Source organism: Parageobacillus sp. VR-IP, assembly GCF_013357975.1.
GTDB lineage: Bacteria > Bacillota > Bacilli > Bacillales > Anoxybacillaceae > Saccharococcus > Saccharococcus caldoxylosilyticus.
The window spans coordinates 288358-403700 of record NZ_JABVYQ010000003.1; the positions used below are offsets into that span (position 1 = coordinate 288358).

Annotated in this window: 112 protein-coding genes, 1 tRNA gene, 4 pseudogenes and 2 riboswitches (2 of these 119 only partly in view); of the genes and pseudogenes, 93 read left to right on the forward strand and 24 right to left on the reverse strand. The window is 45.1% G+C overall.

The annotated features are described in order from the left end of the window. Positions 1-895: the 5' portion of an MBL fold metallo-hydrolase gene (locus HT574_RS09440; RefSeq protein WP_175244396.1), read on the reverse strand. The gene continues 26 nt to the left of window position 1, outside the view; the window shows 895 of its 921 coding nt (coding positions 1-895); the start codon lies at positions 893-895; its stop codon lies beyond the left edge, outside the window. 97 nt (positions 896-992) lie between these two features. On the opposite strand from HT574_RS09440, the gene HT574_RS09445 reads away from it, so the two are divergent. Further along, positions 993-1394 (forward strand): secondary thiamine-phosphate synthase enzyme YjbQ, encoded by a 402-nt coding sequence (locus HT574_RS09445; RefSeq protein WP_017434212.1) that lies wholly within the window; start codon positions 993-995, stop codon positions 1392-1394. A gap of 164 nt (positions 1395-1558) precedes the next feature. Here the strand turns inward: HT574_RS09445 and map are convergent, their stop codons facing one another. Then, positions 1559-2308, reverse strand: a complete 750-nt coding sequence (gene map, locus HT574_RS09450; protein WP_017434211.1) for a type I methionyl aminopeptidase — start codon at positions 2306-2308, stop codon at positions 1559-1561. A gap of 75 nt (positions 2309-2383) precedes the next feature. On the opposite strand from map, the gene HT574_RS09455 reads away from it, so the two are divergent. After that, positions 2384-2566, forward strand: a complete 183-nt coding sequence (locus HT574_RS09455; protein WP_175244397.1) for a hypothetical protein — start codon at positions 2384-2386, stop codon at positions 2564-2566. 338 nt (positions 2567-2904) lie between these two features. Here HT574_RS09455 and HT574_RS09460 read toward each other — a convergent pair whose 3' ends face one another. Then, positions 2905-4206: an ATP-binding protein gene (locus HT574_RS09460; RefSeq protein ID WP_175244398.1), complete on the reverse strand. Its 1302-nt coding sequence runs from the start codon at positions 4204-4206 to the stop codon at positions 2905-2907. A gap of 270 nt (positions 4207-4476) precedes the next feature. Here HT574_RS09460 and HT574_RS09465 point away from each other — a divergent pair, with 270 nt between their 5' ends. The 6 genes from HT574_RS09465 (at position 4477) to HT574_RS09490 (ending at position 12447) form a co-directional block, all read left to right on the forward strand. Beyond that, complete coding sequence (locus HT574_RS09465; protein WP_175244573.1) at positions 4477-6849, forward strand: immune inhibitor A domain-containing protein; 2373 nt, start codon at positions 4477-4479, stop codon at positions 6847-6849. Between the two features lie 160 nt (positions 6850-7009). Beyond that, complete coding sequence (locus HT574_RS09470) at positions 7010-7255, forward strand: hypothetical protein (RefSeq protein WP_175244399.1); 246 nt, start codon at positions 7010-7012, stop codon at positions 7253-7255. Positions 7256-7372: 117 nt separating this feature from the next. Then, a complete protein-coding gene (locus HT574_RS09475; RefSeq protein WP_175244400.1) occupies positions 7373-8179 on the forward strand; it encodes a uroporphyrinogen-III synthase in 807 nt (268 codons plus the stop codon). Between the two features lie 294 nt (positions 8180-8473). After that, complete coding sequence (locus HT574_RS09480) at positions 8474-9499, forward strand: 2-oxoacid:acceptor oxidoreductase family protein (protein ID WP_175244401.1); 1026 nt, start codon at positions 8474-8476, stop codon at positions 9497-9499. After that, on the forward strand, positions 9487-11781 hold the full coding sequence (locus HT574_RS09485) for a thiamine pyrophosphate-dependent enzyme (RefSeq protein WP_175244402.1): 2295 nt from the start codon (positions 9487-9489) through the stop codon (positions 11779-11781). Before HT574_RS09480 ends, HT574_RS09485 begins: the two co-directional genes overlap by 13 nt. A 132-nt stretch (positions 11782-11913) precedes the next feature. After that, on the forward strand, positions 11914-12447 hold the full coding sequence (locus tag HT574_RS09490) for a hemerythrin domain-containing protein (RefSeq protein WP_175244574.1): 534 nt from the start codon (positions 11914-11916) through the stop codon (positions 12445-12447). A gap of 134 nt (positions 12448-12581) precedes the next feature. On the opposite strand, the gene narI is transcribed toward HT574_RS09490, so the two are convergent. From narI to HT574_RS09510, 4 genes are read right to left on the reverse strand one after another with little or no spacing between them, the layout of a single operon-like run. After that, positions 12582-13286, reverse strand: a complete 705-nt coding sequence (gene narI, locus HT574_RS09495) for a respiratory nitrate reductase subunit gamma (protein ID WP_175244403.1) — start codon at positions 13284-13286, stop codon at positions 12582-12584. Positions 13287-13288: 2 nt separating this feature from the next. Further along, entirely contained in the window at positions 13289-13837 is a 549-nt protein-coding gene (gene narJ / locus HT574_RS09500; RefSeq protein ID WP_175244404.1) for a nitrate reductase molybdenum cofactor assembly chaperone, read from the reverse strand. Between the two features lie 20 nt (positions 13838-13857). After that, entirely contained in the window at positions 13858-15330 is a 1473-nt protein-coding gene (gene narH, locus HT574_RS09505; protein WP_175244405.1) for a nitrate reductase subunit beta, read from the reverse strand. Continuing rightward, positions 15320-19003 carry a nitrate reductase subunit alpha gene (locus HT574_RS09510; RefSeq protein ID WP_175244406.1) on the reverse strand — a complete coding sequence of 1228 codons (3684 nt, stop codon included), beginning with the start codon at positions 19001-19003 and terminating at the stop codon, positions 15320-15322. The genes narH and HT574_RS09510 overlap by 11 nt, the downstream gene beginning before the upstream one ends. Before the next feature lie 180 nt (positions 19004-19183). Between HT574_RS09510 and HT574_RS09515 the strand changes: the two genes are divergently transcribed. From HT574_RS09515 to HT574_RS09555, 9 genes are all read left to right on the forward strand, one after another. Then, complete coding sequence (locus HT574_RS09515; RefSeq protein ID WP_175244407.1) at positions 19184-19690, forward strand: metal-dependent hydrolase; 507 nt, start codon at positions 19184-19186, stop codon at positions 19688-19690. A 78-nt stretch (positions 19691-19768) separates the two neighbouring features. After that, positions 19769-20524 (forward strand): alpha/beta hydrolase, encoded by a 756-nt coding sequence (locus HT574_RS09520; RefSeq protein WP_175244408.1) that lies wholly within the window; start codon positions 19769-19771, stop codon positions 20522-20524. A gap of 215 nt (positions 20525-20739) precedes the next feature. Continuing rightward, on the forward strand, positions 20740-24933 hold the full coding sequence (locus HT574_RS09525) for a bacteriocin-processing peptidase family protein (RefSeq protein WP_175244409.1): 4194 nt from the start codon (positions 20740-20742) through the stop codon (positions 24931-24933). A gap of 97 nt (positions 24934-25030) precedes the next feature. Next, a complete protein-coding gene (locus HT574_RS09530; RefSeq protein WP_175244410.1) occupies positions 25031-25306 on the forward strand; it encodes a hypothetical protein in 276 nt (91 codons plus the stop codon). Between the two features lie 29 nt (positions 25307-25335). After that, the gene (gene yidC / locus HT574_RS09535) at positions 25336-26091 is read left to right on the forward strand and encodes a membrane protein insertase YidC (RefSeq protein WP_175244411.1); all 756 of its coding nucleotides are present in this window, start codon (positions 25336-25338) and stop codon (positions 26089-26091) included. 494 nt (positions 26092-26585) lie between these two features. Then, complete coding sequence (locus HT574_RS09540; protein ID WP_175244412.1) at positions 26586-26981, forward strand: hypothetical protein; 396 nt, start codon at positions 26586-26588, stop codon at positions 26979-26981. Positions 26982-27173: 192 nt separating this feature from the next. After that, complete coding sequence (locus tag HT574_RS09545; RefSeq protein WP_175244413.1) at positions 27174-27725, forward strand: cysteine hydrolase family protein; 552 nt, start codon at positions 27174-27176, stop codon at positions 27723-27725. Positions 27726-27809: 84 nt separating this feature from the next. Then, positions 27810-29279, forward strand: coding sequence for a nicotinate phosphoribosyltransferase (locus HT574_RS09550; protein ID WP_175244414.1), 1470 nt, complete (start codon positions 27810-27812; stop codon positions 29277-29279). A gap of 89 nt (positions 29280-29368) precedes the next feature. After that, positions 29369-29953, forward strand: coding sequence for a hypothetical protein (locus HT574_RS09555; protein ID WP_175244415.1), 585 nt, complete (start codon positions 29369-29371; stop codon positions 29951-29953). 86 nt (positions 29954-30039) lie between these two features. Here HT574_RS09555 and pepF read toward each other — a convergent pair whose 3' ends face one another. Then, positions 30040-31896, reverse strand: coding sequence for an oligoendopeptidase F (gene pepF, locus HT574_RS09560; RefSeq protein WP_175244575.1), 1857 nt, complete (start codon positions 31894-31896; stop codon positions 30040-30042). Positions 31897-32030: 134 nt separating this feature from the next. On the opposite strand from pepF, the gene HT574_RS09565 reads away from it, so the two are divergent. Both HT574_RS09565 and HT574_RS09570 read left to right on the forward strand, forming a co-directional pair. Beyond that, positions 32031-32921, forward strand: a complete 891-nt coding sequence (locus HT574_RS09565; RefSeq protein ID WP_175244416.1) for an aldo/keto reductase — start codon at positions 32031-32033, stop codon at positions 32919-32921. Positions 32922-32951: 30 nt separating this feature from the next. Continuing rightward, entirely contained in the window at positions 32952-35108 is a 2157-nt protein-coding gene (locus HT574_RS09570; RefSeq protein WP_175244417.1) for a DNA topoisomerase III, read from the forward strand. A gap of 203 nt (positions 35109-35311) precedes the next feature. On the opposite strand, the gene HT574_RS09575 is transcribed toward HT574_RS09570, so the two are convergent. Next, the gene (locus HT574_RS09575; protein WP_017434186.1) at positions 35312-35749 is read right to left on the reverse strand and encodes a GNAT family N-acetyltransferase; all 438 of its coding nucleotides are present in this window, start codon (positions 35747-35749) and stop codon (positions 35312-35314) included. Positions 35750-35909: 160 nt separating this feature from the next. Between HT574_RS09575 and HT574_RS09580 the strand changes: the two genes are divergently transcribed. From HT574_RS09580 to HT574_RS09590, 3 genes are read left to right on the forward strand one after another with little or no spacing between them, the layout of a single operon-like run. Further along, complete coding sequence (locus HT574_RS09580) at positions 35910-36371, forward strand: helix-turn-helix transcriptional regulator (RefSeq protein WP_175244418.1); 462 nt, start codon at positions 35910-35912, stop codon at positions 36369-36371. Positions 36372-36416: 45 nt separating this feature from the next. Then, entirely contained in the window at positions 36417-36620 is a 204-nt protein-coding gene (locus HT574_RS09585) for a hypothetical protein (RefSeq protein WP_175244419.1), read from the forward strand. 3 nt (positions 36621-36623) lie between these two features. Next, a complete protein-coding gene (locus tag HT574_RS09590) occupies positions 36624-36983 on the forward strand; it encodes a hypothetical protein (protein ID WP_175244420.1) in 360 nt (119 codons plus the stop codon). Here the strand turns inward: HT574_RS09590 and HT574_RS09595 are convergent. Together HT574_RS09595 and HT574_RS09600 are read right to left on the reverse strand one after the other, a co-directional pair. Continuing rightward, positions 36964-37464, reverse strand: coding sequence for a GNAT family N-acetyltransferase (locus HT574_RS09595; RefSeq protein WP_175244421.1), 501 nt, complete (start codon positions 37462-37464; stop codon positions 36964-36966). The two genes, HT574_RS09590 and HT574_RS09595, sit on opposite strands and share 20 nt — an antisense overlap. Positions 37465-37653: 189 nt before the next feature. Beyond that, positions 37654-38607, reverse strand: coding sequence for a glycerophosphodiester phosphodiesterase (locus HT574_RS09600; RefSeq protein WP_175244422.1), 954 nt, complete (start codon positions 38605-38607; stop codon positions 37654-37656). A 228-nt stretch (positions 38608-38835) separates the two neighbouring features. On the opposite strand from HT574_RS09600, the gene HT574_RS09605 reads away from it, so the two are divergent. The 18 genes from HT574_RS09605 to cobO all read left to right on the forward strand — a co-directional run bounded on the left by HT574_RS09605 (position 38836) and on the right by cobO (position 55046). Continuing rightward, complete coding sequence (locus HT574_RS09605) at positions 38836-39006, forward strand: hypothetical protein (protein WP_175244423.1); 171 nt, start codon at positions 38836-38838, stop codon at positions 39004-39006. Between the two features lie 324 nt (positions 39007-39330). Beyond that, positions 39331-39402: transfer RNA gene (locus HT574_RS09610), tRNA-Gln, on the forward strand. Between the two features lie 101 nt (positions 39403-39503). Beyond that, positions 39504-39989: a ribonuclease E activity regulator RraA gene (gene rraA, locus HT574_RS09615; protein ID WP_026078367.1), complete on the forward strand. Its 486-nt coding sequence runs from the start codon at positions 39504-39506 to the stop codon at positions 39987-39989. Positions 39990-40048: 59 nt separating this feature from the next. Beyond that, a riboswitch (cobalamin riboswitch) is annotated at positions 40049-40240 on the forward strand. Positions 40241-40393: 153 nt separating this feature from the next. Next, positions 40394-41092, forward strand: a complete 699-nt coding sequence (locus tag HT574_RS09620; protein ID WP_309138295.1) for a HoxN/HupN/NixA family nickel/cobalt transporter — start codon at positions 40394-40396, stop codon at positions 41090-41092. A 1-nt stretch (position 41093) separates the two neighbouring features. Continuing rightward, positions 41094-42656: a precorrin-3B C(17)-methyltransferase gene (gene cobJ / locus HT574_RS09625; protein ID WP_175244425.1), complete on the forward strand. Its 1563-nt coding sequence runs from the start codon at positions 41094-41096 to the stop codon at positions 42654-42656. A gap of 15 nt (positions 42657-42671) precedes the next feature. Next, positions 42672-43502 (forward strand): sirohydrochlorin chelatase, encoded by an 831-nt coding sequence (locus tag HT574_RS09630; RefSeq protein ID WP_175244426.1) that lies wholly within the window; start codon positions 42672-42674, stop codon positions 43500-43502. Positions 43503-43514: 12 nt separating this feature from the next. After that, on the forward strand, positions 43515-44294 hold the full coding sequence (gene cobK, locus HT574_RS09635) for a precorrin-6A reductase (protein ID WP_175244427.1): 780 nt from the start codon (positions 43515-43517) through the stop codon (positions 44292-44294). A 21-nt stretch (positions 44295-44315) separates the two neighbouring features. Further along, positions 44316-44963, forward strand: coding sequence for a precorrin-8X methylmutase (locus HT574_RS09640; protein ID WP_175244428.1), 648 nt, complete (start codon positions 44316-44318; stop codon positions 44961-44963). Positions 44964-44968: 5 nt separating this feature from the next. Beyond that, positions 44969-46066 carry a cobalt-precorrin-5B (C(1))-methyltransferase gene (locus HT574_RS09645; RefSeq protein WP_175244429.1) on the forward strand — a complete coding sequence of 366 codons (1098 nt, stop codon included), beginning with the start codon at positions 44969-44971 and terminating at the stop codon, positions 46064-46066. Continuing rightward, positions 46053-47258, forward strand: a complete 1206-nt coding sequence (gene cbiE, locus HT574_RS09650) for a precorrin-6y C5,15-methyltransferase (decarboxylating) subunit CbiE (protein ID WP_175244430.1) — start codon at positions 46053-46055, stop codon at positions 47256-47258. Before HT574_RS09645 ends, cbiE begins: the two co-directional genes overlap by 14 nt. Further along, a complete protein-coding gene (gene cobI / locus HT574_RS09655; RefSeq protein WP_175244431.1) occupies positions 47255-47956 on the forward strand; it encodes a precorrin-2 C(20)-methyltransferase in 702 nt (233 codons plus the stop codon). The genes cbiE and cobI overlap by 4 nt, the downstream gene beginning before the upstream one ends. Further along, complete coding sequence (cobM, locus tag HT574_RS09660) at positions 47953-48723, forward strand: precorrin-4 C(11)-methyltransferase (RefSeq protein ID WP_175244432.1); 771 nt, start codon at positions 47953-47955, stop codon at positions 48721-48723. Before cobI ends, cobM begins: the two co-directional genes overlap by 4 nt. A gap of 4 nt (positions 48724-48727) precedes the next feature. Continuing rightward, on the forward strand, positions 48728-49801 hold the full coding sequence (locus HT574_RS09665) for a cobalt-precorrin 5A hydrolase (protein ID WP_175244433.1): 1074 nt from the start codon (positions 48728-48730) through the stop codon (positions 49799-49801). 13 nt (positions 49802-49814) lie between these two features. Next, complete coding sequence (locus HT574_RS09670; protein ID WP_175244434.1) at positions 49815-51179, forward strand: cobyrinic acid a,c-diamide synthase CobB; 1365 nt, start codon at positions 49815-49817, stop codon at positions 51177-51179. After that, the gene (locus HT574_RS09675; RefSeq protein ID WP_175244435.1) at positions 51172-52683 is read left to right on the forward strand and encodes a cobyric acid synthase; all 1512 of its coding nucleotides are present in this window, start codon (positions 51172-51174) and stop codon (positions 52681-52683) included. Before HT574_RS09670 ends, HT574_RS09675 begins: the two co-directional genes overlap by 8 nt. Beyond that, the gene (gene cobT / locus HT574_RS09680) at positions 52683-53738 is read left to right on the forward strand and encodes a nicotinate-nucleotide--dimethylbenzimidazole phosphoribosyltransferase (protein ID WP_175244436.1); all 1056 of its coding nucleotides are present in this window, start codon (positions 52683-52685) and stop codon (positions 53736-53738) included. The genes HT574_RS09675 and cobT overlap by 1 nt, the downstream gene beginning before the upstream one ends. Then, complete coding sequence (gene cobA, locus HT574_RS09685) at positions 53735-54514, forward strand: uroporphyrinogen-III C-methyltransferase (RefSeq protein ID WP_175244437.1); 780 nt, start codon at positions 53735-53737, stop codon at positions 54512-54514. The genes cobT and cobA overlap by 4 nt, the downstream gene beginning before the upstream one ends. Next, entirely contained in the window at positions 54501-55046 is a 546-nt protein-coding gene (gene cobO, locus HT574_RS09690; protein ID WP_175244576.1) for a cob(I)yrinic acid a,c-diamide adenosyltransferase, read from the forward strand. The genes cobA and cobO overlap by 14 nt, the downstream gene beginning before the upstream one ends. A gap of 11 nt (positions 55047-55057) precedes the next feature. Here cobO and HT574_RS09695 read toward each other — a convergent pair whose 3' ends face one another. After that, on the reverse strand, positions 55058-55210 hold the full coding sequence (locus tag HT574_RS09695; RefSeq protein WP_155835552.1) for a hypothetical protein: 153 nt from the start codon (positions 55208-55210) through the stop codon (positions 55058-55060). Between the two features lie 4 nt (positions 55211-55214). Further along, the gene (locus tag HT574_RS09700) at positions 55215-55391 is read right to left on the reverse strand and encodes a DUF3892 domain-containing protein (RefSeq protein WP_254698634.1); all 177 of its coding nucleotides are present in this window, start codon (positions 55389-55391) and stop codon (positions 55215-55217) included. Positions 55392-55523: 132 nt separating this feature from the next. Here HT574_RS09700 and HT574_RS09705 point away from each other — a divergent pair, with 132 nt between their 5' ends. Further along, entirely contained in the window at positions 55524-56204 is a 681-nt protein-coding gene (locus HT574_RS09705) for a class I SAM-dependent methyltransferase (RefSeq protein ID WP_175244438.1), read from the forward strand. A gap of 343 nt (positions 56205-56547) precedes the next feature. Here the strand turns inward: HT574_RS09705 and HT574_RS20205 are convergent, their stop codons facing one another. Then, a complete protein-coding gene (locus HT574_RS20205; RefSeq protein ID WP_017434161.1) occupies positions 56548-56676 on the reverse strand; it encodes a hypothetical protein in 129 nt (42 codons plus the stop codon). 661 nt (positions 56677-57337) lie between these two features. Here HT574_RS20205 and HT574_RS09710 point away from each other — a divergent pair. Both HT574_RS09710 and HT574_RS09715 read left to right on the forward strand, forming a co-directional pair. Then, the gene (locus HT574_RS09710; protein WP_309138296.1) at positions 57338-57643 is read left to right on the forward strand and encodes a hypothetical protein; all 306 of its coding nucleotides are present in this window, start codon (positions 57338-57340) and stop codon (positions 57641-57643) included. Between the two features lie 67 nt (positions 57644-57710). Beyond that, positions 57711-58037, forward strand: coding sequence for a hypothetical protein (locus tag HT574_RS09715; protein WP_254698636.1), 327 nt, complete (start codon positions 57711-57713; stop codon positions 58035-58037). Positions 58038-58318: 281 nt separating this feature from the next. Here the strand turns inward: HT574_RS09715 and metA are convergent, their stop codons facing one another. After that, a complete protein-coding gene (gene metA, locus HT574_RS09720) occupies positions 58319-59227 on the reverse strand; it encodes a homoserine O-acetyltransferase MetA (RefSeq protein WP_081160219.1) in 909 nt (302 codons plus the stop codon). Positions 59228-59380: 153 nt separating this feature from the next. Here metA and HT574_RS09725 point away from each other — a divergent pair, with 153 nt between their 5' ends. The 20 genes and pseudogenes from HT574_RS09725 to HT574_RS09820 all read left to right on the forward strand — a co-directional run bounded on the left by HT574_RS09725 (position 59381) and on the right by HT574_RS09820 (position 74888). Continuing rightward, complete coding sequence (locus HT574_RS09725; RefSeq protein ID WP_175244441.1) at positions 59381-59524, forward strand: formate--tetrahydrofolate ligase; 144 nt, start codon at positions 59381-59383, stop codon at positions 59522-59524. After that, positions 59517-60101, forward strand: a pseudogene (locus tag HT574_RS09730) (formate--tetrahydrofolate ligase); the annotation flags it as partial. The gene HT574_RS09725 and the pseudogene HT574_RS09730, both read left to right, overlap by 8 nt. Before the next feature lie 12 nt (positions 60102-60113). After that, positions 60114-60635, forward strand: coding sequence for a hypothetical protein (locus HT574_RS09735; protein WP_175244442.1), 522 nt, complete (start codon positions 60114-60116; stop codon positions 60633-60635). Between the two features lie 61 nt (positions 60636-60696). Further along, positions 60697-61173, forward strand: a complete 477-nt coding sequence (locus tag HT574_RS09740) for a glutathione peroxidase (protein WP_017434155.1) — start codon at positions 60697-60699, stop codon at positions 61171-61173. Between the two features lie 211 nt (positions 61174-61384). Next, positions 61385-63265 carry an ABC-F family ATP-binding cassette domain-containing protein gene (locus HT574_RS09745; RefSeq protein ID WP_175244443.1) on the forward strand — a complete coding sequence of 627 codons (1881 nt, stop codon included), beginning with the start codon at positions 61385-61387 and terminating at the stop codon, positions 63263-63265. Positions 63266-63283: 18 nt separating this feature from the next. Continuing rightward, complete coding sequence (locus HT574_RS09750) at positions 63284-64417, forward strand: conserved virulence factor C family protein (protein ID WP_175244444.1); 1134 nt, start codon at positions 63284-63286, stop codon at positions 64415-64417. Positions 64418-64618: 201 nt separating this feature from the next. After that, a complete protein-coding gene (locus HT574_RS09755; RefSeq protein WP_175244445.1) occupies positions 64619-65056 on the forward strand; it encodes a BrxA/BrxB family bacilliredoxin in 438 nt (145 codons plus the stop codon). 102 nt (positions 65057-65158) lie between these two features. After that, positions 65159-65290 carry a YuzL family protein gene (locus HT574_RS09760; RefSeq protein WP_175244446.1) on the forward strand — a complete coding sequence of 44 codons (132 nt, stop codon included), beginning with the start codon at positions 65159-65161 and terminating at the stop codon, positions 65288-65290. A gap of 269 nt (positions 65291-65559) precedes the next feature. Continuing rightward, a complete protein-coding gene (locus tag HT574_RS09765) occupies positions 65560-66744 on the forward strand; it encodes an LL-diaminopimelate aminotransferase (protein WP_175244447.1) in 1185 nt (394 codons plus the stop codon). Positions 66745-66746: 2 nt separating this feature from the next. After that, on the forward strand, positions 66747-67352 hold the full coding sequence (locus tag HT574_RS09770) for a YpjP family protein (RefSeq protein WP_175244578.1): 606 nt from the start codon (positions 66747-66749) through the stop codon (positions 67350-67352). Positions 67353-67484: 132 nt separating this feature from the next. After that, entirely contained in the window at positions 67485-68192 is a 708-nt protein-coding gene (locus HT574_RS09775) for an anthrax toxin lethal factor-related metalloendopeptidase (RefSeq protein WP_175244448.1), read from the forward strand. A 62-nt stretch (positions 68193-68254) separates the two neighbouring features. Further along, entirely contained in the window at positions 68255-69049 is a 795-nt protein-coding gene (gene thyA / locus HT574_RS09780) for a thymidylate synthase (RefSeq protein ID WP_175244449.1), read from the forward strand. Between the two features lie 12 nt (positions 69050-69061). Further along, positions 69062-69550: a dihydrofolate reductase gene (locus HT574_RS09785; RefSeq protein ID WP_175244450.1), complete on the forward strand. Its 489-nt coding sequence runs from the start codon at positions 69062-69064 to the stop codon at positions 69548-69550. 107 nt (positions 69551-69657) lie between these two features. Beyond that, on the forward strand, positions 69658-70098 hold the full coding sequence (locus HT574_RS09790; protein ID WP_175244451.1) for a YndM family protein: 441 nt from the start codon (positions 69658-69660) through the stop codon (positions 70096-70098). Between the two features lie 165 nt (positions 70099-70263). Further along, a complete protein-coding gene (ilvA, locus tag HT574_RS09795; RefSeq protein ID WP_175244452.1) occupies positions 70264-71535 on the forward strand; it encodes a threonine ammonia-lyase IlvA in 1272 nt (423 codons plus the stop codon). Positions 71536-71642: 107 nt separating this feature from the next. Beyond that, the gene (locus tag HT574_RS09800; RefSeq protein ID WP_042407952.1) at positions 71643-71894 is read left to right on the forward strand and encodes a YpmP family protein; all 252 of its coding nucleotides are present in this window, start codon (positions 71643-71645) and stop codon (positions 71892-71894) included. 118 nt (positions 71895-72012) lie between these two features. Next, positions 72013-72855: a DegV family protein gene (locus HT574_RS09805; protein WP_175244453.1), complete on the forward strand. Its 843-nt coding sequence runs from the start codon at positions 72013-72015 to the stop codon at positions 72853-72855. Between the two features lie 31 nt (positions 72856-72886). Further along, on the forward strand, positions 72887-73453 hold the full coding sequence (locus HT574_RS09810; RefSeq protein ID WP_175244454.1) for an SCO family protein: 567 nt from the start codon (positions 72887-72889) through the stop codon (positions 73451-73453). Between the two features lie 71 nt (positions 73454-73524). Next, positions 73525-74316, forward strand: coding sequence for an SGNH/GDSL hydrolase family protein (locus HT574_RS09815; protein ID WP_175244455.1), 792 nt, complete (start codon positions 73525-73527; stop codon positions 74314-74316). Next, positions 74313-74888 (forward strand): YpmS family protein, encoded by a 576-nt coding sequence (locus HT574_RS09820; RefSeq protein WP_175244456.1) that lies wholly within the window; start codon positions 74313-74315, stop codon positions 74886-74888. Before HT574_RS09815 ends, HT574_RS09820 begins: the two co-directional genes overlap by 4 nt. A gap of 26 nt (positions 74889-74914) precedes the next feature. Here the strand turns inward: HT574_RS09820 and HT574_RS09825 are convergent, their stop codons facing one another. Both HT574_RS09825 and plsY read right to left on the reverse strand, forming a co-directional pair. Further along, positions 74915-76279 (reverse strand): RsmF rRNA methyltransferase first C-terminal domain-containing protein, encoded by a 1365-nt coding sequence (locus HT574_RS09825; protein WP_175244457.1) that lies wholly within the window; start codon positions 76277-76279, stop codon positions 74915-74917. Between the two features lie 96 nt (positions 76280-76375). Beyond that, a complete protein-coding gene (plsY, locus tag HT574_RS09830) occupies positions 76376-76969 on the reverse strand; it encodes a glycerol-3-phosphate 1-O-acyltransferase PlsY (protein ID WP_175244579.1) in 594 nt (197 codons plus the stop codon). A gap of 193 nt (positions 76970-77162) precedes the next feature. On the opposite strand from plsY, the gene HT574_RS09835 reads away from it, so the two are divergent. Continuing rightward, positions 77163-77588: an OsmC family protein gene (locus HT574_RS09835; protein ID WP_081160204.1), complete on the forward strand. Its 426-nt coding sequence runs from the start codon at positions 77163-77165 to the stop codon at positions 77586-77588. Between the two features lie 100 nt (positions 77589-77688). On the opposite strand, the gene HT574_RS09840 is transcribed toward HT574_RS09835, so the two are convergent. Further along, the gene (locus HT574_RS09840; protein ID WP_175244458.1) at positions 77689-79149 is read right to left on the reverse strand and encodes an aldehyde dehydrogenase family protein; all 1461 of its coding nucleotides are present in this window, start codon (positions 79147-79149) and stop codon (positions 77689-77691) included. Positions 79150-79427: 278 nt separating this feature from the next. Between HT574_RS09840 and HT574_RS09845 the strand changes: the two genes are divergently transcribed. Beyond that, on the forward strand, positions 79428-81059 hold the full coding sequence (locus HT574_RS09845) for a bifunctional metallophosphatase/5'-nucleotidase (RefSeq protein WP_175244580.1): 1632 nt from the start codon (positions 79428-79430) through the stop codon (positions 81057-81059). Between the two features lie 45 nt (positions 81060-81104). Here the strand turns inward: HT574_RS09845 and pepT are convergent, their stop codons facing one another. Beyond that, entirely contained in the window at positions 81105-82337 is a 1233-nt protein-coding gene (gene pepT / locus HT574_RS09850) for a peptidase T (protein ID WP_081160199.1), read from the reverse strand. Positions 82338-82491: 154 nt separating this feature from the next. Further along, positions 82492-82625, forward strand: a riboswitch (FMN riboswitch). Between the two features lie 156 nt (positions 82626-82781). Here pepT and HT574_RS09855 point away from each other — a divergent pair. Then, the gene (locus HT574_RS09855) at positions 82782-83363 is read left to right on the forward strand and encodes an ECF transporter S component (RefSeq protein ID WP_081160196.1); all 582 of its coding nucleotides are present in this window, start codon (positions 82782-82784) and stop codon (positions 83361-83363) included. A 73-nt stretch (positions 83364-83436) separates the two neighbouring features. On the opposite strand, the gene HT574_RS09860 is transcribed toward HT574_RS09855, so the two are convergent. Next, on the reverse strand, positions 83437-84048 hold the full coding sequence (locus HT574_RS09860; RefSeq protein WP_175244459.1) for a sulfite oxidase-like oxidoreductase: 612 nt from the start codon (positions 84046-84048) through the stop codon (positions 83437-83439). Between the two features lie 462 nt (positions 84049-84510). Between HT574_RS09860 and HT574_RS09865 the strand changes: the two genes are divergently transcribed. The 5 genes from HT574_RS09865 to HT574_RS19905 all read left to right on the forward strand — a co-directional run bounded on the left by HT574_RS09865 (position 84511) and on the right by HT574_RS19905 (position 87695). Beyond that, positions 84511-85146: an FMN-dependent NADH-azoreductase gene (locus HT574_RS09865; protein ID WP_175244460.1), complete on the forward strand. Its 636-nt coding sequence runs from the start codon at positions 84511-84513 to the stop codon at positions 85144-85146. A gap of 714 nt (positions 85147-85860) precedes the next feature. Continuing rightward, a complete protein-coding gene (locus tag HT574_RS09870) occupies positions 85861-86247 on the forward strand; it encodes a GNAT family N-acetyltransferase (RefSeq protein WP_254698648.1) in 387 nt (128 codons plus the stop codon). After that, complete coding sequence (locus HT574_RS09875) at positions 86244-86741, forward strand: GNAT family N-acetyltransferase (RefSeq protein ID WP_175244462.1); 498 nt, start codon at positions 86244-86246, stop codon at positions 86739-86741. Before HT574_RS09870 ends, HT574_RS09875 begins: the two co-directional genes overlap by 4 nt. Positions 86742-86903: 162 nt before the next feature. After that, complete coding sequence (locus HT574_RS09880) at positions 86904-87398, forward strand: hypothetical protein (protein ID WP_175244582.1); 495 nt, start codon at positions 86904-86906, stop codon at positions 87396-87398. Between the two features lie 207 nt (positions 87399-87605). Then, on the forward strand, positions 87606-87695 hold the full coding sequence (locus tag HT574_RS19905; RefSeq protein WP_017434114.1) for a putative holin-like toxin: 90 nt from the start codon (positions 87606-87608) through the stop codon (positions 87693-87695). A 363-nt stretch (positions 87696-88058) separates the two neighbouring features. Here the strand turns inward: HT574_RS19905 and HT574_RS09885 are convergent, their stop codons facing one another. Next, positions 88059-88907, reverse strand: a complete 849-nt coding sequence (locus HT574_RS09885) for an MBL fold metallo-hydrolase (protein ID WP_175244463.1) — start codon at positions 88905-88907, stop codon at positions 88059-88061. A 150-nt stretch (positions 88908-89057) separates the two neighbouring features. On the opposite strand from HT574_RS09885, the gene HT574_RS09890 reads away from it, so the two are divergent. The 3 genes from HT574_RS09890 (at position 89058) to HT574_RS09900 (ending at position 91710) form a co-directional block, all read left to right on the forward strand. Further along, a complete protein-coding gene (locus HT574_RS09890; protein WP_175244464.1) occupies positions 89058-89516 on the forward strand; it encodes a YoqH family protein in 459 nt (152 codons plus the stop codon). Positions 89517-89680: 164 nt separating this feature from the next. Beyond that, the gene (locus HT574_RS09895) at positions 89681-89983 is read left to right on the forward strand and encodes a phasin family protein (RefSeq protein ID WP_175244465.1); all 303 of its coding nucleotides are present in this window, start codon (positions 89681-89683) and stop codon (positions 89981-89983) included. Between the two features lie 50 nt (positions 89984-90033). Then, on the forward strand, positions 90034-91710 hold the full coding sequence (locus tag HT574_RS09900; RefSeq protein ID WP_175244466.1) for an ABC1 kinase family protein: 1677 nt from the start codon (positions 90034-90036) through the stop codon (positions 91708-91710). A 277-nt stretch (positions 91711-91987) separates the two neighbouring features. On the opposite strand, the gene HT574_RS19910 is transcribed toward HT574_RS09900, so the two are convergent. After that, the gene (locus HT574_RS19910) at positions 91988-92173 is read right to left on the reverse strand and encodes a zinc ribbon domain-containing protein (RefSeq protein WP_309138297.1); all 186 of its coding nucleotides are present in this window, start codon (positions 92171-92173) and stop codon (positions 91988-91990) included. Between the two features lie 392 nt (positions 92174-92565). Beyond that, a pseudogene (locus HT574_RS09910) lies at positions 92566-93447 on the reverse strand (transposase); the annotation flags it as partial. 467 nt (positions 93448-93914) lie between these two features. On the opposite strand from HT574_RS09910, the gene HT574_RS20345 reads away from it, so the two are divergent. The 8 genes from HT574_RS20345 to cydC all read left to right on the forward strand — a co-directional run bounded on the left by HT574_RS20345 (position 93915) and on the right by cydC (position 102909). Continuing rightward, positions 93915-94964: an XdhC family protein gene (locus tag HT574_RS20345; RefSeq protein ID WP_175244467.1), complete on the forward strand. Its 1050-nt coding sequence runs from the start codon at positions 93915-93917 to the stop codon at positions 94962-94964. 264 nt (positions 94965-95228) lie between these two features. Continuing rightward, on the forward strand, positions 95229-95840 hold the full coding sequence (locus tag HT574_RS09920; RefSeq protein WP_175244468.1) for a nucleotidyltransferase family protein: 612 nt from the start codon (positions 95229-95231) through the stop codon (positions 95838-95840). Positions 95841-95926: 86 nt separating this feature from the next. Beyond that, positions 95927-96103: a molybdopterin-binding domain-containing protein gene (locus HT574_RS09925; RefSeq protein ID WP_175244469.1), complete on the forward strand. Its 177-nt coding sequence runs from the start codon at positions 95927-95929 to the stop codon at positions 96101-96103. Positions 96104-96145: 42 nt separating this feature from the next. Next, complete coding sequence (locus tag HT574_RS09930; RefSeq protein WP_254698637.1) at positions 96146-96580, forward strand: MoeA family protein; 435 nt, start codon at positions 96146-96148, stop codon at positions 96578-96580. A gap of 456 nt (positions 96581-97036) precedes the next feature. Further along, a complete protein-coding gene (locus HT574_RS09935; protein WP_175244470.1) occupies positions 97037-98443 on the forward strand; it encodes a cytochrome ubiquinol oxidase subunit I in 1407 nt (468 codons plus the stop codon). Position 98444: 1 nt separating this feature from the next. Beyond that, positions 98445-99458 (forward strand): cytochrome d ubiquinol oxidase subunit II, encoded by a 1014-nt coding sequence (cydB, locus tag HT574_RS09940; RefSeq protein ID WP_175244471.1) that lies wholly within the window; start codon positions 98445-98447, stop codon positions 99456-99458. Then, entirely contained in the window at positions 99458-101173 is a 1716-nt protein-coding gene (gene cydD / locus HT574_RS09945; protein WP_175244472.1) for a thiol reductant ABC exporter subunit CydD, read from the forward strand. The genes cydB and cydD overlap by 1 nt, the downstream gene beginning before the upstream one ends. Next, a complete protein-coding gene (gene cydC / locus HT574_RS09950; RefSeq protein WP_175244473.1) occupies positions 101173-102909 on the forward strand; it encodes a thiol reductant ABC exporter subunit CydC in 1737 nt (578 codons plus the stop codon). Before cydD ends, cydC begins: the two co-directional genes overlap by 1 nt. Before the next feature lie 379 nt (positions 102910-103288). Here the strand turns inward: cydC and HT574_RS09955 are convergent, their stop codons facing one another. Next, positions 103289-103918, reverse strand: a complete 630-nt coding sequence (locus HT574_RS09955) for a DUF2238 domain-containing protein (protein WP_175244474.1) — start codon at positions 103916-103918, stop codon at positions 103289-103291. Between the two features lie 332 nt (positions 103919-104250). On the opposite strand from HT574_RS09955, the gene HT574_RS09960 reads away from it, so the two are divergent. The 11 genes and pseudogenes from HT574_RS09960 to HT574_RS10010 all read left to right on the forward strand — a co-directional run. Then, on the forward strand, positions 104251-104328 hold the full coding sequence (locus HT574_RS09960) for a YjcZ family sporulation protein (protein WP_071532920.1): 78 nt from the start codon (positions 104251-104253) through the stop codon (positions 104326-104328). A 206-nt stretch (positions 104329-104534) separates the two neighbouring features. Continuing rightward, positions 104535-104852, forward strand: coding sequence for a diacylglycerol/lipid kinase family protein (locus tag HT574_RS09965; RefSeq protein WP_175244475.1), 318 nt, complete (start codon positions 104535-104537; stop codon positions 104850-104852). Positions 104853-105028: 176 nt separating this feature from the next. After that, a complete protein-coding gene (locus tag HT574_RS09970) occupies positions 105029-105211 on the forward strand; it encodes a DUF255 domain-containing protein (protein WP_017434049.1) in 183 nt (60 codons plus the stop codon). 774 nt (positions 105212-105985) lie between these two features. Next, positions 105986-107089, forward strand: a complete 1104-nt coding sequence (locus tag HT574_RS09975; RefSeq protein WP_175244476.1) for a CotS family spore coat protein — start codon at positions 105986-105988, stop codon at positions 107087-107089. After that, positions 107086-108421, forward strand: a pseudogene (locus HT574_RS09980) (glycosyltransferase family 4 protein). Before HT574_RS09975 ends, HT574_RS09980 begins: the two are co-directional and overlap by 4 nt. A gap of 150 nt (positions 108422-108571) precedes the next feature. Continuing rightward, positions 108572-109459: a UTP--glucose-1-phosphate uridylyltransferase GalU gene (galU, locus tag HT574_RS09985; RefSeq protein WP_305798068.1), complete on the forward strand. Its 888-nt coding sequence runs from the start codon at positions 108572-108574 to the stop codon at positions 109457-109459. Positions 109460-109615: 156 nt separating this feature from the next. Beyond that, positions 109616-110935 (forward strand): UDP-glucose dehydrogenase family protein, encoded by a 1320-nt coding sequence (locus tag HT574_RS09990; protein ID WP_175244478.1) that lies wholly within the window; start codon positions 109616-109618, stop codon positions 110933-110935. 159 nt (positions 110936-111094) lie between these two features. After that, on the forward strand, positions 111095-112081 hold the full coding sequence (locus tag HT574_RS09995) for an NAD-dependent epimerase (protein ID WP_175244479.1): 987 nt from the start codon (positions 111095-111097) through the stop codon (positions 112079-112081). Positions 112082-112133: 52 nt separating this feature from the next. Continuing rightward, a pseudogene (locus HT574_RS10000) lies at positions 112134-112719 on the forward strand (transposase); the annotation flags it as partial. Positions 112720-113089: 370 nt separating this feature from the next. Then, positions 113090-115150: a thioredoxin domain-containing protein gene (locus HT574_RS10005; protein ID WP_175244480.1), complete on the forward strand. Its 2061-nt coding sequence runs from the start codon at positions 113090-113092 to the stop codon at positions 115148-115150. A 92-nt stretch (positions 115151-115242) separates the two neighbouring features. Further along, on the forward strand, positions 115243-115343 hold the start of the coding sequence (locus tag HT574_RS10010) for a CoA-binding protein (protein ID WP_042408072.1). Its footprint extends 319 nt past the window's final position; only the first 101 of its 420 coding nucleotides appear in the window; the start codon lies at positions 115243-115245; its stop codon lies off the right edge, out of view.

The window sequence follows — 115343 nt, forward strand, 5'->3', positions numbered from 1 at the left end:
CAAGCTTCAGAAATTTTAAGCGCCGATCATCCAATCCGCGCCGCTTCCATTCGGCGAATAAGCGGTCGAGCGCTTCTTTCGGCGTATCGTCCGCCAAGCGAAAAGCGCCGTAATGCATGGGAATAAAGAACCCGGCTTGACAATCAAGGAAAGCTTGCACGGCTTCTTCGGGAGTAACGTGCTGCGGTCCCATAAACCATTCTGGTTCATACGCGCCGATTGGCAGAAGCGCATAATCAATCGAAAAGCGCTCGCCAATCTCACGGAATCCGCGAAAGTAGCCGCTATCGCCGGCAAAATAGATGGTCGGCTTCCCATTTGCCTCGATCACCCATCCGCCCCAGTGCGATGTATTCATATCCCACAGCGTCCGCCTCGTCCAGTGCTGCGCCGGAACAAACGTAAACGTAACGCCATGAAGTTGTTGCGTTTCCCACCACGCCAATTCCGTTACCTGTTTGTATCCTTTTCTGCGGAACAGGCGGCCGAGTCCGACCGGCACGAATAGATGAGAATTTCCTTTTAGCTTGCGAATGCTTGGAAAATGCAAATGATCATAATGGCCATGGGAGATGAGGACAACATCGACCGGCGGCATTTCACTTAACGGAATGCCTGGTTCGGAAAGCCGCTTTGCCGTTCCCATCCGTTTGGCCCATACCGGGTCGGTGACAATCGTGATACCGTTCATCTGAATGACAAAGGTCGAATGGCCGACCCAAGATAGCAGCGTGCGGCTGCGGTTCGTATGAAGCTGTTCGTACTGCGGCACAGCGACACGTGGAACTTGGTAAGATAAATCTTTCTTTTTGCTTTTTCGTTCCTTTTGCCAGCGGCGAAAATCGGCAAATGTTTTTTTCATCGAAACCCCATCTAGATTCTCGTATCTTTTCATTTTATTCCTCACCTTTTTTGTGCGCTATAACGCTATAATATAAAAGTAGCAAAAATCTTTTTTCGAAACAAAATATGTTGTTTGGTGGTGAGTATTTATGCTTCGCTCTTTTACCATTCGCACGACGAAACGGGATGAGATGATCGAAATTACTTCGTTTGTCGCGGAAACAGTTCGTGAGTCAGGCGTAACGGAAGGGGTGGCCATCGTGTATTGCCCGCATACGACAGCGGGAATTACGATTAACGAAAACGCCGATCCTGACGTAAAGCGGGATATGATGCGCCGCTTTGACGAAACGTATCCATGGGAGCACCCGCTTGACCGCCATCTGGAAGGAAATACGGCTGCGCATATGAAAGCGAGTACAGTCGGTGCGTCGCAGCATGTCATTATTACGGATGGCCGGCTTCTTTTAGGAACGTGGCAGGGAGTTTATTTTTGCGAGTACGACGGTCCGCGCCAACGCACATTTTATGTGAAAGTTGTGCAAGGGTAAAAAAGACCAGCCAATGGTGCAAGCGGACACATAAGTTATTTATATAACCGTAATATTATTATGTAAACTCTAAAAGGGCAAAAAACTAGCCAAAAGCGGCTAGTTTTTTGCTTTACCTTCCAACGTTTCTTTCCTAAAATGGCAGAGTGCAGGGAGCTGTTTAGTTAAGAAAGAGTCGTTAAAATGAGCGGACCGTTTTTGGTGATCGCGATCGTATGTTCATATTGTGCGGAATAGGAGCCATCGATTGTCCGCGCGGTCCAGCCGTTTTGGTCCATTTTGCTTTGCCACGCGCCGATGTTGACCATCGGCTCAATGGTGATCACCATTCCTTCTTTTAAGCGCATGCCCTTTCCCTTTTCCCCAAAGTGCGGAATATATGGTTCTTCGTGAATCGTCGGCCCGATTCCATGTCCGGTGAAATCGCGGACGACGGAGAAACCGTTTGCTTCCACATAGGTTTGAATGGCATGGCCGATGTCACCGATCCGGTTGCCGATGACCGCTTGCTCAATCCCCTTGTAGAGCGATTGCTCTGTCACATGAAGCAATTTTTGCACCTCTTCGCTCACTTTGCCGACGGCATAGGTCCATGCCGAATCGGCAAGGGCGCCATGCAGGTTGACGACAAAATCGATCGTGACAATGTCGCCTTCTTTTAACGGCTCGTTGCGCGGAAAGCCGTGGCAAATTTCGTCGTTAATCGAGGCGCATGTCGCATAAGGATATCCACGATATCCTTTTTGTTCCGGCGTTGCACCGTGCTTTGCCAAAAATGTTTCCACAAAATGGTCGATTTCCATGGTGGTGATCCCAGGCTCAATGAGCTTGGCGATTTCTTGATGACAAGCCGCTAATAATTTTCCTGCTTCGTGCATTAGTTTTATTTCTCTTTCCGTTTTCACATGAATCATGCCAAATCCCCTTTTCATTCATATTTGCTGACTATGATGTCGCAAGTCTATTGTGTATTGTAGCAGAAAAACGACATGGAAATAAATAAAAGGAATTGTCAATACGCGATTATTGACGGCATAGAGATCGACACCAAATCGTTATATGAAGCAGCAAGCCCAACGCAGGAAAAAATGGTTGCCGCAGCTCGGCAAATGGTTCAACTGCTGAAAACGCTAATTGCCGAGAAGGATGAACAATTGAATGCTGTAAAATAGGGAACGATCGTTGTGATGATTATGGCATTGCTGGCGGTGCTATATTTGTTTGCGGCGTTTTATCGTTCCGTCCATCAACATATTACGCCGATTGAAGAAAGAACGTTATAAGCAGCAAAAGGCGACTTAACGGTGTAGTTACACATTCATACGAAACGGCATTGCCATTTGCTCATTCATTCGTTTCGGACGATCATTCGATCGGCTGAACAGTTTCAATGGTCATGAAAGCGGCTATCCATTTTGCGATGGATAGCCGTATTTTTGTTGCTATTCATTTCAACCGCTGTTCCATTCGCACGCTTCTTTTCTGGTAGATATATGTGCGACTTCCAAGTTTATAAAACGGCAAAAATTTTTTTTGCTTTCCGGACCTCTTGTGGCAAGTGAGAGGAAGAAAGCGGAAGATAGATGGATACTTCGGTTCCTTTATGTATCTCACTTTGAATATGAATTGTTCCATTCATTGATTCAATAATGCGGTATACGACCATCATTCCTAACCCGGTGCCTTTAATCTCTTTCGTCGTAAAATACGGTTCCCCGAGCCGCTCCATTTGTTCTTTTGTCATGCCGACGCCGGTATCGGAAATGCGGATTAGCACGCGCCGCTTTTCAATCGAAACGTAAATTTGCAGCACACCGCCGTTCGGCATCGCCTCAATTGCGTTTTTCATAATGTTGAGCAAACATTGACGGAATTTCTCGCGCTCTCCTATGATCGAAAACGGAGCTAATGTCGCTCGCACTTCCACGCTGTTCATATTGGCGAGCGGGCGTATAAAATCAATCACGCGTTCGATTTCCGTTTTGACATTCAACTTTTCCACTGTTTCAGGAGCCGGTTTGGCGAATGTCAAGTAATCGGTAATAATCGCTTCGGCGCGATCTAACTCTTCGATCGCGATTCGCGCATATTGCCTCCGTTTTTCCGGCGAAAGATGGTGTTGCTCCAGCAATTGCATAAACCCGCGCGCGGCTGTGAGCGGATTCCGGATTTCGTGGGAAATGGAGGCCGCCAGATGGCTTACCGCTTCCATTTTTTCCGCGCGGATCATCCGTTTTCGCAAGGCGATATTGTGGTAAACCATCTCTTTTAAAGAACAGGCGATGAACATACATATTGGCTGAACGAGCAAATAGGTCAAGGAAAGGAGAACAGACGGTGACGGAATGCCATGAAATAATTCGGCCAGTCCGATCGTTATAATCCCGGAAAATGCAGATAGCGCAGTTGCCAGCGATATACGGTGTTTGGACGGAAGCTGCAAAAACTTTTTTGACAATACGATACTGGTTCCCATAACGAGGAGGGAAGTAACAGCGGTGACAAAAAATCCCGCCCCCTCAAATAAAGAACGATAACCAACCGTTACTAGACAGAGAAAGGCGCTTGTTGCTATTCCTCTATATAAACTTCCTAGCCAAAGCGGGATTTGACGCAAGTCGAAGATAGACACTTTATCAGCGCCGACAGGAATAGTAATACATAGGATAATGACAAAGGCATAAAAGATGGTAAGCAAATGTTGTTTAATATGTTTTGGCACTTTTCGTTGTTCGATCCAAATTGGAATAGTAAAAATAGGAAGAAGGATAAAAAACAAATTTAACAAAAAATCTTTTACAATATTAAGCATTACTTGCACCTTCTTTCGCGTAAATACGGTACTTTAAGGGCAAATTCAACAATTACTGCTAATATACAACATTGTAAACAGAAAAAGTGTCGGATGTTAAGGGCGAATTCATAGTGTTTTTTTGACATAAATCTCCGTTTTTCAACAAAAAGTGGATAGGCCTTCCATACCGATTTTCGTAGTATGAAAGACTCTGTTTATTTTTCATACTATTATATATTATTTTAATAATATGAATTATCCTAAAATATTCCTTTAGGAGGGATCATTCTGAAAAAGAAGTCTATTTTTTCAGCTGCACTGGCGTTGTCGCTGGGGATAGGGTTATGGAATGTGCCGAATGTGACGGCGCCGAACGTGCAGGCAAAAGAGCCAGCTGCACATACATTAAAGCAAGGTGGACCTGTCGATTTAGCGATTGCCAATGAAGAAAAGTTAATAGAAATGCTTAAAAAAGGCGGAAAAATTTCCGCCAATGCGACACTGGCTGAAGCGGAAGAAGCGGTTCGAACTTATTTGAAAGAAAAAGCGTCAGACACTGTAAAAGAAAAGGGAGAATTGTATAAACAAGAAGCAAAACGTGAAAAAATGCTGCAAGAAAACTATCAGAAAAATAGAGTTTTAAATGGAAAAGGAAAAAAACTGGGACAATCAGAAAATACAACCGTTCCTTCTGTGCAAGAGGAAGCGTGGAACGGAAGAAAACGGGTCGACCGGGTACTGGTGCTGTTAATCGAATACCCAGATTTTCCACATAATTCGATTCAGCCGGGCGAAACGGACATGTATTACAAAGATTATTCGAAAGAACATTATTACGATATGATCTTTGGCGATAAAGACGGCTATTATGAAGGACCGAACGGCGAAAAATTCATTTCAGTGAAAAAATATTACGAACAGCAGTCTGGAGGAAGCTATGCGATTGAAGGCGCAGTGGCTGGCTGGTATAAGGCAAAATATCCGGCCAAATATTACGGGGGTAACGTGCCAGATCCGGATGGAAGCGATGCCAATGCCCGCGCACTCGTAAAAGAGGCGCTTGCGGCCGCTGCCAAAGATCCGAGCATCGATTTGCGGCAGTTTGACCAAGAAGATCGTTACGATATAGATGGAGACGGCAATTACCGTGAGCCGGACGGGCTAATTGATCATTTAATGATCGTCCATTCCAGCGTCGGAGAAGAAGCGGGCGGCGGTCAACTTGGCGGCGATGCGATTTGGTCGCACCGCTGGAATTTAGGAGGAGTGTTCCGCATTCCGGATACATCGGCCGATGTCCCGTATTGGAGCGGACAGCTTGCTGCGTACGACTACACGATTGAACCGGCCGACGGCGCAGCAGGGGTGTTTGCCCATGAATACGGTCATGACCTAGGTTTGCCGGACGAGTACGACACACAATATTCAGGATTAGGAGAGCCGATTGCTTACTGGTCGATTATGTCAAGCGGCAGCTGGGCAGGAAAAATTCCTGGTACAGAACCGACCGGCTTCAGCGCATGGGCGAAGGAATTTTTGCAAGCCACGATGCCGGGAAGCAACTGGCTGACAGGAACGATGGTTGATTTCAACGAAATTACGAAAGACGGCGTCGAAGTGTTGTTGGACCAGGCGAGCACGAAAGGAACGAACAACGATGCTGTCCGCATCAACCTGCCGGATAAAGAAACAGTCGTCACGACTCCGGCGAGCGGAACGTACGCTTACTTCTCGGGAAGAGGAAATAATTTGGACCAATCGATGTCGGCAACGTTAGATTTAACGAAAGCAAAACAAGCCAAATTAACGTTTAAAACATGGTATCAAATTGAAAAAGATTGGGATTATGCATCTGTCGAAGTGAAAGAAAACGGCTCTAACCAATGGGTAACCATTCCAGGCACCATTACAACTACGGACAATCCGAACGGACAAAATCCAGGAAACGGCATTACCGGTTCTTCCAACGGCTGGGTGGATGCGCAGTTTGATTTATCCGCTTATGCGGGGAAAACGATTGAGCTTCGGTTCCACTATGTGACCGATGTTTATGTTGCCGAAGCAGGCTGGTATGTCGACGATGTGCAAGTGATGGCGGACGATGTGGCAGTGTTGAAGGACGACGTCGAGACAGAGCCGCTCTTTACTTTAGATGGTTTTGCCAAAAGCAATGGAAAATGGTATTCGAAACATTATTATTTGCTGGAATGGCGCAACCATCAAGGGGTCGATGAAGGATTGGCGCATATTCTCCGCGGCGATCAATTGTTGTCGTACGATCCAGGGCTTGTTGTGTGGTATGTCGACGAATTGTACGACAACAACTGGACGGGCATTCATCCAGGCGACGGATTCCTCGGCGTTGTCGATGCGGATCAAAAAACGTTGAAATGGTCAGGCAACACGCCGGCTTCGACACGATACCAAGTCCATGATGCCGCGTTCAGTCTGCAAAAAGGGGAGAAATTCCGCCTCGAGCTTAGCGATTCGAAATTACTAGATAATCATACATCGCCATTGCCGCTATTCGATGACAGCAGTTCCTACGAAAATAAAGGGGCTGTTGATGCAGGGCGAAACGTTCCAAATTATGGGTTGAAAATCCGTGTCATTGGCGAAAGCGACGATCGTTCGGCAGCGCGTATCTTGTTGTATCGTTAAGTTAGAAAAATAGAGACGCAGGACAGTCTCCTGCGTCTCTTTTTATCGACAATATTTTCGAAAACGAGAATAATAATTTGTTGATTTTTCTTCATTCCTTCTTCCGCCATTTGTTTTTATAATTGTAAGCAAATGATATATCAAGGGGGATTTTTTGATCATGCGGGAGTTGTATAAGCAATTAATAGTGTGGATTGAAGAAAAGCAGCCGGTCAAAATTAAAACAAGGCAAGGAGAGGCAACGTTTTTACCTGTCAAACTTTACAAAGATGCTCGGAAATTATTTGCCTATAACCGCAACATGAACTTGATCAACATCTCGTTAGATCATGTGGTTTCCATTGAGCCGACGCGCATTTACGGGTCGTTTGATCGAAGAGAAAAATATGCGGTGCATACCCGCTAGACAAGAAGGGAAAAGAGCGTGCTCCTAAAGGACCGCTTTTTTTTTTTAGTATTGCGTGGCAGAAAAGCAGTATTTTACAATAGAAGTATTAGTATCTAGGGAAGGAGAGGGGGAAAGATGCGTGGAAAACGCATTGCGTTATGTGCGTCGCGAAAGCTGGAAGAGATGTCGACGCTGATTGAAAAACAAGGCGGAATTGCGGTTGTGCGGCCGGCGCAAGGAACGGTATTTTTGAAAGAGAAAGAGCTAGAAGAGGAAATGCGCGCGGTAATGGCCGTGTGTCCAGACTGGTTTATTTTTACAACTGGTATCGGAGTAGAAAAGTTGCTGGAGACGGCAGAGAGAGGAAACATAAAAGAAGAATGGATGACCACCATACAAAAGGCGCACGTAGCGGCGCGCGGCTATAAAACGGTCGCGGCGCTGAAAAAAATCGGCATTTCTCCTATTGCTGTCAGCGATGATGGTACGACGAAAGGGTTGATTCGCTCATTGGCAGAATATACATTGGCGGGGAAACAGGTCGTAGTGCAATTGCATGGTGATACCGCTCCGACGCTTAAGCAATATCTAACCGAAAACGGCGCATCCTACAGCGAATTGCTTCCATACCGCCATGTGGCGCCAGATTCGAAAATATTGGAAACGCTGTATGAGGAAATCGTGCGTCGCGAAGTTGATGCCGTTTGTTTTACAGCGGCGATGCAAGTCCGCTTTTTATTTTCTTTTATAAAAGAGCAAAAAGATATCGATCTGTTCCGCCAAACGCTGAATGAGCATGTCGTTGCCTGTGCAGTCGGAAAAGTCACGCAAGAAGCGCTTCAAGAAGAAGGAATTACTAGAGTGATCGCTCCTGAACTAGAGCGGATGGGGGCAATGATTGTCACGTTATCGCAATATTTTGAACGACAGCTGCAGAGATAAAGCATTTTACTTCCGGTCTATGTATAAGATAACTGCTTTTATATAAACAACGCTTAAGGACACGGTTCCTTAAGCGTTTTTCTGTTTATTCTGTTATATTACAAATAAATATCTGTTATATAATTGGTGTGTTTGCTTATACCATGATGAATAAAAGGTTTTTAACAGATATTTTATATGTGTATCATTAATAAAAACTGAAATATTTGATTTTTGTCACACTTTTTTATGATTTTTTAGGTAAAATGAAATTGGGGATGTAAGTTGCTTTTTATTCATATTGGGAGGGATTGTATGCCTATTTTGCCAAAAACAAATGACTTAGGTTTTTTTGAAATACGCCTCGAGTCGATTGGAGGACTCGGCGCTAATCTGGCAGGAAAAATGCTTGCCGAGGCGGGAGTGCTAGGGCTTGGTTTAAATGGTTCCAACTTTTCCACATATGGTTCCGAAAAAAAAGGAACTCCGGTAAAAAGCTTTATTCGCTTCTGTGAGCCGGATGTAGAAATTCGGGCGCATAGTCCGATTGAACAACCGCATGTTATCGGGGTATTTCATGAAGCGCTTTATAAGACGGTGGATGTTGTAAGCGGTTTAATTCCTGATGGAATCGTTGTGGTGAACTCCACAAGGGATTTTGCCGATATTCGCCGTGATTTGCGTTTGAAATACGGAACGCTTGCTGTTGTAGATGCTCTTGGGATTGCTGTAGAAGAAAAAACAAAGGTAAATACTGCAATGCTCGGAGCGTTATTCCGCGTTTGCGATTTTCTTGATCCGGAGGCGATGAAAGAGGTTATCCGAAAAACGTTTTCCAAGAAATATCCGCATTTAGTAGAATCGAATATTCGTACGTTTGAACGCGGATACCGTGAAGTCCGTTTTCAAACCTATGTGGCGCCGGGAGATGCCCGCGGAAAAACGTTCACCCGCCCTGAACCGTTTTTAGGATATGAAACGCAAGAAATAGGCGGGGTTATTGTTGCCAATGGGAATAGTGTTTTCAAAAATTTAAGCGGATCACGCCAAGGATTTTTGCCGAGATGGGAAGCAGAAAAATGCATTCATTGCGTTGCTTGTGATAATGTTTGCCCAGATTTTTGCTTTGTCTGGGAGGAAGGTGTAGATAAAAAAGGAAGAAAACAGATGTTTTTAACAGGGATCGACTATCAATATTGCAAAGGCTGTTTAAAATGTGTGGAAGCATGTCCGACAGATGCGCTCATTGCGGAGCGGGAAGTGCTCGGCTTTGCCGAGCAAAACTCGGTAAAACATAAATTCCCGTTCACGGCAGGGGGGATGAACGAATGGCAATGTTAGAAGAAAAAACGGGAATGGCATCAAAGGCAGAACAAGAGACGGCATTTGCCTCGGGAAACGAAATGGCGGCGCTGGCAGCTGCGCAAATTAACTATCATATTATGGGCTATTTTCCCATTACTCCGTCGACGGAAATTGCCCAGTTGTTAGATCAAATGAAATTGCGGGGGGAACATAGTATTCAACTCATTCCAGCCGATGGAGAGCACGGTTCCGCCGGTATTTGCTACGGCGCGTCCATTATGGGGGCACGTGTGCTAAATGCTACAAGTGCAAATGGATTGATGTATATGCTCGAACAGCTGCCGGTACAGTCCGGAACGCGTTTTCCGATGGTGCTCAATTTAGTTACCCGTTCGATCAGCGGCCCACTGGACATTCATGGTGATCATTCCGATCTTTATTTTGCTTTAAATACCGGATGGGTGATTTTGCTCGCCCGTACTCCGCAAGCGGTGTACGATATGAATATTATGGCGCTGAAAATCGCCGAACATGCGGATGTGCGTTTGCCTGTCATTGTTGCGTATGATGGCTTCTTCACATCGCATCAAAAACGCAAAGTGCGTCATTTTAAAGATCGAAGCGTTGTACAATCCTTTATTGGCGAGCGACCGACCAATTTTCCGAACGCCGCTGATCCGAAAAAGCCGATTACGATCGGCGCCCATATGAACGGAGACGATTTAATCAATAATAATTATCAGCAATCCGAAGCATTATACCGCGCCCAAGAGGTGTTTAAGCAAGTAGCTCGAGAATACGCGGCGCTATCCGGCCGCGAATATCCGGTGCTCGATTTATATAGAATGGAAGATGCGGAAGTAGCATTATTTTTACTGAACTCAGCGGCGGAAACAGCAAAAGATGTGGTCGACAAACTGCGGGCAAAAGGAATTAAAGCCGGAGTGATCAGTCCAAATATGATTCGTCCATTCCCGGCGGAGGAAATCCGCAGCGCATTAAAACAAGTGAAAGCATTACTGATTGGGGAACGTGCGGATTCATACGGAGCGCATGGGCCGAATATGACACATGAAGTGAAATCAGCGTTACAAGAGGATAAAGAGAATAAAACCATTGTATTAAGCCGCGTGTTTGGCGTCGGCGGTAAGGACTTTTATGCAGAGGACGCAGAAGCGTTTTTCCAAATGGCCATAGAGGCAATGGAAAAAGGATATGCAAAAAAACCGTTTGATTATTTTGGACATGTGCCGGGACGTCCGGAAAAGCGGCAGACTCCGGTAATGGAGCCATTGCATGGCGATGCGTTTAAAACAGGATTAATTCAAGTCACTCCAGATGTAAAGACGAAGCGGCTAAAAGTGAAAATTCCGCCGCTAAGAGCGCTCACTGCGAAGCCGAAGCGGCTAGCTCCAGGTCATGGAGCCTGCCCAGGGTGCGGAATTTTCCCGGGGCTAGAGCTGTTTTTTAAAGGAATTGAAGGCGATATTGCCGTCTTGTTCCAAACAGGATGCGCTTATGTTGTATCGGCTGCCTACCCGTATAGCTCACATAAACAGACGATGGTCCATAATTTATTCCAAAATGGAGCAGCAACGTTGTCTGGAATGGTAGAAGCATTTTTCGAAATGAAACGCCGCGGAGAACTTCATGTTTCTGACGATGTGACATTTGTGATGGTTACAGGCGACGGCGGCATGGACATCGGAATGGGTTCCGCCATCGGAACCGCCCTGCGCAACCATAAATTAATCATTATCGAGTATGACAATGAAGGATATATGAACACCGGCTCGCAAATGTCCTATTCCACTCCGATGGGGCATATGACAAGCACGACGGGAGTCGGAAAAATGCAGCGCGGAAAGGCGTTCCATCATAAAGATACGCCGCAAATTATGGCGGCAACGAACATTCCTTACGTATTTACGGGAACAGAAGCGTTTCCGCAAGATTTAGTGAAAAAAGCGGCCAAAGCGCAATGGTATGCCCGGCATGAAGGAACGGTATACGGCAAGCTGCTGATTACATGTCCGTTGAACTGGAAATCAGAAGAACGATACGGCGAACAAATTTTGAAAGCAGCGGTAGAGTCTTGTTTCTTCCCACTATATGAAGTAGAACGCGGAAAAACGACCATTACGTACGATCCGGAAGAGAAAAATCGCCGCATTCCGTTAAGCGAATGGTTGAAATACATGGGAAAAACGAAGCATTTACTAAAAGAAGAAAACCGCGATCTTTTACTAGAATTAGAGCAAGAAGTAGAGCGCAGATGGCGCATGCTGAAAGCAAAGCATGAACATCCTTATTTATAAAGATGCGGAACAAATCACGCAGGAGGTTTTTCTTGCGTGATTGTTCTTTATCTTTGGGTGTGATATCGCTCACAACGTATTGTCGCAAAACAAGGTACAATCAGGACAAAGAAACAATAGGAGGGATGGATGATGCATTCATTTTGCCATATGAACGGACAAGGAGAAGTGAAGCTATGCGCAGGTCTAGAGCGTTTAAAAAAGGAACATGGGCCGTTGCGTGAACAAAAGCAGCGCCTGTTTGAACAGGCACAAGCAATCGTCAGTGACAAAGAAGGGCAAAACTGGAAGGAACGGTTGCTTGCGCTGCGAGAAAATGTACAGGCATTTGTGAATGAACTCGATCCGCACTCCCAGCGGGAAGAAGGAGTGCTGTTTCCGATGATGGCGCAGTATATTGGAAGAACATCCGGCCCGATTGCCGTCATGGAGTATGAACATGATCAGGCGAATCAGCGGCTCGCTTCCTTTTTAACAAAAACCGCGGAGCTTCCGGAAACGGTCGATTGCGAAAGTGCGATGGCGCTTGCCAATGAGGTGATCGACGCTTATCATATTTTAGCGGAACACTTTATGAAAGAAGAAAACGTGCTGTTTCCGATGGCCGAACGCCTGCTGTCCGACGAAGAAAAAGAAGAATTGGCGGAAAAAATAAGCCAAATATAAGAAAAAAACGGGATGTCTCCTTCTCAACAGGTGCATCCCATTTTTTACATGCGCACAAAGAAATCTCCCACCCCTGAAAGAAAGGGGTGGGAGAGATTATTATATGTGAAAGGGGGGATTCGGATATGTTTCGATCAATGAATATTATATGGCTGTTCTGCCTGTTTTGGTGTGCGTTTGCGGTAAACGACATAGCTTCGGCGTAAGTAGCGAAGCGGAAAGCTAAACACATGCACGAGCCGCGTAAATGGCCAGACAGCGAAAATGCCGAGAGCAGCCAAAATATGAATTTTAAACCAAACTGGCACGGTTTCCATGTAAGATGGATCGGGATGGAACAGAAGGACGCTCCGGAACCAAGGGCCGATCGTTGTTCGATAATCGAAACCACGCGAGTCGACGTTCAGCAGCGTCGACGACAGACCCGATGCGATGACTATCGCCAGGAACAAGAGGGCGATCCAGTCGCCGCGGCTGCTTGTAACCCGCACCCGTTTGATGGTCGCGCGCCGGCGGATCAGAATGAGAAGCCCAATAAGAGCGGCCAATCCCGCTGGAATACCACCGGCAAGGGCGATGAGATGGTATGTTTCTTCTGTTATGCCGAGCGTTGTGTACACCGATTCCGGAATCAAAATGCCCATGACGTGGCCAACGAATACAAACAAAATTCCCCAATGGAACATCAAGCTGCCAAGCCGCAATTGCTTCTTTTCCAATACTTCGCTCGATTTCGATGTCCAGCCGAATTGGTCGTATTGATAACGCCAAATATGGCCGCCAATAAAAATCGTTAACACAATATAAGGGAAAATCACCCAAAGAAATTGCTCCAACACGGTTACACACTTCCTTTCGGAGTCGGCGTCACGCCGAGTTCTGCAAATGCGAGAAAAATTGCGTCAAACACAGCGGCATAAGGGCTGCCGCCCGCAGCAAGCTGTTTCCGTATTTCATCGATATTATCGGCGTATGCGGCAAAGAGCGGCACGATGTGCTCCTGTTCGGCGTAAGCGGCGAACTCAAGCATGAGCGGCAAATAATCTGGGAGTTCCTGCTCAGTCGTATCAAATCCAGCCGCTTTATAGCGCTGTTTCAACTGCAATAGCTCGAGTCCGCGTTCGCGCTGTTCGCCTGTATTCATGTAGGTCACATATAAATTTGTTTTTTTGCCGAAATCGAATGTTTCGACATATTGCTCCATCCGTTTGCGGACAGGTACGGATTGGATGTCATGAATAAAAGCGCTCATTTTTTCGACGATGGCGTCGTTTGGGACGGCGCTGATTGCCTCGAGGCAATCAGCGAGAGAGTCCGCCCATTCTTCATCAGGATAAGACAATAAATGGGACGCGCATAAAAACACCGTTTGCATTTGTTCTTTATTCATGTTTCCTTACCTCACCTCCATTAAGAAAGCGTACCGCAGGCGCCTGGACCGCCGGCAAACGCCAATCCGCAGCTTCCTTGTTCGGCGTATAGTTCCGCGACTTCTTCGCGGTGGGAGGCAGGAATGACAAAGCGGTCATTGTATTTTGCGATGGCGAGCAAACGATACATGTCTTCGATATCTTGCTCGCTTAGCCCAAGTTCTTCAATGATGCGGACATCCGGCTGTTTGTTCGTTTGTTTTGCGCGCATATAGGAACGCATCGCCGCCATTTTTTTCAACGTAATGCGGATGTGTGTTTCGTCGCCGGCTGTCAGTAAGTTCGCCAAATATTCGATCGGGATGCGCATTTCGTCAATCGCCGGGAAAATGTCTTCTGCATTCGCTTTGCTTCCTTTTCCTTCAAACATGTTCATAATCGGGCTTAATGGCGGAATGTACCATACCATTGGCAATGTCCGGTATTCCGGATGAAGCGGAAGCGCGATTTTCCAGTCGACAATCATTTTGTAAATCGGCGAACGCTGCGCCGCTTCGATCCATTCATCCGGAATGCCTTCTTCTCTTGCTTTTGCGATTACTTCCGGGTCGTGTGGGTCAAGGAAAATGCCAAGCTGGGCATGGTATAGCTCTTTTTCGTCTTCTACGCTCGCCGCTTCCTTCACTTTGTCGGCATCGTAAAGCATGACGCCAATATAACGAATGCGGCCGACACACGTTTCCGCGCAGATTGTCGGCATGCCTGCTTCAATGCGCGGGAAGCAGAGCGTGCATTTTTCCGCTTTATTTGTTTGCCAGTTGAAATATACTTTTTTATATGGACAGCTCGTTACGCAATAGCGCCAGGCGCGGCAGGCGTTTTGGTCGACGAGAACGATGCCGTCCTCGTCGCGTTTATACATCGCTCCCGACGGGCAGCTTGAGACGCACGATGGATTGATGCAATGCTCACAAATGCGCGGCAAATACATCATAAAGACGTTTTCGAACTCCGCTTGAATCGACTGCTCCATTTTGACAACGTTTGGATCCCTCAACCCGGTAATATGGGCGCCGGCAAGGTCGTCCTCCCAGTTTGGCCCCCATGACACTTCCATGAATTCGCCGGTAATGGCCGATTTCGGGCGGGCGACTGGTTGATGGCGTTTTTGCGGACTGTTGGTCAATGTTTCGTAATCGTAATTCCACGGTTCGTAATAATCGTCAATCGTTGGCTGGTACGGGTTGTAAAACAAGTTAAGCAGACGGGTTGCTTTCGAGCCGGATTTGAGCTGGAGTTCGCCGTTTTTGAGCTCCCAGCCGCCTTTATATTTGTCTTGGTCTTCCCATTGTTTCGGATAACCGATTCCCGGTTTGGTCTCGACGTTATTGAAGTACATATATTCCGCTCCAGGACGGTTTGTCCATGTGTTTTTACAAGTGACGCTGCACGTATGGCAGCCAATGCATTTATCCAAGTTCATCACCATGCCGACTTGCGCTTTAATCTTCAAGCCAATCGACCTCCTCCAATTTGCGAATAATGACGTACAAGTCGCGTTGATTTCCTGTTGGGCCGTAATAGTTAAAGCCGTAGCTTAATTGCGCATACCCACCGATCATATGCGTCGGTTTCACATGAATGCGCGTCGGGCTGTTGTGTGTGCCGCCGCGGTTGTTCGTGAGCTTCGTGCCTGGCACGTTAATGTGGCGGTCCTGTGCGTGATGCATAAACGCCATTCCGCGTGGCAGACGGTGGGAGACAACGGCACGGGCGACAACAACACCGTTGCGGTTGAAGCATTCAATCCAGTCGTTATCGCGAATGCCGGCTTCTTGGGCATCATCTTTGTTGATCCAGACGGTCGGGCCGCCGCGGAAAAGGGTGAGCATTGGCAACGAATCGAAATACATGCTGTGAATCGACCATTTGTTATGTGGTGTTAAATAGTTCAAAATGATTTCTTTTCCTTTTGCTTCCGGCCGTTTTTTCGAGAACGGGCGGTGCTGCAATATTGGCTTAAAGGTAGCCATCGTTTCGCCAAATTCGTGCATAAGTTCATGATCGAGATAGAACGACTGCCGACCTGTCAAGGTGCGCCAAGGAATGAGCCGCTCGACGTTGGTTGTAAACGGCGAGTAGCGGCGGCCGCCTTTTTCCGAGCCGCTGAATGCCGGAGAGGTAATCACTGTTTTAGGCTGCGCCGTAATTTGTTCAAACGTAAAACATTCTTCCTCGCGTTCTTTCGCTAAATCGACGAGCTGCAAATTCGTCTTTTTCTCGAGCGCTTCCCATGCTTTCACCGCCACTTTTCCGTTCGTTGTCGATGATAACGTGAGAACGGCTTCGGCCGCGTTTTTCGCACTGCTGATATCCGGACAGCCGGCGGCGATTGACGCATGTTTGATCGTTCCTAACGTCTTTTTCAATTTTTCGTATTCGTCTTTGGCTGACCAGGCGATGCCTTTTGTGCCCATTGGCTGCTTGGCCACGTTCGGTCCAAGGGAAATCATTTTGTCATAAATGAGCGTATAATCGCGCTCGACGATATGAATGTTCGGCATCGTTTTTCCTGGAATCGGTTCGCACTCGCCTTTGCTCCAGTCTTTCACTTTGCCAAACGGCTGCGCCAGTTCTTGCGCTGTATCGTGCAAGAGCGGGGTGGCGACGACTTCTTTGACCGGCTTCATGCCGATTTGCTTGGCGACATCGGAGACGGCTTTCGCTAACGATTTGAAAATATCCCAATCCGAGCGCGCTTCCCATGGCGCAGAAATCGCCGGATTGAACGGATGCACGAACGGATGCATATCCGTACTGCTCAAATCGTGTTTTTCGTACCATGTCGCCGCCGGAAGAACAACATCGGAGTAAAGCGCTGTTCCCGCCATGCGGAAATCAAGGTTCACTAACAAGTCGAGCTTGCCTTCCGGCGCCTCGTCGCGCCAAGTAATTTCTTGCGGCCGCAGGCTGTCCTCATCATCGTTTAACAAACCGTGCGTCGTACCGAGCAAGTGTTTTAAGAAATATTCATGGCCTTTACCGGAGCTTGAAATTAAGTTCGCACGCCAGACGATTAAGTTTCGTGGAAAGTTTACTTCACTGTCCGGGTCTTCGATCGCAAATTGCAATTGCTTCGTTTTGAGCTGTTCGGCAACGTAACTTCCAATTTGTTCCGGAGTTGTCGCTCCGTTCGCAACTGCTTCTTTGTAAAGGTCAATGCCGTTTTTGTTAAATGTCGGATAGGATGGAAGCCAGCCAAGCCGTGCCGCAAGAACGTTGTAATCGCCGTAGTGCGAATAGCGTGCTTTTTTAACAATCGGAGATATAAGCTCATCGACCGGCATTTCTTCATAGCGCCATTGATCGGTCGCAAAGTAGAAGAACGATGTGCCGTTTTGCAATTTCGGCGGTGCTGTCCAATCGCGTGCCATCGCGATCGTTTGCCACCCTTCCACCGGCCGCAGTTTTTCTTGCCCGACATAGTGCGCCCAGCCGCCACCGTTGACGCCTTGCGCGCCGACAAATAAGACGAGGTTTAATACGGCGCGGTAAATCGTATCAGAGTTAAACCAATGATTAATGCCAGCGCCGACAATAATCATCGAGCGTCCGTTTGTGTCGATCGCGTTTTGCGCAAACTCGCGCGCGATTTTAATGACAAGCTCCCGTTTCACACCCGTAATCGCTTCTTGCCATGCCGGCGTGAATGGAACGAGGTCGTCATATGTCCGGGCAACATTTCCGCCAATGCCACGATCAACACCGTAGTTGGCAAGAACAAGGTCATAGACGGTTGTGACATATGTTTCGCCATCTTCGGTTTGCGCTTTTTTCGCTGGGACAACGCGTTCGATCGTTTTGCCCCCTTCATCGGAGAAGTAAGGAATATGAACCGTGACAAGCTCGTCTTCAATGCCTAAAAAAGATAGACGCGGTTCAATCGGATGTTCTGTTTCCTCATCGACCATATGCAAATTCCATTTTCCTTGATCATCCCAGCGCGATCCGATCGTTCCGTGCGGAATCGCAAATGTTTTTTTGTTTTCATCGTAAACGACCGGCTTCCATTCGGCGTTGGTGACGCTGCGGCCGAGATCTTTTGCCTGCAAGAAGCGGCCGGCCACCCATTTGTCGCCATCTTTTTTCAAAGTGACAACGAACGGAAAATCGGTGTACATTTTCGCATATTGCTGAAAGTAAGGAACTTGCTGATCGACGTAATATTCTTTTAAAATGACATGTCCCATTGCCATCGCGAGTGCGCCGTCCGTTCCTGGTTTTACGCTGAGCCAGTCGTCGGCAAATTTCGTCGATTCGGCGTAATCCGGGCTGACGGAAACGACTTTTGTGCCGCGATAGCGGACTTCCGCTAAAAAGTGAGCGTCCGGCGTTCGGGTCAGCGGCACGTTCGAACCCCATGTAATGATGTAGCCGGAGTTATACCAATCGCTGGATTCGGGAACGTCGGTCTGGTCGCCCCAAATTTGCGGCGAGGCCGGCGGCAAATCAGCATACCAGTCGTAAAAGCTAAGCATCGGCCCGCCCATCAGCTGCATAAAGCGCGAACCAGCCGCAAAGCTGATCATCGACATCGCCGGAATCGGCGAAAAGCCGACATTGCGGTCCGGACCGTATTTGATGACGGTATATAATAAGGAAGCAGCGACAAGCGTTAACGCTTCATCCCAGCTAACGCGGACAAATCCGCCTTTGCCACGCGCCTGTTTGTAGCGTTTTGCCTTTTCGGGATTTTCCACGATGCTTTTCCAAGCATCAAGCGGATTTTTGTGCGTTTGCAGCGCTTCTCTCCACATGTCGATTAACACACCGCGCACATATGGGTATTTAACACGCAGCGGGCTGTAAATGTACCAAGAGAAGCTCGCGCCGCGGGGACAGCCGCGCGGTTCAAAATCCGGCATATCCGGCCCGGTCGATGGATAATTGAGCTGTTGTCCTTCCCAGGTAACGATGCCGTCTTTGACGTAGATGTTCCAGCTGCATGAACCTGTGCAGTTGACACCGTGGGTCGAACGAACGACTTTATCGTGCTGCCAGCGACGGCGGTACGCGTTTTCCCAAGCGCGGTCGCCGTAGGTTGCTTCACTATGCTCATTTGCATATCGCTCGATCGGTTTCATATATTTGAAACGGTTCCATAACGGTGATCGTTTTTGTTTCATTTTTTTCACTCCTTATCAATGTGTGTAATTTTACTATAATCATAATGGAAATAAAGGGATGTTAACTTCGTCACAGTTGCCGCGATTGTCACAAATTTGTCAAACGGTGGCGAAAAACGAACAAACATTCCTTTCTTGTGCTATAATAGAGAAAAAAGTTTTACATAATGAGGAGGTTACATGCGATACCATAGCCATATTGTTACGTCATTATGCCTGGGGGCGGCGGCCGCCGCGCATACATCGCTTTCGTTTACAGCAAGCTATACGGCGGGAGTCGTCATCGGCAGCTTGCTTCCCGACATTGATGAACCAAAGTCATACGTCGGGCGCCGCTCAATGGGGATATCCAATAAAGTAAAAGAAGCGTTTGGCCATCGCGGCATGACCCATTCGCTTGTTGTATGGGGGGTTATTGCCCTCGTTATTTCTTGGGAGTCGTCTTCGTTATTTGCGTCAGGCTTTGTGCTCGGCTATTTGTTTCATATTCTCGAAGACTTTTTCTCTATTCAAGGTGTGCCTCTCTTTTGGCCGTTCACCGCAAAGCGGTTTAAAATCCCCATCTATCGCACTGGCAATCTCGTCGAAAAATCGCTTTTTTACGCGGCGTTTGCCTTGCTTGTCTATATCGGCGCAAAAGAACAGCTTTTTTTTGAATGGTGGCGTTCGCTTGCTTTATTTCGATGAGAAAAAAGGAAAAAGTCTGCCCTGCAGCGAATTATAAATGATAAAAGAAAGTGCATTTTCTAAAGCGGGGGAGAGGCGATGAAAGAGAAATATCCTGTACTGCCAGAGGCGGAGCCGTTTTATTTTGAAGGAAGCCGAGCAGGCATTTTGGTTTCTCACGGTTTCACTGGAACGACGCAAAGCATGCGTCCGCTAGGCGAAGCGTACGCCAAGGCGGGCTATACCGTCTGCGGCCCGCGCCTGAAAGGACATGGAACGCATTATGAAGATATGGAACAGACGACATACGAAGATTGGATTGATTCCGTTGAAGAGGGGTACCAATGGCTGAAAGAGCGGTGTGACATTATTTTTGTGACGGGATTATCGATGGGTGGGACGCTCACCTTGTATATGGCCGAGACCTATCCTGACATTCAAGGCATCGTTCCGATTAATGCCGCCATCGACATACCGGTTATGGCCGACGGCGCCGCTCGTCGTGCTGAGCTGCCGCGCTACTTGGACGCGATCGGCTCGGATATCAAAAACCCGGAAGTGAAAGAACTGGCGTATGAAAAAACGCCAGCCGCTTCACTGCAACAAATTGTCAAACTGATGGAGAAAGTAAGAAACAACCTTCATCGCATTACGTGTCCGGCGCTCATTTTTGTGTCGGAAGAAGACCATGTCGTCCCGCCGGATAACTCACAGTTTATTTTCGAAAAAATCAGCTCGGCGGAAAAAGAGCTTGTATCTTTGAAAAACAGCTATCATGTCGCGACGCTGGACTATGACCAGCCAACGATTATCGATTTATCGCTGCGCTTTTTTGCCGTGCATGCGAACAAATAGTTTTTTCGCAAAAAAGATTTGCCGCAGATGATGGCGGGCAAATCTTTTTTGTTAGAAAGAAAAGATAGGATTTATTTCCCATCCGTTTTTTCTAAAAACTTATAGCACTTCTTTGCGATTCATTTTACACTAGGAATAAAAAGTTGGCATCATCTGTTGGGGCGGCTTGTACAGTTATAGTATAGGAAATGGAAGAAAGAAAAGGAGTTTCGTACATGAATATAGAGCGAATCGCGACCTATATAAAAGAAAAACGCATTATCGAAGCATTAGAGGAAATAAAGCCGATCCTTCAGCAAGCAAACGGGCGCCCGTTTTGCTGGAGAGTGCTGTTGCGGGCTTGGCAAACAGCGGACTCGTTTCATCATCTGATCCGCTTGTTTGATTATGCGTTAATGTACCGTCATAGCGCGCTGTTGGCGCGCTACGCCCACCGTCGTTTTTCGACGCTGCAGACGCTGACGTGGGTATGCGATGAGTGGCTCGAAGAACGACGGCCGCTGGATGTCGAGGAAGCGCTGCGGCCGCGCTTGGAAGAAGCGATCGAAAACGGAAAGGAGAAGCCGGAACATATCGCGCGCGCCGCATTCACACTCGTGCGCACTCTTTTGGAAATGCGCCGGATCGAAGAAGCACAGCAGTGGATGGACGTAGTGGAACGATATGAAACTATTCCGATGTACGATAAATGGGGATACTTTTATATGGAAGCGGGCGACCGCGACAAAGCCGAAGAAATATTGCGGAAAGGATTGGATGAGCCGGAGCGCGGCGATATGTGCCATTTGCTTTTGGCCGACTTATACGCCCTAAATGGCTGCCAGCGGAAAGCACTAGAAATCATTGGATGCGGTATCAAACGGTTTTCGCAAGTGCCGGCGTTATATGTGGAAAAAGCTCGTCGGTTGCGCGACTTGCATGAGTACGAAGCGGCGCTCGAAGCGATGGAGGAGGTCGACCGCCTCACTCCGTTTCATGTTCACCGCCGCTATTTTGCCCATATGCGTGCGCAAATCTATTACAAGCTTGGCAAGTTCGATGAACTAGCGGCGCTTGTTCAAACAGAGAAATCATTGGCATCTACGCCATACGCGCGCGCAAGCGAACGCGCTTCCCTGCCGCAAGTGATCTTGCCGCTTGTGCCTGTCGTGCAAAAACATAATTATTGTGTGCCTGCGAGTTTGGAAATGATGCTGCGGCTGTTAGGCAAGGAGCGTACACAAGATGAAGTGGCCGAGCATATTTTCGATGTTCGCGGTTCAAAATTGTCGACGACTGTACATTATTTGGAAACGCTCGGCTTTTTATGTCGCTTTTTCATCGGTTCCGTGGAGCGGTGGAAACGGTTGATCGATGCCGGAATTCCCGTGCTCTTAAGCGTTGATTACGAACAATCTTCGCATGTGCAAGTATTGTTCGGTTATGATGAGTGCCTCAGAGCGTTTTACGTACAAGACCCAAACATGCTCGAGCCGTTTGTGGTTGCTTATGACGAAGTCGAAAAATGGTATGCAGGGACACATTATTTGTCGATTGCTGCGATTCCCCGGGAAAAAGAAGCGATTGCCGTGTTGTTGCCGAAATCGGAAGACCAATATTTCCGTCAGCTTCATGCCTTCGCCGAAAAAATAGACGAAGATGATCAAGCGTATATGGCGCCGTTTCTAGCGTTTTTGCGCAAGCATGAACACATCCCGTACACATGGCTGTATGTTGTGAAGCATTTTGGCACAGAAGAAGCGAAAGAGCTGCTTCTCGACTATACAGAGCGGGTGCTTGCTAAATACGGCGATATTAATGATTTGCTGCTTGCGGCGGCGAAAGCGTACGTGTACGGAAAAGAAATCGAACGGGCCGAAGCGGCGCTGGCAAGGGTGAAAGGGAAAGCCCATAGTCCGCTTTATCACTATTTGCGGGGACGGATTGCGTTTTACGAAAGCCGGTACGAAGATGCAAGCCGCCATTTTCGCGCTTCGCTCCAGCTCGATCCCGACCAGCCCGACGTCTGGAGCTATATGGCCCTTAGTACTGCATACGGAGGAAAAGAAAAGAAAGGCTTGGAACTGTCGCAAATCGCTTTAACGTTACACCCTGACGATCCGTTTATTGGCACGAATCATGGCATCATGTTATTCCAGGCCAAACAATTTCAGGAGGCCCGCTCCTTTTTTGACCAGTTGCTGCGCCGCCATAAACGCGATGCCCATTTGTGGTATGAACGGGCGCGCTGTGATGAAAGGCTGGGAAAGACACGCAAAGCGGAACGCGGCTTTCTTGTTGCTAAAGCGCTCGATGAAGCAGAGCCGTATCCATATTTGGCGTTAGCGGATTTATATGAAAACGAGTTAGGGGATTGGCAAAAAGCCAAAGCTATTTTGCTAGAAGGAGCGGCAAAGGTCGGAAGCGCCCCTGCGTTGCACGTTCGCCTTGGCGACTGGTATATGGAACGAGACGAAGCAGAAAAGGCGGAAGTGCATTACCAAAAAGCACTGCAACAAGAGGAAAAAGAAGTCTTTGCCCATCTCGGTCTTGCATACGTGATGATGCAACGGGGGCATCGCGATGAAGCAAAACAGTATCTGTTGGACAAGAAGCTATTATTTGCCCAAAACAGCGAATATCTATTAAATGCCGGAAAAATGCTCCTGGCCAATGAGCTAGCCATAGAAACGGAAGAAAAAGGGACCGCGCTTGCCTTTCTTGAAGAAGGATTGCGCCTTGCGCAATTTGATGTGGCGGAAGCGTACGAATTTTATATCGAACAACTGACCGACCATTCTCTTGTCGGTCGCGGAATGGCTTTTCTCGAGCAACTTATCAACGAACGTCCGAACGATATAACCGCGCTTTGTTATCTCGGCGTGCTTTATGAGCAAAGCGGCATGTTTTCGAAAGCGATCAATTTATACGAACGGGCGACCAAGGTGCAAAAAAGCACGTTTCCGCTCTATCGTCTGGCCGAAACGTATCGGGCGCTTGAAAGATTCGACGAGGCGAAATGGTACTATGAAGCGTGTCTCGAGGTCGATGATACGTTTGCGGTGGCTCACCTTCGCTTAGCGGTTCTTTATGAATTAGAAGAAAACATTGATAAGCAGCGTTTCCATCTGCAAAAAGCGTTCGAGTGCGATCCGCTTCAAGTTCATGTCGAAAATGTAGTGTGGCTGTTTGACGATCCCGCCACATTAGTAGACACGATCGAAGCGGTTCGGAAGCAAGCAGGCGATATTTGGTATTATGACAGCCTCGGCTACGTATATGGAGCAATGGGGGACGGTGCCAAAGAAAAAGAGGCAGTCGAACACGCGCTTCACCTCCATCCTGATCATCCGGAAGTGCTCCACCATTATGCGAAAGTGCTTGTAAAGGAAGGTAAGTTACGCGAAGCGATCGCCATCCTTGAGCGGCTGATTGAGCAGGATGTCCGTAACGAAGCCTTGTATGAAACTTATATTCAAATATTTTCGTATACAATAAGAGGAATAGGAAAACTGCGCGAGCGGCTCGGCAAATGGAAGCTTGACAATCAAAAGAAAAGCATCGTATACATGCACGCCGCTTCCGCTCTTTCCTCATATATGATGGACATAACGTGGACTGGGACAGATGACTCCTTTGCCAAACGGCTATGGACAAAAGCGAAAGCATGGACGAAAGAAATGGCTGTTGTTTCCGCTGTTTTGGATTTATACGAAACGGCGATTCGTTTGGACCGCAGCAATATAGAAGCGTATGAGCGACTTGCTGAGTTTTACAAAGCGGCGGAATTGATGGATGATGCGATCAAAACGCTGCGCAAGGCGCTAACATATGAGTGGAATGCCAGTGTCGCCCGTGAGCTTGCCATGTTGTTGGCCCACTCGGAGAGTAGTAAACTGCAAAAAGAAGCAGGCGAGTGGATCGATCGTCTCCTCGCCGAACAGCCAAATGACCTGACTATGCTGGAGTTAAAGGCGTTCCTGCTCCTTGACAATGGACGGGAAGAGGAAGCAGAAAATCTGCTTCGTTTTGTAATCGAAATAGAGCCACTCTTACTTCGCAGTATTTTGACGTTAGGAACGATGTATATGGCAAAAAAGCGCTATGACGAAGCGATTGCCGTACTTGCAAACGGGCTTTCCCATCATCCGCATGATGCAGAAGTGAGCCTAGAATTGGCGCGTGCGTATGACGAAGCGGGGCAGACGGAAAAGGCGCTTTCCGTTGTCGATGAATGGATTCAATTTGCCAAAGAGGACTTATCCGCTCATTATCAACGGGCGTGCTATTTAGCCAAGCTCGGGCGAATCGAAGAAGCCAAGTGCGAACTGGCACATGTTCTTGATGAAGATGAAACAGGAGACTTTGCCGAACTGGCTAACGAAGAACCAGCGTTGGCGCCGCTGTTTCGGCTGTTGGCGGAGAAATAACAGCGCTGGTTTCGTGAATCTTTTTCTTTTCTTTTTTCGCTAAGTTTGCTATGTTATGTAAGGAAATGTTTTTCTTGAATAGAAAAGAGGTGGGAGAATGGAAGCCCCCTTTGATTTGCTAGCATATGTGTCGCTTGTTGGCGCACTGCTTGTTGTCATGAAATGCTATATCGGCGAATACCGCAAAACGAAAGCTTTTTTATATGACGTTACGCTTGCACATGTAGCGGAAAGAAAAGATGAAAGATGCGTCGCTGGTGTTATTGTCCCGCTCTACCGCGTTTTTATAAGGAAAAGACGGAAAGTTCCTGTGCACGAACGTTCACATCAAACCGATGAAGAAGGAAGGAGACCTCGCTTATTTCTGGCCTGATTGACTATAGAACAACAAGGAGGTCTCTTATGAGAAAGTGGATTTTTGCATTATTCGGAACGGTTGTTTTATTAAGCGGCTGCAACCGCAACGCGCCGATTAATGAACATAGTCAAGGAATTTGGGATCATTATTTTGTCTATCCAATGTCGAAATTGCTTTTGACGATTGGGCAGCTGTTTGGAAATAATTATGGGATTGCCATCATCGTATTAACGTTAATCGTTCGTTTTTGCCTGCTGCCGCTCATCTTAAAGCAGTTTAAAACGACGATTGCGATGCAAAAACTTCGCCCGGAACTAAAAAAGCTCCAAGAGAAATATAAAGGCACCGACATCGAAACACAGCGCAAGCTCCAGCAGGAAATGATGCAATTGTATCAAAAGCACGGCGTCCATCCTGCGAGCGGCTGCCTGCCGGTGCTGATTCAAATGCCGATTTTTATGTCGCTTTATTACGCGATTTCGCGCACCCAAGAAATTAAACTCCATTCGTTTTTATGGGTGCAGCTCGGCCATCGCGATCCGTACTTCATTTTGCCGATTTTGGCCAGCCTCACAACATTCATGTCGCTGCGCTTGTCGCCGTCAATGGCGGAAGAACAAATGCCGCAAATGGCGATGATGTCGTATATCACGCCGGTCATGATTTTTATCGGGGCAAGCTCCGTTCCGTCCGCCTTGTCGCTTTATTGGGTTGTCGGCGGCTGCTTCTCGATCATTCAATCGTTGATTTTACGCACGCAACTAAAAGCGGTCAAAGCCACAGAAAACGGACAGGCATGACAACATCCCGCTTTCCATCAACGGAGAGCGGGGTGTTTTTGTAATCGAGGACCATCGCATTGAAAAGAAAATGCTCCAATATTAGTGGTAAAAAAGCGCGAATAGAAAGCGGTCATGTAAAAAGGCAGTAGTTTAGGGAAAGTGAAAATTTACCGTTTCATACGTAGACAAAAAGAATAACATCAACTACAATAGTGTGGAAAAATTAAACATCATGATAACGATGAAATACTTATAGAAGATGAAAGGAGACAAGGATGAAAATACGATGGATTTGGCTGCCGTTATTGTCGTTGATGGTGTTGCTGTCGGCTTGTTTAGAGCCTAAAGCGAATCCGACTCGAGCAAACAACGAGGGAAAAAACAGTTGATCATTCAACCGTTAAAGCTGACAGAAAAAGAAAAACTGCTCATCAGCAAAACCAATACAAGGGATATCAAGGGATATCAAGTTTTTTGAGCTAAACAGACCCAAACGGCAAGAAGAACAAATAGTGGTCGATGTCATTGCCTACCATAACGGAAAGGAAAGCGAATTTCATCATGCCACTGCAGACATCCCAAGCGATTTTAAAGGAGAAATTTTGTCTTTTGGAATCTCAGCGGAAGTCGAGAAGCAAGCCCCATTGTTGTTGACAGGGGTTCCGGGCGGATTAGTAGCATTCCCAATTCTAACTGTCCCTACAAGCAGTATGCTTGTCGCAAATATAACCAAACCGGTAGAACTTCATGAGAACAAACCGGTATATATCGCTTATTGGCTTGGCACTTCTAAAAATCATCTAAGTGATACCAATCATGAAGGTGCTTTTCCTGAAGAAGTCAAAGAAGTAGAAAGCGCATACGTATATAAAATTACGTTGGTAGAGAGCAAAACCAAAACAAAATAGGGCTCCATAACAAGCCAAGACACAATGGATGATTGTTTTTGCGGTTTTTCGCTATCATATAGGGAAAACTCTTTTACTTAGTTGTATTTTCTATATTCAAAAGAACAGGAGCTGTTTTCGCACACTGTTCTTAGCAAGAAGCGTTTTGTCTGATAGGGAAAAAATTTTAAAAAGACGTGGGGGGAGTGTTGGATGAAAAAGGCGTTGATCAACATAGACTATACGGTCGATTTCATTGCCGAACATGGGGCGCTTACTTGCGGTAAGCCCGGCCAGCAAATCGAATCGGAGCTGGTGCGGATTACGAAACAGTTTATCGAAAATGGCGATTTTGTTGTATTTGCGATTGATATGCATAAAGCGGGTGATACTTATCATCCGGAAACGAAGCTGTTTCCGCCACACAATATCGAAGGCACGGACGGCCGGAAATTGTATGGAGAACTGGAAGCGGTTTATCAGGCAAACAAACATAAAGACAATGTGTATTGGATGGATAAAACGAGATATAGCGCATTTGCAGGGACGGATTTGGAAATCAAGTTAAGAGAACGAGGAATTAACGAAGTTCATTTAGTCGGCTGCTGTACGGATATTTGTGTCCTTCATACTGCGGTCGACGCGTATAATAAAGGTTATCACATCGTTGTACATAAAAACGCGGTCGCCAGCTTCAATTCGGTCGGGCATGAATGGGCGCTCGAGCACTTTAAGCATACATTAGGTGCGGAAGTGGTGGAATAATAGAATAAAAATGATAGAATAGACGATGGACGTTCTTTTTTTCTTTTTTTGTGTCAAACCGATTCGTATTTTGGAGGTAGCACAATGAACGAAAAATATGCGGATGACAGTTTTACCCTTCATACGGACTTATATCAAATCAATATGGTGGAAACGTATTGGGAAGACGGCATTCATAACCGCAAGGCAGTGTTTGAAGTGTTTTTCCGCAAGCTGCCGTTTGGAAACGGATACGCGGTATTTGCCGGCTTGGAACGGGTCATTCAATTTCTGCAGCAATTCCGGTTTTCCGAAAGCGATATTGACTATTTGCGGTCGGAACTGGGATATCGGGATGATTTTTTAGATTATTTGCAAACGGTTCGTTTTACCGGCACGCTGCGCTCGATGAGGGAAGGGGAAATCGTTTTCGGCAATGAGCCGATTTTGCGCATTGAAGCGCCGCTTGCCGAAGCGCAGCTCGTGGAAACGGCGATTTTAAACATTATTAACTTTCAAACGTTAATCGCGACAAAAGCGTCCCGTATTAAACACATTCTCGGCGATGAGCCGGCGATGGAGTTCGGCAGCCGCCGGGCGCACGAGATGGATGCCGCGCTGTGGGGGGCGCGCGCCGCTTACATTGGGGGGTTTGAAGCGACATCGAACGTACGGGCAGGAAAACTTTTCGGCATCCCGGTTGTCGGCACGCACGCGCACGCAATGGTACAGGCTTATCGGGATGAATATACCGCGTTCCATAAATATGCGCGCCGCCATAAAGATTGTGTCTTTCTTGTTGACACGTACGATACATTGAAGTCAGGGGTGCCAAATGCGATTCGCGTCGCCAAAGAGCTGGGCGATCAAATCAACTTTATTGGCATACGGATCGACAGCGGCGATCTCGCCTATTTGTCAAAAGAAGCGAGAAAAATGCTCGATGAAGCTGGATTTACGAATGCGAAAATTTTCGCTTCCAACGACTTAGATGAAGAAACGATCCTCAATTTAAAATCACAAGGCGCAAAAATTGACGTCTGGGGCATTGGCACGAAATTAATCACTGCGTACGACCAGCCGGCGTTGGGCGCCGTTTATAAATTGGTCGCCATTGAAGACGAACACGGAAATATGGTCGATACGATCAAAATCAGCGGCAACCCGGAAAAAGTCACGACCCCTGGGCTGAAACGGGTCTACCGCATTGTGAATAAAATCAATAAAAAAGCGGAAGGCGACTATATTGCCTTAGAAAGCGAAAATCCGCAACAAGAAGAACGGCTTAAAATGTTTCATCCTGTTTATACGTTTATCAGCAAATTTGTCACCAATTTTGAGGCAAGGGATTTACATGAAACGATTTTTGACAATGGCAAGCTCGTGTACACGTCTCCGCCATTAAAGGAAATTCAAGCGTTTGTCAAAGAAAATTTGCGGTTGTTTTGGGATGAATATAAACGGACGATGAACCCGGAGCAATATCCCGTCGATTTAAGCCAGGCCTGTTGGGATAACAAAATGGAAAACATTAGGAAGGTAAAGGAGAAGATTGGAAAAATGGAAGAATATTGAGAAATTGGTGGTTTTATTGTTAAAAAAGGTCATCGCAGGACCACATGCGGTGATCTTTTTTTGTTTTTCCGGCTATTTCGAAGCATTTGTTGGCAGGTAGACCAAAATGGTGTGATGAAGGGAGACGCAATGGATCAGATAAAGATTTAGTTGGAAGTGATGGATTCATCATAGTAACATTTATCTTTGCGCGCCGTCTAATAAGTAAAAGGCATATAGAGGTAGCGGTAGCCATGAAAAAATTTTTTGTCATATTGATGATCGCCGGGGTATGTAGTTTTGGGACATACTTTTTTGTGACTGCCAGCTCCAAACCTCCTGTGTTAGACATATCGACGGCAGGACAAAAAATTCCGGTTATACAAGGTTCTTACTGCTGGAAAGCATTTTTCTCGGCAAAATGTGTCGATTGGGCTTATGCACCGCTATGGAAAATAGGAGGCGTACACGAACCGGCTAAGGTCGAACCTCATTCAGAAATAGAAATAGATTTTGAAAAAGAACCAGTTTCCCTAACTGTAGAACAGTGGATTAATGAAGGAAAGGCAAAAAATATAAAGGTAAAGAACAAAAAAATTACCGCGCCAAGTGAAAGTGGGGTATATGTTTATCATCTTATGGCGAATTGGAAGCAAGAAGACGGGAACTATGTTTTCCGTATTAAAGTAAAATAAATGTTGTTTGTCGATGTCGTTTAAACATCATCAATCAAAAAGGGCTGGCTCGAAAAGCCACCTTTTGGAGCCAGCGCCATTTCTAGTTACAGTCTTCCTTGCTTTTTTAACAGCTGTTCCATTTCGCCAACAAGCGAATCGAAATAAGAAAGCAAGTTGGCAAGCGGTTTTGGTGAAGTCATATCGACTCCCGCTTTTTGCAAGAGGCGGATCGGGTCGTCGGATGTGCCGGCGCTTAAAAACTGCAAATAGCGTTTCGTCGCCTGACCGGTTTTGTCCGCTTTCATTTGCTTGACAAGCTCAAAGGAGGCGGCGAGGGAAGTGGCGTATTTATAGACGTAAAATGCGTCATAAAAATGGGGGATGCGCAGCCAGCCCCGCGCGGCTTCCGGATCGGCGGCGTAAGCAGGGCCGTAATATTTTTTTAATAAACGAAGCCAAAGCTCGTTCAGTTTGGCTGCGGTTAAGCTCCCGCCTTGTCGTACTTTGTCGTGAATCGCTTGCTCGAATTCAGAGTACATCACTTGCGTGTATAAGGTGCCGCGAATTTGCTCGATTTGCTGGTTGAGTAAATACAGCTTCTCTTCATCCGTTTTTGCTTGCTTTAGGAAATAATCCATCATCAGCCATTCGTTGGCGGTTGAGGCGACTTCGGCGGTAAAAATCGATTGCCCGGAATAATGGTAAGGCTGCGTTTTGTTTGTATAGACGGAATTCATCGCATGTCCGATTTCGTGGGCGATCGTCAGCACGCCATCCAGCGACTCGTCGTAGTTGAGCAAAATAAACGGATGAGTGTCATACGCGCCCGTATTATAACCGCCCGTATATTTTTTCGGGCGCGGATATGCGTCAAGCCAGCGCTGTTCGAAAGCTTGCCGCACCTTTTTGATGTAGTCGTCCCCAAGCGGTTTCAGACCTTCAAGGAGGAGTGTCTGCGCCGTTTCGATCGGGAACTTCATTTTTTTCGCGACGGTTTCATCGACGAGCGGCACATACATATCGTAACTGTGGACGCGGTCGACTCCGAGCGCTTTTTTGCGCAGTTCGACATAGCGGTGGAGTAACGGCAAATGATTATTGACCGTAGAAATGAGATTCGTAAACACTTGTTTTGGCACATCATCGGCCGACAGTGCTGCATCGAGGCCGGATTTATATTTTCGCGCTTTCGCGGACAGTTCGTCCGCTTTCACAGAAGCGTATAAGGTGGCGGCGGATGTGTTTTCGATCGATTCGTAGCTTTGAAAACGGGTTTGAAACGCCCGCTTGCGGTAGTCGCGATCCGGGTGTTCAAGCGCTTTTGTATAGTTTTCATCCGTCAGCGAAACCGTTTTGCCGTCCGGCGTGCGGACGGAAGGCGGTTCATAATCGCCGCGCGCGGCATTATTATAAATGTTTTCCGGATCGCTCATGATTGGAGAGAGCTTGGCGAGCAGCTGTTCTTCTCGTTTGGAAAGAGTATGCTTTTTCCGTTCGCGCAACTCTTCAAAATAATAGCGGTATGGCTTAAGCGGCTTGCTTTTTTGCAGCTTAGCAAGTGTCTGCTCGGAAAGCGACAGCAGTTCCGGCTCGATAAACGCCGTTTTAGCTGCATAGTCGGAAGCAAGTGTCTCCACTTTTGCTTTCAGCCGTGCCGCAGTCTCGTCTTCAATATTTAAATCTTGTTTTAAATGAGCGTAAAGCGACAATTTTTCCAGTTTTCGTGCTATCCTTTCATTAAGGGTAAATAGTTTGACGACATTAGCCGCGCGCTGAAGCTTTCCTTCATAGGTGGACAGTTTCGGCAGCGCATCGACGACTGCTTGATAGTCGCGTTCGAAATCAGCTTCCGACGTGTAAATGTCGGCAAGATTCCATTGATATTTTGTTTGTGCGGCGTAGGCGCGCCATGGCACAAGCAGCAGTACGATCATTAGCCATACATATAGCTGTTTTTTCATCATCTTCCCATTCCTTTCCTGTTTTTCCGCTGTTACGTAGTATGCGCAAAAAGAAACAGATTACTCGAATGAAAAGGAATAGGGAAATCGATGTGGAATGTATAGGAGTGTGAAAAAGAAGGGGAGGACGAGTAGTGGAACGAATTCGTTTAGCAGAAGATTTAACATTTTCCCGCATCATTCACGGATTATGGAGATTAGCGGATTGGAACTATTCGAAAGAAGAGATATTAAGTTTCATTGAATTTTGTCTTGAACAAGGGATTACGACGTTTGATCATGCGGATATTTACGGGAATTATACGTGTGAAGCGTTGTTTGGCGAAGCGCTGGCGTTAAAGCCAAGCTTGCGCGGACAAATTGAGATTGTTACAAAATGTGGGATTAAGCTCGCATCGAAATACGGCTTGAAGCATTATGATACGAGTAAGGCGCATATTATCGCGTCCGTCCACCAATCGTTAAAAAATTTCCGCACCGATTACATCGATGTGCTGCTTATTCACCGTCCGGATCCATTTATGAATCCGGAAGAAGTGGCGGAGGCGTTCACCCAGCTGAAAAAAGAAGGGAAAGTACGCCATTTTGGCGTGTCCAACTTTAAACTTTCACAGTTTAACATGCTGCAGTCGTATTTAGATTTTCCGCTTGTAACCAACCAGATTGAAGTGTCCGCCTATTGCTTAGAAAATATCGAAGACGGTACGGTCGATTTATGTTTGGAAAAGCGGATCCCGCCGATGGTGTGGTCTCCGCTTGCGGGCGGAAAAATATTTACCGCAACGGACGACAAAGCGGTACGCCTGCGCGCGACGCTCGGACAAATTAGAGATGAACTTGGCGCCGAAACGATCGACGAAGTACTATACACATGGCTGCTTGTGCATCCGGCGCGAATGATGCCGATTGTCGGTTCCGGCAAAAAAGAGCGCATTATTCGTGCGGTGCGTGCGCTTGCGCTGCCGCTTCGCCGCGAGCAATGGTTTGAAATTTTGCAAAGCTCGGTCGGTCATGAAGTGCCATAATCCGCAACGAACAACAAGGAGAAGTCTACAATGAAAGTGATTATTGCCGAAAAACCAGACCAAGGCGCGACGCTCGCGTCCATTTTTAAAAACAAAAAACAACAAGGCTATATCGAAATTTATCCGAATGAATTGTTTCCAAAAGGAGCGTATATGACGTGGACGATCGGGCATCTTTTCCAGCTCGTGCCGCCTGAACGATATCGTCCGGAATGGAAACAATGGAAGCTCGAGACGCTGCCGATCATTCCGGAGCGTTTTCAATATGAGGTAGAAAAAGCGAAAGCAAAACAGTTTGCGATTGTAAAAGAACTGCTTCGCAAACCGGAAGTGACGGAAATTATCCATGCTGGTGACGCCGGTAGAGAAGGGGAGCTGATTGTCCGTAACATTATTCATATGAGCGGTGTGAAAAAGCCGATGAAGCGGCTTTGGCTTTCGTCATTGACGCCAAAAGCGATTTATGAAGGATTCCACCAGCTGTTAGATGAAGCAGAAACAAGAAATTTATATGAAGAAGCGTACGCTCGCGCGTGTGCCGATTGGCTTGTCGGGATGAACGCCTCGCGCGTTTACAGCATTTTGCTAAAGCAAAAAGGGATGAATGATGTTTTTTCGGTTGGAAGAGTCCAAACGCCAACACTCGCATTCATCGTGAAACGGGAAAAAGAAATTGAACAGTTTCGTCCTGAGCCGTTTTGGGAGGTGGTGGCGACGTTTTCCGTTGATGGCAGGCAGTACGAAGGGAAATGGACAAACGAAGAAGGAGAAACGCGGATCAAGGAGGAGCAGCTGGCGCAAAAAATCGCCCAGTTTTGCCGAAACAAGCCGGCAGAAGTGAATGAAGTAAAGACGGAGCGAAAAACGTTTCTTCCGCCGCTATTATTCAATTTGTCCTCCTTGCAGGCAACGGCGAACAAGGTGTACCAATTTTCCACGAAAAAGACGCTCGATATTTTGCAAAATTTGTATCAAAAAGGTATCGTGTCGTATCCGCGTTCCGATTCGAACTATGTGACCAGGGGAGAGGCGGAAACGTTCCCGGACATTTTGCAAAAGTTACGGGCGTTTCCGGAGTATCAGCCGTTTTTTCCGCTGCCAAACGCGTCAATTTTACATAACAAACGTTATGTCAATGAAAAAAAGGTAACTGACCACTATGCAATCATCCCGACGGAGCAAGTGGTTGATCCGGCGAAGTTATCGGCAGATGAGCGGAAAATTTACGACTTGGTCGTGCGCCGTCTCATTGCCGCGCATTATGAAGCGGCTGTGTTTGACTATACGACCGTCACGACGCTTGTCGATGGACGCGCCCGCTTTATTTCAAAAGGCAAGCAGCAAATTCAGGAAGGATGGCGAAAAGTCATCGGTCAGCGCGAAGAGGATGATGTGACGATTCTTCCTTCGCTCCGTGAAGGCGAACAAGGCGATGTGCTGAACGTTCGTATAAAAGAAGGAAAGACCCAGCCGCCGAAACGGTATACGGAAGGTCAGCTGATTACCCTGATGAAAACAGCGGGGAAATTTTTAGATAACGAGGAGCTGGAAAAAGTGCTTGCCAAAACGGAAGGTCTCGGCACGGAAGCGACGCGCGCGGCCATCATTACGACGCTGAAAGAGCGAAATTATATTGAAGTAAAGAAAAACCAAGTGTATGCGACCGACAAAGCGAAAGTGCTTATCGAAGCGATTGGAGATAAAATTTTGGCTTCTCCGGAAATGACGGCGAAATGGGAACAGCGCTTAAGTGAGATTGGCGAAGGAAAGGCGTCAGCGGCGCATTTTATGGAGCAAGTAAAAAGGCTGTCTGCAAAAATTATTCAAGACGCTGTTGAAATGTCGGAAACATGGGACTTTGCTGGACTTGATATCGAATCCATTCAACGGACAAAATCGAAAGCGACGCTTGGAAAGCCTGTTGGCACCTGCAAGCTATGCGGCGGCACGGTCATTGACAAAGGGACCTTTTACGGCTGCTCCAATTATGCCAAGACGAAGTGCCCGTTTACGATTTCGAAAAAAATTCTCGGCAAAACGATTTCGCAAGCGAATGTGAAAAAGCTTTTGCAGCATGGAAAAACGAACGTCATTAAAGGATTTAAAAAAGGAGGGAAAACGTTCGACGCTGTTTTGGTGTGGGACGACAAGGAGAAAAAGATTTCGTTTTCGTTTGTAAAAAAATAATCTTTCCCCTTATTATGCACCTCCTTCTTTATAGAGAAGGTGCGATCATATGACCAGCTTCTCGTTTGCTTATATTGGAAACGTGAGTCCGGTTTCCAATGCTTAGCATTTTCTTTCAATAAGCAACTGCACTATCAAAAATGAAAAGATTACGGCATGAGTCAGGAATATGACGCTCATGCCGTAGAATTTATACGATTGCCTCATGCCTGCGGGTTGATCTTTTCCATTAGCCGCTCGGGCTGCATTGGCGGCTGAAATCCAAACTGCCGATACAAGCCATGCGCATCTTTTGTCACTAATAAAATGCGTCTTACCGCAGCGATATCAGGATGCTGCAACACACATTCCACGAGCCATTTCCCAAGCCCTTGCCCTCGAAATTCCTCATCAATAAAGACATCGCACAAATAGGCAAAGGTCGCTCCGTCGGTAATGACCCGCGCTAATCCGATTTGCATCTGTTCGTGGAACAAGGAAAAGCATAAGGAATGTTCGAGCGACTTTATAATCGTCGCGCGGTCTCTCGTATTCGCCCAATAGGAGCGGGCGAGAAATTCACAGACGCGGTCGATTTGCACAAGCGCTGGATCGGTGGAAAGCAAGAACGGTCCATTTTTGTATTGTACGATTTGCAGCAAGTTCGTTTCCCCCTTCGTATTTTTTGCCATTATAATTGATAAAACGAGAAAATGGCAATTAGGATATTTACGAATAAAGCCAAAAATTGTACGATTACTTTTGCAAGGGAAATATTAAAGTAACAGTAATTATATTATGTAAACAAAAGAAGGGAGAATAATGGATAAACAAGAAGTAATCGATCTTCTCTCCAGCAAAATGAAGTTAATTCGCGACGAAAAAGGGTATACACAAGATAAGATGGCGGAAGTGCTGGGGATTTCGAAAAAAACGCTCGTGCAAATTGAAAAAGAGCGGATACAGGCAAGCTGGACGCAAGTCGTCGCGTTATGCGCGCTATTCCGTGATAGCGAAATTATCGAATCGGTGCTTGGCGATAGCCCGCTTGAAGTGATTGAAACGATCGCCCATGAAGAAATCGATGTACCGAAAGGAAAGACGCTCGGCGGAAAAGTATGGTGGAGAGAAATTAAGCGGATGGGGCCGTTTCGCCTCCAGCAAAACCTCATCAGCAAGCATTACCGTATTTTAGATGTGCACAATGATCGCTGGTACAGTTCTTTCGATAAGGAGGAAGCGTTAAAGCGGCTGGAGGAACTCGCTAAAGGTGCCGAATTGTAACCAACTGCCCTTTGGCTGCGACTAATGAAGAAAAAGGGTGGTTTAATGAAACGATGCTGGTGGTGGCTGCTTGGTATTGCTGTCCTTTTTTGCCTGTATGGGGGAGCGCGGACATATGCGTGTTCGTGCGTTCCACCTCGTTCTCCGTCGGAAGAGTTTACGAAAAGTGATGCGGTGTTTTCCGGGAAGGTCGTTCGTATTTATGAAACAACGCGGAAAGAACCGGAAATCGGAGAGCGGGTTTCATAACGTGTGGTTATTTTTTCGGTCGATCGCACGTGGAAAGGGGTAAACGAAACACATGTTGTCGTGTACACCGGCTTTAGCGAGGCAGCTTGCGGGTATCCGTTTGAAGCCGGAAAAGAGTATCTCGTTTATGCGTATGACGATACGGATTGGGTCACAGGAATTTGCTCGCTGACAAAACCGTTGTCGCTCTCCAAGCCTGACATCGAAGCGTTTGGAAAAGGAACACCGCCGACGCAGCACGTGGCGGCGGAAGAGTTGAAGGAAGATAGATTAAATCCTTTCTTACCTTATCGTCATTTGCGTGATTGGTTTTGTCGTAATTCTCTATGTTGTCCAAACACGCCTACAGAAATAAGGACATGATGATATCGTCCACATAGGTGCCGTCTTCCAATTTTAGTTGGCGGCGGAGATAGCCTTCTTGTTGAAATCCAAATTTTTTATATACATGAATGGCTCGCTCGTTCGAGGCCATGACGTTCAAGGTGATTTTTTCAATCCCTTCCTTTTTGGCCCACTCGATCATATGCTGAATAAGCTGAGAACCAATGCTTTGATTGCAGTACGCTTCTTGAAGGCTGATGCCGAATGAGACGATGTGACGAAGCCGTTGTTTCTTTCCCCTCTGCGTGTTCAGTAAACCGATGATTTTCCTGTTTTCTTCCGCTACTAAAATCAAGTTTCCTGATTGTTGCTGATCAATAATCCATTGCCGCTGGCGTTCGACTGTCATCATAAATTCATCTGGAGTCGTCAGCATAAATGGACTTGTTTCTAATATCGTTTTTGTATGGAATAAAATCCCTTCCGCATCGTTTGGCGTGGCCGGACGAATGTTCCACATGATGATCCTCCCTATCAACCTTGGATTGTAGAGGAAGATAATTTTACTAATAATACGAAAAAAAAGATATTTTGTCAATGAACAAAAAACGGGTATGCAGAGGTGTAGGACAGCAGCTTTTTGCATACAAAAAAGCAAGCCGCCTATCATCGGCGGCTTGCTTCAATGAACATGGAAAACCGCATCATTTTAGAAGATCGGCACCAGCGATTTTGCGGTGAACTTTTTCTTGTTCAGTTCTACTAATTGATCAGGGTAATCCGTAAACATTCCATCCACTCCTAACGATAATTGTTTTAGCATCTCCTCTTTCGTATTGACAGTGTATGGATAAACAACGAGATGGCGTTTATGTGCCTTTTGCACAAATTCTAGAGTAACGAGCGATTGATCTGGTGCAACTCCTTCAGCATATTCGGTGGCTCGATCCAGTACGTCATCAAGGTTTTGGCCCTTGAGCATGGCAGGGCTATATAGCTGAATGAGCGGAATATCGTGAGGGACTATTTTCTGTAATTTGCGTAAGCTTGCTTCGCTGAACGATTGGAAAATGACTTTACTTTTTTGCAAGTATCTGTTCTTTTTTAAAATGCCGACTAGTTTTTCTTCCATGCCAAGATAAATGTTTGGATCTTTTGTTTCAATGTACAGAGCTGTTTTCGACCTGCATTGCGCAAGCCAATCGATTACTTCTTGGAGAGTAGGAATTTTTTCCTTTCTATACTGCTTGTTAGCATATTGCGGGAACATTTTATTGAACCATGTGCCAGCATCAAGTCGCTTTATTTCCGCCAGCGTAAAATCCCTTACTCTCCAAGGAGCACGATTCGGATAAACTTGTTCTACATTGGTCGTTCTGGCCAGTGTGGCATCGTGAATGGCGACTAACTCTCCGTCTTTCGTCATATGCAAGTCCAGTTCAATGTAGTCGGCTTTCATTTCCAGCGCTTTTTTGTATGCGGATAGCGTATGCTCTGGAGCGTAGCCTGATGCGCCGCGATGGGCGACGACAGTAATATGCTGACTGGCTGGATGACGAGTAGAGGGCTTTTGCTTGACATCATCCGCTGCCCAAAGATTAGAAGCGTATGATGCAAGAAGCACAAGTAAAAGCGGTATCGCCACGATTGTCGCTTTGTTCACGGCTACTTCCCTCCTTTTTACATGGTATTGCATTAATCAAAAAGATAGAGCGATGGTGAATGAAAATGTTGCCATTCTTTGTAGTGCAAAAGTTGTGGATTTTCTGCGCAAATTTTCGTGAATGATACCATGCCGGGAAGCATGTATGGTGGTTGCGACGAATCAACTAGGCGGGCAGCGGTTCTTGAATGGTGACATTATTTTTTGCAAAACATCGAGGGACATACATTGATGATAAGCGAAGTGCAAAACGGCTTTATCTCAAGAAAAGAAACAACAGGACAACAAGGATGTTCGGAAGGAGAAAGGCAAACAAGCAAGACATGGGTGTTATTCTATAGCTTCGGTCTTGTTTGGATTCTGTGCCCTGATCCGGCCGCCATCATTGAGCGCTCCTGACAACAAAGCATTGGCAAGAAAACAAGCCAGTCTCGTTCTCCCCGGCTAACAACAAATTCCTAATAGAAAGAAAAGCAATGCAACAATGCCTTTCATGGCCAAAACATTTTTTCATCCACCTCTCTATTCCTTTTTTAGTGTCATTGCTTGTGTATTATTTGACCACCGAAAGCACGTTGGAGCAGCAGATGTTATTGCATGAACTACGTTCGTGATATGTGGCATATTTTGCATATCGCTGTCCGGCATGTATAAAGAGAAAAAAATGCGGGAAATAATAGGAATGGAAAATCTCTTGCGAAGAAAACGTTAAAAAGTGATCGTTGGGCTATAGCCAAGCGGTAAGGCAACGGACTTTGACTCCGTGATGCGCTGGTTCGAATCCAGCTAGCCCAGTCTCTAACAGACAAGCAATGTCGCTTGTCTGTTTTTTTGTGGAAAAAGAAGGAGTTTCGACAAATATGTCAAATATAAGACGTAGCGAGGAGGGAATGATGGTGAAAACAGCAGATTTATGCGATGAATTTTTAGGTGAATTGCAAGTTTGCCAGCTGCCAATGCAATCATATGGCGGCAAAATGGAATTTTCCGGACCGATTGCGACAGTTGATGTATTGGAGGATAATGTGCTCGTCCGCGAGGCATTAGAAACGGTTCCTGCGGGAACAGTGTTAGTTGTGGACGGAAAAGGCTCACGCAATTGCGCGCTGCTTGGAGATCGTTTGGCGCAAATCGCCTGCGATCGTGGACTTGCGGGCGTGATTATCCATGGCTGCATTCGCGATTCTGCAGAGATCGCCAATATGCCGCTTGGGGTGATGGCGATCGGTACATGCCCCGTGAAAAGCAAAAAAGAAGGAAAAGGAAAGCGGGATGTCGCGCTTGAATTTGGCGGTGTTCTTTGGGAGCCAGGCGCCTATGTATATGCGGATCGCGACGGGATTGTATTGGCAAAAACGGACTTGCTGAAAAAAAGTGATTGACGCCGTTTGAAAATTTATACTACTATGAATAACAGAAATGTTCTATGAAAAATTGATATCATATGCCAAGCAAATAAGGTGCCTTTCTCATCAGAGAACAGGCTTAAAAGGGAAGTACGGTGAAAATCCGTCACGGTACCCGCCACTGTGATGGGGAGCTTTGTTGCATGATGTCACTGAAGGAAACTTCGGGAAGGCGCAGCAAAGCGATGATCCTAAGTCAGGAGACCTGCCTTATTTGTTCGGACGGATACCTACGGGATTATAGGTAGACGTGCGGGAGAATGGCATACTTTTTGGCTATATTTGTATGCATTTTTCTGCACCTCTGCGTATAGAGGTGCTTTTTATTTTGCAAAAAAGAAGCACAAATTGGCAAAGCGAGGGGTGTAACATTGGAATTTGTGACATATGTCATGCTGGCAGTTTTTCTCGGAATTCGTCATGGGATGGATAGTGATCATGTTGCTGCTATTGCTGATATGGTTGGGAGCGAGGCGCACCGTAAAAGGCAAGTATCGCTAGGGATTATGTATGCGTTTGGTCACGGGTCTATAGTGTTTTTTATGGGACTGATCGCTATTTTTCTTGGATTTCATCTTCCTTCTTCGACCATCCGTATTTTAGAGGCGACGGTTGGGTGTACGCTTATTATTCTCGGAGGAATGATGTTATTTTCGCTTTTCTATAAAAATGAGGTTAAAAGCCGAATAAAGGTGTTATACGAATTGATAGATAAAATGACTCGATATTTTCAGAAAAACAAAAAGAAAGAAAGTGCTGTTTCGTTTTTGCGCTTCGGCTGGATCAGCGCGTTTATTATTGGCATTCTTCATGGGATTGGGGTGGAAAGCCCAACGCAGCTGGCTATTTTAGCACATGCAGCCGGGAAAGAAAATATGAGCATGGCGGCGCTACAGCTTAGCTTATTTGTCGTAGGCTTATTGATCGCAACGATTGGAATGACTTTTTGTCTTTCCTGGGGATTTATGAAAGCAAGAATGAGAGAAAAAGTGTTTTTGATTATTGGAACTGTCACTAGTTTTTACAGTTTATGGTTAGGGATATCCATCATTGTCGAAACGTGGAAAGGGGGAGCGTAGTATGAAAGGAAAATTATTAATCGTCGGATTTGGTCCAGGCAGCAAAGAACATATGACAAAGCGGGCGCGGGAAGCAATTGAAGAAAGCGATATTATTATCGGTTATAAAACGTACATTGACCTAGTTGCGGATTTAATTGGCAATAAACAAGTGATTTGCACTGGAATGACGGAAGAAGTAAGCCGTGCGCAAGAGGCGGTGAAATGGGCGGAACGCGGAAAAACGGTTGCCGTCATTTCCAGCGGGGACGCGGGCGTGTATGGAATGGCAGGGCTTGTGTATGAGGTGCTCATCGAAAAAGGCTGGACGCGAGAAAGCGATATCGAAGTGGAAGTCATCCCAGGCATTTCGGCCATTCACTCATGTGCCGCTCTTTTAGGTGCTCCAATTATGCATGATGCGTGCACCATTAGTTTAAGCGATCACCTAACGCCTTGGTCGCTTATTGAAAAACGGATCGAAGCGGCAGCCGCTGCCGATTTTGTCATCGCTCTATATAATCCGAAAAGCGGACGACGCACGCGGCAAATTGTCGAAGCGCAGCGTATTCTTTTGCGTTATCGCTCGCCAAATACTCCGGTTGGATTAGTGAAAAGCGCTTATCGTGCGCGGCAACATATCGTATTGACGGATTTAGAGCATATGCTCGATTACGATATCGGAATGTTAACGACCGTTATTATCGGCAATTCTTCGACGTTTGTATACGACGGACTGATGATCACACCGCGCGGATACCAGCGAAAATATACGTTAAGCGCCGCTGAACAGCCGCTGAAACCACACGAACGGCTTCGCCAAGAAGCGGAGCCGTGGGCGCTTGATCAAACAAAACCAAAACCGGTAAAAGAAATCGCGGAGGAAGCGTTGCAAAAATTGGCGATTGGCCATGATGACATCGCTTCGTTTGCACCGGCGATTTTCGAAATTGCGGTTAGCCCGGGAGTAGCGAACAAACATTTTACGCCAAAACAGATGATGGTACTAGCTGACATCGTCGGTGAAGACGGAACAATGATGTATACCCCGGATCATTATTTGAAGCTGGAAGTGCCTACTTCTAATCCAGACCGTATCATCGCTAGACTGAAAGAAGCGGGACTGACCGTTGCCCCTGTCGGGGATGTACTGACGTTGAAAGTTTGTGATTTTTGCGACGGTGAGAAAAAAGACGCGATTCCATACGCAGAAGAGTTATACGATCAGCTTGCGGGAATGGCGCTTCCGAAAGAATTGAAGCTCGGTGTAAACGGCTGCGGCATGGCGTGTTACGGAGCGGTGCGGGAAGATATCGGAATCGTCTATCGGAAAGGAGCATTCGACTTATTTTTAGGAGGAAAAACGGTTGGAAGAAACGCACATCCTGGACAACTTGTCGCTGAAAGAATTCCGCCTAGTGAAATTGTATCGGTTGTCACCCGCATTATTCAAGAATATAAGGAACGCGCGCACCCGAACGAACGATTTCATAAGTTTTTCCAACGGGTGAAACAAGTTGGCGGATTTGTGTATCAAGAAGCGAAGCAGGCGGCAAAAATCGAAGTGCCTGCCTGCGGAGAATAAGGGGGAAGAAAATGAATGAAAGCAGTATTATTTGTCGGGCACGGCAGCCGCGACCCAGAAGGGAACAACCAAGTTCGGCAGTTTGTCGAACAATTAAAGCCAAGCATCAAAACATCCATACATGTCGAAACGAGTTTTTTAGAATTTGGACTGCCGACAATTCGCGGAGGAATCGATCGTTGCGTTGCCGCCGGAGCTCGCGAAATTATCGTAATTCCGATGATTTTACTGTCAGCGGGACATTCGAAGCTGCATATTCCGGCAGAGATCGATGAAGCGAAGAAGCATTATCCGCATGTGTCGTTCATCTATGGCCGGCCAATTGGCATTCACAAGCAAACATTTTCGATCTTAAAAACGAGATTGCAAGAAATCGGTGAAAATATAGAAAATCCCGACCCGGAAACAGCGGTAGTGCTGCTTGGGCGCGGGGGAAGCGATCCTGATGCGAACAGCGATTTATATAAAATTTCCCGTTTATTTTGGGAACAAACGAACTATTTCCTCGTAGAACCAGCATTTATGGGAGTAACGACACCGTCGTTAGAAGATGGAGTGGAACGTTGCGTGAAGCTAGGGGCGCGGAAAGTGGTGGTTTTGCCGTACTTTTTGTTTACCGGCGTGCTCATCAAGCGTCTTGAAGAAAAAGTAAAACAATTTCGTTTCCAGTATCCCAAAGTCGATTTTGCGTTAACCGGCTACTTTGGGTTTCATCCAAAATTAAAAACGATTGTGCTTGACAGATTAGAAGAGGCGCTTGGCAAGAAGGTTATGATGAACTGCGATATGTGCCAATATCGGCTTCATGCTGCAGAGCATCATCACCATCACCACCATCATCATTAAGGAGGTACTGGCATGATTATCGTATTAGCGGGAACGAGCGATGCCCGAGAACTGGCGCTTTGCATCCAACAGGCGGGCTATGATGTATTGGCGACCGTCGTTACAGAACATGCGGCGGAGCAGCTGCGCGCTTCCGGCTTAACGGTGCATCTCGGGCGGCTGGCGGCGGATCAATTGGCGGAGTTGATCCGCGCAAAGAAAGCGAAGGCGGTGGTGGACGCGAGCCATCCGTTTGCCGAAGAAGCGTCGAAAAACGCGATGCAAGCTGCCGCAGACGCGGGGGTTCCATATATCCGTTACGAACGGCAAGCGGCTCCTGTTGCTTATGAGCGCGTCACGTTTGTTGACAGTTATGAAGAAGCAGTCGAGCTCGCTGCGAAAAAACAAGGCGTCATTATGCTAACGATCGGAAGCAAAACGCTGCACATTTTTGCTGCCAAGCTGCTTGGCCTTCCAAATACACGCGTGATTGCACGCATGCTGCCGCGCAAAGACAATATGGAGAAATGCGAACAACTAAAATTTCCGCAAGAAAATATCGTTGCGATGCAAGGCCCGTTTACGAAAGAACTCGATAAGGCGCTTTTCCGCCATTTTGGCGTTACGTTGCTCATTACGAAAGAAAGCGGAAAAGTTGGATTTGTCGACGAAAAAATCGCCGCCGCACAAGAGCTGGGGATTGAGACGATTGTCATTCGTCGTCCATCGATTCAGTATGGCACGGTGTTTTCCCAGTTTTCCGATGTCGTTAGGGCGTTACAACAAATGGTTCCGTTATCCATTCATTCATGAAAGAAAGAGGGGTTTTTTACAATGGATTTTCGCACGGAATTTCGTCCGGTTACGGTCCAGCCGCAACAAATTGAAGCAAGAAGCTTTCAAATCATTGATGAAGAAATTGGTGAACACCATTTTACGGAGGAACAATATCCGATTGTACAGCGCGTCATTCATGCTTCTGCCGATTTTGAGCTTGGAAAAAGCATGTTATTTCATCCTGATGCCATCCGCGCGGGAATCGAAGCAATACGCAGCGGCAAAACGGTCGTCGCTGATGTGCAAATGGTACAAGTCGGTGTGAATAAAACGCGTATTGAAAAGTTTGGCGGAAAAGTGAAAGTGTATATTTCCGACGAAGATGTCATTGCGGAGGCGAAAAGGCTCAACACGACAAGAGCGATCATCGCGATGCGAAAAGCGGCGAAGGAGGCGGAAGGCGGGATTTTTGCGATCGGCAACGCGCCAACGGCGCTGCTGGAGTTGATTCGTTTGATTAAAGAAGGAGGAGCGCGTCCAGGATTAGTGATCGGCCTGCCGGTCGGATTTGTGTCGGCAGCAGAATCGAAAGCGGAGTTGGCGAAATTAGATATTCCATTTATTACGAATATCGGCCGAAAAGGAGGAAGCACCGTTACAGTAGCGGCGCTAAACGCGCTGTCACTGTTGGCAGAGAGAGGGTAAACAAAATGGAAGCGAAAAAAACGCTACGAGAAGGATATACGACAGGGGCGTGCGCCACAGCAGCAACAAAAGCGGCATTAACGGCCCTTATTACCGGCATTCGGCAAACGGAAGCAACCATTTATTTGCCAGTCGGACGCAAGGTGACGTTTGCAATTGAAGCGTGTGAGATTCACGGTGAGTCGGCGAAAGCAACGGTGATCAAAGACGGCGGGGATGACCCTGATGCGACGCATGGAGCGGCGATTGTATCGACCGTTTCATGGGCGGAGCAGCCCGGCATTCATTTAGATGGCGGAAAAGGGGTAGGGCGTGTCACGAAACCGGGCTTACCGGTGCCGGTTGGCGAAGCGGCAATTAATCCTGTCCCGCGGAAAATGATTCATGAAACCGCGTGCGAAGTATTGGAACAATACGGCATTTCCCGCGGAGTAAACGTCATTATTTCCGTTCCTAACGGAGAAGAAATCGCCAAAAAAACGTTAAACGCGCGCCTTGGCATTATCGGCGGCATTTCGATTTTAGGAACGCGCGGCATTGTCGTTCCTTTTTCGACGTCTGCGTACCGCGCAAGCATCATTCAGGCGATTCAAGTGGCGAAAGCAAACGGATGCGACCATGTTGTGATTACGACGGGGGGACGGAGCGAAAAATTTGCCATGCAACAATATCCTCACCTTCCCGAGGAAGCGTTTATTGAAATGGGGGATTTTGTCGGCTTTACGTTGAAACAGTGCAAAAGACTAGGAATCAAAACCGTTTCCATGGTTGGGATGATGGGGAAATTTTCGAAAGTGGCGCAAGGCGTCATGATGGTCCATTCGAAAGGGGCGCCTGTCGATTTTGCATTTTTAGCGGCGATTGCCGAGCAAGCAGGTGCTTCGCCGGAACTCGTTGCCGCTGTTCGCGAAGCCAATACGGCATCACAAGTTGGCGAGATGATGCAGAAAGCAGAAAATAGGGGTTTTTTTGAAATATTATGCGATCACTGTTGCTTAGCAGCGTTACAGGAAGTTGGAGGAGGGATTACAGTCGAAACATCGCTGTACACAATGGGCGGTCAATTATTAGGAAAGGCGGTACGAAACGATGCAGGCGATTAAACTAATTGGCATTGGCGCCGATGGGAAAGCGAGCCTCCCGCACCTTTATGAACGTTGGATTTATGAAAGTGAGTTATTGGTAGGAGGAGAGCGTCATTTAGCCTTTTTCTCTGATTATCAAGGTGAAACGCTCACGATTCGAGGAAGTCTATCACAGCTTGTTGAGCAGCTTCGCCATGAAACGAAACGCACCGTCATTGTCGCGTCTGGTGATCCGATGTTTTATGGAATTGGCAGCTATTTATCTAGCAAACTGCCGATCGAAGTGTATCCCGCGGTCAGTTCGATTCAGTGGGCATTTGCGAAAATGGGAGAAAAGTGGCAGGACGCCGAATTTATCAGCGTCCACGGCCGCAGCATGAAAGGGCTTGCCCAGCGCATCGACGGATGTGAAAAAGTAGCGATATTAACGGACGAAACGAATTCTCCTAATACTATTGCAAAATATCTGCTTTCGTACGGAATGACCGAATACCGCGCATTTGTCGGAGAAAATCTTGGCGGACAAGATGAACAGTGCCGCTTTTTCGAATTAGAAGAGATGGCAGATGCCGAGTTTTCCCCATTAAATGTGGTTATTTTACAAAAAACAAAAGCGGGACCGACGTGGTCATTAGGAATTGACGATGACGAATTTTTGCAGCGTAAACCAGAGAAAGGACTAATTACGAAAAAAGAAATTCGCGTGTTAAGCATTAGCGCGCTCCGCCTTCATGCTAAAAGTGTCGTTTGGGACATTGGCACATGCACCGGTTCCGTCGCGATTGAAGCGGCGAAAATCGCCCGCGAAGGCGCCGTGTTTGCGATTGAAAAAAATGCCCATGATATCGAAATTTGCAAGGAAAACTTAAAAAAATTCCGCGTTGACATTACGCTTGTACACGGCAAAGCTCCTGAGCATTTAGACGAATTTGCTGATCCGGATGCGATTTTTATCGGGGGAACGTCAGGAGAAATGGGACCGCTGCTTGATGTTTGTTGTCAACGCTTAAAAAGAAACGGCCGCATCGTGGTAAATGCGGTAACGATTGAAACGCTGGCGCAGGCGGTGGAAGGATTAAAGCAGCGCGGCTTTCAAGTAGACGTTACGCTCGCGCAAATCTCAAGAAGCAAGCCGATTTTAGAGCTGACGCGGTTTGATGCGCTTAATCCGATTTATATCATTACGGCAAAGAGGGAGGGAGACGAATGAGCGGAACATTGTATGGCATCGGCGTTGGTCCGGGCGACCCCGAGCTATTGACGGTGAAGGCGTTTCGCCGTCTGAAAGAAGCGCATGTCATTGCCTATCCAAAAAAACAGCGCGGCAGCAAAAGCTATGCTCAGCAAATTGTTGAAGCATATTTTTCTCCGACGGAAAAAGAAATGCTTGGTCTCGTCTTTCCAATGACGAAAAATATGGATGTATTGACAGAAAAATGGAACGAAACGGCGAAAGCGATATGGGAACAACTCAGCGCGGGGAAAGATGTCGCGTTTGTGACGGAAGGAGATCCGCTTTTATATAGCACGTTCATCCATCTAATGAACATCATGAAAGAGAGGTATCCAAATGTTGCGATTGAAATTGTTCCGGGAGTTTCCTCCGTCAACGCGGCGGCGGCGAGACTGCAGATCCCGCTTGCCGACGGGGATGAACAGGTGGCGATTATTCCAGCGTGCGACGACTATGAGGCGATGAAAAGGGCGCTTAGAGACCATGATTGCGTCGTCTTTTTGAAAGTGGCGAAAGTGATGGAAATGATGATCCGTCTTCTTCGCGAACAAAATTTACTGCAAAAAGCCGCTGTGGTGACAAAAGTGACATCAAAGGAAGAAATCATTTGGAATATCGAACAGCTTGAAGGAGTAGAGTTGGAATATTTAACGTTATTGGTGGTGAGAAAGTGAAACTGCATATTATTGGCGCGGGCCCGGGGGCTCCGGATTTGATTACGGTGAAAGGTGCGCAGCTGCTCCAAGAAGCGGATGCAATTTTTTACACCGATTCGCTTGTCAATGACGAACTGATCGAGCGCTATCGAAAGCCAGAAGCGGAAGTATTTCATACGGCAGGAATGCATTTAGAGCAAATGGTTGAAGCGATGTTAGAACAGCTTAGGCAAGGAAAAAAAGTTGTGCGCATTCATACGGGAGATCCATCCGTTTACGGAGCGACGCTTGAACAAATCGCGCTATTCAAAAAGCAAGGGGTGGAAGTTGAAATCGTCCCGGGCGTCAGCTCGGTATTTGCGGCGGCAGCGGCTGTTCAAGCGGAGCTGACCGTTCCGGATTTAACGCAGACGGTCATTTTAACGCGAGCAGAAGGACGGACACCGGTTCCAAATCGGGAAAAACTGGAAGATTTGGCAAAACATCATTGCACATTAGCGTTATTTTTAAGCGCTACATTAACAAAAAAAGTAACAAATGCACTAAGGGATGCGGGATGGAGCGATGATACCCCCATCGTGATTGTGTATAAAGCGACATGGCCAGATCAAAAAATTGTTCGTTCGACGGTCGGCACGCTGGACGAGGATATGCGCACAAACGGCATCCGTAAACACGCGCTCATTTTAGCGGGATGGGCGCTAGAACCGGAAATTATCGAGCGCGACTATCGTTCGAAGCTGTATGATAAAACGTTCACACATGGATATCGACAGGGGGTGTGAGGAGTTGTATGCAATTGTTGCGATTACGAAGCATGGTGTTGATATTGCCCGCCGCGTCGGCGAGGAGCTTCCGAACGCTCATGTGTATTATACGAATAAGCTTGCGAGAGGAGATGAAGACGAAAAAGGCATTCGCTTGTTTGAAGGGAACGTACGGTTATTATTGCCGTCGCTTTTTCAAACATACCGCGGGCTTATTCTCATTATTTCGCTTGGCGCGGTCGTGCGGATGATTGCACCGCTGTTAAAAGATAAAAAAACCGATCCGGCGGTTGTCGTTATTGATGATAAAGGGGAACATGTCATTAGTGTTCTTTCCGGACATCTTGGCGGAGCGAACGAACTGACGCGGCAAGTCGCGGAGATTTTACATGCCCATCCCGTCATTACGACTGCGTCTGACGTACAAAAAACGATTGCCGTTGATTTATTTGGCCGTTCCTTCGGCTGGGAGTGGGAATCCGACGAAAAGCTGACGTCTGTCAGCGCCGCCGTCGTCAATGAACAGCGCGTTGCTATTGTGCAGGAATCAGGAGAGAAAAATTGGTGGAACTATGATACTCCGCTGCCAAACAATATCCTTGTTTATGATTCGATTGAGGAAGCGCTAGCGGCAAAACCGGATGCCGCGCTTGTCGTTACCCATCGTTTATTAACGAAAGAGGAAGAAGCGATTTTACAAAACGGTGTTTTGTACCGCCCAAAAGTGATCGTGCTCGGCATTGGTTGCAACCGCGGCACAGCGGCGGAAGAAATTGAATCCGCCATTCGCGATACATTAGACAAGCTGCGCTTTTCAATGAAAAGCGTGAAAGCGGTATGTACGATCGAATTAAAAAAAGACGAGCCAGGGCTGCTTGAAGTTGTGCGAAAATATGGATGGGAGTTCGTCTATTATACCCCTGAACAACTGAATCAAGTAAACATCGAACAGCCTTCTAAAACCGTGTACCGCTATACAGGCGCTTACGGTGTGAGCGAGCCGGCAGCGAAGCTTTATAGCGGTGCAGAGAAATTGGAATTAGTGAAGAAAAAAGCAGGTAATGTCACGATTTCTGTGGCACTTTTACACCATTAAGGGGGAAAACAGCATGCGAAGAATCGTAATCGCCGGGACGGGAAGCGGCGTTGGCAAGACGACCATAACGATTGGATTGATGGCGGCGTTAAAACAAAAAGGCTACATTGTACAAGGGTTTAAATGCGGCCCAGATTATATTGACCCAACCTATCATACTGCTGTCACGGGCCGACCGTCGCGCAATTTGGACAGCTGGATGGTTGGGCACGAAGCGGTTCAAGCGATTTGCGCAAAAGGCTGTGAAGGGGCGGACATCGCCATTATTGAAGGAGTCATGGGGATGTTTGACGGGAAACGGCCGACGACAAACGAAGGAACGACGGCGGAAATTAGTGTATTAACGAATAGTCCGGTGCTATTGGTCATCGACTGTGCCGGCATGGCCCGGAGCGCGGCAGCGGTTGTCCGCGGTTTTCAAATGTTTGATGAACGCGTGCGCATTGCGGGAGTAATTGCCAACCGCGTCGGTAGCGAAGGGCATTTTCGTCTTGTGAAAACGGCAATTGAACAAGAATGCGGCATTCCCGTGGTCGGATTTTTAACCAAAGATGATGCGCTTCACATTCCTGAACGTCATTTAGGGCTCATTCCATCGATTGAGCGCGGGGAATTAGATCATTTTTTTGCGGAATTAGGCGAGCGCGTTGCCAAGACGGTGGATCTTAACGCGTTGCTCAAGCTGGCGGAAGCCCCGACATTAAACGTTCCTCGATCGTATTTCGATGTAAACAAATCGTATGATGTACGGATTGCGGTCGCAAAAGACGTGGCGTTTCATTTCTACTATCCGGAAAATTTAGAGATGTTACAAACGTATGGCGCCGAGTTAGTCTTTTTCTCCCCGCTTGCCGGCGAGCCGCTGCCAGATGGGGTACATGGGTTATATATCGGCGGCGGGTTTCCCGAAGAGTTCGCAAAACAGCTGTCCGAACAACAAAATGTCAAACAGTCGATCAAAATCGCGGTCGAAAGTGGGCTTCCGACATTGGCAGAATGCGGGGGATTTATGTTTTTAACCGAAGGCATTGAAACGACAGAAGGCCAGTATTATGACATGGTTGGCGTCATTCCGGGACGGATTGTCATGCATCCGAAGCTCGTCGCGCTTGGATATCGTGAGGTGAAAGGAGAACCGGGAAACTTTTTGCTTCCGGAAGGATTGAGAGCGCGGGGACATGAGTTTCATTATTCCACGTACGAAGCGCGCGGCGAGATTCCGTTTGCCTATGAAACAATGGGACTGCGCGGTACGAAAAAAGATGGCTATCAGCATCAAAACTTAATTGCAGGCTATGTCCATTTTCATTTTGCTTCTTGTCCGTCAATGGTTGAAAATTGGCTAACAAAATGCGAGAAGGTGAAAGAACGTGGTTAAAGCGTTGCCGATCATGTTTCAAGGCACCCATTCCGATGCGGGAAAAAGCATTATTGCTACGGCGTTTTGCCGTATTTTCGCGCAAAGCGGCTGGAAAACGGCGCCGTTTAAATCGCAAAACATGTCTCTTAACTCGTACGTGACGGTCGATGGGAAAGAAATCGGGCGGGCGCAAGGGATACAGGCGGAAGCGGCTGGCGTTGCCGCAACAACGGATATGAATCCGATTTTAATTAAACCGAGCCGCGAGCATGAATCGCAAATTGTCGTGCACGGAAAGCCGTATAAAAATATGCAGGCGTTCGCGTACCGCACCGAATTTTTTGAAAAAGGGTTAGCCATTATTCGAGAGTCGCTCGACGCATTAATGAATGAATATGACCGGCTCGTCATCGAAGGAGCGGGGAGTCCGGCAGAAATTAATTTAAACGACCGCGAACTTGTCAATATGCGTGTTGCCCGCATGGCGAACGCTCCGGTCGTGCTGATTGGCGATATTGAACGGGGCGGAGTGTTTGCCAGTTTAGTAGGGACGTTACAGCTGCTTGACAAAGAAGATCGCAAACGGATTATCGGCGTGATCATTAATAAGTTTCGCGGTGACTTGGCACTATTGAAGCCGGGTCTTGATTGGTTTGAACAATATACCGGCGTTCCCGTGTTAGGCGTCGTTCCATATTTAGAAGATTTACATATTGACGCGGAAGACTCTGTTCGTTTAGAACAAATGTCCACAAACGTCAATCCGGATAAAGACATTGATATTGCCGTTATTCGATATCCGAAAATAGCTAATTTCACAGATGTGGACCCATTTTTGGCTGAGCCGGACTGTCATGTTCGCTTTGTAACGACGGCATCTCAACTTGGGAAGCCAGATTTGCTTATTTTGCCGGGCAGCAAAAACACCATTGAAGACTTGCTATATATGAAGAAAAACAGGATTGCGGAACAAATTGCACAGCTCAACAAACATCACCATGTGACGATTGTCGGAATATGCGGCGGTTATCAAATGTTAGGGGTTCGTATCCGTGATCCATTTGGTGTTGAAACACCGCTTCGGGAAATTGACGGATTGAATCTCCTTCCGATTGAAACGACGCTTGAGCGCGAAAAAACGACGATTCTATCGGAAGGAATCGTAACATTTGCCGGCGAGCGCCTTTTTGTGAAAGGATACGAGATTCATATGGGGCGTTCGCAGCCGCTTGACGGAACTATTCCGTTTATTCATGTGCAAGGGCGTGCGGAAGGCGCTAAAAGCAAAGATGAACGGGTGATGGGGACCTATTTTCACGATCTTTTTCATAACGATGCGTTCCGTGAGGCGTTATTGAACAAAATTCGCGGCGAGAAAGGATTAGCGCCTATTTACGGACGTCAGTCGTTCCGGACTATAAAAGAACAAGCTTTTGACCGCCTTGCCGATCATGTAAAGCGGCATGTCCGTATCGAAGAAATCGAAGAAAAAATGCATGCGTTTCAAAAGGGTGATGTGTAATGTTATTTTCGATTCCAAAGATTGATAAAGAAATAGGAAAAGAGGTACGCGCTTACGTCGACCAATTGACAAAACCGGTTGGCAGCCTTGGCCGTTTAGAGAAATTAGCGATTGAATTGGCAGAAATGACAGGGAGCAAATTCCCCGATGTTTCCCCGCCTGGCGTGCTTGTGTTTGCTGCTGATCACGGTGTTGCGAAAGAAGGAGTGTCAGCGTTTCCGCCGGAAGTAACGGCACAAATGGTATGGAATTTTGTTCAAGGCGGCGCGGCGATTAACGTATTCAGCCGGCAAATTGGCGCCATATTTGCCATTGTTGATGTCGGGATCGCTGCACCAATTGAACATAAAGCGGTAATTTCGAAAAAAGTGCGGTACGGAACAAACAATTTTTGCGAAATGGAAGCGATGAGCAGGGCGGAAGCGGAACAAGCGCTAATGGTTGGTTACGAACAAGCAAAGGAAATCATCGGCAAGGGGGCTCGTACTCTCATTGTCGGCGAAATGGGCATCGGCAATACGACGACCGCGAGTGCGATTTTAACGGTGGTGAGCGGCAAGCCAATGGAACAACTCGTCGGGAGGGGAACAGGCATTTCGGAAAAGAAGATGGTGCATAAAGTCCATGTCATTCGCCGTGCGTTGTCACTTCATAAGCCTGATCCATCGAAACCGATTGAATTATTAGCCAAAATCGGTGGCTTGGAAATCGCTGCGATGGCAGGAGCAATGTTAGCGGCAGCGGAGCGGCGCGTTCCGATTTTATTGGACGGATTTATCTGTACGGTTGCTGCACTTGTAGCTAAGCTTTTCGCTCCGGATGTTGCCAATTATATGATTGCTGGTCATCGTTCTCAAGAAATTGGTCATCAAATTGCTCTTGAATTATTAGGGAAAGAGCCGCTCATCGATTTAAGCATGCGCCTTGGCGAAGGCAGCGGCGCGGCTGTGGCATTTCCGCTGTTGACATTTGCGGCAGCGATGATAAAAGAAATGGCGACATTTGCTTCTGCCCATATTTCAAATTCTGTAGAAGGAGCAGGAAAACAATCATGACAAATGGAAAAGTATATATCGTCGGTGCCGGTCCCGGCGATGAAAAGCTGATTACCGTCTATGGATTGGAATGTATTCAACAAGCTGATGTCGTTATTTATGACCGGTTGATTAATAAAAATTTATTAAAATATGCCAAAAACGATGCGGAGCTCATTTACTGCGGAAAAGAGCCGGGAAGGCACGCGCTCATTCAAGAGCGGATTCATGAACTGTTAGTCGAAAAAGCACAACAAGGAAAAATTGTCACTCGTCTAAAAGGAGGCGATCCTTGCGTTTTTGGACGGGCCGGGGAAGAAGCAGAGATACTTGCGCATCATGGCATTCCATTTGTAATCGTTCCAGGCGTGACGGCGGGAATTGCAGCTGCCGCTTATGCCGGCATACCGGTTACACATCGGGAATATGCTGCTTCGTTTACCATTGTTACTGGCCACGGCCGTCAAGAAAAGGGAGATGACCGTCTTCATTGGGAAGGATTAGCGAAAGGAAGCGACACGATTGCCTTTTATATGGGTGTCGGCAATTTGCCGTATATTTGCCAAAAGCTAATCGAACATGGAAAACCGTCGAATACTCCTGTGGCGGTGATCGAATGGGGAACGACGGAACGACAACGCACGGCTGTCGGTACGTTGCAGACGATTGCCGATGTCGTCAAGAAAGTTGGTCTTTCCCATCCAGCGATTATTCTTGTCGGAGAGGTCGTTCGGCTCCGTGAAACGATTCAATGGTTTGCTGAGATGAACCGAGGTGAGACGGTTGCCACCACATAAAAAGCAAGGGCGCATCATCATTTATACGGGGGATGGAAAAGGAAAAACGACCGCCGCTCTCGGATTGGCGATACGAGCGGCAGGAAGGAGGAAAAAAGTCGCCGTCATTCAGTTTATTAAGTCACCGGAACGCATGTATGGCGAATATCTTATATTTCAAAAACTTGGAATCGAAATGTATCAAATGGGTGCCGGGTTTACGTGGACGAAAACGCCGGAAGTACACCGGCAGGCATTGAAAGCGGCATGGGGATTTACGGAAGAAAAAGTATTATCAGGTATGTACGACTTAATTATTTTAGATGAACTGAATAATGCGCTTGCGATCGACCGGTTTCCGGTTGATGATATCGTTTCCGTTCAAGACGTACTTCGATTAATAGAAAAGCGTCCACCTGATCTTCATTTAGTTATTACCGGCCGTTCGGCGAAGCGGGAATTAATCGAGATCGCCGACATTGTTACGGAGATGAAACTGATCAAACACGATTATGAGCAAGGCGTTACGGCGATGAAAGGGATTGAGCTGTAGCTCATCCCTTTTTACTCATATAGGTCGGTTTTGTCGTTTTGCGATTTGTTTTGTTTTCTACCTTTGCTGTTGTCCCCGGAAACAGGGCCATTAAGCAAGGACATAGCATCTTGCGTCGGAGCGTTTTGATTTTTGCTTCCTTTGTTCGGCTGTTTTGTCATCATTGCTTCATCCTTTCTTTTTTAGGAAATTTAGAATATGACCGAGATTGTTGAACGCATCTCCATCCGGATTTGATCGTTCGCCATTCCGTTCGTTTGCGATATGGAAGCCACTAATCACGCCGCTTTCCGCTTCCATCAGTGCTTTTCGGTATGCCAGAACCCGTCCTGTCGATGTTTTCAAGCTAATAAGTCACCTTGGTGATTTTTGCCCGTCGACAGACGTTTCTTGCTCGTTCATTGTCATTTACTCTTTCTTTTCCCGTTGTTATTTTTAGTGAAAAGGGAACATTTTATGTAAAAAGAGGTGATATTCGTGACAACATTTGATTGGCATAAAGAAGCAGAAAGGCAGTGGGATGAAAGAGCTGAGTTTTGGCACCAAAGCAGCGAGGAGATGTGGGAGAGGGGCAGCCGAAAAACGATCATCCCTTTTATTGCTTCTTACATTCCGAAAGGAAGCAACATCGTCGATTTAGGCTGCGGCGACGGCTACGGCGCATGGAAGCTGGCTAAGGAGGGATATGAGGTAACCGGCGTCGATTTATCAGCGGAAATGATCGAAAAAGCAAAAGAACGAGGCGAAAGCGAACGGATTCGCTTTGTGCAGGGCGATTTAACGAGGCTGCCGTTTGCCGATGAAACGTTTGCCGCGGCGATGGCTGTTAATTCCCTCGAATGGACGGAGCGGCCGCTTGTGGCTCTCCAAGAAGCAAAACGGGTGGTAAAGCGAGGCGGCTATTTTTGCGCCGGCATTCTCGGACCAACCGCTGCGCCGCGCGTCAACAGCTATCCGCGTTTATACGGGAAACCAGTCATCTGCAATACGATGATGCCGTGGGAATTCGAGCAGTTAGCCAAAGAAAATGGGTGGGAGATCATCGACGGACAAGGGGTGTACAAACGGGAGGTGGACGAAAGCCTCATCGGCCCGTTGCCGACCGAGCTGAAGCAAGCGTTGACGTTTATGTGGGTTTTTATGCTGCGGAAGAAATAAAGATGTGCGCAATCGCTGTCTTTGCGCATAAGATAAAAACAATAAAGAGAGCTGCTTATTTGCCAAACAGCTCCCTCGCTTTTCTTTTGTCCCTCTATATTGTTTAGTAACCGTAGCCGCTAAATGCAGTGCCGACAATAATCAACAAAAAAACAATACAACAATCAACGCAAAGACGTTTCTGTTTCCCGGTGTAGCTTATTCTTCCGCACCTCCTCTATCAAGCTACCGTATCGTATGAAAAATGGCGAAAGGGAACTAGACCATTGTAAGAAGCGAAAAAAATAAGAAAAATACCTTGCAGACGGAAAAGCAAAAAACCTTGGCATTTCGCCAAGGCTTTTTAGCTTGCGGTATATTTTTCTTCCCATTTTTGCCGCCATTTATTGCGGCGTTCCGTGCGAGCCCCTTTATACAAATGTTTGTATTTGCGCCAGTGTATTTTCCATTGCTTTCTCCGTTCTGCTCTCACGTGCCACTCATCCCTTTCTAGCTGCATCTTATTTCTATATTGTTTAACTTCGTTTTAGAGGTTGTCGAATCCTTTGACTAGTTTTGTCGAGGGGGAGGAAGTTTCCGCAAACAATCGCGAATAAGGATAATCGTTTTTCGCCATTTTGTCAAGAAACGTGCAATTATTCTTTGTTTTTAGTATGGAAAATAACAAACAAATATAACGGTTTTTACTGAAATAAAGGGAATGGGGAAGAAAAATGTTAATGAGTGTTTGGAATTGTTACCCATCGAATATTGCGTGTAACTGAACATGGAAAAGGGGAGCGGGACGCTCCCTTTTTTTGCGTTGCCGGCAACGTTTTATAAAGCACCGGATGTTGTGGAATGGGTGTTTTGATAGGCAAGATGGTGTATTGCGAAGTGTTAAAATTCAAACATGCGCATATTTGAAGGCGTTAGAATCGTGAACGGGTGACATGGCAGAATAAAACGCAGTAATTTTGTAGTAAATCAGCAGTAAAATCGCATGAGTGGACAAAACATAGTTGATATTCTCATTTTACTTTGCGTTAGTTGTCAAGCGGAGGAATACAAAGGAGAACATGCTTATTATATAATGTCGAAGGGTGATTGGAAATGGCGGTAGCAACGAAGCTTAAAAAGATGCGTTCCAACATATCGAAGCAGAATTGGATTGCTATCACGATACGTTGAAAGAGATACAAATGATTCGAAATAGTATCATGTTTTGTCGAGAGGGAGTCGATGAAAACATAGGTGGCGGCCGCGATTCTCTTCTAGGGAAGCCGACGGAATCCATCGCTGTACGATTGGCGGCACATAAGCGGTTAACACCGTTGGAGGAAAGGGCAAACGCCATCGAACGAACGGGTAAATACACATTTGCCAAAAATGCATCAAAGGTTGATTCCATTATGGGATTGGACAAGACCAAGACGGCATACATGGGATGGACTAGCTGACAAATTGCCAAGCCATGCGGTGGCGGGATGAAATTATTTATGCGATTGCGGGGGGATTGGGATGCAGATGAGTTCAGTATTTATGAAAGAGTTAGCTGATATACTCTTCAAATACAATTTAGCTTGCATAAAGTCGGATAACGGTATTATAGGTTATAAAGATGGTGAATTCAAAATGTTGAATAATACGTTTGTTAGTGCGAAACCAAAAGGAATTGAGATGAGCGGTTACAGTTTGGATGTATATGGAGTCAAGAATAAAAGAGAACTTCTAATGAAAATAGTAGAAGATATAAAAGATTGTTTTGATAGAAACTGGGTAGGTGCCATTGAGGGGAATTATTTTATTGGTTTTGATGATGGCAACAAATTCAAAATAAGTATTATTAAATAATTGTCATTTCATGTCACTTCAGGCATAAAATTGTAATGTGGATATTTATTTGAAGCAGATCTTTGAAATCGTAAGCTGAAATGAGGCTGGCTCAAAAGGCCGCTGAATCGACCTTTTGAAGCCAGCCTCTTTTGTTTGGAGGTGATGAGGGCGGGCACGACCGTATGTTGACCACGTACTTATCACGACCACACCCGACAAACCAATATGGCCATGACACAAAAGTGTTGATTTGATGTGATTTTTCCGGCCACCAACGACTACGAAATCTCTAAAAATACTTATTCCCATTCATACGGTGTTTCCTGATAGACATAATAGTTCAGCCAGTTGACAAACAATAAATTGGCATGCGAGCGCCAAGTGTTGAGCGGCTGTTTCGTCGGATCATCGTCTGGAAAATACGATTCCGGAATGTGAATCGGCAAGCCTTTGGCCAAATCGCGTTCATATTCCTCTTTTAATGTCGTGGCGTCGTATTCTGGGTGGCCGGTTAAAAAGATTTGCTTTCCGTTATTGGATGCGACTAAACATACGCCGGCTTTTTCGGCAACGGATAAAATCGTCAGCTCCGGCACTTTTTCAATATCTTCGCGTTTAACGTCGGTATGGCGCGAATGCGGCATGCGGAAGACATCGTCAAACCCGCGCAATAGTTTGACATTTTTCTTTTCCAGCGAATGTTTGAAAACGCCAAAACATTTTTGCGGCAGCCGGTATTTTGGAATGCCGTAATGATAATAAAGGCCGGCCTGCGCTCCCCAGCAAATATGTAAAGTGGAAGTAACGTTTGTTTTCGTCCATTCCATAATTTCCGTTAGCTCTTTCCAGTATGTGACTTCTTCAAACGGCATTTGTTCGACCGGAGCGCCGGTAATGATCATTCCGTCAAACTTGCGGTGGCGGATATGCGGAAAGATCGTATAAAACTGCTCCAAGTGATGTTTGCTTGTCGTTTTCGGCTCATGGGTAGCTGGGCGCAAAAAAGTGACGTTCACTTGCAGCGGCGAATTGCCAAGAAGGCGCAATAACTGTGTTTCCGCTTTTTCTTTCTCCGGCATTAAATTTAAAATCACTATATTTAACGGACGAATGTCTTGCGAATAGGCCCGCTCCTCATCCATGACGAAAATGTTTTCTTGTTCGAGTATTTCTTTGGCTGGCAAATCTTTTGGAATGTTGATTGGCAACAGTCTCACCCTCCATTCTTTCAATGTTTTAAATAACTTAATTATAAAAACATTACAAATTTTATTCAACGAATTTTTTTTCAATTTGTATCAATGGTAAAATGTATATGTTTACGTTTATTACAATCAATGGGGGAACAGAGGAAGGCAATAATGGCGAATCAGGCGACCGACTTGGAAATCGCACAACAGGCGAAGCTGAAGCACATTCAAGACATTGCAGAAAGCTTAGGTCTTCAAGAAGACGAATGGGAGCCATACGGACGCTACAAAGCAAAACTTTCCTTAACACATTGAAACGGTGCAAGCGTTTGGTTTGCCGTTTGTGATTGCCATTAACCGTTTTACGACAGATACAGCTCGTGAAATAAAAGCGCTTACGGATTTTTGCGATATGAATGGATATCCTGTATCGTTAACGGAAGTGTGGGCAAAAGGCGGAGAAGGCGGCCTCGATTTAGCGGAAAAAGTTCTCCATGCAATCGAAAGCGAAGAGAATCATTTCGCCCCTTTATATGACGTTAACGAACCGATTCCGGAGAAAATCCGTAAAATCGCCCAAATCGTGTACGGGGCGAAAGATGTCGAATTTTCTTCCAAAGCACAAAAACAAATAAAACAGTTTATGGAATTTGGCTGGGACAAGCTTCCGATCTGCGTGGCGAAAACGCAATATTCGCTTTCTGATGATCCGGCAAAACTAGGCAGGCCGACAGATTTTACGATTACGGTGCGCGAATTTAAACCGTCGATTGGCGCGGGGTTTCTCGTTGCATTGACAGGAGATGTGATGACGATGCCAGGCTTGCCGAAGCAGCCGGCGGCGCTACGCATGGATGTTGATAAAAAAGGAAATGCAGTCGGGCTATTCTAAAGGAGAGATGAGATGTTTGATCCAACAGCGTTTGACAATTTAAAGACGGTGCTCGAAGGTGCAGTGTACGATTTGGATTTAGAGGGAGAGATTGTAGTCATTGACCGGCATGACCTGGTCGATTTAGCTCATTTTTCACGAACGTATACCATTACTTTTTGCTTGGCGTCGGATCATACACCTCATGTATCTTGCACGATCCGCTTGGAAATGGATTTAGAGCAGATTGCCAAAGAGCTGCTTCGGCAGACGATTCGACCGGGCTGTACGCTTTCCATTACGTTTTCGTTACCGATTCGGCAAACAGCGGCATGTTTACATATAGAGAGGGTGTTGCGCCAAGTTTGGGGAGAGGAGCGCACCATCCGGCAAACGTTAAGCCATGAGTTTCTTCATGAAACACCTAGCTACCGCAATGAGGCAACGATCGAATTCGGCCGTTTGATTTATGAAGATAATGTCGCCGACCTAGAGGAAATGATCCCGTACATGATCGCTTCGCTCGAACAATTGCGAAAGTTTTCTGACAAGTAAAGAGCGCAGAAGTGGAAAAAGGGAGGAAAATCCATTATGATGGGAAGTGAGGTGAAGTGGGGTGAGTGTATACGATTTTACCGTGAAAACGATTCGCGGCAAAGAACAGTCATTAGCGGATTATAAAGGGAAAGTATTGCTGATTGTCAATACGGCAAGCAAATGCGGCTTTACCCCGCAATATAAAGAGCTGCAGGAGCTGTATGAGCAATACCGTGATCGCGGTTTTGTCGTTCTCGGCTTTCCGTGCAATCAATTTGGCCATCAAGAGCCGGGCACGGAAGAAGAGATTGAACAATTTTGCCAAGTCAATTACGGGGTTACCTTTCCGATGTTTGCCAAAGTCGATGTCAATGGCGAAAACGCCCATCCGCTTTTCCAGTATTTAAAGGAAAAAGCCTCAGGTGTGCTGGGAACAAAGGTAATTAAATGGAACTTTACGAAGTTTTTGGTTGATCGAAACGGAAATGTGGTCGCCCGTTTCGCTTCGCAGACGCGGCCGAGCGAGTTAAAAAGCGAAATTGAAAAACTGTTATAAAGTGTTATAAAAAAGGAGAAAAACTGTCTTTCCACTGCGGAAGACGGTTTTTTGTCCATAGCGGAAGAAAGCGGAAGCGGTAAGCGATGGCGATTCGGCACATTTGGAAATAGAAAAGCAGTTATGGTTTTTCCTAGCGGTGCACAAGCGGGATATCACGCTCCGCCCATTCCGCGCCCGAAGAAACAGAAGCGAGAGTGGGATGATGGTCATGAAAATGTTAACAGTGGAAGGGATTTCGAAAAACTACGGAGAAAAAACGCTGTTTCAGCAATTGTCTTTTACAGTGAAAGAAGGGGAGCGCATCGGCATCATCGGCGTCAATGGCGCCGGGAAATCGACATTGTTGCGCATCATTGCCGGTGTGGACGCGCCGGATGAAGGAAATATTGCCTATCCAAAAGATTTTACGATCGGCTATTTGCCGCAGCGACCGGAACTTCGCCCTGATTTGACTGTGCTAGAGCAAGTATTTCAGCGCGATACGCCGCTGATTCGCCTGTTGCGCGATTATGAGCTGGCGCTCGCTGCGCTCGCCGAGCACCCGCTTGATGAAAAGCGGCAGGCGCGCTTGTATGACCTCTCACAGCAAATGGATGCGCAAAATGCGTGGGATGCCAATGCCAACGCCAAAGCGATTTTAACAAAGCTGGGTATTCCAGACATGACGAAGCGAATCGGCGAGCTTTCCGGCGGACAAAAGCGGCGCGTCGCGCTGGCACAGGCTTTAATTGAAGCGCCCGATCTGCTTGTGCTTGATGAGCCGACGAACCACCTTGATGACGAGGCGATTCGCTGGCTCGAGGAATATTTGGTGCGCTATCAAGGGGCGGTATTGTTTGTCACGCACGACCGCTACTTTTTGGACCGCGTTACGAACCGCATCTTTGAGCTAGAAGGTGGCAAGCTATATACGTATGTTGGAAATTATGCGGCGTTTTTGGAAGCGAAAGCCCTTCGCGAAGAACAAGAGCGCACTGCTAGGCAAAAGCAGCGTCAGCTGTACCTTCGTGAGCTCGAATGGGTCAAACGTGGCGCCAAAGCGCGGACAACGAAGCAAAAGGCACGTTTGCAACGGTTTGCCCAGCTCGAAGCGTCGCTTGCGACGGAAAAAAGCGGACAGCTTGAGATGAAGCTGGGCGGCAGCCGGCTTGGCAAAAAAGTAGTCGAGCTGAAGCGAATCAGTCATTCGTTTGGCGGCAAGCCGCTTTTTCATTCCTTTGACCTGCTTGTCAAACCGGGTGACCGCATTGGCATTGTCGGGCCGAACGGCAGCGGCAAATCGACTTTGCTCAACATCATCGCCGGTCGGCTGCGGCCGAAGGAAGGAGAAGTGGAAATTGGCCCGACCGTGAAAATCGCTTATTATACACAAGAACAGGTGGAAATGGACGAACAAAAACGGGTCATCGAATATATTCGCGAAGCGGGCGAGGCAATACGCACCGTCGATGGAGAGACGATCTCCGCCGCGCAGTTGCTCGAGCAGTTTTTGTTTCCGATGCATACGCATGGAACGCTGATTCGCAAGCTGTCCGGCGGGGAAAAGCGCCGCTTATATTTGTTGCGCTTGTTGATGAGTGGGCCAAACGTGCTATTGCTCGATGAGCCGACAAACGATTTGGATACGCAAACGTTAACGGTTCTTGAAGATTATTTGCAGTCGTTTCCAGGTGTGGTGATAACCGTTTCCCACGACCGCTACTTTTTAGATAAAGTCGCCGAACAGCTTTTGATTTTAGATGGGAACGGCAACATCCGTACGTATATCGGCGAATATTCCGAATACTTGGAGGAACAGCGGCGACTGCCGCCAAAACGAGAAAAGCAAGCCGCAAAAGAAACGAAGCTGACAAGAAAACAGACGAAGCGCCGGCTGACGTACAAAGAACAAAAAGAATGGGAAGAAATTGAAACCAATATAGCCAAACTGGAAGAAGAATTGCAGCGGGTGGCCAAAGAAATGGAAACCTATGCGAGCGACTATGAAAAAGTTCAGCAGCTTGCCGAGCAATACGAAACGCTTTCTGACGAGCTTGATGCGCTGTTAGAGCGATGGGCCGAGCTGTCGGAGCTTATCGAGTCGTCATAAGCAAAGGAGGAAATAGAAATGAAAATTAAATCGATTGAACCGACGCCAAGTCCGAATACGATGAAAGTGCTCTTAGATGAGGAGCTACCATTTGGCACGAGCCATAACTATAAGCCGGACAATGTCGATACGGCGCCGCCTCTGATCCAAGAGCTGATGAAAATCGAAGGCGTTAAAGGGATTTATCATGTCGCTGACTTTTTGGCGATTGAGCGCAATCCCAAATACGATTGGAAGGGAATTTTGACAAAAGTTCGTGAAGTGTTCGGTGAAGATGTAGAAAGCGAGCAAGAGACGGCTAAAAAGCCAAACGAACATTTTGGTGAAGTAAAAGTATATGTGCAAATGCTTTACGGGCTGCCAATGCAGGTGAAATTGACGGACGGAGAGCGCGAGCACCGCGTCGGGCTGCCGAAACCGTTTGTCGATGCGGTGCTTGAAGCGCAAAAATACGCGGGGAATATCGTGCTCGAGCGGAAGTGGGTGGAAAGAGGAGTTCGCTACGGCACGTTCGAAGAAATTGGAAACGAAATTGTTGAAGAGCTTTCCGCCGCCTATCCGCCGGAGCGGTTAGAGCGGATCGTGCAAATGTTCCGCCGTGGCGAGCAAGAAAAAACAGCGCAAAAACGACCGATCATGAAAGTAACGAAAGAAATGCTCGATGATCCGGATTGGCGGAAACGGTATGCGGCGCTAGAACAAATGGCAGAGCCGACAGAAGACGATATTCCGGTGCTGGCGAAAGCGCTGAAAGACGAAAAGGTGGCGATTCGCCGCTTGGCGACGGCGTATTTAGGGATGATCGGCGGCAAAAAAGTGTTGCCGTATTTGTATGAAGCGCTAAAAGATAAGTCGGTGTCCGTCCGCCGCACCGCTGGCGATTGTTTGTCCGACATTGGCGATCCGGAAGCGATTCCGGTGATGATAGAGGCGCTGAAAGATCCAAGCAAGCTTGTTCGCTGGCGCGCTGCTATGTTTTTATATGAAGTCGGTGATGAATCGGCATTGCCGGCATTAAAAGCGGCGGAAAACGATCCCGAATTTGAAGTAAGCATGCAAGTGAAAATGGCAATTGAGCGCATTGAAGGCGGCGAGGAAGCGAAAGGATCGGTTTGGAAACAGATGACGGAAAGCAGAAGAAAGGGCCAATAGTAAAACATGATAAAAATCGAAAAGGCTCGTTGCATACGATAACACCTTTTCTTTTTACGTCTTTGTCTATGGCAAAAATTTTATGTGAAATATTTGCGCTATTCATAACGTAATTACGCTCGTTTTAGTTATTTTGATTGATTTTTTGGGAACAAAATAGTATTCTGATGACAGCGAAAATGGTTTGGAGGGATTGTTGTTATGTCGATGGCTTACGAAGAATATATGCGCCAGCTTGTGCAGCCGATGCGCGACGAATTAGTGAACGCCGGATTCCGCGAACTGCGCACAAGTGAAGAAGTGGAACAATTTATGGAAAATGTCGAAGGCACAACGTTTGTCGTTGTGAACTCCGTTTGCGGATGTGCAGCAGGATTAGCGCGCCCAGCAGCAACGCAGGCGGTATTGCGCAGCGAGAAAAAACCGGATCATTTAGTGACGGTCTTTGCCGGCCAGGATAAAGAAGCGACGGCGAAAATGCGCGAATATTTTGTTGGCTACGCCCCTTCATCTCCGTCAATGGCGCTGTTAAAAGGAAAAGAAGTCGTCCACTTTATCCCGCGCGAAGAAATTGAATTTCAATCAATGGAAGCTGTAATGGAAAACGTTATGAATGCGTTCGAAAAGTATTGTGATTAAGGATGCTATCTAGCATCCTTTTTTTCATTTAGATGATGGTAGATTTCGAAAGGGAATAGAAACAGGGAGGAAAGGGAACGTTAAAAGCGGGGGTGACGTAAGGTGGCAAAGCGGAAAAAAGATCCGTCGAAAACCGGGGTTAGTGCGCCAAACGTGAAAGGACAAGGAACAACGAAAACGGAAACAGGAGCGTATGAGCTCGATTCCGCCCGCAAAAAGACAAAAATTGATTAACAACAGAAAAACTCGCAGCCATCCTGCGAGTTTTTCTTATGCATTGGCAATACAGCTGTAGATAAAATACAAAAGCGTAATAATGCTTGCAGCGAAAAAAATCGTGCTCATGTTGTTCCCCGCCTTTCTCTATGTTTTGTATTGTAAAGTATGATACACTATTTATATATTCAGTATGATATACTATTTATTATATTCATAGTATAAATCATTTAAAGCGGAAAAAGAAAGCGGTTTTCTGCGAAGCAAGTTGGGGGAGAGGTTGGAACATGAAACTGGCTATGCGAATGAATGCTTTTTCTGCGTCTATTTTTGCCGAATTATCGGCGTATAAACAGCAAAAACGTAGCGAACATGACGATTTGATTGACTTAAGCATCGGCAGCCCTGATTTGCCGCCGCCGCCATTTGTCATGGAAGCGCTTAGCCGCTATGCCAACGATCCACAAGCGTACGGCTATACTTTAAAAGGCACAAATGAATTTCATGAAGCGGTGGCATATTATTATCAAACTTCACATGGTGTCACGCTTCATCCGGAAACGGAAATCATGTATGTCATCGGTTCACAAGACGGACTTGTTCATCTGCCGATGGCGTTTGCCGACCCGGGAGATATCATCCTCGTTCCCGATCCCGGCTATCCGGCGTATGCGTCAGGAATTACGATGGCAGAAGCGGTTCCGTATTTCATGCCGCTTCGCAAGGAGAACGATTTCTTGCCAAATTTACGGGAAATTCCGCACGAGATCGCGGAAAAAGCGGTGATGATGTTTATCAATTTTCCAGGCAATCCCGTTCCGGCACTGGCGACGGAAGCGTTTTTTCGCGAAGTGGTAGAGTTTGCTAAACGATATAACATTATCGTTGTTTCTGATTTTGCCTATAGTGAGCTGTATTACGACGGTCAAAAGCCGATCAGCTTTTTATCAGTGCCTGGAGCAAAAGAAGTCGGCATTGAAATTAATTCGTTATCGAAAAGCTTCAATATGGCTGGCTGCCGCATTGGCTATATTTGCGGAAATGAAGAAATCATCCGCGTGTTTGGCAATTTTAAATCGAATTTGGATTATGGCATTTTTTTGCCGATTCAGAAAGCTGCGGTGATGGCATTAACAAAAGGAGCTTCTTTTTGTGAACAAAGCCGAGCTGTGTATCAGGCGCGCCGCGACTGCTTTATAGATGGTCTCGCTTCCATCGGCTGGCATGTCGATCGACCGAAAGCAGGGATGTTTGTTTGGGCGGAAATTCCAAAGGGGTGGACATCACTTGATTTTGTGTATGCGTTAATCGACCGTGCCGGTGTGGTCGTCACGCCTGGTCATGCGTTTGGACCAAGCGGAGAAGGCTATGTGCGCATCGCTCTTGTGCAAGAAGAAGACAAGCTGCTGCGGGCGGTAGAAAAGCTGAAGCAGAGCGGGATTTTTTCGCTGAAGGAAGGTGAAGAGGCGTGAGGCTGCCAAAATGGTTGCGTAAAACGCTCGTTGTTGCCATCACCGCCTGTACGTTTGGACTCGTTACCCCGCCGTCTTCCTTAATGGCGGCGGACGAGCCGACCGCTGATGATGCCCCGTCTTCCGATTGGCAGCATGGCGGTCGTGTCTCGCAAACCGTAACTGTTGCGGCTGAATCGGCAACGCAAGCTCTGCACGTTTCCCGTCAGCAATTTATCGAGCAGACGATGGAGAAAGCCGCTCGGCAATCGTACGAAAAGTTCGGGCGCAAAATCGCCCCCGTTATTGAAGGCGAGTTTCGCGATGTGATTTTGCCGCGCATCGAGGAAGTGATTGCGTTGCTTGCCGAGCAATATCCGGAAGAACAGCTGCAGTATTTGGCGGTGACGGAAAACCCATCAGGCGGGATGGGGGAACGCATTTTTCATATTTACCGCGTTGATAACGGGGAGGATATTATCCGTTTCCATGTCAGACGCGAACACCCGCCGCAAGATGGGTATTGGTTTCAGTTTCATTACCATACGTGCCATGACGATTTTCAAGCCCATTATGAACTGGGAAAAATTTATTGGGATAAAAATACGCCGCCGCAATGGCGGACATGATCGGTTTTATGAACGTTTCTCGGTGATCCCGCTTCCTTATTTTACTCATTTGTCCCTGTTTTTGCATGTGTTATAATTTTAATAGAAAAAGAGATTTTCATATTTGTAGTAAAAGAAGCGGGGGAAAGGTTCATGAAACGGGTTCTTTTTTGGATCATAACGGTGCTGGCAATCGTTCCGCTTCTTTCACTTTCCCCTTATCCTGCCGCACATGGCGTTTTGCTTGATGACAGCAATATGGGCATAAAACATACAATGCCATACGGTATATTAAGAAAAATGGTCATTGTTCCGGAAACGAATTTTTCCCATAAAGAGGCGAAAACAATGATTGATACGCTGGCCCATATCGACCCATCCATATTGCAAAAAGCGGCGGATCATCATATTTACATTCAGCTATTGAACGGGAAGATTACCGATGAACCGTCGGCGAGATATTTACGCGGGAAAACGCCGCGCGGATATTTGTCCTCTTCGGCAACGTGGGATGATGTTCCAGGGCTTGGCGGCTCGCATTTAGTGCTCGTTAGAATCGGTCACAGCGAAAAAGGAAAAGGGCACGGCTCGGTTAATTTGGAACTGCACGAGTTCGCTCATTCCATCGATTATATCGTGTTTAATCATATTCACGAGACTGCGGCTTTCCGTTCGATTTGGCAGGAAGAGGCAGCAAAACTGTTTCCACATCATTATTATTTTCTTATGTATCCGGAAGAATATTTTGCTGAGTCGTTTGCGTATTATTACTATAATGATGAGACACGCAGGCATTTGCAAATTGTCGCTCCCAAAACGTATCAGTTCATCCGCCATTTGGCCGAAAGAGCTCGTTTATGAGCTCTTTTTTCTGTTTCTGAATGAGACTCCTTTATGTTATGATAGAGCGTGAGGTGAGAACATTGCGTCAATACTTACAATTGCTAGAAGATATTTTAGAAAACGGGGTAGAAAAAGACGACCGTACTGGGGTCGGGACGTTATCTGTGTTCGGCCGTCAGCTGCGTTTTCATTTGCAAGAGGGCTTTCCGCTGCTAACAACTAAGAAGCTACATATCCGCTCGATTATTTACGAATTATTATGGTTTTTAAAAGGCGATACGAACGTTCGGTATTTGCAGGAAAACGGCGTGACGATCTGGGATGAGTGGGCGGATGAAAATGGCGATTTAGGCCCGATATACGGTGCGCAGTGGCGTTCTTGGAAAGGGGCCGACGGCAAAACGGTGGATCAAATCAGCTGGGTCATTGAAGAAATAAAACGAAATCCGAATTCCCGACGCTTATTAGTAAGCGCCTGGAATGTGGCGGAGCTGGACGAGATGAAGCTTCCGCCTTGCCATTACGCGTTTCAATTTTACGTCGCCGACGGCAAGCTTTCCTGCATGTGGCAGCAGCGTTCCGTGGATACGTTTTTAGGCTTGCCGTTTAACATTGCCAGCTATGCGTTGTTGACGCATATGATCGCCCAGCAGTGCGATTTGGACGTCGGCGAATTGATCTTTAGCGGCGGCGATGTACATTTGTATAAAAATCATATAGAACAAGCGAAACTGCAGCTGACAAGAGAGCCGCGCCCGCTTCCGAAGCTGGTGATCAAGCGGAAGCCGGCATCGATTTTTGAATACGAATTTGACGATTTTGAAATTGTCGACTATGATCCTCATCCGCATATTAAAGCACCGGTTGCGGTATAAAGGAGAGATACGATGATTTCGCACATTGTCGCCATGGATCAAAACCGCGTCATCGGCAAAAACAACCGCCTGCCATGGCATTTGCCGGCCGATTTAGCTTATTTTAAAAAAGTAACGATGGGTCACGCCATTGTGATGGGGCGTAAAACATTTGAATCGATTGGCCGGCCGCTTCCCGGCAGAGAAAATGTCATTGTCACTCGCAATCGTTTGTTTCAACCGGAAGGATGCAAAGTGTTGCACTCGATCGAGGAAGTGAAGCAGTTTGCCGCAAAATGCGATGATGAAGTGTTTGTCATCGGCGGCGCGGAGCTGTTTCGGGCGACGCTGCCGGTTGCCGACCGTCTTTACATTACGAAAATTGAGGCGAGTTTTCCAGGTGATACGTTTTATCCAGCTTTCAATGAGTCAGAGTGGCAGCTCGTTTCCTATACGAAAGGAATAAAAGATGAAAAAAATCCATATGATTATGCGTTTATCATTTATGAACGCAAACATTAACGTGTTTCGCCGTTTGGCGGGACACGTTTTTCTTTATGACCGAATAGAAGCAGCGCAAAAAAGGAACGATAACAGTAGTAAACAATGAGTGGAAATGGAGGAATACGATGAAACATATTGTTCCATTGGTGGTGAAATTCGTTGGCTGGAGCATCGCGCTGCTTTCCATCTTTGCGATTTTTAATGCCCCGTTGCTGCTGGTTTTATTCATGGCGGCAGGAACCGCGCTCGCTTCTTATATCATCGGCGATTTGCTGATTTTGCCCCGCTTTGGCAATTTTGTCGCTGTTATTGCCGATCTTCCGCTCTCGTTTTTGCTGATCTGGCTGGCAAGCTATGCGCTCATTGAGCCAACGATGAACATGGCATATGCTTCCTTTTACTGCGCACTGGCCATCGGCGCCATTGAAGCGTTTTTTCATTTGTTTATGGAAAACCATATTCTTGAAGAAGCGAGAAAGGAAGAGAAGTACCGCTGGTATGACGAAGGAAGATGGGCGACGGAGTTTGCCGAGGAATATGAACGGGAGAAAGACGACCGCACATAAGACGGTCGTCTTTTTTTAGATGCAAAAAAATGCAGCAATACATCATCGTGCTGCCAAGCATAAATGTTTTTATAAACTTTTTGAAAATTCCCTTTTCTTTTTTAAAATTTGTGATATAATTTACAAATTAAAAAAACAACTTAGAAAGAAAGGGAAAGAAAGAGTATGGAACAACAACTGAAACGAAAACAAGGGACCGTTTACGTGGAAGACATTTTAATCGCTTACCATACGTTAAAAGACGTTGTCTATCATACTCCGCTGCAAAAAAATCCCCTATTGTCGGAACGATATGAATGCAACGTCTATTTAAAGCGCGAAGACTTGCAGGTGGTCCGTTCGTTTAAAATTCGCGGCGCTTACAATCGAATGAAGCATTTAAGCGCGGAAGAACGGAGAAAAGGAATCATTTGCGCGAGCGCGGGCAACCATGCGCAAGGGGTCGCGTATTCATGCCGGGCGCTCGGTGTGCATGGAAAAATATACATGCCGGCGACAACGCCGAGACAAAAAGTCTCGCAAGTGCAACTGTTTGGAAAAGATATGGTAGAAATTGTGTTAGTAGGCGATACGTTTGATGACTCCTTTAACGAGGCCATGAAGTGTGCGAAAGAAGAAGGCCGTACGTTCATTCATCCGTTTGATGATGAGTATGTCATCGCCGGACAAGGGACCATCGGCGTTGAAGTGCTCAATGACTGCGAAGAACCGATCGATTTTGTGTTTGCGAGCATTGGTGGCGGCGGATTGATGGCTGGGCTTGGTACATATATCAAGAGCATTTCCCCAGCCACCAATATTATCGGCGTCGAACCGGCAGGAGCCCCGTCGATGAAATCCGCACTTGAACAAGGCCGTGTTGTGACATTAGAGGAAATTGATAAATTTGTAGACGGGGCGGCGGTCAAAACAGTTGGTGAAAAAACGTTTGCCCTTTGCAGGGAAATGCTTGATGACATTGTTGTTGTCCCAGAAGGAAAAGTATGCACGACGATTTTGGAATTATATAATGAAAACGCGATTGTCGCGGAGCCGGCGGGGGCGCTTCCGATTGCGGCGCTCGACTTTTATAAAGAGAAAATCCGCGGCAAAACGGTCGTCTGCGTTATCAGCGGCGGCAACAATGATATTGACCGGATGCAGGAAATTAAAGAGCGGTCAATGATTTACGAAGGGCTGCAGCATTATTTTATCGTGAATTTTCCACAGCGCGCCGGCGCACTGCGCGAGTTTTTGGATGAAGTCTTAGGACCGACCGATGATATCACCCGCTTTGAATACACAAAGAAAAACAATAAAGAAAGCGGTCCGGCTTTGGTCGGCATCGAGCTAAAGCGCCGCGAAGATTACGCGCCGCTGATTGAACGGATGAAGAAAAAAGGCTTTCCGTTTCAAGAAGTGAATAAAGATCCGAAGTTATTCCACTTGCTCATTTAGAAAAAAAGCGCGAAAAAAGTCGGGAAGATTTCGCGCATTTCTGACATACTTTTTCACCGGTTTGGTGTATAATAAAAGTAAATCGGTGAAAAAAGAGGATTGATATTTTGTTATTCAAAAGCCTAGAGTTCAAAAACGCTTATGGGCAAAAGGTGAAGATTATCGAAATTCCAGTATTGGAGGAAGATAACACGTATCGATTTATGATTCAACTCCGTTTAGAAACGTTTATTGCCAAAGTATATCGATCCCCAAATGATCGTTCTGTGTATTCGTTTCGCGAATATTTGAAAAAAGTATTAAAATGGCCAGTGTACGAGCAAATTTTTAAAACGAATGTATTAAAAAACAATGCGTAACACTTTCAAAAGTTGTTTTGCCTTGGGCAAAACAACTTTTTTCTTTGGTGGTTTTGTATAGGAATTTTTCTCATTTCATTATATAATTGTACAGAAAGCTATATTTAGGAGTGAATGCATGAAAAACGTAAAAATTGTAACCGACTCGACGGTGGATTTATCGAAAGAGGTGCTCGAGGAACACGGAATTGAAGTCGTCCCGCTTCATTTTACGATTGACGGGGAAACGTTGATCGACCGCGTCACGATTACACCTGATGAGTTTATGAAAAAAATGAAAGCGGCAAAGGAGCTGCCGAAAAGCTCGCAGCCTTCTGCCGGTGAGTTTCTTTGCGCCTACGATCGTCTTGGCGAGGATGGAAGCGAAGTCCTTTCCATTCATATGTCTGGCGAGCTAAGCGGCACAGTCCGCTCCGCTCAGCATGCCGCAAACATGTCCAAAGCGAACGTGACCGTCGTCGACTCCCAGTTTATTTCGTGTGCGTTAGGCTTTCAAGTGCTGGAAGCGGCGCAATTGGCAAAAGAGGGAAAAAGCGTAGCGGACATTGTCAGCCGCTTGCAAATCGTTCGCCGTCATACCCGATTATACGTCATGCTTGATACGCTCGAAAATCTTGTAAAAGGCGGGAGAGTTGGCCGTGGGAAGGCACTGGTCGGTTCGCTTTTAAATATTAAACCGATCGCCGCGCTGGACGATGGCATGTATACGCCGATTACGAACGTGCGCAGTTATTCGCAAGCCGTTAAATATTTGACGAATCAATTGATTTCAGATATTGCGAACAAAACGGTGCGGAGGGTGGCGATTGCTCATTCTGATGCGCTCGCTTTAGCGGAACGGCTGAAACAATCGATTATCGGAGCGATAGGATATCAGCGCCTTGATATCGTTCAGACGACACCGGTCATTTCGATTCATACCGGAGCGGGAGCGGTTGGGCTTATGTATTATACCGACTAAGATATGGAATAGGAGATGGGGGCACGAAAAGATGAAAAGAATGCTGCTTCTTCTTGCTATCGTTCTGCTTGCTGCCTGCGGAAAAACGATTCCTGATGCCAAAAACTGGCCAGTTAGTAGTTTTACGTTTACGGACCAAAATGGGAAGCCATTTGGTTTAAAAGATTTAAAGGGGAAAGTATGGGTTGCCGACTTTATTTTTACAAATTGTGAAACGGTTTGTCCGCCAATGACAGCCCATATGGCCAAGTTACAAAAGAAGGCGAAAGAAAAAGGGCTCGATGTTGAATTTGTCTCATTTAGTGTGGATCCAGAAGTAGATACACCGGAAAAGTTAAAAGAGTATGTGAAAAAATTTGATGGTGATTTATCAAACTGGCATTTGCTTACAGGATACAGCCAGCAAGAAATTGAGAAATTTGCCAAGAAAAATTTTAAAACGATTGTAAAAAAACCGGAAAATAAGGATCAAGTGATCCATGGAACAGAGTTTTATCTTGTTGACCAAAACGGTACCATTGTTCAAACTTATAGTGGAGTGCAAGATGTTCCGTATGAAAAGATTTTAGAGCATATCGAAATTTTGCAGTCGTCCTGAAGGGCAAAAATGTAGGCGCATTTTTGCCTTTTCGTGTTTTCTCTGTTTGCGGCATAAGGTAGGTGTAGATCATGAAAAAATGGGGATTGCTTTTTTTATTATTGTTCTATTGCGCCGGCTGTTCTTCGCAGCAGGCAATCAATGCCAGCTTGCCTGAACGGCAAATAAAGCTAGCACCGCGTATGGTTGCCAATGATTTTTTTCCAAAAGATATCCGCGTGCTCGCTCTTGGCGATTCATTAACGGAAGGAATAGGGGATCGCGAACAAAAAGGTGGATATATTTCGCGCTTGCGCCAACAATTATTACAGCATAAAGGGGTGCGGACGATTACGGTCGTCAATTTAGGAAAACGGGGATTGCGGATTAGCCAGCTTGACGACGTCGTCCATCAACATATAGAAGCAGTTGAACAAGCTGATTTGATTTTCATTACGATCGGCGGCAATGACATGATGAAAATTGTCCGTTCCCATTTTTTTGACTTATCATATGAACTGTTTGCTAAAGAGCAAAAACGGTTTGCCGCTCGGTTGGATCATTTATTGGCTACGATTCGCGCCGCCAATCGACATGCCACTATTGTTCTTATCGGGTTGTATAATCCATTTTCGAGCTCGCTGTCCAATGTTCCGGAAATTGACGATGTCATTGAGCTATGGAATAACGGCAGCAAAGAAGTATTAAAACGTTATAGCCGTACAATATTTGTAAACGTGAAGGATTTATTTGACAACCGTGATGATATGTTATACAGCGATCAGTTCCATCCGAATGAAATCGGCTATGAACAAATGGCAAGACGAGTATATGACGAGCTGACAAAACATGAAGAGATGTGGCTAAGGAGATCGGAACAATGAATTGGAAAAAGTGGTTTTGGGCATTAGTGATATTGGACATTGCCGTTGTCGTGCTGCTTTCGGCGTGGCTGTTTCAGCCGGCTAAACCGATTTCGGTGCCGCCGCCGAAAAAAGCAAAAGGGGCGACATTTACGGTATATTCGCACAAAGAACATTTGAATACGGTAATCAATGATTATATTCGCAAAAAGACAAAGGATCATCCGCTGCAATATCGCGTCTGGCTTGATGATCGCGTGTATGTGGCAAGCAAGCTTCCGGTATTCGGCCGGGAGCTTGACCTCGTCGTTTCCTTTATTCCAAAAGTGGTTAAAGGTGGAAATGTGGAGCTGCAACGTCCGGAAATATCACTGGGAGAGTGGGAGCTTCCCGTCACCTATGTCTTAAAATATTTGCGAAAACATGCGCCGCTGCCGGATGAAGTGATCATTGACCCGGTGGCAAACCGCGTTTATGTGGCGCTCACCGATATTCGTTTCGGCAACGGTTATCAAGTTTCCGCCCGGAAAATAGATTTGGCAAAAGATGAAATTGTATTCACGTTGACCATTCCAACATCGGTAAAACAATAAGGGCCGCTGATCAGCGCGCCCTTTTTCTACATCATTCGTAATCCTTTCGGATAAAAGTTTTTCAGCATACCTTTTACTTCTTTTCCCCAGCCGAGCGGATAGCCATCAACGGTCACAAGCAGCCAGCCGCGGTCTTCTCCCGTTAGGATCGTTTCCCCGCGCAAATATTTTAGACATTCGACGCTGTCGCTTGACAAATCAAGGGAGTAACGAACTTCTTGAGGCTTTAGCGATAAGGCAAGCGCATGGTTTGGCTCAAACCGTTGCTTTTTCGCTTCTCCTAAGTGCAGTCCTGCCCGTACCACTTTTAGGCCATCGAAATTCGGACAGTGATCAGGTAAGGCGAAAAGATGGTGTTGAAAAGCATACAACGGTTTGGTTATTTCGGTCTGTAACACTTTCTGTTCAAACTGTCGATAATCGTGGATCATTTGTTTGGAGACGTTCGATTTGGCATAACGTCCATTCCATGAAGGAGAGGGGCCTGTTTTTTTTATTTTCGCGACAAAATGGCCTTCTCCTTTTAACGAATGTGGCCATAGCCGGGCCGTTCGTTCTATTTCCTCCAAGTTCGTGTTCGTCCATTCCCGTCTTCCTGGCTGAATGCCATGAACTTTTTCAATCGATAGCAATTTAAGATCATCATATGTTTGTAAAAAAGCTTCTATTGTCTGTTCGTTTTCTTCGGGAGAAAACGTGCAAGTGGAATAGACGAGAATGCCTCCTTCTTTTAACATTTCATAGGCGTATTGCAAAATATGCCGTTGTTTGATGGCGCATTGTTCGACGTACTCCTGGCTCCAAAATCGAACGGCTTTCTCGTCTTTTCGGAACATGCCTTCCCCTGAGCATGGAGCGTCTACTAAAATTTTGTCAAAAAACCCAGGAAAATATTTCGCGAGCTTTTCCGGTGTTTCATTCGTAATAAGCGCGTTTGTAACGCCCAACCGCTCGATATTTACCGAAAGTGCTTTGACGCGTTTCGGATGAATTTCATTGGCGATAATCAGCCCTTGATTTTTCATCATTGCCGCAAGCTGAGTCGTTTTTCCTCCAGGTGCGGCACAAAGGTCAAGAACCGTTTCCCCCGGATTCGGTTTTAACACCTCAGCCACAAACATCGCGCTCGGTTCTTGGACATAATAGAGCCCTGCCGCATGATATGGATGCTTTCCGGGTTGTTCGTCCGCATCATAATAAAAGCCGGTAGGACAAAATGGAACGGGGGAAAGCGCAAACGGGGCGAGCGTTAAAAATGCTTCTCGGTCGATTTTCAACGGATTGAACCGTAACCCGTTTGCTTTTTCTTCATGATAAATGGAGAAAAAACGAGAAGCTTCATCTTTTAAAAGTCTCTCCATTTTTTCGATGAATTCGCTTGGTAATTTCAATGATCAAACTCCTTTCCTGTCCGGTCAAATGGCTTGTTTTTATTATGCACTTGATCGCGTGTTCGATAAACGATGTTTCAAAATGACGCGATGGTGTTATTTTCCGCCTAACCATTTGATTTTTGGTTCCGTTTTGTTGATAATGCGTTTTATATTCGCGCGGTGACGGTAAAAGATAAACACCGTTAATAACAATACTGCGATCATTAGCGGAATATCATTGGTAAAGAAGATCGTGTAAATAACAGCATATACCCCCGCTGACATCGAAGATAATGAAACATATTTGGAAATATATAAAACAATGAAAAAAACCATGAGAAGAGAAACGAATAAAAGCGGTGAATAAAACAACATCACCCCAGCTGATGTAGCAACCGCTTTTCCGCCGCGAAATTTAGCAAAGATCGGGTAGATATGCCCGAGAACCGCGCACACTCCTGCCAAAAGCGGATGTACGTGAACGGAAAATAATACAGGTAAGCTTGCTGCTAATGTTCCTTTCAAAATATCTCCGCATGTGACCATAATCCCCGCTTTTACGCCAAGCACACGAAATGTATTTGTCCCTCCTAGATTTCCGCTTCCATGCTCGCGAATATCGACTCCGTATCCTATTTTTCCAACAAGGAGCGCAAACGGAATCGACCCAAGAAGGTAAGCTGCGATCAAAATGAGTGCTTTTTCCATCAATCTCCCTACACCCTTTACTCATCAAATTTGTGCATGTTTTTATTTTATCATGCATGAAAAAAAACGGTAGATAGAAAAATAGAATATGTATACGAAAAGATATTTTTTTTGCATTTATTTTTTTGGCAAAGTAAACTGAATAGTAACATCATTTATTTCACCGCTGGAGCAAAAAGAGGAGGAAGAAAAAGTGAAAGCGAAAGTGACGTGGAATGGGCAAATGTCATTTACAGGGATGAGCGCTTCGGGAGTGGAAATCCCGATGGATGCCTCCAAAGAAGCAGGGGGGCAAGATTCTGGAGCGAGACCGATGGAATTGATTTTACATGGGCTTGCCGGATGTACGGGAATTGACATTATATCGATCTTGACAAAAATGCGACTTGAGGTTCGTTCGTTTTATATGGAAGTGGAAGGAACCCGTGCGGACGATCATCCGAAACGGTTTACGGATATTCACATTCATTATGTGTTAGAAGGGGATTTGCCAGAGGACAAAGTCGTCCGTGCCATTCAATTGTCTAAAGAGAAGTACTGCTCTGTATCCCATTCGTTAAATGCCAACATTACGGCAAGCTACTCGATTAATGGTGTGAAAGGGGAAAAACAGTTGTAAAAATCCAACAAGTCACGATTCACGCCAATACAAGCGAATTTTAAAAGGGGCTGATTGGAAAGCAATTCTGCTTTTCGGTCGGCCCCTTTTTCTTGGACTACTAAAACGGATAGCGGCGATACTCCTTTTGAACCGATACCCATTTTGTCATCGTAAACTCTTCCACAACCCACGGGTTTCCGAACCGTCCGATACCGCTGGATTTTGTGCCGCCAAACGGGACGGTCGGGCTATCATTGACCGTCTGATCGTTAATATGTGTCATACCGCTTTCAATTTGTAAGGCTAATTGTTCGCCTTCGCTTAAATCTTCGGTGAAAATCGCTGAACTTAAACCATATTCGGTATCGTTCGCCATCGCGATCGCCTCGTCATCGGATTCAGCTTTAATAATGGTCGCGATTGGGGAGAACAATTCGGTTTGTGCCAGTTTGCTGTTATTATCGACATCGACAAATACAGTCGGCGTTAAAATGTTGCCGATTCGCTTTCCTTCGAGCGCCACTTTGACACCCTCTTTTTTCGCTTCTTCAATGATCGCCAAGGCTTTTTCGATTTGTTTTTCGTTAATCAGCGGACCGATGATCGTTTTCGGATCGCGCGGGTCGCCATACGGAAGCGCTTTCGCCCGTTCGACGAATTTTTCGACAAACTCATCATAATGGTTTTTATGGACAATGATGCGGTTAATAATCATACAAATTTGCCCTTGATGGATAAACTTGCCGAATATTGCTGCGTCAACGGCACGATCCACATTGGCATCAGCAAGAACGACAAACGGGTTGTTACCGCCAAGCTCTAGCGCGACGCGTTTTAACATTCCGCCTGCGATCGCTCCGATATGCTTGCCGACAGCAGTCGAACCAGTAAAACTAATAAGCTGTGAATTCGGATTGGTTAACATATCGTCGCCGATTTCATCGATATCGGTGAGAATGACGTTTAAAACTCCTTTTGGCAATCCGGCATATTCAAAGGCTCTTGCGATGATGGAGCCGCCTGTGAAGCATGTTTGGATATCCGGCTTATGTACGACGCTATTTCCTAACGCAATCGCTGGGGCGATTGTTCTCATCGACAAATTCATTGGAAAGTTAAACGGAGAAATCGATGTGATGACCCCTAATGGTAGGCGATAAATCCGGTTGATTTTTCCTTCTGTTTCCGACGGAATTTCCTTCACTTTTGTCAATTCATCGACCATGTTGATTGCTTCTTCGACAAGCCCAATCGATAAATCGACTTCCACATTCGCCTTAATGATGCTTCCGCCTGTTTCGCGGGCGATCATATCCATAATTGCATCCCGATTGGAACGTAAATATTCCGCCGCTTTGCGGAGCACTTCCTTTTTCTCTTCTGGGAGTGTGTTCGCCCATTCTTTTTGAGCTTGTTTGGCGACGTCAAACGCTTCGGCAAGCTGTTTTTTCGTTGCCAGACGAATGGTTGCAATAACGGAATTGTCATACGGGTTTAAGTTACCATATGTCCGTTCGCTAAGTCCATCGACCCATTCGCCGTTGATGAAACTTTTGTTGAATTGTTCATATCGTTCCATCAGAGACACCTCCTTTGTATACAGTGACAATCCTATTTTTTACACTCATGATTTTTGTTATGCATTACGTTATTCAACCTTTTAGGATAAAACGCGAGTGAATGACAAAAGATTTTTCCGTAGATTCATAGACAATCACGAATAGTTAGAAAAATACTATACAAATTTATGAAAAATTTACAATAGTTTAGCAGAAAATAAGTCATTTGACTCTATTATTTTGATAGAACGAAAAATTATGCTGAATGGTAGGAAAACAAAAAGGGGGAATTAATGTGATGAAATTTTCTTCAAAATGGCTGAAAACGGCTGTCCCTGCCTTGATGTTATCGACGATGATCGCTTCGGGAAATGTCTTTGCAGCTGGAAAAGCTGGCGATGAAGAAAAACAGCTGAAAGCGGATGCGTATCAACACCGTTACATCGATGTTCAATTGCTAGGAATTAACGACTTTCACGGACAGCTTGATGTAACAAGAAATGTTGGAGGAAGAGCGGTCGGGAGAGCGGATTATTTAGCTGCGTATTTGAAACAACGGGAAAGGGAAAATAAGCATACGCTTCTTGTGCATGCGGGAGATGCTGTTGGGGCTAGTTCGCCTGTATCGGCACTGCTGCAGGATGAGCCAACGATAGAATTTTTAAATAAGCTGGGCTTTGATGTGGGAACACTCGGAAACCACGAATTTGATGAAGGGGTCGACGAAATGCTTCGCCTCATTTATGGCGGCACACATCCAAAAACCGGCTATTTTCGTGGCGCCAACTTTCCATACGTAATCGCGAATGTAATAGATAAAAAGACAGGCAAACCGATTCTTCCGCCTTATGTTATTAAAAAAGTGAAAGGGATGCCGATTGGCTTTATCGGAGTAGTGTTGTCCGACACGCCAAGCATCGTCACTCCAAGCGGTGTGGCGGGGGTTACATTCACAGATGAAGCAGAAGCGATTAACAAAGCGGTGAAACAGTTAAAGCGGAGAGGAGTGCGTGCAATCGTTGTCCTCGCGCATAATCCAGGGGTGTCTAATAAAGATGGTTCCAATGCGAGTGGTGAAATTGTGGAAATTGCGAAAAAAGTGGATGATGAAGTCGACGTGATTTTTGCCGGCCATAATCATGCGTATTTAAATGCAGAAGTGGATGGCAAACTGCTTGTTCAATCGTATTCTTATGGAACTGCTTTTTCTGATGTCGATTTAAAAATTGATCGGCGAACAAAAGACGTTGTTGCGAAAAAAGCGGAAATCGTGACTACCTATCAAGATAGCATTAAGCCTGATCCAGAGATTACGAAACTAATTAACAAGTATGAAGAAAAAGTCGCACCGATTATTAACCAAGTCGTCGGTACGGCAAAAACGACAATTAGCGCTGAGCAAAATGCAAGTGGTGAATCGGCTTTAGGAAACTTGATTGCGGACGCGCAGCGGACAGCGATGAAAACCGACTTCGCCTTTATGAATCCTGGCGGCATTCGCGCCGATGTGGAACAAGGGGAAGTGACGTGGGGAGAGCTGTATAACGTTCAGCCATTTGGCAATCAACTAGTAAAAATGACGCTTACGGGAGAACAAATCCGCAAACTGTTAAATCAACAATGGCAGTCGAATCAAACGCGCATGCTGCAAATTTCCGGTCTCACGTATACTTGGGACGCAAGCAAACCGATAGGAGACAAAGTCGTCGATATTTATTTGCCAAACGGCACCAAACTTGATCCAAATGCGGAATACACCGTTACGGCAAACAGCTTCCTGGCTGATGGAGGAGATAACTTCACGGTATTTACAGAAGGAAAAAATCGGGAAGTAGGACCGGTCGATCTAGATGCGCTGGTCGATTATATTAAACAGCTTCCGCAGCCATTTGATGCCCGCATCGAAGGGCGCATTCAAAAGCTGCACTAAAAAACAAAGCTGGTTCCAAGCCACTGTTTGGAACCAGCTTTTATGTTACGCTTTTTGCTCGAACAGCTTGATAATTTCAATAATCACATTTGTTGCTTTGATCATGTTGTCGACGGAAATATATTCGTAGCGGCCGTGGAAGTTTTCGCCGCCGGCAAAGATGTTTGGCGTCGGCAGTCCCATGTAGGAAAGCTGCGAACCGTCCGTTCCGCCGCGGATCGGCGAAATTTTCGGCTCAATATTTAAGTTTTTCATCGCTTCATAGGCGATATCGACGATTTCACGGACCGGTTCGATTTTTTCTTTCATGTTATAATATTGGTCTTTTATTTCGATCATGATCCGCTCTTTTCCGTACTTTTCTTGCAATTTTGCCGCGATTTCCTGCATTTTTGCTTTGCGTGCTTCAAATTGCTGGCGGTCAAAGTCGCGGATTATGTAATGAAGCATGGTTTCTTCGACATTTCCTTGAAAGGATAGCAAATGATAAAATCCTTCGTATCCTTCCGTATGCTCAGGCGCCTCGTTAGCAGGAAGCTGTCCGTGAAATTCCATCGCGATCTTCATCGAGTTGATCATTTTTCCTTTGGCAGTGCCCGGATGGACGTTTTTCCCTTTGATCGTGATTTTTGCTTCTGCGGCGTTAAAGCTTTCGTATTCCAATTCGCCGAGCGGGCCGCCGTCGACTGTGTACGCAAATTTAGCGCCGAACTTAGCGACATCAAACTTATGCGGGCCTCTGCCGATTTCTTCATCCGGCGTAAAGGCGACGCGCACTTTGCCGTGTTTAATTTCCGGGTGCTGAATTAAATAAGCCATCGCTGTCATAATTTCGGCTATTCCTGCTTTATCGTCTGCACCCAATAACGTCGTGCCGTCGGTGGTGATGAGCGTATGGCCTTTATAGTTGGCCAATTCCGGGAAATCTTTTGGCGATAGGACAATGTTTAACGATTCGTTTAAGACGATATCGCCGCCGTCATAATTTTCGACGATTTGCGGATTGACGTTTGCTCCCGTAAATTCGGTTGCTGTGTCCATATGGGCTAAAAAGCCAATGGTTGGCACATCTTTATCTGTATTCGCCGGCAATGTTGCCATTACGTATCCGTTTTCATCCATTGTCACGTCTTTCATGCCGATTGCTTTTAATTCTTCCACCAACATGTTTCCAAGTTCCAGCTGGCCAGGAGTGGAAGGGCAAGTGTCGCTGTTTGGGTCGGATTGTGTGTTGACTTTAACGTATTTCGTAAAACGTTCGATGATTTCCTGTTTCATCTAGCCACTCTCCTTACTATTTGCTATCTTTTTCCGTTTTTATTTTATCATAAAAATGTTGTGTAAATAAAAAACTTTGTTGCATAAAAAATGGTAGACAGAATTTATATAAAAATTGTATACTAAATGTACAATCGCATATAAAAAATATACGATTCATCTTCGGGGCAGGGTGAAATTCCCGACCGGCGGTGATGAAGCGATTGCGCTTCTCAGCCCGCGAGCCGCAAGGCAGGATCCGGTGCGAGTCCGGAGCCGACAGTATAGTCTGGATGGGAGAAGATGAAGGTTTGCCGGCGTTCGAATGCAGCGCGCTCGAACGTCTATTTGAGCATTCCCTTTTTCTCCCTTAAGTGTGAGCACTTAAGGGTTTTTTATTTGACGCTCAAGATGGCAGCCTTCTTTCTTGTGAGGATGAATCACGAGAAGGAGAGGAGAATCGACATGAGAAAAATGAATGTCCGCGCACTTGTCTTGATTGGGGTATTTAGTGCCATCTCGTATTTGCTGATGCTGTTAAACTTTCCGCTTCCACCGTTTCCAAACTTTCTATTGGTGGATTTCAGCGACGTTCCGGCATTGATCGCCGCGCTTTTGTACGGTCCGCTGGCGGGAGTGCTCGTTGAATTGCTAAAAAATGTGCTGAATTATTTCATGGTCGGCAGTCCTACCGGTGTTCCGGTCGGGCATATCGCCAACTTCATGGCCGGGATTACGTTTATTTTGCCGACATATTACGTATATCATAAAACAAAATCAAAAAAAGGAATGCTGGCTGGGTTAGCCACTGGCACCGCCGTCATGGCGTTGATGATGAGCGTATTGAACTACTATGTGTTTCTGCCGGCATATACGATCTTTCTGGGCGCTCCGGCGATGAGCGCGCCGGAAACAAAAGCGCTCGTCGTTTCTGCCATCCTTCCGTTTAATGCAGTAAAAGGCGTCATGATTACCATTGTCTTTATGCTTTTGTTTGCCCGGCTCAGCCCTTGGCTACAAAAACAAACAGCAGTCAATCATGTTTAGTCATAATAAATAAAACGAGGACCCTTCCTGAGCGAAGCGGTCCTCGTTTTTCGTTCGGAAAGCTCTGTCACCATCACTTAAACGTGCCGGCCGGATTGGCAAAGCGTTCTTCTTTAAACGGATTGGCGGTCATCGAATAGCCGCGCTGTTCCCAATATCCCGGCTCGTCTTTTTTCATAAACCGGATGCCTGACGCCCATTTCGCCCCTTTCCATAAGTAAAACGATGCGGGCGGAATAAAGCGGAGCGGATAGCCATGTTTCAGGGAAATATCCTGCCAGTCATGATGTTTATCTTTCCAGCGGTACACAAACAACGCGTCATCGCCCATGAGCGCTTCAAGCGGCAAGTTCGCCGAATAGCCGAAGCGGTCTCCGTTCAAATAGCCGTAAATTTTCACATATTTTACATCCGGCTCCAGCTCAACAAAGCGCAAAAACTCGCGAAAAGCGATTCCTTCAAACGTTGTATCAAACTTTGACCACGTGGTCACGCAATGCATATCGATCGTCGATATCGTTTTTGGCAGCTCCATTACTTGCCGATAGGAAAGAGAGACTTCTTCTTTCACATCCCCAAATAAGCGGAATTCCCATGTTGATTCATCAAATTGATAGACATCCCCCACATGGAGAATCGGCCATTTTTCCGTTTCAAATTGGCCTGGCGGCAGTTGTTTGGTCATCGGTGTGCACCCTTTCTATGTATGAATTTATATAAAATGATACGGCGAGAAAGCGGCGGACGCAACTATATAGGAAGGAAATTTTAGGATAGAGAAAAGAGATGCACACAGATTCATGGATATTGCCTAAACGGGAAGTGCATGACAGGCCACGATGTGATTGGACTGCTATGATTGTATCGTGTAAAATTTTATGAAATAATTGTATGGAATTTTCTGAAAAAATTTTGTCAGCTCCACTCCGATTGGGGGCGTTTTTATTTAGCCCTGTTAAGGGTTGATTTTTTCTCCAACTACAGGGCAGGATTATAGAAGAAGTATTAAGAAAATGATTCGTCTCAATAAAATTTTTTTAAGAAAGTAAATAATTTGCAATACGATATAAAATCTAATAGAATTGTCTCGTATTAAAAATATTTTAATTTAAAATATATAAAACTAGCATGAAAGGAAAGATCTCAAATGACAAAAGTATTGTACATCACGGCTCATCCACTTGATGACACACAATCTTACAGTATGGCAGTAGGAAAAGCATTTATTGAAACTTATAAGGAAGTAAATCCAGATCATGAAATTGTGCATATTGACCTTTATAAAGAATATATTCCTCAAATTGATGCTGATGTACTTAGCGGCTGGGGGAAACTTCGATCCGGGAAAGGATTTGAGGAACTTTCTTCCGAAGAGAAAGCTAAAGTTGGCCGTCTGTCAGAGTTATGTGAGCAATTTATTTCCGCGGATAAATATATATTTGTAACACCTTTATGGAATTTTTCATTCCCGCCAGTCATGAAAGCATATATTGATGCTGTTGCTGTTGCGGGTAAAACGTTTAAATACACCGAACAAGGACCAGTAGGTCTCTTAACTGATAAGAAAGCCTTGCATATTCAAGCTCGTGGAGGCTTTTATTCAGAAGGTCCGGCAGCCGAAATGGAAATGGGGCATCGTTATCTAAGTGTAATGATGCAATTCCTTGGAGTTCCTTCTTTTGAAGGCTTATTTGTCGAAGGACATGCGGCAATGCCTGACAAAGCGCAAGAAATTAAAGAAAATGCAATCGCACGAGCTAAAGATTTAGCTCATACCTTTTAAATTAACTAAAAAAAGAGGGTGTCCCAAAACGATTGCTTTTGGGACACCCTCTCTTTTGATGCAAAACGGAACCCTTTACGACAATTTATGATACTTTTAGGGAAAAAGGGAAGAAATATTTTGAAACAAAGGATAAAATAGACTTATAGAGTCAATGGCGAAATTTGCTCCGTGAACTACTCGCCACTTAGCTAACGCTTGAAGTGGGAGTTTCTCAGTTCCACGACGAAAGCAGCCTTTCGTTTCCCTGAGCGTAACTTCGGGTCGTTCAACCCTAGATGTCCGACCATTCGGAGATTTTTTTGTACCTTGGATATTTTACGCATGGATGGCATCGCCTGGTTTTCGCATTTTTCTCCATGCAACCCCATATATCCAGTTAGCCAAGAATATGTTATGAAACAATAGCGACATATGTTCGGTGGGAAAGCCGACTTTCGACTACGCCTAACTAAAATTCATCTCCCACTTTCACTGGTGCTATCGCACCTCCACGTTTAGAAGTGGGAGACTTCTTTCGGGAATTATGTTAAAGGATTTTCTTGAAATTGGTGGGCGCCATGTTATATAAGCTGTTCTAAAAGAGGAGCGATACCGTGATTCATTGCAGTCCTGTAACCACTGAACTGGAAAAGAAACGATTTCGAGAAAGTAAGGGGGATGGGCGTGAACATTCACATCCATAGAGACTTATCCAAAGCGAATTGGCAAGAGATGAAAAAGGTATATGAATCCGTCGGCTGGACGAAACATACAGAAGAAGTCATCCGGCAGGTATTTGAAGCAAGCAATGTCATTGCACTTGCCTTTTGTGACGGCCGCATTATCGGATTCGGCCGCGCTCTTTCCGATGGCGTGTTTAATGCGGCGATTTACGATGTGGTCGTTCATCGTGATTTTCAAGGGCGTGGCATCGGAAAAGCAATTGTGGAAGATTTGCTTGATCAGCTGCAGCATATTTCCTGCGTTCATTTGATTGCGACGACAGGAAACGAGGTGTTTTACCAACAAGCAGGGTTTAAAAAGGTAAAAACGGCGATGGGGCGGTATCGCAGCCGCGATTTAGCGCAGGAATATTTAGAGGGGGGAGAAAATGCATGAAAATAAGGCATGCGACGGTAGACGATGCGGAAGAATTGGCACATCTTATCTTGCAAGTAGAAAAAGAATCAGACTTTTTATTGTTTGAAGCAGGAGAACGAACTCTCACCCCAAAACAGCAGCGAAGCCAAATCGAAGCAATGCAGAATGAGGAAAACTCCACGATACTGGTGGCAGAGGCGGAAGGAAAACTGGTTGGGTATTTAGTCGCAAGGGGAGGGCGTGCGAGACGAAATAAACATACGGCATATATCGTCATTGGCGTGCTGGCTTCATACAGAGGAAAAGGAATCGGTACGATGCTGTTTGCCGAATTGGAGCGTTGGGCTCGCACGAAAGGCATTCACCGGTTGGAACTGACGGTAGTCGTTGACAATCAACGCGCGGTATCGCTGTATCGCAAAATGGGATTTGAACGGGAAGGAATCAAGCGGCATTCTCTTTTGATAAACGGAAAATATGTTGATGAATATTATATGGCAAAATGGATGTAATTCGGAGCAAACAAGATGGAACGCGTTCATTTTTTAAAGCAAAGCCACTTTTATGAACAAAACGATAATGGGATTGAATTCATCACGATGACAAAAAACCGTCTAATATGAAAACAAGGTACTTTGTTTTCAATTAGCATTGGAGGATTAGAAATGGAAGAAATGAAGCTATTTGTTAAAATCGCTCTGCATCGAATGTATGACCATTATCTGCCTAAATTGCTTCGCTCGATTCAGGCATTCAAAACGGAACAATTGTGGGAATGTAATGCGCCAGGTTTAAACTCTGTTGGCGGTATCGTTCTGCATATTTGTGAACACGTGAAAAGGAATACGCTCAGCTATTTGCAGCGTAACATCAAGTTTAATGCAGGAATTGAAGAATATTTTCCTCAGTTAGATTTCACACCGGATATGCTGTCCACCATCGTTCAGGAAACTTTTGATAAATGGAAACATCAGATTACAAATATGATCAGCGAGAACAATTACAGTGACATCGATATGCATAGCCTCTTTCATTTGGTCGAACATACGAGCTACCATTTAGGGCAAATTGTCGATAGAGCGAAGAGAATGACGGGAACTTCATTTCAGTTTTGCCAAAACGGATTAAATGAAAAAACGTTACGGTCGATTATCGAAAATGAAAAGTGATAGTGAGGAGAATGAATTAGCTTAAAGAAGGAAAAGAGTTGGGAGCGCAGATACATGCTACTATCCATTTAACAGACGGAAACATCACCTTTTTCCTATTTTACGAATATATGTTCTTATATTCTGGCAATTTATGATATAATAAACATGCACAGCTACATGCAGGGTGGGCAGTGGCTACTCCCTTAAAGAAGGGAGGTGCCGCTGATGATGACCATTGCCGATGCGCTGACATTAATGATTGCCTTTGCATCGCTCATTGTCACCGTCATTGCTGTATCCAAAAACAAAAAGTAACCCACCCTGCTCGGCCTAGGTGAGGGTAGGTTACTATCCGCTTTCCGGGCCACTGCACTTCTTGCAGTAAGCTGTGTATCGATGGGACATTGGTTGCCGCCAATGTCCTGTTTTTATCTTATTGCTGTTCAACTTTATTATACGCATACAGTGGATGACATGACAAGAAAATTATCTTTGTATTAGTATTATTGGTTTTTTCACAGGGAAACGTTCGGGGCTGTTGCGCTGGCGTTATACGTTTCGGGTGAACGAAGGCGATGAAGAATGGGAACGATTGCTTGTTGTAGCATATGTGCTATTTAATTACACGTATTGCCAGTAAATATGACGCCTCCCGGCTATTTGCGGAAGGCGAATTTGTCAATGAACATATTTTCCGTAATCCGGCACGGCGATGCGGTCAAACTCACGCGCTAGCTTTTCTAATCCTTTCCGCAGTTTGTCACCTGATACTGGCACTCCATGTCCGGTAATAGCCGCTTCTGGCTGCAATGCCGCCAGCTTTCTTACTGATTCGCGGGCGGCGTTCCAGTCGATCGTATAGTAGCGCGGCGGCCCGCTAATTTCCGTTTCTTGCGTGAACACTTTATATAAAGAATCTTGGCGGACGGTGACAAACGCATCCCCGGCAATTAGCGCGCGGTCTCTGTCGCGAAACAGCGATACATGTCCAGGAGTATGCCCAGGCGTATGAATCCAGCGGAAATCAGGCAAGTGCGGCACCGTGCCGTCGCTAGGAAGCGGCTGAACATGACTGCCTAAATCGATTGGTTCATTTGGGAAAAACGCTGACATTTTCGCCACCATTCCGCCTTCCACCGACGGGTCTGGCTCCGGATAGCGCGCTTTTCCTGTTAAATAAGGCATCTCTGCTTCATGAGCATAAACAGGAACGTTCCAATATTTCACAAGCTCTATAACCGCCCCGACATGGTCAAAATGGCCGTGCGTTAAGATGATCGCCTGCGGACGGCTGTCGGTACCAAAACGCTTTTCGGTGACAGCGATGATATCGCCCGCTGATTTTGGCATTCCGGCATCCACCAGGACAAACGCTTTTTTGTCAGGATCGCCGACAAGGCAAATGTTGACGATTTGAATCGTATGGCAATATAAATCCGGCCGTACTTCCACGCTCGCACCGCTGGTGACCGAAGTGGCAGGGATAAATTTATAATCCTCGCCGTAACGGAGTTCTTCCTTTGTCATTTCGGCTGGCCTCCTTCCATTGAATGTCCAATGATACTATTCCACTTCCTTTCGTCCGCTATGCGCTTTCGAAAGAAGACAAAGCTGTTTCATAAAAAGACAGTCGAAAAGGAAAACTAACAAAAATGATATGTGCTAGGAGGGAAGTTCATGAAACAATTGGTGTTGGCTTTACTCTTATTTGGATATGCCGTTTTCATTCCTGTGCAAACGAAGGCCGCTTCATCTATATCCGTTCCTTGCAGCTTAGTATTAAAGCCAGTAGACAGCAGCTATCCAAACGTGATGGGGGTGGCTCTCGTGTATAAAGTAAAATTGATCACAGGCTCCCCACGCACCAGTATTAGCATTCATGCTCTTCACTTGCCTAAGCCTTCCTCTTTTGGAGATTACGATCGCTTCGAGGGTTTTGCATTCATCCCAAATGTCATTAGCTGGCGTTTCCCGCTTTATCCGACTCCAGAAACGGATGATCCAACATGGGCTGGGCGTCTTGACAGTATAACAGCAGGATTGGAAGACGTTCAAATACAAGTACGGCTTTCTAACACAAAAACAGGGAAGTTGGGGCCGGTGATCTTAACGAACAGCATCAATTACTGTAAGTAGTTGTTAGGATTACTTCCTGTTTTATCTGCCAATAGGAGGAAATATGAGGAAAATGGGAAAATGAAACTTGAAGGGTATTTTCCTTGCGAATGGAAGAGCTCGACACAAGATTGTGAAAGTGGTATCATAATGGAAACAAAACCATAAAGGAGGTCGCGGCCATTATGAGCATTCTCAAAAAAGGGCTGGCGTTTGGAATTGGATTGGCGTTAGCGAGTAAGGAACAGGCAGAAAAGCTGATTGACGAATTGGTGAAAAAAGGGGAATTGTCGCTCGAAGAATCGAAGGATATTATCGATCAGTGGAAGCAGCAAACAGAAGAAAGAAAAGCAGAATTGCAGCGCATCGTGCGCGAACAGATCAAACAAGTAATCGATAAATTCGATTTGGTGACGAAAGATGAACTGCAACAATTAGAGCAACGAATCCGCCGTTTAGAAGAATTAGAAGAAAAAGAAGACCAGTAATTGAACGGGGCCGCCCATGATGGCCCCTAGACATTAAAGGGGATGGACGGATGATTGGGAAAAGAATGCGTCATATGAGCCGTTATCGCGATATTGCGGTTGCTTTGCTCCGCCATGGCTTTGAAATGGTGGTCGAGGAAATCGGCTTTTCCCAGTTTCTTTCCCTTCCACAACGGCTTCGTGTGGACAAAAAGGAGAAGAACGGAAAAACGATTGGTGAGCGCATCCGTCTTGTGCTTGAGGAATTAGGACCAACTTTCGTGAAATTAGGACAGCTGGCCAGTACGCGCCCCGATCTGCTGCCGGAAGGCATTATCCGTGAACTGGAAAAATTGCAAGATCAAGTCCCGCCTTTTTCGTTTGACGATGTTCGCCGCATTATCGAGGAGGAGTTGGGAGGGGAGCTAGACCATATTTTTCAGTCTTTTGAGGAAGCTCCGCTTGCCGCTGCCTCCATCGGACAAGTTCATCGGGCGGTCCTTCATTCCGGCGAAAAGGTGGCGGTGAAAATCCAGCGTCCGCATATCGCCGCGATCATTGAAACGGATTTGGAAATTCTTCAAGATTTGACCGTGCTCGCGGAACGCCGCTTAGAGTGGGCGGCGCAATATCGCATACGTGATATATTGGACGAACTATCGAAATCGCTTCGCCTAGAACTCGATTACACCGTAGAAGCGCGCAACGCCGAGAAATTTTCCAAACAGTTTCAAAACGATTCGGCTATTTATGTGCCAAAAGTGTTTTGGGACTATTCAACAAAAAAAGTGCTGACGATGGAATATGTGGAAGGTATCAAACTAGGAGAACTAGAGTGGCTGAAACAACACGGCTATAACTTAAAAACTCTGGCGAAGCGGCTGGCAAAGGGAATGTTCCAGCAAATTTTCATGGCAGGATTTTTTCATGGCGATCCCCATCCGGGAAATGTGTTGGCTTTGCCAGGTGACGTAATTGCCTTCATTGATTTTGGCATGGTAGGGCGAATCACTCCAGAAATGAAATATCACTTATCGTCCTTCATTATCGCTTTGATGCGTCAAAGCACCGATGGTGTCATGAAAGCGATCGGAGATATGGGCTTGGTACCGGATGAAGTAGATATAAGACAGCTGCGTCAGGATATCGAGCAATTACGGGAAAAATATTATCATATTCCGTTGAGCCAAATCAGCCTCGGCGAAGCGGTTCAGGATTTGCTTCATGTTGCATTCCGTCACTCGATCCGCATCCCGAGCGATTTAACGTTGTTAGGGAAGGCGCTGTTGACGATGGAAGGGGTCGTGGAAAAACTGGATCCTGACTTTAGCATGATCGACATTGCTGAACCGTTTGGCCGCCAGTTGCTAAAGGAGCGGATGCGGCCGAAAAACGTAGCGGAAATGGCATGGAAACGCCTTTCTGATTATGGGGAACTGCTCGTGGATCTGCCGAAAAATGTAAAAGAATTAACGAGGCTGATGAAACAAGGAAAAGTGCGCTGGGAGATTGGCATCGCTGACTTGGAGTTTTTATTGAGAAAATTAGACCAAATCAGCAACCGCTTATCGTTTAGCATCGTTTTGCTTTCCTTCAGCATCATTATGGTCGGCATCATCATCGGCTCGTCGATGGGCAGACAATCGACATTGCTGTGGAAAATCCCGGCGATCGAGATTGGCTTTTGCGTCGCTACCTTAATGTTTTGCTGGCTTTTATATTCGATTTTTCGATCGGGAAGGTTTTGATGATCCCCACTTACCAGCTAACGTCGATGAAAGTGGGGATTCTTTAGTGATCTGTCCCTCTTAGTTTGCGTTCTGCCTACCTTTGTCAATCATCTATTTAAAAAAATAGGAGTTTAACTTTTGTACATTTCCTTTCCCGGGAGCCGTTTTCGAAAGAAAGAGGCCTATTTGCCTTCTTTCTTATCAGGAGACGTGACTATGTCAACTACCCAACGGCTTAAGCCGTGAGCTTGCCGCTAGCTAATTGGCTGCCGCGTTCGGATGGTTGACCGCAGCCCTACGGATATTTTCCGCAGCCACGTTGTTGGCAGGGGGGAGCGTACTCACAAGCGCGACAACAAAACTGACCCCTTGACGATCTGCTTTCTTTGGCAACATGCTCGCAAATCGGACAGTTGCAGGAAGTATTCTTCGGAGGAACCAATACCATCCGAACGCCAACGATCGCTGCTTTATACTCCATAAACTTTCTCAACTGATAAAAAGATCAAGAAGAATGTTGATATATAACATACAAATTCACATCATCTCTAATCATTCTTGTTTTCCCACAGCCGTTAAACTACTAAAATAACTTTGCTAATTTGACGGAGTCGAAGATTTTAGAACTAATAATGAATAAACACTGTTTTTTATTACTACCTTATGGAAGTTAACAATTCTGAATATTATTGTTACCATAATATTTACAAAAATCACCCTAGATGTACCTCTTCAACAAGAACTACATAATTTTTTATCAACAACACAGCGAAGTTACAAAATTTGAAATTGGAAAGGAGGTAAACATTTAGAGATTGAAAGGTCTATATTTAAAACTCTATGCGATGCAATTATATCTCCTGATGGTGTTGCAAAACTGAAGTTATGCATAAGGATGCAACATAACACATGCAGTACATATCGATGAAATCCATACCATCGGGGTTATTCCACCCCATCGCTCTTTAACTCGTTAAATACCCGTTCAATCCCGCGGCGAAGCCCAAACAGCCATTGGCCAAATCTCGTTTTCAACAAGACAGGAAGAACCCGGCCATAGGCATCTTTCCGTTCCTCGCTATTGCGGCGGTTGATAGGGGAAATGAATAGGATTCCTGACTGCTCAGCTGTTTGGCGAACCTTTTCGCTGTCATACGAGGCATCCCCTAACACGAACTCAATCTCCCATTGCCCTAAAGAAACGAGCAATGCTGGTGCCACTGCCGCATCATTCCGATTCGCTGTAGTCAACACATGAGATAAAATGATTTCCTCGGCAGTGGTGCAGAGATGGAGTTTATATCCTTTAAACCAGTGGTATCGGGTGGACACTCCCCACTTTGCCTGTGAATCGTAAAGACTGCTTCGAAGGGACGTGCTGTCGATCAGCACGATTTGGGGATACCGTACTTCTAGATCTTGGAGCAGCTGTGCATGAAAAACAGGAAATCCCTGTTCCCGAAACCACTTCGCCGCACGGGAAAACGTAGACAGATGTGGGACTTCATCAAGTCCACAAGCCCGTTGGAAACAGCGAAAACGCTGCAGGATGCGCACTAATTTTCGCAAGGAATCAATAGCAAAATAAGTTTTCAAAAAGAAACATTTCAACAACGATTTTTTCGACACCGACGGTCTTCCTGTCACATACGGTGTTTCCGGCAATGATTGCGAGTCGATATACCGAAATAATACTTCTAAAATTGGGTCCATTTCATAAGTCCATGCATGTTCGCTGTTCAAATTGGAAATCATGATAGTGTCCACTCCTTGGTAGTTGGTTTTGGTCACTGTATATGATTTCCAAGGTGGTGGATTTTTTATGTGCATTTATGCATTCGTTATGCGTTTTGCAACACGTTCCACATAAGTTAGCTTCTTACTGGTTGTTGAGAGAATGATAGTTTGAGTATTAAGGCCTTGATTTAGTAAACAAGCAAATTGGTTCTTAACTTGGCACTGAGTGGAAGTATGTTTCATAGTATTACATAAGGACTATCGCTCGAGGCAAGGGTATTAATTGAAACACTATGGGCTATGGTAAAATTTTGAGTAAACGCCTCCATATATTGCCCTGTCTCTAAGGCTCTTCTTCCTGTCAGTATAACATCGACTATGAAGTGAGCTCACCTCCTGCAATATTAGAACCACATCATGAAAAAATAGAACATGCTAATTTTTAATTTTAAGTTGGCCTCTAGAAAAGAAGGAGAGGATCAGTTGTGTCACGTATCGATGAAGCGCGTGATGTGTTTACCCACATTGAGCAAGCTTGGGCAAAAGGGGAAAAAACTGCTCTATTGACGATTACCCAGGTACAAGGCTCCGCGTACCGCCTGCCGGGTGCCAAAATGATGATGACCGAAACAGGTAAAATGTTTGGTACACTCAGCGGGGGCTGCCTCGAATCGGACCTTTATGGATGGGCGGAAAAAGCAATAGAAGAAGGCGAACCTCGACTCGTAAATTATGACCTCAGTGAAAATGAAATATGGTCTCTTGGGATTGGCTGCAAAGGAACGATGGAAGTCGCCATCTTTCCTATTCATTCTAAAGATCCTTTCTGGCGATCGGTGCAGGAAGCCATCGCCCAAGATCGTGCCATCTCACTGGCTATTGAATTGCCAACGGGTATCCGTGTCGTATTTGACGAGAAAAATCCCATCGCCGGCGATATTGACAAGCTGCCAGAAGCTGTCGCGCGGAAGCTGATAGATCGTGTCGAAAATCGTACGAGAGCGGAGATAGCTATAGTCGATAATCGACGTTTTTACATTGACACGATGCGGCCAAACGAACATTTGATCATCTGCGGCGCAGGTCACGATGCCGTTCCAGTGGCGAAGCTCGCTGCCAAATGCGGATTCCGTGTAACTGTGCTCGATCCACGCAAAGAATTTAACGGAGTCAAACGCTTTCCTATGGCCCAACACCTGGTAGCTGAACCTGACGAGGTTGATCCAGCACAACTGGAGGGGAACTGGTGGCTAATCATGAATCACTTGCAAATGCGAGACGAAGCTGCACTACGTCTAGCACTGCAGGCAAAACCAAAATTTATAGGTATACTTGGTCCCTTGTCACGTACTCGGGAGATGTTTCAGAATATTGGCGCCGACATGAACAGTGCACCGATTCATGCACCAGTTGGACTGGATGTGGGTGCAGAAACGGTTGAAGAAGTTGCTGTTTCCATCGTGTCTGAGTTACTCGCAGTGCGATCGGCTCGCCCGGGGCAGCCGCTGCACGGTAGAGAAAAAATTCATGTTTGAAGGATGGGGCGCCTCTACTTGCAGCGCCCTACCAAATGATCCTTTCTTCCAAGATGTTACATTTTGAACATCGTCAAACATGCTAATGTCGTATTGACAAATATTGTGGAAAAATGAACACCTTCGGAACGAAAGGAAGCGTAAAAGGGTTCTTTTATGTTGCTTATTGTTCGGCGAAAACATACAGTCGCTTGAAGCCCTCACCTCTGAGCGAAGCGCAGGTGGTGGGTAGTTCACATACTATTTAATTGGTGGGAAAAGTGTATGAACGATATTGGTGCTATTATTTTAGCTGCCGGCATGTCTAAACGAATGGGACAACCAAAACAATTTCTTAACTTGCACGGAAAGCCCCTGTTTCGACATGCAGTTGAAACAGCTGTACACTCAGGACTCCGACCAGTTGTCGTAGTGGGCGGCGAACAGACCGAGTTACTTAAGGAACATACCCGTGATTTACCGGCTATTGTGATTCACAATCCAAATTTTGCTGAAGGGTTGTCGTCTTCGTTAAAGGCCGGAGTGAAAGCTATTCAGGATAAAGTTTCAGCAACATTTATTTTTTTGGCCGATCAACCGTTTATTCCTGTTACGGTTGTTAAGCGGTTGAGGGAAACATATGATATGGCAAAGTCAAAAAATATCAAAATTATCCGTCCCCGCTATGCATCTGCCCCTGGTCATCCAGTCTTGTTTGATGCGGAAATTTTCCCGGAGTTGCTTTGTATTGAAGGAGACCAGGGTGCACAACAAGTCATTCAACAACATTTAGCTGAACTAAAATATGTCGATTTTGACAATCCACTATGGGGGGTAGACATCGACACTCCAGAAGAGTGGCAAAGATACAAACGAGGTACGGCCAGCCCTAACTAGTTTTCTAGGTACAAAGGTTAAACAGACAAGTAAGGCAAACTAATACATAAGAAGTTGCCGATTTTAGTCGTGTAGAGGTTCAGGATATGTGCAAAGTTGCAGACAAAAGCAAAGTAAACGGCCCCATCTACTTGGTGCGGAAAACAGGGGCAAAAATTGTAAACTTTCCAGGAAATCCGAAAGGGGTACAAGAATGTTTTGCTGTCGTTCAACCTGTCCTTCCCCACGCACTTGCCCTTATAAAAGGGAAGGACGTTCATTAGGGCATGCCTTTCTTAAGTTTAGCAGAAAGAAGAAGACGAAAGATGAGATTTCAGCGAGAAATTGTTGACATTTGGGATGCACAAAAACGTCTTGAACCATGGATTCGCCCACTTGGTACAGAAAAAGTGAAGCTGACGGACAGCATTGGCCGATACCTCGGTGAAAATGTGGTAGCGACGCACGACTTTCCCCACTTTCGCCGGTCGATGATGGACGGGTTTGCCGTCCGGTCGACTGATACAAAAGGGGCCTCCGACGAACGGCCAGTTACTCTGCAAGTTATTGAATCGATCCCATGCGGTGCAGTTCCGACCAAGAAACTGACAGCGAATACGGCTACGCGCATTATGACCGGCGCGATGATGCCAGAAGGTGCCGACTCTGTCGTCCTCATTGAATTGACGGAACAGATGGAAAAGAATGGTCAAACGTATACGGTGGTTAAAAAGGAGACGACACCCAATGAAAATATATAAGAAAGGAAAACAACGTCTCTAAGGGCGTTGTTTTTTTCATATTAATCTAAACATGGTGAACATGATCTTACATGCAGTAAGATCTTTTACGAATTTCGACGTAATTTTGTAACATATTTGTCAAACTATCAAAGAGTTTATAATCGTTTTTTTGTTATAGTATTAGTAAATAGTATTAGTAAGTTTCTCATTCAATAAAGCTGTTTTCGCCGCTCAGAAGGTGACTGTTTTTTTGTGCGATTTTCACATTTACCATGTTAATAATGTTTAATTTTATGAATTTATGAATATGATATCACCCCAGGCCGTGTTCTGATGAAATTCCTAAAAGAGAAAATACCATAGGTTAAGGTGCATAGTTATGTGAAGTTTTGAACATATAGCCATCTTTGTGAAAATATGAACATGATGTCAACACAGGTCAAATTCTGGGGAATACTTAAAGGAGGAAATGCCATGGATCCAGTAATGTTGGCAAGGATACAATTCGCTTTGACTACAATCTACCACTTCTTCTTTGTGCCGCTTACCATTGGCCTAGCATTTATTATCGCTTTGATGCAAACGTTATACGTAGTGAAGAAAAATGAGATTTATAAAAAAATGGCGAAATTCTGGGGACATTTGTTCCTGATTAACTTTGCCGTAGGGGTTGTAACAGGAATTATTCAAGAATTCCAATTTGGGATGAACTGGTCGGATTATTCTAGATTTGTCGGTGACGTCTTCGGGGCACCCCTCGCCATTGAAGCATTGCTTGCCTTTTTTATGGAATCCACATTTATCGGCCTTTGGATTTTTGGCTGGGATCGATTGCCTAAAAAGGTGCACTTGGCAAGCATTTGGCTTGTATCGATTGGAACTATGCTTTCCGGTTTTTGGATTTTAACAGCAAACTCCTTCATGCAAGTGCCTGTTGGTTATGAAATTAGAAATGGCAGGGCAGAAATGGTTGATTTTCTTGCGCTGATAACGAATGGACAATTGTGGGTGGAGTTTCCGCATGTCATCACAGGTGCATTATGTACCGGAGCGTTCTTCATTGCTGGTGTAAGTGCCTATAACCTATTAAAAAAGAAACATGTTGAATTTTACAAGAAATCCATGAATATTGCTTTAATCATTGGTTTACTCGGCAGTTTGGGCGCAGCCTTCAGCGGACATGCCCAAGCGCAGTATCTTGTAAAAACGCAGCCGATGAAGATGGCAGCTGCAGAGGGCATTTGGGAAGATACGCCCGATCCTGCGCCATGGTCAGCATTTGCCTGGATTGATACAAAGAATCAAGAAAACAAGTTTGAACTAAATATTCCTTATGCATTAAGCTATTTATCTTATTCTAAATTTGAAGGCAGTTTAAAAGGAATGAAAACTCTCCAAGCTGAATATGCGGAAAAATACGATCCAATCGTTGGCGAAGGTACGAATTATATTCCTCCAGTCAAAACGACGTATTGGAGTTTCCGTTTAATGGTTGGCTTTGGCATGGCGATGATCTTATTATCGATGATTGGTCTTTATCTGTGGAAAAAGGGACGTCTTCTGCAAAGCAGTAGGTTCTTGAAAATCCTGGTTCCTGCTATTTCATTTCCATTTTTGGCAAACACTTTCGGATGGGTCATGACTGAAGTGGGCCGTCAGCCATGGACGGTATTTGGATTGATGACGACAGCTGACGCTGTATCACCAAATGTTTCTTCAGGGACCATATTATTTTCCATCATGATGTACACGCTGATATTCACGATTCTTGCAGGTGTGATGGTTTATTTGATGGTTCGTGAAATTAAACGAGGACCGGTAGAGCATCAAGATGTAAATTCAACGGTATCAATAGATCCATTCAATAAGGCAGGTGTTTAAGATGGAATTGAGTGAAATTTGGTTTGTCTTAATCTCCGTACTCTTTATTGGGTTCTTCTTTCTTGAAGGTTTTGATTTTGGTGTAGGAATGTCGACTCGTTTCCTTGCCCGTGACCGAAAGGAGAGGACCGTAATGGTGAATACAATCGGTCCTTTCTGGGACGCGAATGAAGTATGGCTAATAACTGGAGCGGGAGCCATTTTTGCGGCATTCCCGAACTGGTATGCAACGATGTTCAGCGGCTATTACTTATTGATGCTGGCAGTCTTGCTAAGCCTCATTGGGCGCGGCGTTGCTTTTGAATTTCGCCGCAAGGTAGAAGACACGCGCTGGACGAATACGTGGGACTGGGTGATTTTTTTCGGAAGCTTGCTGCCGCCGTTCCTTCTAGGCGTTCTATTTACAAGCATGCTTAAGGGGATGCCGATCGGTGAAGATATGAATATGGAAGCCGGTTTCTCGGATGTTATTAATATTTATTCCATTTGGGGCGGCTTCACGATTACATTGCTGTGCTTATTGCATGGTTTGACGTTCCTGTCTTTAAAAACAGAAGGAGAGATCAGACAACGGTCGGCTGCATTGGCGAAAAAATTGGTGTTGGCCGTTTTTGGATCACTTGTCGTCTTTGTAGGACTTTCTTCGTTTGTGACAGATATTTTTGAGATGCACCCTATCCTTGAGCTTATTATTGTCGTATTGATTGTGCTTGCTATTGGATTATCATACTATTTCATTTCCAATAAACGCGAAGGAATGGCATTCACCATGACAGGGCTTGGAATCATATTAACGGTATCATCGATATTCGTTGGACTGTTCCCAAGGGTGATGGTCAGTTCCTTGAACAAAGCTTTTGATTTAACGGTCTACAACGCATCCAGCGGGGCATATTCCCTAAAAATAATGACAATTGTAGCGGCAACTATTTTACCGTTTGTTTTAGGATATACTATTTATAGCTATTACGTATTCCGCAAACGAGTATCTGACAAGGAGCATTTAACATACTGATGGATAAAGCGTTGTTCTCTTACAAAGGGATGAAGCCGGTTTTAGCTGGGCTGGCGATATTAACGGCTATCCAAGGTGCTATCATTATTATTCAGGCTTATTTTTTGGCAGACGCAATCTCCTCCCTTTTCGGGGGAGATTCGTTTGCCAATGTCTTTAAAAAGTTGGTCATTTTCTTTCTTGCGTTAGTTGTCCGCCAACTGCTTACCGTTTGGAAAAAAAATATAGCCTACCATTTTGCGGCCAAAACGGGTAAAGAGTTCCGGGAATCATTGCTGCAAAAGCTGTTTCAACTCGGCCCTCGTTTTGTAAAAGAAAAAGGCTCCGGACAGACCGTCACCTTGGTTATGGAGGGAATAATGCAATTCCGCCGCTATTTGGAGCTTATTCTTCCGAAATTGATGAATTCGGCAATGATCCCTGCCATGATCTGCATCTTTATCTTTTTTATAAATATCCGCTCTGCTGTCATTTTAGCCCTAGCCGTTCCGATACTTATTGCCTTTATGATATTGCTTGGATTGGCGGCAAAAAGAAAGGCCGATCGCCAATATGAATCCTATCAAATGCTGTCCAACCATTTTGTCGATTCGTTGAGAGGGTTGGAAACCCTCAAATATTTGGGATTAAGCCGGCAGCACATCAACCAAATTATCTTAGTCAGCGAAAGATATCGTCGGGCTACAATGGGAACTTTGCGTATCGCCTTTTTATCTTCGTTTGCACTGGATTTTTTTACAATGCTTTCCATAGCGACCGTCGCCGTTTTTCTTGGAATAGATTTAATAAACGGAAAGATGGAGTTGCGTCCGGCATTGACGATTCTGATCCTGGCGCCGGAGTACTTCCTGCCAATTAGGGAGGTCGGGGCTGATTACCATGCGACGCTTGACGGCAAAAATGCGGGTAAAAGGATTCAGGAAATCCTCGATAAGGAATCGTTGCAGCAAAAACAGGATCCTATTCCCCTTTGGCAATCAACAAGCACATTTTCTGTGAAAGGGGTAAGCGTACATTTTGCTGACAGTGATCGTCCAGCTTTGCAAGATATCCAATTTTCTGTTTCAGGCTCAAAAAAAATTGGAATTATTGGAGCCAGTGGTGCAGGAAAATCGACATTGATTGATATATTAAGCGGATTTTTAACACCTTCGTCAGGTGAATTTGAGATAAACGGTAAGAAATTAACAACTTTATCCCAGTTGAATTGGCAAAGCCAAATAACGTATATTCCCCAACACCCTTATATATTTCATGATACCGTTTTCAACAATATTCGTTTTTATCATCCGGAGGCAACGGTCAAAGAAGTTGAGAAGGCCGCAGAGAGAGCGGGCCTTGCCGAAATGATTCAATCGTTGCCGTATGGATTCGAGACAATCATAGGGGAAGGGGGACGGAGCTTAAGTGGCGGACAAGAACAACGGATCGCCCTCGCGCGGGCATTCTTAAGCAACCGTCCTATCATCATGCTGGATGAGCCAACTGCCCATCTTGATATTGAAACAGAATACGAATTAAAAGAAACGATGCTGCAATTGTTTAATGGCAAGCTCGTATTTTTTGCCACCCATCGCTTGCATTGGATGCTGGATATGGATCAAATCATTGTTCTTGATCAAGGCAAAATAGTCGAAATCGGAACGCACGAACAGTTAATAAGGAAGAATTCTACTTATTATCAGCTTGTTAAAACACAAATGGAGGGCATCTAATGGAAAATTGGATCTTCCCATATTTGCGTCAATATCGCGGCTTGTTTGCGCTGGCGATTCTTCTTGGTTCGCTTACCATTCTCTTTGGCGGAGCATTGATGTTTACTTCGGGTTATTTAATTTCGAAAGCGGCGACACAACCTGAATCCATTTTAATGGTTTATGTGCCGATTGTCGGTGTCCGTGCATTCGGAATTGCCCGGGCTGTGCTTAGCTATGTGGGAAGACTGGCAGGACACCAATTAGTTTTGAAAATCCTTTCCGACATGCGCGCCCGCTTATATAAAATCATTGAGCCGCAAGCATTGTTTCTTCGTTCCCGCTTGCGCACGGGTGACATTCTTGGTGCCCTCGCCGATGATATTGAACATTTGCAGGATTTTTATTTAAAAATACTGTTTCCTTCAATCGTTTCGTTAGCTATTTACACAGTGATCATTATTTGCGCAGGACTTTTCTCGATTCCATTCGCCATTCTCCTGGCTGTATTCATAGGGTTGTTGGTTTTTGTCGGCCCAATTATTTCCTACATTTATATGAAAACAAAAAATGAACAATGGAAAAGGAGAAAACACCAACTTTATCAACAGTTTACCGATACGATTTTTGGCATAAGCGACTGGATATTCAGCGGGAAATACGCGACTTATATTCAGCGATACGAAACACAAGAACAAAAACTGCTTGAACTGGAAACGAAAAAACATTCCTTTGTGAACTGGCGGGACGTTTTAAATCAGATTGTGCTTGGCGCCATTGTCATCATAGCCATCTATTGGGCCAACGAGCAAACGCTAAGAGGAGAATTCTCGCCCACGGTGATTGCTGCTTGCGGTCTTGCAGCCCTGTCCTTAGTGGAATCTTTTTTGCCGCTTGCAGGGGCGGTTAGTGAAACATCATCCTATCAAGATTCATTAAAGCGTCTTGAAGCCATTCAACCACAGTCCCCTCCACTTCAGATAGAAGCAGATGGACGGAAAGATTCACTAAACTTATCTCAAGTAACGATTGAAATAAACCATTTGTCATTTGGATATACTTCTGAAACACCGCTGCTGGACGATTTTAGTTTAAAAATAGGACAGGGGGAGAAGATTGCCATCATCGGACGCAGCGGATCCGGAAAATCGACATTGTTGAAATTAATTCAAGGAGCGCTTGTACCGACTCGTGGAGAAGTGCGTATAAACGGGATGAACGCACATGAGTTGGCTTCGGCTGTTCCAAAATTAATGGCTGTTCTCAACCAAAAGCCTTATTTATTCAATACATCCGTCATGAACAACATCCGCCTCGGCAACCCGGAAGCAACAGATGAAGAAGTATATGAAGCAGCTAAGATGGTTCAATTGCATGAGATGATTATGCAATTGCCTAAAGGGTATGAGACGAACATGCATGAAACAGGTTCTCGCTTTTCCGGCGGTGAACGGCAAAGAATAGCACTGGCACGGATATTATTGCAAAACACTCCGATAGTCATCATGGATGAACCGACAGTTGGGCTCGATCCAATCACAGAAGCAAACTTATTGGCTACCATTTTCGCTACACTGAAGGGAAAAACGATCATTTGGGTAACGCACCATTTGATGGGCGTGGAGAAAATGGATCGTATCCTTTTCCTTGAAAACGGAAAAATTACCATGGATGGCAGTCATCAACAACTGCTTAAAAGTGAGGAGAGATATCGACGATTATATGCACTGGATCGTCCGCTTTACAGGGGGGAGTGAGGTAATGGGCTGTGATTCATATTCAGCCTCCAACGAAAGAAGGGGGTTAAAACCTCATTGTTCCTGTCCATGCTAGCAATATCAAGAATGGACAGAAGGTGAGGACGGTGAATTGAGAACAAATATCCACCATCCAAATAGAAGGAAAAAGCATTTGCTTATTTCCCCCTCCCAAATAAACAGGGTGTTTTCTGGGAGAGAAAACACCCTCTTCGTTTTACTTTCTATCAAATGAACTAGCGATGAACTGAATCGTTACAAAATTTATTTGTATAAAAAATTAGAAGAACTCCTTTGTTTTTACATGGTCTTTATTTCATTTAGACGGACTCCCCTTATTTCAACCGAAACGGCTAAAATAAGGGGATCCCCATCTTTTTTATTCTTTTACTACTTCTTTTTTTAACAGTCTGTTATGTAGTTTAGAAAAGATAAACAATGCAACAATGGAGCCGATCAAGCAGCATAACATATCCCATTGCGTATCCCAAATATCGCCTTGGATTCCTAAAAAATTTTTAGCTGCTTCTCCTCCCTTGGATATTTTAGAAACTAACCATTCGATAATTTCGTACAAAGCAGCGATGGCCAGCGACATGCTTAGGACAATGGCAACTAACCAAGGACCTTTCGTTAATGGAGTTTTTCGCAATAAAATTTCTCTCAGCACAATCGCAAATAAGCCTTTAAGCAAATGCCCAAATCGGTCGTAATGATTTCGCTTTAAGTCATAAGCGTCCTTGATCCAATCAAAAAGCGGGACTTTGGAATAGATATAGTGACCGCCGACGAACATCATAATGGCTAGAATAGCAATAATGACATAAGAGAGAGTGGTGAAACGAAATTTATTGTATGATGCGATGACAATGATCAAACCGACAACGGCAGGACTAACCTCCAGGAGCCATGTCCGGTAACTTGCTGGTTTGATCGCTGACCAAATAAAAACGGCAGTAACAACCAATAGTAAAAATAGATGAATTTTGATACTTCCACCTTTTCCCACGTTCTTCACTCCTTTAGGGAAGCGCTTTACTTACAGTATTTCACCCACATCCATTTTCATGCATTGCATATAGCTTCTTCGTTACGCGAAGAACGAACGACTTTGGCTTGTACAAATTGATTTTAGTTAAACAAGCGGAAATTTAAGCGGGATGCAATTGGGACGACAAATAATAATGGATGTAATCATTATTAGAAATGCAATGAATTAGAGAAAAGCGGAATTTTCTTATCCGTTGGGGAATTTGTCCAATCTAACTCTTTTTTAAAAACATACCTTAAAATCAAGGAGCACAATAGTCATCCCCCAATACTCCATAGGAGGTGTTATAGATGAGCGCTTTTGCCTTAGTTGTTGTCCTATTTATTTTGCTTATCATTGTAGGATGTTCTTGTGTTGGTTTCTATTAATTCTCCACAAGGTGACACGAAACACCTCTTAAATCCCTCATTTCATCAAAATCGGTGGTTTCGTGTATGGAAAAGGAAAAGGGCAGATTTAATGATCTGCCCTTTTTCAAAATAGCCACTTGGACAAATATTTATGAATCCAGCCTATGAATGAATCGTGTATTTCGCGACCCGTAAGTCGGCAATTATCACGGGATAAATACTTTGTGAATAATGTATGGTTAATTGCCATTGCCAATATCCCGAATTACGGCGGAGGCATTAAAATATGTCCGGATGCTTGTTATAATGATGGCCTTTTCGACATTTGCATCGTACACAGCATAACAAAATGGGATCTGTTACGCACTTTTCCAAAGGCGTATAAAGGCAAACACGTTTTTCATTCTGGTGTAACCATGATAAAAGGAAGACAAGTAGAAGTGACCTCTGAATGGCCGGTTATTGTACAAAGCGATGGCGAGATTCTCACTAAAACTCCGGTGAATGTGACGATTCAGAGGGATGCATTGCTTATCATTTAAATAGGGGACGACAACCGTAAAAGATTTTTGATCTGCTTGGGGAGGACAATACCGAAGCTGTCATCAGATGCAAAGTATATTTCATTTTTGAATCGGTATTTCTGTTTAGGAAAAAATTTTTGACGAGATTTCCGGGCCAGAGCTATTTTTATACTCATAAAAGGAAGTGTTACATAATGAAGAAATATCTGGAACGGGAACGTTATAACGAAAAATATAATTGGTTAGTGATGTCGAAAAGTCCTTATTTGAAGCAGCATGAAACAAATCCTGTCAATTGGTTGGAATGGTCGCCAGAAGCGTTTCAAAAAGCAAAAAGGGAAGGGAAGCCAGTTTTCCTGTCTATCGGCTATTCCTAGCCCTCGAACAGGGGGCTTGGAATAGAAATACACAGAAGAATAGGAGTATTTGTTCACGTGTCATTGATAACACAAACTAAGTTAAACCTTTCAGCAAACTGCTGAAGGGTTTTTTGTTTTTATAAAAATTTGTATATCCTATTTTCTTCCTTTTCAGCAAGTAACTAAACGAATAGATTTATCATCACATTTAGTGATAAAGGCATAGAAAAAAGGAAAACACTGACGAAATCCTAGAAATAATGTTAGCTATTCACACCAAACGGCATGGTAGTTGGTAGAATGAAAGCCGTCAAGAAGAGCAATTGACCACTTTTATTCTGCTAACTGATTGGTTAGTAAGCTGAAGAAGGAGATAAAGTATTCATATTTCATTCAGCTAATATTTTTGTTAGGACAAGTGTTCATCACAAAAAGTAGTAAAGAGACACAATTTCTTAATCTGATTCAACTTTACTATACAAATCTTTTTATGAAACATAATTTAGTAAGAAAAGATGCAGAAAGCGTAATTGAATATTAAACCCCATGGCATACAAAAAATGAACACCTAATTCGGGAGAACCAAAGATCCAAATAATGATTCCAAACTCATATTCTGCTAGGTGATATACTTTACAAGATATTCATACAAAGTAAACGATGTGGCAATTGAAATGTTCCTTTACGCATTAAAAACCAGATTAAAAGATGAATAGCATTTCGATAAATCCATTGATCGGCCACTGCTTCATTCTTGAGGAAGATTCATTTTTATTTTATAGGAGGGATATTGTGGAGAATATTTTAATTAAACCATGGGAAGTGGATGAGTCCGCTCATGAGCTTTTTATACCTGACTATATCAATAAGCTGGCAGAAAAAGTTCTAAAGCATTATGATTTTTCAGTAAAAAGCATTCAGGTAGTTGCAACTAAACATGAAAAAGGCGGCGCTATTTGGAAGATTGAAACAAATAAGGGGCCGAAAAGCTTAAAGCTGTTACACCGAAGACCAACTAGGAGTTTATTTAGCTTGGGAGCTCAGGAATATTTAGTTGATGTTAAGCATGCAAGAGTACCTCCCATAGTAAAGACAAAGGATGGAACAAATTATGTTGAGGCAGGAGGAAAGCTATGGTTTGTCGCAGAGTGGATTGAATCATTAAAACCAGTTACAAAAGATTTAGAGGGAGCGAAACTGCTTTGTTCCGCCCTTGGTGAGTTTCATCGATTAAGTAAGGGCTATGTCCCCCCTCCCCAAGCAGAAACAGCTTCAAGATTGCACAAATGGCGAAAAAATTATGAAAAAATCATTTATAAAATGGATTGGTTTCGAAACATTGCCAAAGCTTATAACGAGCTGCCTGCAAGTTCTTACTTATTAAATGTGGTAGATGAATTTGAAGAGCAAGCTCGAAGGAGTTTAGAAAGACTGGATCAATCTAGCTATTTTGAATTAATCAAACGCGGCAATGCCTATTGGGGCTTAGCTCATCAGGATTATGGCTGGTCTAATGGACAAATGGGTCATAATGGGATGTGGATTATAGACCTTGATGGTGTAGCATTTGATCTACCTATTCGTGATTTAAGAAAGCTAATTTCCGGAACAATGTTAGATTTATATAGATGGGATGCAAAGTGGATAAGAGAGATGATTAAGGCCTACCATGAAACAAATCCAATTTCCCCTGAATTATATGAAATTCTTATGATTGATTTATCACTGCCAAATGAATTTTATAGAAATATAAAAGAAGTCGTGAATGATCCTGAATTGTTTCTAAATGATGAACAAACCATACAATTAATAAAAACAATTATCGAAACGGATCAGACTAAATGGCCAGTGTTGAAGGAAATTCAACATGATTGGAAGGGAGTGAAATTAACGTGAAAATTTTGATGATTTGTACGGAAAAGCTCCCTGTACCTCCCATACGCGGAGGAGCCATCCAAACTTATATATCCGGTGTTCTCCCATATTTAAGCAAGCATCATGATATTACAGTTTTAGGGACTAGTGATCCCTCTCTCCCTGATCAAGAAACCGTAGATGGCATTCGTTATGTACGGGTGCCCGGAAAAATCTTTGAAATATATCGAGAAGGTGTTGTTCGCTATATTGAATCAAACTCCTTTGACCTTATCCACATTTTTAACCGTCCACGCCTTGTTCTTCCTGTCCGTAAGGCAGCGCCTCATTCTAAGATTACCTTAAGTATGCACAATGATATGTTCAATATTGACAAAATTGATCCAGAGGAAGCAACAAAAGCCTTAGAAGAAGTTTCAAGTATTGTAACAGTCAGTGATTATGTTGGTAATGTAATACGTCAACTTTATCCGCAAGCCTCGCCAAAGATTCGCACGATTTATTCCGGAGTAGATACCGAAAGATTTTTACCTGGAAGTCATCCAAAGATGCAAAAAGTGCGCAATAAAATTCGAAAAGCACATGGTTTAGAGAACAAAACGGTGATTTTATTTGCAGGAAGGCTTTCGCGTAATAAAGGGGTCGATAAATTAATTAGAGCGTTACCAAAGCTTTCAAAAAAATTTAAAGATTTAGCTCTAGTTATTGTAGGAAGTAACTGGTTTAGCCAAAATAAAGTAACCGATTATGTTGCCTACGTACGGGCATTGGCAAAAAAACTGCCAGTGCCGGTTGTGACAACAGGCTTTGTGGCACCAGATGAAATACAAAATTGGTTTGCCGCAGCGGATTTATTTGTATGTACTTCACAATGGCAAGAACCACTTGCTCGGGTACATTATGAAGCGATGGCAGCAGGACTTCCGATCGTAACAACAGCACGGGGTGGTAACCCAGAAGTCATTCATTTAGGAGAAAACGGTCTTGTTGTAGAAAACCCTGAAGATCCTAGTAATTTCGCAGAAAAAATCGCTAAAATTTTATCTGACAAATCGTTGATGAAAAAAATGGGAAAAAGAGGAAGAGAGCTTGCCGTTTCCCGATATAAATGGGATCGGGTAGCATCCGAGATACTAGAAGTTTGGGATCAAGCGATTCATATGACCTCAACAACAGCTATTGAACAAGATAGTACTAAAAAAAGCGCGGATGAAGCGGATAACAAATATGTTAAAAAGAGTAAAAAGAGTAAAAAAAGTAAATACCGTAAAGATTAAAATAGCCATGGACGAAGAGGAAGTTAGAAATTCCATATGGTATTCCAACACTTTTGGTGGTTGGAAAGATGCATGATGGTTTCCATACTCGGTAGTGTATTGTTGACTCACAAAGTCAAATGGTAGCCATAAGAAATTTAGATACGGAGCAGATCTTCTATACACGGTTTGATATTTCAACATATAAAACAATCAAGTAAAGATTTATTTTAGAGAAGAGGTAGGGTTGATGATTCGAAAAGCTATAATACCGGCAGCGGGGCTGGGTACAAGGTTTCTTCCGGCAACAAAGGCATTACCAAAAGAAATGCTTCCGATTGTGGATAAGCCAGCCATTCAATATATTGTCGAAGAGGCAGTTGCATCTGGAATTGAGGATATTATTGTGATAAGTGGCCGCAGTAAGCGTTCGATTGAAGATCACTTTGATAAATCGTATGAGTTAGAAGAAACTCTTTTTAAGAAAAACAAACAAACGTTACTAAAAGAAGTGCAAAGGATTTCAAATCTAGCTAATATTCATTATATCCGTCAAAAAGAACCGAAAGGCCTTGGACATGCAATTTACTGTGCCAAAAGTTTTGTGGGGAATGAGCCATTTGCTGTATTACTAGGCGATGATATCGTCAATTCTTCGAAGCCTTGCTTAAAACAATTAATTGAAGTCTATAATCGTTATCATTCATCAATAGTAGGCGTTCAGCAAGTAGAAGAGGATGATGTTTCAAAATATGGAATTATAAAACCGAAAGGCAATCAAATTGAAGAAAATGTTATCAATATTGAAACGTTAGTGGAAAAACCAAAAAAAGAAGAGGCTCCTTCTCGCTTTGCCATTATGGGGCGCTATATTTTAAGACCTGAGATTTTTGATATTTTGAAAGATTTACCCCCAGATTCCAGTGGAGAAATTCAATTAACAGATGCAATTAGAATAATGAATCAATCTCAGGCGGTTTTAGCTTATCATTTTCAAGGCAGGCGCTATGATATCGGGAATAAGGTCGGCTTTATTCGTGCAACCATTGATTTTGCTTTGCAGCGACCAGACTTGCAAGAAGACGTATTAAAGTATCTAAAAGAAGTGATTGCCCAAAAAGATTCAAACGGTTAGAACATACGCCAGCTATGAAGGACATGTGATGACCTAAAGAGCGATCTATATTTTTTAGATTTGAAATAGGTTTTATCGTTTCAGTTGATAAGTGTATACCATATAAACCACCAGGGGCCCCATTTAAAAGAAAATAAAAGAAGCGAGGTGAATCTTATGAATATAGCAGTTATTGGGGCAGGCTATGTAGGAACTACAACCAGTGTAGCTTTTGCTGAATACGGACACAAGGTATACGTCGTTGAGCATGATCAAGAAAAATTAAAGAAGTTAAAACAGTCCATGCTCCCTTTCTATGAAGAGGGCATGGAGGAATTATTAAAAAAACTCATTGCCAACGGAAATCTTTTGTTTTTCCATCAAATAGAGGAAGTTATCAATCAATGTGAAATTTTATTTATTACAGTCGGCACTCCTTCCTTGCCGAACGGAGAAGCAGATTTATCCTATGTAGAAGAAGCGGCGCGACAGATTGGAAGATGGATGAATGAATATAAAGCAATCGTCATCAAGAGTACTGTTCCAGTAGGTACAGGTGATAAAATAAATAAAATCATAAAGTCTGAACTGAAAAAAAGAAACCGGGAGATTTCTTTCGATCTCATTTCGAATCCAGAATTTTTACGGGAAGGAAAGGCATTACAAGATGCACTGTATCCTGAGCGGATTGTTATCGGCTGTGAAACAGAGAAAGCCCAAAAGCTGATGAAAGATTTGTATAAAGAGATAAACGCTCCAATTTTGTTTACCACTATCAAAGATGCTGAAATGATTAAGTATGCATCAAACGCATTCTTAGCTACTAAAATTTCGTTCATCAATGAGTTAGCACGACTTTGCGATAAGATTGGGGTAAATGTTATTCAGGTAGCAAAAGGTATGGGGTTAGATAGCAGGATTGGTCCTCAATTTCTTCAGGCAGGAATTGGGTATGGCGGATCATGCTTCCCTAAAGATATAAAAGCATTGTTAGCATTGGCTTCTGCAGAGAAAACCCCTTTACAAATACTTCAGGCCGTATCAGATGTGAACGAAACCCAAGTACAATGGTTTATGGAAAAAGTAAAGAGAGCATTGGGCTCTCTATCAGGAAAGCGTATTGCTGTACTAGGCCTTACGTTTAAACCGCAAACTGACGATATAAGAGAAGCAACCTCACTAAAAATTATACATTACCTCATCCAAAATAATTCCTACATTATTGCATACGACCCACAAGGAACAGAGCATGTAAAAAAGATATATCCTACCATTCACTATGTCAAAACCCCACTTGAAGCATTAAAAGAAGCGGACGCTGTAATCATTGTAACGGATTGGAAAGAAATCATTGAAATCGACTGGCAAAAGGCAAAAAACATCCTATCTCAGCCATTTGTATTCGATGGCAGAAATTGCCTGAATCCTTCTGCCATGCTGAAATTAGGTTATCATTATGAGGGAGTAGGTACCCCTAGCTTTGGTGAAAGTAATTAATGGTTCCTTTTAAAATGAAAAATCCTGATGTTAAAGGCCAAGGCTTTATTTGAAAAAGCGCTTAGCTACTCGTGTATCTCATGAATTGCTGAATCAACTACTCATTTTTACCGTTTCACCCTTTGATTATATCCACATCGTAGAAAGGGGGGCCAAAAGGTGCAGAAGAATTCAACATATATTTTTGTTACTGGTTGTGCGGGCTTCATAGGGTTTCACCTTACGAAACGCCTGTTAGATGAAGGCTTTAATGTACTTGGGATTGACAATATGAATGATTATTATGATCCAAGCTTAAAATATGACAGATTAAAAATTATAATGCAGTATCCCTATTTTCGGTTTGTCGAAGGCTCTATTGAAAACATGGAGTTACTAGAAAATCTTTTCTCCCAGTATGATTTGGATACAGTTGTAAATCTAGCAGCACAAGCGGGTGTAAGATATAGCCTGAAAAATCCCCACAAGTATATTCAATCGAATGTTGTTGGCTTTGTAAATATATTAGAATGCTGTAAAAAACACAAAATCCCTCATCTTATATATGCATCATCGAGTTCTGTCTATGGAAACAACAAGAATGTCCCATTTTCAGTAACTGATCGTGTAGACTACCCGATTAGTTTATATGCAGCAACTAAAAGAGCGAATGAGTTAATGGCTTATACGTACAGCCATTTATATAATCTCCCTACAACAGGGTTGCGCTTTTTCACTGTCTATGGCCCTTGGGGTAGGCCTGATATGGCTTTATTTAAATTCGCGAATGCCATTATGAAACAACAGCCAATCGAAATTTATAACTATGGAAATATGAAAAGAGACTTTACCTATATTGATGATGTAACGGAATCTATTTTACGTTTGATTTATAGAGGTCCTTCAACAGAGTCTCCATATAAAATTTATAACATAGGAAATAACCAACCGGTGCAACTAAATTATTTAATTCAAGTACTAGAAGAACATTTAGGTAAGAAGGCAATCAAGAAGCTCTTACCTATGCAGCCCGGTGATGTTCCAGAGACATTTGCGGACATTGATGAATTAGTAAAGGATATCAACTATAAACCTAAGGTGTCCATTGAGGAAGGAATCAAAAGGTTTGTCGAGTGGTATAAAGATTACTATAAAAAAATTAGCTAGTAGGTTAATTAATAACTGAAGAATGTAAGGGATTTAACAGATTATAAGTTAATTTCAAACGCAACTGTTTGCCCCTTACCAACGACACACGGGCTGGCTCGAGGAAGTGATCATTAAGATGTATCAAAGTGGCATGGGCAAACGTGGGATTGGCAAGTTTATTGAACGAATTCTAGGAAATGCTTATTCTCCAACCACGATCAGTTATATTACCGATGTCGTGAAGGAGAATATCGAGAAATGGCACACACGTCCTCTACCCAAAAGCGATATTCGGTCTTATATTTGAATGGCTTGTACGTGAAACTTCGTCGTGATACTGTGGAGAAAGAAGCCATTTAAGTATCCGAGAGAAGTCCAATCTTGGATAAATGAGTTGGATGTCTTCCTTACATTTATGGATTATCCAAGCAGTATTCGAAGTGTGATTGATACTACCAATACCATGGAACGAACGATCAAGGAGATTCGGAAACGTCTCAAGCCGATGAACAGTTTGAGTAGTTTAGGAGCCGCCGAAAAAGTCGTGTATTTGACGATACAGGACTTTAATGAGAAATGGGCAGACCGGAAGTTGCAAGGATTTGCCGAAGCACAGGAAAGTTCTCCAGCGAATGTTTGAAGAGAGTTTCAATTAACTATATATTGTAAATAAACAAATAAGGGGATTCTCCCTTTCCACACATGAGACTGAATATTCAGTCTCCTGTGTGGGGGAAACCACCCTACTATCCGTTCCAAATCTATTCAGAGATACCCCATCTATCTTGCATACATAAAATTCCTGACGGTACCGAATCTTGGATAGGGTGTTTTTCGGGTTCTACTTTGGAGGGGATTTTTTATGGCTAAGTTTATCTCTTTCGTATACATGGTAATGATTGTAATGGGATTTGCTCATCAAATAGAGAAGGGGGCACTGTTACTTTTGAAATTAAATGACTAGCTAAAGAAAGTTGGTGTCTTTTTTCTTTTTACGATAATATGGAAAAAAGGAAGGTGTGAGAGATGGAGACAAACAAAAAACCAAACCGACTCATTCGTGAAAAGTCACCGTATTTGCTGCAGCACGCCTATAATCCCGTCGATTGGTATCCGTGGGGGGACGAGGCGTTTGCAAAAGCAAAAAAGGAAAACAAGCCGATTTTTTTGTCAATTGGCTACTCGACTTGCCACTGGTGTCATGTAATGGCGCACGAAAGTTTTGAAGATGAGGAAGTCGCGGCGATCTTAAATGAAAAATACATATCGATTAAAGTCGATCGCGAGGAGCGCCCTGATATTGATTCTATTTATATGCGTGTATGCCAAATGCTGACGGGGCATGGCGGCTGGCCGCTCAGCGTGTTTTTGACGCCGGAAGGGAAGCCGTTTTATGCGGGGACGTATTTTCCGAAGCGGAGCCGCTACGGACAGCCGGGGTTTATCGACGTGCTGACGAAGCTGTATCGCAAATATCGGGAAAATCCGAACGAAATCGAGCGGATGGCCGAACAAATCACCGAAGCGCTCCGGCAGTCGGTCCGCACGGCGGGCGCGGAGCGGTTGTCTCTCGAAACGGTGGAAAAGGCGTACCGCCAGCTTTCCGGCAGCTTTGATACGGTATACGGCGGTTTTGGTGGCGCGCCGAAATTTCCGATTCCACATATGCTGATGTTTTTAATGCGGTATTATCAATGGAAGCGGGATGAACGCGCGCTTTTGATGGTCGAAAAAACATTAAATGGCATGGCCAACGGCGGCATTTACGATCATATCGGCTACGGCTTTGCCCGCTATTCGACCGATGCGATGTGGCTTGTGCCGCACTTTGAGAAAATGTTGTATGATAACGCGCTTTTAGCCATCGCGTATACGGAAGCGTATCAATTAACGAAAAACGAACGATATAAGGAGATTGCGGAACAAATTATTGAATTTGTCAAGCGGGAAATGACTTCTAATGACGGTGCGTTTTATTCAGCGATTGACGCTGATTCCGAAGGGGTGGAAGGAAAATATTACGTATGGACGCCTGATGAAGTGATCAACGTGCTTGGTACAGAACTAGGCGAGCTGTATTGTCGCGTTTACGATATTACCGAAGAAGGAAATTTTGAAGGGAAAAACGTGCCAAACCTCATTCATACAAGAATAGACCGCGTCGCAAGACAATATCGCATGGCGGAAGAAGAGCTGTACGAAAAGCTCGAAGAAGCAAGAAAACGGCTGTTTGCCGAGCGTTCGTTGCGCGTCTATCCGCATGTGGATGATAAAATATTAACGGCATGGAACGCGCTGATGATCGCCGCACTGGCGAAAGCGGCAAAAGTATATAAGCGCCGCGACTATTTACAGATGGCGGAGCGCGCACTGTCGTTCGTCGAAACCAACCTTTTTCAAAACGGGCGGCTGATGGTGCGCTATCGTGACGGGGAAGCGAAACATAAAGGAATCATTGATGACTACGCGTTTCTCGTCTGGGCATATATCGAAATGTATGAAGCGACGTTGGGGTTGTCGTATTTACAGAAAGCGAAAGCATGTACGGAGCAAATGATCAGCCTTTTTTGGGATGAAGAGCATGGCGCTTTTTTTATGACCGGGAGCGACGCGGAGGAGCTCATCGTTCAGGAAAAAGAAATTTACGATGGCGCGCTGCCATCGGGAAACAGCGTCGCCGCGGTGCAACTGATTCGCCTGGCAAGGCTGACAGGTGATTTAACGGTATTAGAAAAAGCAGAAACGATGTATAAAGTCTTCCAACGTCAAGTGGAAGCGTACGAAAGCGGCCATACGTTTTTCTTGCAAGGGTTGTTGCTTCTCGAGGCTCCAACCGTTGAAGTCGTTTTGTTTGGAAAACAAGGCGACGAAAAACGGGAGCAATTGATTCAGAAGTGGCAGGATGCGTTTGTGCCAAGCGTTTTTCTGTTAGCGGCGGAACTCCCGGATGATTTTGCGAAGATCGCTCCATTTGCCGCAGAGTATGAACCGCTTGGGGAGGAAACGACCGTGTACGTGTGCGAAAATTTTTCCTGCCAACAGCCGACGACGGACGTAGAGTCTGTTGCCAAGCAGTTGTTTGAATGAGCTTTTTGTAAATGTTTTCAAAACTGCTAGCAGGATTCTGTGTATTCGTGGAGAAATAGTACGGCAAAGACAAAGTGAAGGAGAGAGTGCTTATGCCAATTACCAATCCAAGCAGGGAAGAGATTGGAAAAATTTTGCGGAAGGCAAAACGCATCGCCGTCGTCGGATTATCCGATAACCCGGAACGGGAGTC

Excerpts from the sequence above, each read along its gene's own strand:
- HT574_RS09445 (WP_017434212.1), top strand. The coding sequence starts at position 993 with ATGCTTCGCTCTTTTACCATTCGCACGACGAAACGGGATGAGATGATC.
- map (WP_017434211.1), bottom strand. The coding sequence starts at position 2,308 with ATGATTCATGTGAAAACGGAAAGAGAAATAAAACTAATGCACGAAGCA.
- HT574_RS09455 (WP_175244397.1), top strand. The coding sequence starts at position 2,384 with ATGGAAATAAATAAAAGGAATTGTCAATACGCGATTATTGACGGCATA.
- HT574_RS09460 (WP_175244398.1), bottom strand. The coding sequence starts at position 4,206 with ATGCTTAATATTGTAAAAGATTTTTTGTTAAATTTGTTTTTTATCCTT.
- HT574_RS09470 (WP_175244399.1), top strand. The coding sequence starts at position 7,010 with ATGCGGGAGTTGTATAAGCAATTAATAGTGTGGATTGAAGAAAAGCAG.
- HT574_RS09475 (WP_175244400.1), top strand. The coding sequence starts at position 7,373 with ATGCGTGGAAAACGCATTGCGTTATGTGCGTCGCGAAAGCTGGAAGAG.
- HT574_RS09480 (WP_175244401.1), top strand. The coding sequence starts at position 8,474 with ATGCCTATTTTGCCAAAAACAAATGACTTAGGTTTTTTTGAAATACGC.
- HT574_RS09485 (WP_175244402.1), top strand. The coding sequence starts at position 9,487 with ATGGCAATGTTAGAAGAAAAAACGGGAATGGCATCAAAGGCAGAACAA.
- HT574_RS09490 (WP_175244574.1), top strand. The coding sequence starts at position 11,914 with ATGCATTCATTTTGCCATATGAACGGACAAGGAGAAGTGAAGCTATGC.
- narJ (WP_175244404.1), bottom strand. The coding sequence starts at position 13,837 with ATGAATAAAGAACAAATGCAAACGGTGTTTTTATGCGCGTCCCATTTA.
- HT574_RS09510 (WP_175244406.1), bottom strand. The coding sequence starts at position 19,003 with ATGAAACAAAAACGATCACCGTTATGGAACCGTTTCAAATATATGAAA.
- HT574_RS09515 (WP_175244407.1), top strand. The coding sequence starts at position 19,184 with ATGCGATACCATAGCCATATTGTTACGTCATTATGCCTGGGGGCGGCG.
- HT574_RS09520 (WP_175244408.1), top strand. The coding sequence starts at position 19,769 with ATGAAAGAGAAATATCCTGTACTGCCAGAGGCGGAGCCGTTTTATTTT.
- HT574_RS09525 (WP_175244409.1), top strand. The coding sequence starts at position 20,740 with ATGAATATAGAGCGAATCGCGACCTATATAAAAGAAAAACGCATTATC.
- HT574_RS09530 (WP_175244410.1), top strand. The coding sequence starts at position 25,031 with ATGGAAGCCCCCTTTGATTTGCTAGCATATGTGTCGCTTGTTGGCGCA.
- yidC (WP_175244411.1), top strand. The coding sequence starts at position 25,336 with ATGAGAAAGTGGATTTTTGCATTATTCGGAACGGTTGTTTTATTAAGC.
- HT574_RS09545 (WP_175244413.1), top strand. The coding sequence starts at position 27,174 with ATGAAAAAGGCGTTGATCAACATAGACTATACGGTCGATTTCATTGCC.
- HT574_RS09550 (WP_175244414.1), top strand. The coding sequence starts at position 27,810 with ATGAACGAAAAATATGCGGATGACAGTTTTACCCTTCATACGGACTTA.
- pepF (WP_175244575.1), bottom strand. The coding sequence starts at position 31,896 with ATGAAAAAACAGCTATATGTATGGCTAATGATCGTACTGCTGCTTGTG.
- HT574_RS09570 (WP_175244417.1), top strand. The coding sequence starts at position 32,952 with ATGAAAGTGATTATTGCCGAAAAACCAGACCAAGGCGCGACGCTCGCG.
- HT574_RS09580 (WP_175244418.1), top strand. The coding sequence starts at position 35,910 with ATGGATAAACAAGAAGTAATCGATCTTCTCTCCAGCAAAATGAAGTTA.
- HT574_RS09585 (WP_175244419.1), top strand. The coding sequence starts at position 36,417 with ATGAAACGATGCTGGTGGTGGCTGCTTGGTATTGCTGTCCTTTTTTGC.
- HT574_RS09595 (WP_175244421.1), bottom strand. The coding sequence starts at position 37,464 with ATGTGGAACATTCGTCCGGCCACGCCAAACGATGCGGAAGGGATTTTA.
- cobJ (WP_175244425.1), top strand. The coding sequence starts at position 41,094 with ATGAAAGGAAAATTATTAATCGTCGGATTTGGTCCAGGCAGCAAAGAA.
- HT574_RS09630 (WP_175244426.1), top strand. The coding sequence starts at position 42,672 with ATGAAAGCAGTATTATTTGTCGGGCACGGCAGCCGCGACCCAGAAGGG.
- cobK (WP_175244427.1), top strand. The coding sequence starts at position 43,515 with ATGATTATCGTATTAGCGGGAACGAGCGATGCCCGAGAACTGGCGCTT.
- HT574_RS09640 (WP_175244428.1), top strand. The coding sequence starts at position 44,316 with ATGGATTTTCGCACGGAATTTCGTCCGGTTACGGTCCAGCCGCAACAA.
- HT574_RS09645 (WP_175244429.1), top strand. The coding sequence starts at position 44,969 with ATGGAAGCGAAAAAAACGCTACGAGAAGGATATACGACAGGGGCGTGC.
- cbiE (WP_175244430.1), top strand. The coding sequence starts at position 46,053 with ATGCAGGCGATTAAACTAATTGGCATTGGCGCCGATGGGAAAGCGAGC.
- cobI (WP_175244431.1), top strand. The coding sequence starts at position 47,255 with ATGAGCGGAACATTGTATGGCATCGGCGTTGGTCCGGGCGACCCCGAG.
- HT574_RS09670 (WP_175244434.1), top strand. The coding sequence starts at position 49,815 with ATGCGAAGAATCGTAATCGCCGGGACGGGAAGCGGCGTTGGCAAGACG.
- cobT (WP_175244436.1), top strand. The coding sequence starts at position 52,683 with ATGTTATTTTCGATTCCAAAGATTGATAAAGAAATAGGAAAAGAGGTA.
- cobA (WP_175244437.1), top strand. The coding sequence starts at position 53,735 with ATGACAAATGGAAAAGTATATATCGTCGGTGCCGGTCCCGGCGATGAA.
- HT574_RS09695 (WP_155835552.1), bottom strand. The coding sequence starts at position 55,210 with ATGATGACAAAACAGCCGAACAAAGGAAGCAAAAATCAAAACGCTCCG.
- HT574_RS09715 (WP_254698636.1), top strand. The coding sequence starts at position 57,711 with ATGAGTTCAGTATTTATGAAAGAGTTAGCTGATATACTCTTCAAATAC.
- HT574_RS09725 (WP_175244441.1), top strand. The coding sequence starts at position 59,381 with ATGGCGAATCAGGCGACCGACTTGGAAATCGCACAACAGGCGAAGCTG.
- HT574_RS09735 (WP_175244442.1), top strand. The coding sequence starts at position 60,114 with ATGTTTGATCCAACAGCGTTTGACAATTTAAAGACGGTGCTCGAAGGT.
- HT574_RS09745 (WP_175244443.1), top strand. The coding sequence starts at position 61,385 with ATGAAAATGTTAACAGTGGAAGGGATTTCGAAAAACTACGGAGAAAAA.
- HT574_RS09750 (WP_175244444.1), top strand. The coding sequence starts at position 63,284 with ATGAAAATTAAATCGATTGAACCGACGCCAAGTCCGAATACGATGAAA.
- HT574_RS09755 (WP_175244445.1), top strand. The coding sequence starts at position 64,619 with ATGTCGATGGCTTACGAAGAATATATGCGCCAGCTTGTGCAGCCGATG.
- HT574_RS09765 (WP_175244447.1), top strand. The coding sequence starts at position 65,560 with ATGAAACTGGCTATGCGAATGAATGCTTTTTCTGCGTCTATTTTTGCC.
- HT574_RS09775 (WP_175244448.1), top strand. The coding sequence starts at position 67,485 with ATGAAACGGGTTCTTTTTTGGATCATAACGGTGCTGGCAATCGTTCCG.
- HT574_RS09785 (WP_175244450.1), top strand. The coding sequence starts at position 69,062 with ATGATTTCGCACATTGTCGCCATGGATCAAAACCGCGTCATCGGCAAA.
- HT574_RS09790 (WP_175244451.1), top strand. The coding sequence starts at position 69,658 with ATGAAACATATTGTTCCATTGGTGGTGAAATTCGTTGGCTGGAGCATC.
- ilvA (WP_175244452.1), top strand. The coding sequence starts at position 70,264 with ATGGAACAACAACTGAAACGAAAACAAGGGACCGTTTACGTGGAAGAC.
- HT574_RS09805 (WP_175244453.1), top strand. The coding sequence starts at position 72,013 with ATGAAAAACGTAAAAATTGTAACCGACTCGACGGTGGATTTATCGAAA.
- HT574_RS09810 (WP_175244454.1), top strand. The coding sequence starts at position 72,887 with ATGAAAAGAATGCTGCTTCTTCTTGCTATCGTTCTGCTTGCTGCCTGC.
- HT574_RS09815 (WP_175244455.1), top strand. The coding sequence starts at position 73,525 with ATGAAAAAATGGGGATTGCTTTTTTTATTATTGTTCTATTGCGCCGGC.
- HT574_RS09820 (WP_175244456.1), top strand. The coding sequence starts at position 74,313 with ATGAATTGGAAAAAGTGGTTTTGGGCATTAGTGATATTGGACATTGCC.
- plsY (WP_175244579.1), bottom strand. The coding sequence starts at position 76,969 with ATGGAAAAAGCACTCATTTTGATCGCAGCTTACCTTCTTGGGTCGATT.
- HT574_RS09840 (WP_175244458.1), bottom strand. The coding sequence starts at position 79,149 with ATGGAACGATATGAACAATTCAACAAAAGTTTCATCAACGGCGAATGG.
- HT574_RS09845 (WP_175244580.1), top strand. The coding sequence starts at position 79,428 with ATGAAATTTTCTTCAAAATGGCTGAAAACGGCTGTCCCTGCCTTGATG.
- pepT (WP_081160199.1), bottom strand. The coding sequence starts at position 82,337 with ATGAAACAGGAAATCATCGAACGTTTTACGAAATACGTTAAAGTCAAC.
- HT574_RS09855 (WP_081160196.1), top strand. The coding sequence starts at position 82,782 with ATGAGAAAAATGAATGTCCGCGCACTTGTCTTGATTGGGGTATTTAGT.
- HT574_RS09860 (WP_175244459.1), bottom strand. The coding sequence starts at position 84,048 with ATGACCAAACAACTGCCGCCAGGCCAATTTGAAACGGAAAAATGGCCG.
- HT574_RS09865 (WP_175244460.1), top strand. The coding sequence starts at position 84,511 with ATGACAAAAGTATTGTACATCACGGCTCATCCACTTGATGACACACAA.
- HT574_RS09870 (WP_254698648.1), top strand. The coding sequence starts at position 85,861 with ATGAAAAAGGTATATGAATCCGTCGGCTGGACGAAACATACAGAAGAA.
- HT574_RS09875 (WP_175244462.1), top strand. The coding sequence starts at position 86,244 with ATGAAAATAAGGCATGCGACGGTAGACGATGCGGAAGAATTGGCACAT.
- HT574_RS09880 (WP_175244582.1), top strand. The coding sequence starts at position 86,904 with ATGAAGCTATTTGTTAAAATCGCTCTGCATCGAATGTATGACCATTAT.
- HT574_RS19905 (WP_017434114.1), top strand. The coding sequence starts at position 87,606 with ATGATGACCATTGCCGATGCGCTGACATTAATGATTGCCTTTGCATCG.
- HT574_RS09885 (WP_175244463.1), bottom strand. The coding sequence starts at position 88,907 with ATGACAAAGGAAGAACTCCGTTACGGCGAGGATTATAAATTTATCCCT.
- HT574_RS09890 (WP_175244464.1), top strand. The coding sequence starts at position 89,058 with ATGAAACAATTGGTGTTGGCTTTACTCTTATTTGGATATGCCGTTTTC.
- HT574_RS09895 (WP_175244465.1), top strand. The coding sequence starts at position 89,681 with ATGAGCATTCTCAAAAAAGGGCTGGCGTTTGGAATTGGATTGGCGTTA.
- HT574_RS09900 (WP_175244466.1), top strand. The coding sequence starts at position 90,034 with ATGATTGGGAAAAGAATGCGTCATATGAGCCGTTATCGCGATATTGCG.
- HT574_RS19910 (WP_309138297.1), bottom strand. The coding sequence starts at position 92,173 with ATGGAGTATAAAGCAGCGATCGTTGGCGTTCGGATGGTATTGGTTCCT.
- HT574_RS09920 (WP_175244468.1), top strand. The coding sequence starts at position 95,229 with ATGAACGATATTGGTGCTATTATTTTAGCTGCCGGCATGTCTAAACGA.
- HT574_RS09925 (WP_175244469.1), top strand. The coding sequence starts at position 95,927 with ATGTGCAAAGTTGCAGACAAAAGCAAAGTAAACGGCCCCATCTACTTG.
- HT574_RS09930 (WP_254698637.1), top strand. The coding sequence starts at position 96,146 with ATGAGATTTCAGCGAGAAATTGTTGACATTTGGGATGCACAAAAACGT.
- HT574_RS09935 (WP_175244470.1), top strand. The coding sequence starts at position 97,037 with ATGGATCCAGTAATGTTGGCAAGGATACAATTCGCTTTGACTACAATC.
- cydB (WP_175244471.1), top strand. The coding sequence starts at position 98,445 with ATGGAATTGAGTGAAATTTGGTTTGTCTTAATCTCCGTACTCTTTATT.
- cydD (WP_175244472.1), top strand. The coding sequence starts at position 99,458 with ATGGATAAAGCGTTGTTCTCTTACAAAGGGATGAAGCCGGTTTTAGCT.
- cydC (WP_175244473.1), top strand. The coding sequence starts at position 101,173 with ATGGAAAATTGGATCTTCCCATATTTGCGTCAATATCGCGGCTTGTTT.
- HT574_RS09960 (WP_071532920.1), top strand. The coding sequence starts at position 104,251 with ATGAGCGCTTTTGCCTTAGTTGTTGTCCTATTTATTTTGCTTATCATT.
- HT574_RS09970 (WP_017434049.1), top strand. The coding sequence starts at position 105,029 with ATGAAGAAATATCTGGAACGGGAACGTTATAACGAAAAATATAATTGG.
- HT574_RS09990 (WP_175244478.1), top strand. The coding sequence starts at position 109,616 with ATGAATATAGCAGTTATTGGGGCAGGCTATGTAGGAACTACAACCAGT.
- HT574_RS10005 (WP_175244480.1), top strand. The coding sequence starts at position 113,090 with ATGGAGACAAACAAAAAACCAAACCGACTCATTCGTGAAAAGTCACCG.